This window comes from Roseibium sp. (genome assembly GCF_965276855.1).
Taxonomy (GTDB): domain Bacteria; phylum Pseudomonadota; class Alphaproteobacteria; order Rhizobiales; family Stappiaceae; genus Roseibium.
Genome location: NZ_OZ255700.1, coordinates 2102501 through 2216568, shown reverse-complemented (window position 1 = coordinate 2216568; position 114068 = coordinate 2102501). Strand labels below are relative to the sequence as shown.

Sequence of the window (114068 nt, the reverse complement as noted above, 5' to 3'; positions counted from 1 at the left end):
ACTGGATCAATACGTAGGGGTTGAATAAGGCGAATTTACTGCCTGATCTCAATTGATGCCGGTCAGCTGGATCGCGAACGTGAGGTTTTTGCCAGCAAGCGGATGGTTTGCATCCAGCACAACGTTTTCGTCATCAAACGACACGACCACAACACTCATCACCTGGCCGTCCGCAGTCTGGCCTTGCAACTGCATTCCGACTTCCAGTGGAACATTTTCCGGGATCTGCGTCCGCGGCACGGTTTGTTGGGCATCCGGATTGTGTGGCCCGTACGCATCTTCGGCTGCGATCGTAACGGTTTTTTCATCACCGACCTTCATACCCGGTATCTCGCGGTCGAGCCCTGTAATGATCTGGCCGGAACCAACGGTGAATTCGAGTGGCTCGCGGCCTTCTGAACTGTCGAAAACGGAACCGTCGTCCAGAGTTCCCTTGTAGTGAAGTTGCACCGTATCGCCTTGTTTGGCTTCGGTCATGAGGCGTATCGCAATTCTGTCTTGGGGTGGGTTTCGAGGCCGCAGTTTGCTGCAGGTGCTCGTTTCTCGCTGTTCAGCCTACTGTACTGAGCAATAAAACGAAACCCGCTATCCCGGGCAAAGACCCAGGGGCGGCTTGGATTGTCTAAGTTCTTATCAGGCTATTCATTTTGCTGACACTTGGCCGTGGAAGAGGACACGCGTCCTTTCCAATCCATTCTGCCTATCCGGCCAAGGAGGTTATTATGTCGAACCCGGTTTCATCTGGGCTGTCGCGCCGTTCATTTTTGAAAACTGGGGCTGTCGTTGCTGGCACGGCGCTTGTCCCGTCCATTGTTTCCTTCCGTGCCCATGCCAAGGCTGGGCCTGGTGAACTCGCCATGGTTCCAGCTCAGCCAAACCCGAACGGGGAATTCGAGCGCTTGTTTCTTTTGAAAGGCGATCCGCTTGCAGGGCCTATCGGTAAGATCGTGACCGAAGAGGGCAATCCTGTCCCGATGCCAACGCTTGAAGACGGCGAGCGGCGCGTGCTCCGGGTTCTTCACTTCAACGACATGCACAATCATCTGACAGAGATGCACGGCAAGCGCGGAGACACGCACCGGTTCTCGCAAATCGTGAAGATGGTCAAAGACATCCGCGGCGCGGCAAAAGAGGACGAGATCGTTCTTTTCGTGTCTGCCGGCGACGACCACACCGGTTCGATCTTTGATGAACTGATGGGGTGGGCCCCAGAGGAGTTTGTTGCCGATGCGGGTTACCGGGCGAATTCCGCTGCCGGTGTCGACATCGCCGTCCTTGGCAATCACGAGTTTGACCGGGGTGCGGAACTTCTGAAGTTGGGTATCGATACCGATGCCGACTTTCCCGTTCTGTCGGCCAACATTCATGGCTCCAGACACATTGCGCGTGACGAAGACTACGTGGCTGCGGCCATTGCTGAAGTAAAAGGCCTTCGTGTGGGTTTCATTGGTTTGACAACAGCGGTCGATACCCGCGTTGGCCAGCCGGCCGACCCGGATCTGGCGGTTGCCAGCCCGGTGGAGGCCGCGCGCAACCTGACCCCGGCACTGTCGGAAGTTTGTGATGTCATCGTTGTGTTGTCGCATTGCGGTTATGGCGGCGATCAACACAAGAGCGGTAAAGCTGCAACATCCCGCACAATCGGCGAAGGAGACTTTGCAATTGCGGATGCCGTTGGTCCGCTGACTGACAAGCCGGTGGTCCTGATTGGCGGTCATTCCCACACAACGCTGAACGAGAGTGGCATCAACACCGACAATGTTGTCAACGGCGTCCTGATCACCCAGGCCAATGCCCATGGCAAGTTTCTGGGCGATGTCGCCATGTCGATCGCAGCGGATCAGGGGCGCAAAGGCTGGTTCACATCCGTCGGTTTGCACCCGACCAAGAAGCGCGACCAGCGTGTGGCGGCAAACGATCCAAAGTTTGCATCTTTGGAACGGCCGGAGGACTATGATCAGGCGTTTGAAGAAGCGCATATCGCCCCGATGATCAAGGCGCTCGATACCAAACTGGCGGAAGTCATTGGACGGGTGTCTGACGATAAGGGCCTGACCTCGGAAGAAACGTTTGCTGACCGCTATGTTGGTGAAGTCGCGCTTGCGAACTACATGAACGATGCGCTGGTTGAGGCGTCCAAGGCCTTCCCTGGTGGCCCGGTGGATCTTGCAATCTTTAATGCAACCGGATTGTCAGCCGGCATCGCCGAGGGCGATCTGACCTTCAGAGGCTGGTATGACGTCATGCCGTATGCGGATGCGGTGCATGTTGCGACCATGACCGGCGCTCAGCTGAAGGAAATGCTCAACAACAATGCCAAGCGTCTTCTGCGCCCTGAAGAAGCGGAAAACGTTGATATGAAGGGCTTTGTGTCGCGCGGCTTCCTGCATTTCTCTAAGGATCTGCGCTACAAGATCGCACTTGGAGCGACGGCAGCGGATGCGCGGGCTGTTGATATCACGGTCCAGGGCAAGCCATTGGATGAGCAGTTGGACAAAACCTTCCGGGTCGCTTTCAACACCTATATCGCTCTGGGCGCCTTCGGTGAAACCTGGAACGGCAAGCCGATCGGTGCGGATGTTCCGGGCGATATTGCGAGCTTTGACGTGCGTCAGCTGCCGTTTGAGCACACCGGCCTCGTTTACCGGAACGAAGTGATCTCCCACATTCGCAAGACTGGAACCGTTGGCCCGGAGACCGGCGCAAAGAAGGATGGTCGTCTGACGATCGTTCAATGATCCATTTTGGTGAGGCGTGTCTTTAGCTGATCATACGAACGAAAACAAAAAGCCCGGCATCGCTGCCGGGCTTTCGCGTTTTAGCTTCTGGGAAAGAAGCAGGAAACTTAGTCGTCACCCTGCTGCTTCAAAGCAGCACCCAGGATGTCGCCGAGGGACGCGCCGGAGTCGGAAGAACCGTACTGCGCGACAGCTTCCTTCTCTTCTGCGATTTCCAGCGCCTTGATAGAGGCGGAAACGCGGCGGGTCTTCTTGTCGAACTGCGTGATGCGTGCATCGAACTTGTCGCCGACAGAGAATTTCTCCGGACGCTGCTCGTCCCGGTCACGGGAAAGGTCAGCACGGCGAACGAATGCAGTCAGGTCGCTGTCTGCGATTTTCACATCCAGGCCACCGTCTTTGATCTCGATGACTTCACAGGTGACAATCGAGTTCTTGCGGATTTCGCCAGCAGCACCGGATTCCATCGGGTCGCCAGAGAGCTGCTTGATGCCGAGAGAGATGCGCTCTTTCTCAACGTCAACGTCAAGAACGATGGCCTTGACCATGTCGCCCTTTTTGTACTCTTCGATGACCTGCTCGCCCGGACGGTTCCAGTCCAGATCGGACAGGTGAACCATGCCGTCAACGTCGCCGTCGAGACCGATGAAGAGACCGAATTCGGTCTTGTTCTTCACTTCGCCTTCAACTTCGGTGTTGATCGGGAACTGCTCAGCGAACGCATCCCACGGGTTCTGTAGGGTTTGCTTGAGGCCGAGAGAGATGCGGCGCTTGACCGGATCGACTTCCAGGATCATCACTTCGACTTCCTGAGAAGTGGAAACGATCTTGCCCGGATGGACGTTCTTCTTGGTCCAGGACATTTCGGAAACGTGGATCAGGCCTTCGATGCCCGGCTCCAGTTCGACAAATGCACCGTAGTCGGTGATGTTGGTCACGCGGCCGTTGAACTTGGCTTCGATCGGGTACTTCGCTTCGATGCCATCCCACGGATCAGCTTCAAGCTGCTTCATGCCAAGGCTGATGCGGTGTGTGTCCTGGTTGACGCGGATGATCTGAACCTTAACGGTCTGACCAATCGTGAGGACTTCGGACGGATGGTTGATGCGGCGCCACGCAATGTCGGTGACGTGCAGCAGGCCATCGATGCCGCCGAGATCGACGAACGCACCGTAGTCGGTGATGTTCTTGACGACACCCTCGACTGTGTGACCTTCTTCCAGGCTCTGGACCAGTTCCGAACGCTGCTCGGCGCGGGTTTCTTCCAGCACGACACGGCGGGACACAACGATGTTGCCGCGGCGCTTGTCCATCTTCAGGATCTGGAACGGCTGCGGTGTGTGCATCAGCGGAGTGACGTCGCGAACCGGACGGATGTCCACTTGCGAACGCGGCAGGAAGGCAACAGCGCCATCCAGATCGACGGTGAAGCCGCCTTTGACCTGGTTGAAGATCTGGCCGTTGACTTTTTCGTTGGCTTCGAAAGCCACTTCCAGGCGAACCCAGCTCTCTTCGCGGCGCGCTTTTTCGCGCGACAGAACAGCTTCACCGAGGGCGTTTTCGACACGCTCCAGGTAAACTTCGACTTCGTCGCCGACGTTCATTTCGCCATCACGGCCTTTGGCACCGAATTCCTTCAGCGGCACGCGGCCTTCAACTTTCAGACCAACGTCAATAACGGCCAGGTCTTTTTCGATAGCGACGACGGTGCCTTTGACAACCGCACCTTCGTAGAGGTCGTTCTGGACGAAGGACTCTTCGAGAAGAGCCGCAAAGTCTTCCATGGAGGGATTAAAATCAGACATAGATACTCCTAGCGCCTTTTGGCGCGCCGCCGGCGGGTTGGTGTTGCACTCCGGAGCTTCTGCCTCCCGGAACCGACGTTTCGTCTGGTTCTGCCGCTTTAATCAAGCGGGCCGGCGGGGCGAGAAACAGAAAATCCGGTCTCGTCTCAGGCCACACGCGTGTCCTGCCGAAGAATTGTGTCCATTTCTGAACAAAGGGCCCTGAGGGCGGGTTCCGGCCAAGATGCGCAAAAAGGGGCGCACTCTGGAGTGAGCCCCGCACCATTTGATGCCTATGCAGCTTTGGAAACGATGTCCACTGCCGCCTGGAACGCTGCTTCTATATCCATTTCCGTCGTATCAAGCAAGACCGCATCGTCCGCTTGTTTCATCGGAGCTACGGTTCTTTGGCTGTCCCGTTCGTCGCGGCGCTTCAGATCGTCCAGGACTGAGGCATAATTTGCCTCATTGCCTTTGGAGATCATTTCGTGTGTCCGGCGCCGCGCCCTTGCTTCCGGGCTGGCCGTGACAAACAGCTTTACGGTTGCATTTGGGCAGACGACCGTGCCGATATCCCGACCGTCCAGAACGGCCCCCGGAGGAGTTTCGGCAAACTTGCGCTGCAGGTTGACCAACTCCTCCCGCAAGCCACCGAGGACGGCTATCCGGGATGCTGCTTCGCCGATTTCATGAGCGGACAGAACCGACTTGTCCATCTGAGCAAGATCGAGATGTTGCGCGATTTCAATCGCAACACTCTCATCCCCCAGAGGCAACCCCTTCGCCAAGAGTGCGGCAGCCACGGCCCGGTACGTCAGGCCCGTATCCAGATGGCGCAGCTCGAAATGTTCGGCGAGCCGCCGTGCAAGGGTGCCCTTTCCTGAGGCGGCCGGACCGTCGATTGCAATAATCATGCGGCCTCACTCGAGTTTGCAGAGATCTTTGCGCCAAGCTCTTCAAACAACGACGTGAAGGTCGGGAAACTGGTCGCAATCACCGCGCCGTCATCCACCGTCACAGGTTTATGTGCTGCAATACCGAGGATCAGGAACGACATGGCGATCCGGTGGTCAAGATGGGTTACAACCGTACCTCCGCCGATATCGGAAGCACCGCCAGTGACAGTCAAAGTGTCTTCGGTTTCAACGCAAGGTATGCCGTTGGCCTCCAAGCCACGGGCAACAGCGGCCAGACGGTCGGATTCCTTTACACGCAGCTCCTCAAGACCCAGCATGAAGGTGTCGCCTTCAGCAAACGCAGCAGCAATTGCCAAAACCGGATACTCATCGATCATGGACGGTGCGCGTTTGGCAGGAACTGTAATTCCCTTCAGCAGGCTGTGCTTGACGCGGATATCGGCGACCTCTTCGCCGCCAGCGCTGCGCTTGTTGAGGAGCTCGATATCACCGCCCATTTCGATCAGCGTTGTGATGATGCCGGTGCGGTGTTCATTCAGCATGACATTCTCGATCGTGACATCAGAGCCCGGTACGATCAAAGCGGCAACAATCGGGAATGCGGCGGATGACGGATCAGCCGGAACATCGATGTCCTGTGGCTTCAGTTCCGGCTGCCCGGTGAGCTTGATTACCCGCTCTCCGGCTTCATTCAAAGACACGGAAATGTCTGCGCCGAAGCCTTTCAGCATTTTTTCCGTGTGATCCCGTGTTGCAATCGGTTCAATGACCGTTGTGACGCCTGGCGCATTGAGACCGGCTAGAAGCACAGCGGATTTCACCTGAGCTGAAGGCATTGGAACGCGGTATGTAATCGGCAGAGCTTGTTCCGCACCGCGGATCGAGGCTGGGAGGCGATCGCCATCGCGGGCAATTACGTTCGTCCCCATCTCACGCAGCGGATCAAGAACACGCCCCATCGGACGTTTTGAGAGAGACGCATCGCCAACAAAGGTCGCTGCAATGTTGTGGCTTCCGAAAATGCCCATCGTCAGGCGCACGCCAGTCCCGGCATTGCCGAAATCAATAACGCCTTCTGGCTCCATAAGGCTGCCGAGACCGATCCCGTCGACGGTGTAGGAGCCGTCGTCCTGTTTTTCGATCTTGGCACCGACGGCCCGCATGGCATCGGCGGTGGCAAGGACGTCTTCAGATTCCAACAGGCCTTGAACGGTGGTGCGGCCAACGGCAAGGGCACCAAACATCAAGGACCGGTGAGAGATGGATTTGTCGCCAGGCACGCGAATGGTGCCTTTCAGCGGGCTGCCTGCCGCTGAAGTGAGCGGAACAGGTGCGGAAGTGTGTGACATTATGTTTGTCCGCAAGCTTGTTAGGTTGTCAAAAGGTGCCACGTCCTATCACGCAAGGGCGGCGGCGTCATCCATTAGCGCCAGACAACAATCCTTTATGTGTATTGATGCAGTGAGCCTGCTTGAAATTTGCCACGCATCGTGCAGAAAAGTGGAACCGAAAAGAAAAAACGGCGATTTGGCTTTGACATCGGCCCTGAGTTAGCGTTAAGGGCGGCGAACTCAAATTTCCAAATCGACCATCCAAGCTATGAAGGGTGAGCACAGTGGCAAAACCTGAACTTGGCACAAAGCGGCTGTGCCCGGGCTGCGGCGCCAAATATTACGATCTTAACCGCGATCCTATTACCTGCCCGAAATGCGGGACGATCTTCGAGGCTGTAATGACCTCTCGCGCGGCGAAAGCCGCCAAGGTTGAAGAAAAGCCGGAAGATGATGAAGACGAAGACGATGCAGCGGCTCCGGAAATCGTAACGCTGGAAGAAGCCGACGCGGAAGCCGAAGGCGGCGATGATGATGTGCCGGACATCGATGGCGATGATGTTGAACTTGATGATGACGACAGCGCCGATGATGACGTCTTTATTGATGAAGACGATGAAGACGATGAAGCTGTTCCGGGTATCCGGGTTGAAGTAGACGACGACCCTGATCGTTAAGTGACTGGCCGGGAAGTGTTTTTTGCGCTCCCGGCCTTTTCCACAAGGGCAGGCTGAAATCATTCAAATTTCCGCTTGATCTTGCCAGGAGGTGCGACTATGTTCCGCCTCCATCAGCCGGAGCGATCCCAACGTTTCCGGACATAAATGGGGCCTTAGCTCAGCTGGGAGAGCGCTTCGCTGGCAGCGAAGAGGTCAGGGGTTCGATTCCCCTAGGCTCCACCATCTTCTCTTCCATATGATACTACTTGACCCCGTTGAACGGTTGCTTCTGAAGCGAAGTGGCTTATATCGCGGCGCAAGATGATTGCGCTGTTACTATCTTCTTTTCTTGCTGCAACGTTTTTTCCGGCTCAATCGGAGTTGGGGCTCGTCTATCTGGTGACCAACTACCCGGAAGACCTGGTGGCTCTGATTGCAGTTGCCAGTGTTGGTAACACCCTTGGATCGGTTGTGAATTGGGCCATCGGTCTGGGACTGATCCGGTTTGCCCGTCCCGCAGAGCATTCCGGGAAGGCGTCGAAATGGTATGCCAAAGCGCAGCACTGGTATGAGAAGTATGGCTACTGGAGTTTGTTGATCAGTTGGGCGCCTCTTGTTGGAGACCCGGTGACGCTCGTCGCTGGTGTGTTCAGGGAGCCCCTGTGGCGATTCTTTTTGTTGGTGGCGATAGCGAAAACGGTCCGGTACATCGTGGTTGCCGCGATTGCTCTTCAGTTCATCTGATCGTCTGATGGCGATTGAAATCAAACTCTTTGTGATGTCGGTTGATTCAGTCGTTTGCCAGCAAATAAATCAGCAGTCCCTGCAACAGTAGCGTGGTTGCTCAACAGCGGGCTGTTGAGATCGCAATTGTTTCGAAGCCCCTAATTAAGGTCTTCGGCAATCTACGTATAACTCCCTATATTTGCGCAGAAAATCTGACGGCTTGAAACGGCGAGACCTCTGCGGGGAGCCGCCGCTTTCCATTACTACGCCATGAGGCGTGGTTTTTGATCAATACAACCGAAAGCTTAGGCGTCGCAAGAATTGTCGTTTCTGAGCACTTCCCTCTTGCAGCAGGTCTCAAGCCGTCGTTTAATGTTCATATGAGCGTCATATAACGTTCATATGAAAACAATACGAAACGCAGGCGTTATCCTTTTGGCGTTGAAGAAGCCGTCAGCGCCATGACAAACCAACTGCTGATCAGGGCGGCCAGCCCTGCTAGATGGGAGCAAACAATATGGCTTACCGTAAGACAGTCGCCAGCCTCGTAGCTGCTGCGGCCCTTCTGGGTACCTCTTCCGCGTCGTACGCGGCGACCGAAATCTCCTGGTGGTTTGCCCATGGCGGCCATCTCGGTGAAGTGGTCAACCAAATCGGTGAAAACTACAACGCTTCTCAGGATGCTTGTCAGATCACTCCGGTCTTCAAGGGCACTTATGAAGAGACCTTGACCTCCGGCATCGCCGCGTTCCGCGCAGGTGAGCAGCCGAACATCCTGCAGGTGTTCGATGCTGGTGCAGCAACGATCATCGGCGCTAAGGGTGCTGTCGTTCCGGCACAGGACATCCTGGAAAACGCCGGTGTTGAGTTCAACAGCGAAGACTACATCGAAGGCGTCCGTAACTTCTACGCAGACAGCGAAGGCAAGATGATCGGCATGCCGTTCAACTCGTCCACGCCGATCCTGTACGTGAACGAAGAAGCTCTCGAAAAAGCCGGTGTTGAAGCTCCGAAGACTTGGGAAGAATTCCAGGAAATCGCACCGAAGCTGAAAGAAGCTGGCTACGTGCCGCTCGCTCAGTCTCACCTGCCGTGGATCTTCACAGAGAACTTCAAGTCCCGCCATAACCTGCAGTTCGCAACGAACAACAACGGTTTTGATGGTGCTGAAGGCACTCAACTGGTGTTCGGTGAGCCGATCAAGAACCACTTCACAGCTGTCAAAGGCTGGCTCGACGATGGTCTGTTCGGTTACTACGGCACAGGCTGGGGCGACAACCAGACACCGTTCAACGAAGGCAAAGTCGCCATGTGGCTCGGTTCTTCGGGCTCCTTCGGTGGTATCCAGAAGACCGTTGAGTTCCCGTTCTCCGCGACATACCTGCCTTACTGGGATGCAGTTGAAGGCGCAGGCACCGGCACGTTCATCGGCGGCGGCGCTCTGTTCGCAATGGCCGGCAAGCCGGAAGAAGAAAACAAGTGTGTTGCTTCCTTCTTCGAGTACCTGACTTCACCGGAAGTCCAGTACATGTGGCACCGTGAAACCGGTTATGTGCCGATCACCAATGCCGCATACGACCTCGCCAAGAAAGACGGTCACTACGACCGCAACCCGGCCGCTGAAGTTGGTATTAAGCAGCTGACCCTCCCAGGTGGTGAGTGGACTAAAGGCTACCGTATGGGCTTCTACGTCCAGATCCGCGACATCATGAACCGCGAATACGGCAAGATCCTCGCCGGTGAAACGACTGTTGAAGACGCCTTCAAGAACATTGAAGCCGACGGCAACAAGCTTCTTGAGCGTTTCGCCAAGACCACCAGCAACTAAGGCTGACGAAACTATGCGGGGACGCAGAACACGCGTCCCCGTTCTTTAGGGCTGATGGCGGGTCGACAGATTTCTGGAGACCCGCTTTCTCCGTTGCGGTGACGTGATGAAAAAAGTTCAATTTCAGACTGGATGGGTTCCCTACATGCTGCTTTTACCGCAGCTGGTAATCGTAACAGTCTTCTTCCTCTGGCCGGCCGCAGAAGCCGTGCAGTCTTCCTTCTATCTGGAAGACCCCTTTGGCTTCGGCGCAACATTTGTCGGCTTCGACAATTTCGTCGATACCGTAACCTCAACGGATTATGGCCGTGTGGCGCGTTTCACGGCTGTCTTTACCTTCTTTGTAACCTTCCTCTCCCTCGGAATCGCGTTGCTTCTAGCCGTGAAGGCCGACAAGGTCTTGCGGGGAGGCTCCTCGTATAAGACGCTTCTGATGTGGGTGTACGCGGTTGCGCCTCCGGTTGCGGGTCTGATCGGCGTGATGCTGTTCGACCAGCACGTGGGACCGATCGTGGAGTTTTTTGCGCTTTTCGGTTGGGAAATGCAGATCGGGGTCGACTACTTCGACACGAGCTTCGCCATGACCGTAACAGCGGTCTGGAAACAGGTTCCGGTCAACTTCATCTTCTTCCTATCTGGCCTTCAAGGCATTTCCAAGTCGGTCCAAGAGGCTGCCAGCATTGACTGCCGGTCCAGTTTCCGCCGGTTCTGGACCGTCACGTTCCCGCTGCTCGCGCCGACCGGTTTCTTCCTGTTGATCATCAACATCACCTACGCGTTCTTCGACACGTTCGGTATCGTCGACATCATTGTGAAACAGGAGCCGGGCAACAACCCTGTAACCCTCGTCTACAAGGTCTTCCTTGATGGTTTCCGGGGCAATGACCTTGGCGGGTCGTCCGCGCAGTCGGTCATTCTGATGGTGCTGGTTTTCATACTTACCGTTGTTCAGTTCAGGCTGATCGAGCGCCGCGTTCACTACACCTGAGGGGCGAGAGATGAAAAAAGTTCAAATTCTGGATCACGTGATCCTGCTCTTGGGTGTCTTCTTCATGGTAACGCCCGTTGCGCTTGCATTCATGACCAGTACGCACGACGCAATCACCATTTACAAGGAAGGCATCCAGTTCCTTCCGGGTGACAAGTTCCTGGAGAACTACGAGACGGTTCTGTTCCGCGCCGGCGGGTTTACCAAGGAAGTCGACGGGTTTGTCATGCTGATGAACTCGATGATCCTTGGGTTCGGCTTTGCCATCGGCAAGATCATCATTTCGATGATCGCGGCCTATGCGATCGTATACTTCCGGTTTCCAATGGCAACTTTCTGCTTCTGGATCATTTTCGCGACGCTGCTGCTTCCTCTGGAAGTGCGCATCTTGCCGTCTTACGAGATCGTTCAGTCGCTGGGTCTGGTGAACACGTACACCGGCCTGATTGTTCCGTTGATCGCATCTGCGACTGGCACCTTCTTCTTCCGTCAGTTCTTCATGTCCGTCCCCGACGAGCTTTTGGAGGCGGCCCGGATCGATGGCGCAGGTCCCTGGAAGTTCTTCAAGGATATCCTTGTGCCGCTGTCACAAACAATGATCGCGGCCATCTTCATCATCATGTTCGTATATGGCTGGAACCAGTATCTCTGGCCGACCTTGATCACCACAGAGGAATCCCTGTTCACGCTGGTTCGCGGCATCAAACAGATCATGCAGGTCTGGGTTGGCGCTCAGATCCCGGCGCTGAATGAGGCGATGGCACTTGCCATCCTGGCCATCGTGCCGCCCGTTCTCATCGTGGTGATCTTCCAGAGCTGGTTCGTCAAAGGGCTCGTCGAGAGCGATAAGTGAGGTTTTAAATGTCAACGATTACTCTCGACACTGTCCGTAAGGTCTATGCGGGCAATGTGGAAGCGGTTAAGGGCGTTTCCATCGACATCGCCGATGGCGAGTTCATCGTGCTTGTCGGTCCGTCCGGCTGCGGCAAGTCTACCTTATTGCGCATGGTTGCCGGTCTTGAGGACATCACCACCGGTGAAATCAAGATCGGCGATCGGCTGGTCAACAATGTCGATCCGGCTGACCGTGACATTGCCATGGTGTTCCAGAACTATGCGCTCTATCCGCACATGTCGGTCTACAACAACCTTGCCTATGGCCTTAAGAACCGGGGTATGGACAAGGCGGAAATCGACCGCCGGGTAAAGGAAGCCGCACGGATCCTTGAGATCGGCGACTATCTGGATCGCAAGCCGCGGGCTCTGTCCGGCGGCCAGCGTCAGCGCGTGGCCATGGGCCGGGCGATCGTCCGCGAACCGGCCGCTTTCCTGTTTGACGAGCCGCTTTCCAATCTGGACGCCAAGTTGCGTGTCCAGATGCGTGTTGAAATCAAGCGTCTGCAGCGGTCGCTCGGCACCACCAGCGTCTATGTGACCCACGACCAGCTCGAAGCCATGACTTTGGCGGATCGGCTGGTGGTGTTGAACGGTGGCAACATCGAACAGATCGGAGCTCCGATCGACGTTTATGACAAGCCTGCGTCCACATTTGTGGCGAGCTTCATCGGCTCGCCCGCGATGAACCTCTTGGACGTTGCAGCAAACGGATCAGGTTTGGCCTTGAAAGCGGGTTCCGGTCTTTCGGGCGCGAACAACAAAGGCAAGGACGCCTACAAGATCGGTATCCGTCCGGAGCATCTCACCGTTGTAGAAGGTCCGCATTCCGGTGACGGCATTGGACTTGAAGTCAAAGTAAACGTGTTGGAGCCGGTTGGCGCCGAAAGCTATGTCTATGCGAGCTTCGAAGATGGCGGACCGGAAATCGTGATCCGCGTCTCCAGCCATGCGCGTCATGAACCGGGCGAGACCATGTATCTCGCGGCAGCTCCGGAAAACGTTCATTTCTTTGACGCTGAGACCGGCAAACGGATCGACTAAATCGAACCGTTTTTGAGGCAGGCGGCAATACGAGGGTCGGCCTGCCTCGAGTAAACCACCCCGAGCAATCGGGGTGGTTTTTTATTTGGCACTCCGTTGCTGTCGAGGTTCCGGTAGCACGGCACAACAAAGGAATGTCAGGTTTTCTACCCGTCCGGATTTGAGGAACTGATTGGTTCGGTCCCGGAGGTCTGCGGCGCCTGGCGCAGGTAGGTGTTGACGGCGTCAATCAGCCGAAGGGATTGCGATCCCTTACAGGCAATACCGATCGGGACGCTCTTCAAAGGGTTCTTTGCGTCGTAGTTCGGCACCGGTATGTCGTTGACCCTAAAGTAGACAAGTGTTTCAGGTATCCACCCCAAAAACACATCAAGTCTGCCAAGTGTCAGCATGTTGACCGCTGCGCGGGGTGTGTCGACCCGCCGAATATCAGTCAGGTTGGTTTCGACCCTGGTCCCCAGCGGCATTCCCTGAATAGCCCCGACATCAAGAGTTTTGAGATTGTCGATTGCGAGATCGGGAGCGTCAGGTCTTAGTGAAAAGGCGTGAAGCTCCACTTTGTCCCACACGTCCGAGAGTGTTGCGCCGGGGCAATGGCTGATCTCGGGGTCTTGATTGCAAGGACTGACGCAGCAGTCTTCACATCTGGAGAACTGGAGGATCGCGCGGGCCGGCGGCATGAAGCGGAAGTCGACTTGCAGGTTTTGCTGCCGGGCGGCGGACAAAACAATCTGATCATACCGGCCACGCGCATCCGGTTGGTGGTGTCCGTCCAGCTCGGTCGTGAAGATTGTAATGGGGTCGGCTTGCGCTACTCCGGTCACCCAAACAGCGGTGATCAAAACCGACAAAGCCAGGAACGCGGCCTTCAGGATTGAGACTGGCAAAAATTTAAAATTGGCCGACATGGTTCTGTGCTTGGCGAAAGATAGACGCCATCTCGATTGTTGACGCTGTTCAGCTGGTTCGGTGTGCGCAACCTGCTGCTCTGTTACCCAACATAAGTGAGCCAGACCGGAATTGTTATTGTGTAAATGGATGATGGTAAGGATAACAGCGCGTGCGGGCTGAAAGCTTTGAGCGATCACCATCTGGCGGCGAATGAACCAGAAAAGGGGCCTCCTGACGGTACTTGTCAGGAGCCCTGGAGTGTCGGCTGGAACAATCACAGGCAATCATGCGATGTAGGCTCCTCAGAAGAACAGGAGCTGCACTTGGAACCCTTCAAAAACAAAATCTCACCGGAGTTTGTTCAGTGTCTGGCCAGCCATCTTGACCAGACCATTGTTGGGTTTCAAAAAACGGCCTTTGAAAGGGAAATTCTGGGCCAACTGCAGCAACTTGAACTGAAGCAGAGAGCCCGGCTCATTGCGGATGTCACCACGAAGCATTTGCCTGACGCGCTCGAGAGCCGGTTTTCGATCTTGCGCTCGCTTCTTCATTCCGATCCGGAGGGCGCGGTCGATCGGGACAGCGACGAGAACGGGATCTGCGGCTGGGGCATGATGCCGCTGGGTATGATTGTTTCTGACACCGGCCTGAATGACTTTGACGCTTCGTTCGATCTCATGAAGGAAATGACCAAACGGGCGACTGCCGAATTCGATGTCCGGCCCTTTTGGCAAAAGACCAGGAAAGAGCGCTCTCCATCATGACCCCTTGGACAGAGGATCCCAACGTGCATGTCCGCCGTCTGGTCTCTGAGGGCACACGTCCTCGATTGCCCTGGGGCATGCGGCTAAATCAGTTGATTGAGGATCCAACACCGACCTTGCCGTTGCTGGAGGCCTTGAAAGACGACCCGGAAGAGTATGTGCGCCGGTCTGTCGCTAACCATCTGAACGATATCGCAAAGGATCATCCGGCATTGGTGAGCGACATCGCGGCTAACTGGCTCAAAGATGCTACGCCACAGCGGGAGAAGTTAGTTCGGCATGCCTGCCGGTCTTTGATTAAAAGTGGATATGAACCGGCCTTGCGTGCTTTTGGTCTCAACGCGCCAGAAATTCAACTCGAAGATTTGAGCATTGAAACGGTGAATGTCCGCTTCGGCAGCTCGTTGTCCTTTTCGGCTGCGTTGAAATCGACAGCAATGAGGCCTCAGGATCTGATCATTGATTACGTGCTGCACTTTCAAAAGGCCAACGGCAAACTGGCGCCGAAAGTATTCAAGTGGACGAAAGCCACATTGGACCCCGGCACCGTTCATAGGCTTTCCCGTTTTCATCCGATCCGACCGATCACGACACGGACCTACTACGGCGGTACACAGGCCGTGAGCTTGCGTATCAACGGTCAGGATTTTGGGTATCAAGAGTTCGATCTTGAAATGCCGGATGGCTGACGGTTCCAATTAGGTCCCTAGAACCAGTTCAGTTTTGGTTCTGCTGAAACACCAGCCCCTGGATTGCTGAGATCGAGATCGACATCCCCTGCAATGCCACCCACCGTGCCGTCGTCTGAGTACTGCCAGATGGCATAGGTTTTCCAGGGGGACGGAATTTCGGGCGCACTCGCCGTTGTGTAGTTTGCAACCCACAACGGATAATCGGAGAAGTCGGGACTGCCCAACCCCTGCCAAAATGCCGGGGAGACATAGATCATCGGGGTACATTTGAGTTGCGTCTTCAGGCTTTGGAGAAGCTCTTTCAAGGCATAGACATATGTGGACGCAGAGACGCCTTCCATATCCTCACAGTCTATCGCTGGCGGCAAGTCGGCAGTTGGATCGTAGCCCGCGGATCTCAGCTGCTTGATTAAGAGATCTGTTTGTTTCAAGAAGCAGTCGGTCGGAAGAAAGTAGTGGTAAGCGCCGCACTGCACCTTGTTGTTTTTACACCCGGCCCAATTCGACAAGAACATCGGATCCGGTGAGCTCTCTCCTTCACTGGCCTTGATCATGGCAAACTCAGTTCCGTCCGCAGCAACACCTGCCCAATTGACGGTCCCTTGGTAATGGGAAACGTCGATGCCCCGTCCACCTGTCGTGTCCATGCGTCACACTCCGTCTGTTGCCTACGAAGTGAGAGACGCGGCACAGGCGGTGTTGTGAGGAAAGGCTTAACTTTCCGGTGAGAGCCGTTTCAGTCTCAGCATACCGGCAATGCCAATCGCCGGTCCGATTGCCATGATCGCAAAAACTGCGGGCCAACCAATACCATTCGCAAGCATGGGCGTGACTTGGACTGTGAAGAAGGTCAACGCAAAGCCAAGTGCAGTCTGGAAGGTCATCAGGCTTCCGGCCTGTTCGGCCGGTGCAAAATCCGCGACGAGGGCTGAAAACTGGGCGGAATCGGGCAAAATGGCCGCGCCCCAGATCAAGACGCAGAAGACTGTCAGCCAGACCGGGCCGCCAAAGGTAATGGCGCTCAAAAGGGCAGCCGTACCGCTGATTGCCATCGCAAGGATCGCGATGTTGGCCTTTCCGACCTTGTCTGCAAGAACACCGGCGGCAATGCAAGCGATACCGCCCGCTGCGATCGCAAGGAAAGCGATTAAACGGGCAAGCGAAACCGCATCCTCGGCTGCCATATGCGCAGAAAAGGAAACGGTCAGCGCGATCCCAATCCAGGCCCACATCGCGTAGAGCTCCCACATGTGACCGAGATAGCCGAGGTAGGCGTACCGGATCTTGCGGTTCGTCCAGGCAGAAAACACAGCCTTGATGTCCATTTTCGGGGCTGTGCCATGAAACGGCCCAAGCGTGGTCGCAAGGCACAAAAGTCCGCCGAGTGCCGAAGCGATTGAGGCGACCGTCAGGCTCCAGCGCCAGTCGGTTCCCCCAAGGAGCGCCAAGAGATGTGGTGCCGCGGAACCGAAGGTGAGGGCGCCGACGAGGGTTCCCACCAGAAATCCGCGGTCCTTTTGACCCCAGCCAACAGCGATTTTCATACCCACGGGATAAACACCTGCTAGCAAGGCTCCTGTAGCAAATCGGGCCAAGATGGAAACAACTCCACCTGGTTCGGAGACAAGCAGGCTGGCGTTAAAAAGAGCGGCGGTAATCGCGCAGAACGCAAAAAACCGGCGGGGATCAATGCGGTCGGCAAGTCCCAAAAGGGCCGAGGCCAGCGCCCCGACAACAAAGCCGATCTGCACCGCACTTGATAGAGCGGCCTGCCGGAACTCGGAAATCGGGTATTCGCGAGTCAAATCCGGCAAGATGGCTGCAGACATGAACCAAAGGCTCATGGCTGCAATCTCGGCAATCATGAGAAGGCCGAGAGACCGCCACTTGGCGGCGACATCAATCTGCAAGGCCAAGATCTTTCTGGAGTTTTTTGGAGAGCTTACGCACTACGATTTCGTGAGCTGCCGAAATGTATGCTTTCAGATCATCGTCCGAAATACTGCTGTCGTCTTCTCGCTGAACCCACTTGGCCCGCGCAAGATACGGGGCGGGAATGACGCCGTTCTGTTGGATCAACAGGGAATAGGAAATGTCCGAACACTTGAAGCTGAATTTCTCGTGGGTGCCTTCGCCCCAGCCGGAGCAAATGGCGAAAATCTTGCCGCCAACCTTCCAGACGGACGCATTGCCCCACTGGACGACGTTCGTGGTTGCAGGCAAAGCCTTGCAATAGGCGTCAAATTCATTCCGGTTCATGAGAACTGACTGTCACTAAGAGAAAAAGCAAATGTGGAGAAAGTGATAACGCATACCGCAAAGGTGAAAAAGGGAAATCAGAACAAGCATTCGTGTTGTTGCGATGATGATAGACGACACAAAGCCGTGTCGGCACTGGTATGGGTTGAACCTTTGCCCATTTGGTTATTAATCGATTGCCGCATCGAAGGATCGGGGCTCCCAGTTTTGTTCACATCCCCGCCAACCTGTGCATGGGCGTTGGATAACATGGCAAAACCCCCCGATTTCGGCGGCATCCTTGAATCAAATTTAACATGTCTCCATATTTAATAGTGAAGGGAGCAAGATGCTCCTGTCCGGGTGCCTTACGAAAAGGGCCCGGATGCAAGGTCGCTTCGACAAGGACTTTGAGGATGTCGCGCATGTCAGCGTTTTCCAGCCCGTTTATGCTCGGGTTTGATGATATCGAGCGTGTGCTTGATCGTGTGTCTAAGGCCGCGAATGACGGCTATCCGCCCTACAACATTGAACGGTTGCCGAAAACCGACAGCCAGGGCGATGTGATTAGAATTACGTTGGCTGTGGCCGGGTTTACCCGTGATCAGCTTGATGTCTCGGTGGAAGAAAGCCAGCTCGTTATCCGTGGCCGGCAGATTGACGACAAGACACGTCAGTATCTCCATCGCGGTATCGCCGCCCGTCAGTTTCAACGGGCGTTTGTTCTCGCCGAGGGGATCGAGATACTCGGTGCGGACTTGAAAGATGGCTTGCTGTCCATCGACTTGGCACGACCGGAACCGGAACGTGTCATAAGAAAAATAGAAATCTCCAGCGGTGAATGACCCTCGCTACAAAACCAAAATGGAGAAACACTGATGCACAACACGAATTCACCCTTCTGGGCTGACGAAAACGACATCGCCGAAGTTATGACAGTGGACGAACTGAGCGAACTTGGTACCGGTGATGTGGCTTACATCAAGCCGGTGACAGCCGGAGACTTGAAAGAGATGTTCCCGGATGTTCCGCCATTAGAGGATGACATGACGCTTTATGCGCTCCTCAATGCAGATGGAACTCCGATCCTCTTGGCTGACAGCCGCGCTGCGGCACTTGCCAATGCTTTTGAGCAGGAACTCGAAATGGTCTCGTTGAACTGAGGCCTGTTGGGCGTCACGTCCTGATCAAGAAAAACCCGGGAGCTTGCTTCCGGGTTTTTCTTTTCAGTTGAGTACCTTGTCCGCATCCTTCGCCTTATGAGGCCCGTCTCCGGTAGCCGCAGGCTGGTTTGGCCGGCGCGTAAACTCTGGTTGGAGTGTCGCTTTTCCCGGAGGTTTGCGCCAGGGCTCGCTCTTATACCAGGACACCACATAGGCGACGGCGATGAGGGCCGCAAATCCAAGGAGATTGGAAAGGATCTGGGGGATCCATTCGCCCCGGCCCCAGACCATATCGCGCAGGATTGCAGCTGCTTGAGCGACGACGAGGCTAGCCATGAAGACGGCGAGGGACTGCTGTCCGACTTTTTGGACGACCCGCACAAATCCGCCCCAAAGTTTGCCATGACCCAGAAGATATTTGCCATGTTCGCCGGCCGCCGCCCAGGCAAGATAGGCAAGTGCTAGGAAATGAATGTACCGCAGCACACCGAATTCGGTCTTGATCCAGAGGGGCTTGATGAATTCACGGACTTCCCGCGCCCACACCCAGTTAAGGTGCGCTTCGCCATATACGCGGAAATACGCGAAGGGCACCGTTGCCAGTACAATCACCGTGCATAGGATCAGCAGCTTTGCATTCACTGGAGGGGCCGGTATCCAGCCGCGCATGAACGCAAATCCAGTAAAGAACAGAAGTTGCCAGGCAAATGGGTTGAAGAACCAATCCCGTTCTGACCAGGGTTCAGCAGGCAGACTCAGAAAATCAAACTGTGATGCCAGCCAAAGACTGATCGATACAGCAAATGCAGCCTTCACCGAAATCCGCGACGCCAGCATGATCACCGGGATGAGCGCCAGGATCACGATGTACATGGGCAGGATATCGAAGTAGTTCGGCACCCAAGTGAGTGTCAGAATGCCGGGCAATGCGACAGCGGTATTGTTGAACAGATGCCACAGGTTCAAGGAGACGACATAGTCCTGAGTGAGGCCGCAGCAGCTCTCCAAATAGCCGCTTTCGTGCACCATCACCAAGCCAACCGCAATCACCAGAAACTGGCCTATATGCGCCCAGTAGACTTGCCACATCCTGTGAAGAATGCGGGCAGCGCCAATCCCCAAGCCGTGGATATCGAAGATCTTGCCAAACGCGAGAGCCGAGGCCATCCCGGAGCAGAATACGAACATTTCGGTCGCATCGGAAAAGCCGAATCGCGCCGGAATCCAAAGCGTCCACCAGTTCCAGGGAACATGGGCGATATAGATGATGAACATCCCTATCCCGCGGAAAAAGTCGAGCCGTGGGTCCCGGGGGCGTTTGGTATGAGGCTGGGAAGTCACGTTTGTCACATGGCAAGTGTAAATGAAATCGTCCGCCGGATCACCGGCGAACCGTCAGTAGCTGTTCGTTGCACGCAGACTGTCGGCCTGCATCACCTTTTCTGCGCGCCGCATTTTCTGGCAAGTTTCAAGGCGTTGTTCCGCGAACCGGTCGAGCGCACCGCGTTTGCGGGACCGGTCCTTGATAAGGGTCTCTGCTTCTACAGACAATCCGGCACGCAAGGCGGCATCAATGGTTATACGCTCAAAAACATCGCGCTGGGCGTGCGAGCCGCCAATCCGGGGCATATTGCTTCTGGCCGATGTGAGCAGAGTAAACGCCGAGGCGTAATTGCCTTTTCGATACTGTTCCAGGCCGAGCCCGGCCGGCAGGCCAGCCTCAGATGACACATTCCCGATGTCGGTCTCCTGGTCTGCGCGCTGCTTCAGTCCGGCGATGAGCCGGTCGGCACCCATGCGGCGGCCTCCGTTCAACAGAGCCATGAGGTAGTGCAAGTCTGCAAACACGTTACAGCCATCTTCGGCGCGTTTGTCGGAAATCAGCGCAAGCTCATCCCAACGGCTGCCGATGTCGATCCCCTCCAGCTCAAGGCGCACCAGAAGCGAAGCGGCGTTCGAAATGTCGCGATAGTCGTCTGTTTTGTCTTTCCGAATGTCGCGGTCATACAGCATCAAGGCTTTATCGGCCTGACCCTGATCGAGATACATGAGCGCCAGATGCCACCAAACGTGATAGCCGAAGTTGTTGCAATGCGCCCAGCCGTCCGGATGGTTTTCAAGCCAGCCGGCGCCCTCTTCGGTGCGGCCTGTCATGTCATGAACATGCGCGACAGCGTGAAGTCCCCATGCATCGTCGCGGGCGTGTTCGAGACCGAGCCGGCCGGCAGCTTCAGCGAGCCGGTATTCGCCCGTTTCTTCAAGCGAAAAGGCGCGGCATCCAAGAACGTAGCCATAGGCCGGATTTTGCGGGTCATAGGCATCAAAAACGCCGTCGATTGAGGACCGCATCCCCGTGGCATCGCCGAGCACAAACCGGATTGCATGCACGAGTTTCAAGAGCAGCGCATCGCGCGGCGCCTTCGAAAGGGCGGCGTCCAGGAGATCTGCGGACCGGCTCGGGAATCCGTTGAGCCAGGCAGCCAACGCTTCAATCACCGCGGTTTCACGCTCGGTCACGGAACTATCTGCAGCAGACGATCGGGCAATCGATAGGCATTCCCGCGCAGTCTCAACCAATTCCTTACGGCCGAGCAGGAGACAAAATAGTCCGCGTGTCGCATGGCCGAGAGCAAAATTGGGCTCTTCGGTCAAGCATGTTTCCAAATGGGCGGGCGTTGTCTTGCCATGGGCCAGAAACGCCAGAACCGTCTTGTCCCATGCTTCTGCGGCTGCAGGGCTGGTCAAGGTGAGATCGTATCCAAATTGATCGCTAAGACGCATGCTGAGCCTTTGTTGCTGTCCCATTGGCCGCACTGATGTTTGCAAGAAAACGTGGCAGCACTGCGCCTCAACGGGAATGAACGCTATTGAACCCAAGATCCGCAGCTGCGCCATGAACTGCAAAACACAAAATGGTGTTGGCGGCGTGTTACCACGGCGGGGCTTTTCTTGCGCGGTTTTGGGAGATACTGAGTGTGTGCTTGATTTTGAACAGTTGCCCTGAAATTTGAAGAGATAGCGACCATGGCGGTGTTACTGAAAAGTCCTCAAACCGCGATTGCGGCCATTGCTTTCGGCATCATCGGGCTGATCTCGATCGGCGCATATGCAGCGGCTGGTCCTCGCCAGGGCATGGCTGTCCTGATTGGCGGGCTTGCCGGCATTTCGCTCTATCATGCGAGCTTCGGGTTTACCGCCGCTTGGCGGCGCATTGTGACGGAGAAACGGGGCGGCGGTTTGCGGACGCAGTTCGTCCTCATCCTGCTGACAAGCGCCGTTTCCTTTCCGTTGATCGCATGGGGCGATACCCTTGGATGGCCGGCGGGCGGTTTCGTCTTTCCGTTTGGCGTCGCTGCCGCCATCGGAGCTTTCATGTTTGGCGCAGGTATGCAGCTTGGTGGCGGCTGCGGGTCGGGGACACTCTTCACTGCGGGCGGTGGATCGACGCGCATGATGATTACGTTGGCCGCCTTTATTCTCGGGTCCGTGTTTGCGACCGCGCATCTCCATTTGTGGGGGCAATTGCCAAAGCTTCAGCCGGTTTCGCTGATCCGCGAGTTTGGTCCGCAAGGGGCGTTTTTGCTGACCGCTTTGGTGCTCGGGTTTATTGCGCTCTTGACCGTCTGGCTGGAACGCCGCGCGCATGGGGATATCGCGCCGGCCCGTAAAACCGAATCCGTTCTGCAAGGCCCATGGTCACCGATGTTCGGTGCGGTGATGCTGGCGGTTGTCGGCATTGCGACCTTTATTGTGGTTGGCCGGCCATGGGGCATCACGTCGGCCTTTGCCCTTTGGGGCGCGAAGGCATTTCAATTCATCGGGATCCCTGTGGAGACCTGGCCGTATTGGACCTGGCAGAAAGGCGCGCTTGAAAACAGTGTCCTGAGAGACACGACATCGGTCATGAATTTCGGGATCATTTTCGGGGCGATGGCCGCGGCCGCCTTGGCTGGAAAATATGCGCCGCTCTGGAAGCTTACCCGCCGCGACGTCTTGACGGCGATCGCCGGTGGTTTGTTGATGGGATATGGGGCAAGGCTCGCCTATGGCTGTAACATTGGAGCCTATCTTGGCGGGCTGGTGTCCGGCTCCCTGCACGGGTGGCTGTGGCTGCTGTTCGGTTTTATGGGGTCGATGGTCGGCGTCCGATTGCGCCTGAAACTCGGCATGGGCTGATTGGAGCACCACGTAACTCACACCCGATTGTGAGACGTGCGTGAAAGAGCCACTCGCTATTGTTCGATCTACTCGATGTTTTCCAGTGGAGGATCATTCCTTGCGTTTTATGTTTCCTATCTTGCTGACGGTATTCCTAGGGCTCGGTCCCGTTCAAGCTGACAGTATTGCGCCTAGTGAGGGATGGCAGGTCCGACCAACATCCCAGTCCTACCAAGAGCTGGTCGACGACCTTAAAGCGGCAGTTAAAGAGGCCGGTATGCTGCTTGTCACGCAGGCAAGCGCCTCGGCCGGAGCCAAGGGTAGGGGGCTGACAATCCCGGGCAATCGAGTCTTGGGTGTTTATCGGAACGATTATGCGATCCGCATGTTGGAGGCGTCTGTCGCTGCCGGAATTGAGGCCCCCATCCGGTTCTATGTTACCGAGAATGCGGACAAGACTGCGACCCTGTCATGGAAAAAACCGAGTTTCGTCTTCGCGCCGTATATGAATGAAGGCGGCGAAAAACTCGCTGGCTTGGCAGCGGAGCTCGATGGCGTCTTCCAAAGCATTGCTGATGCGGCTGTTGCAGCTCAGTAACGGTCTGTGGAATTGCGTGTTTAGAAGGCAGGCATGACCAGTTTTTGTGCTTGTCACGCCGCTGATTCTCAAGAACAATCTTCCTGTCTTCAACGTGAGAAAGGAGGTGTGCCCATGTCTAGTGAGTATCGGAATTTGGCCCTTGTAGCTGGGCGAAATGGAACGGTGGTGGAGCAGCCTCTGGTATCGAACGGTTTCGCCGGGATGTAATCCGGAACAAAGGTCAAACGATCTCATGGGAGGGCCGCACAGCGGCCCTCTTTTGATTCTGACTGCCTAAATCAGGCCAACCGCTTTGCGCACATCTTCGTCGCGCAAGGAGCAGTCAATACCGCGGTACGTATCTCCCGCCGGGGTGCAGAGCCAGCAGATCGTTTCGCCAACCCATTCGGCTGGAATATGAACGGATGGATCAAGCTGGCTGACCGGGTTGATCCCTGATGCTTTGATATCGACCTGCATTTGTGTGGCAACGGTCCCTGGGCTCAGGCCCACCACTCGGATACCCTTTTCGCCAAATTCCTTGTCGCTGCATCGGGTCAGGGAAAGTGCGGCCGCCTTGGACGAGCAGTACTGGCTCCAGCCCTCCAATGCGCTGACAGCGGCGCCGGAGCTGATATTGACAATTGTGCCGGATCCTTTTGCGAGCATATGCGGCGCAACAGCGCGAATGCCGTGGTAGACGCCTTTCACATTGATGTCGATCACCTGACCCCAGGCCTCCGGGTCGGAGCTTTCGATACGGCTGATCGGCTCAATAACACCAGCATTGTTCACCAGAATGTCGATCCCACCGTACGTGTCGATCGCGGTTTGAACGGCTTTTTCGACGTCAGCGTAGTCCGCAACGTCGCAAGTGACAGCTAAAGCCTCACCACCATCGGAGCGGATGTCACCCGCGATCTTTGTGATGTTGCCGCTGGACCGCGCCGCGAGAACAACCTTGGCGCCGTATTTCGCAAGGCTGCGGGCACCAGCTTCACCAATCCCGCGGCTCGCACCGGTTACAAGGGCAACTTTACCTTTCAGATCGAACATTCATGAACCTCAGTTTTGTGTCGCCGCAAAGGGCAGGTTTTTGTTGAAGGTGACCCTAATGCGCGGCGGGCGCGGAATAAACCATCTCGCGTCATGGATGCCGTGCAAAATCTTCATCAATTGGGAAAATCCTGTGTTAAGTCACCCGCTCAATTGACATTTCATCTGCGCTCTTGTCGGGTGAATGTGTGGTTTTGGAATAGGTTGGCAGGTTGAGGGAATGGCAGAAAAATCGGATCTGCAATCGCGTTTACGGCAACTCTATTTTGGCCATTCCAACAGCGCGCGGATTTTCCGCTATGTCCTTTTGGCTTTCGATATCATCACGATTGCGTATTTCATCGTGTCCGCGATTGTTGACCCGGACCGACACCACCATGAAGTGGATTACGCTATCGCGGTGGTCCTCGCATTGGACTTCATGGCACGCCTGATTGCAGCAGGTTCCCGCTGGCGATACCTGGCAAGTTTTACCTCCTTGGCGGATATTGTGGTGGTGATCTCGCTGATCATTCCGGCGTTTTTTGAGAATTTCGCCTTTTTGAGAGTCATCCGCATGTTGCGCTTGCTGCGGTCCTATCACCTCTTGAAGGAGCTGCGCGACACGTCGAAATGGTTCCGCCGCAATGAAGAAATCCTCCAGTCGACAGTCAATCTCTTTGTTTTCATCTTTGTCATCACAGCGATCGTTTTTGTGCTGGAGCATGATCGGAACGAGAACATCAACAACTATCTGGATGCGCTCTACTTCACCGTCACAACGCTGACGACGACCGGGTTCGGCGACATCACCATGACCGATACGGTCGGACGCTTGCTGACGGTCCTGATCATGATTTTTGGTGTCGCTTTGTTTCTGCGGCTGGTCCAAACCATTTTCCGTCCTTCGAAGGTCAATCTGCCATGTCCCGATTGCGGGTTGAGCCGCCATGATCCGGATGCTGTGCACTGCAAGCATTGTGGACGCATGCTGAACATTCCGACAGAAGGGACGTGGGACTAGAACGCCAGCCCTGGACCGCCCGCAATCGCGTGCTTGTGATCCGTCAGGTGCTGGAAATCTGCGGGCGTTGGGTCACTCTCCTGTTGGCAATAACCAACACCGCCGGGAGCGCACGCATGACGCAGAAACGAAAATGGGTCCTGGGCCTTGCAGTCGCCGCAGCGATGGGCCCGTCTTCTTTTGCCTCAGAGACGAGCTGCGGGGCGCAGATACCGTGCTCGGTCGCCGAGGGCACGTATTACATCCATGTGCCGGGAGAGCGCGACCCGTCAAAACCGCTCGGTGCGATCCTTTATCTCCACGGGCATCGCGGCAAAGCAGTCAATGCGTTGAAAAACGAAAGCTTCAAGCGCATGGCGGATGACTTGGGCGTTGCATTCGTCGCTGTTCAAGGCGTGAACGGAACCTGGTCCTTTCCGACTGCACCGCGAAATCTCAGGGATGAGCCAGTTTTTTTCGACAGCGTCCTGGAAGATCTATCGGAGCGTTTTGGTGTCGATCGGGGTCGCACCATGCTCACCGGCTTTTCCTCCGGCGGTTTCATGACCTGGTATTTGGCCTGCGAACAATCGGACAGGTTTTCAGGCTATGCGCCGATTGCTGGCGCCTTTTGGGAGCCGCTTCCGAAAGACTGCCCAACAGATCCCCCGTACCTGTTTCATGTCCATGGCACCACCGACACTGTTGTTCCGCTGGAAGGGCGTTGGCTCGGCGGCGGGCAATGGAAACAGGGGGATGTTTTTGAAAGCTTCGATATCTGGCGCAAACAGACTGGCCTATCCGAGACTGCACCGGAGACCCTGATAGACGGGGCCTTGTCTTGCGAAAGATGGAAACCAGTCACTGGACTGCTGGAGTTGTGTCTTCATGATGGCGGCCACAGTGTGCGTGCGGAGTGGATCGAGCGTGCCTGGTCGCTCTTGTCAAACATGCGCGGATGGGAAAGCTGAGATGAGCTTATCGCATCACTTGGCGGTGACGGGAAATTGAGACAAAGCGATCTGATGACAAGACCACCGGAGTTGACGGCGGCCTGCCTCTCATGCCCTTTTCGCGAAAGTATCAGCAACAGGGTGATCCGTGCAGCACACCGTTCCATCGAAGGGAGCACTTTCAGGGCTCCTTGTCCTTGATCTTTCCCGCATTCTAGCAGGACCGACCTGCACCCAAATCCTTGGTGATCTTGGGGCTGAAGTTATCAAAATCGAACGGCCGGGCCGGGGCGACGATACCCGTGGATGGGGCCCCCCGTTCCTGAAGAATGTGGATGGCGAAGAAACCTCTGAGAGCGCCTACTATCTCTCTTCCAACCGCAACAAGGAGTCGGTGGCCGTAGATCTGGCAAGCGAGGAAGGTCAGGATCTAATCCGGAAGCTGGCTGCAAAGGCCGATATTCTGGTCGAGAATTTTAAGGTCGGCGATCTCAAGCGGCGCGGGCTCGACTACGAGACCCTGAAGGCGACCAACCCAAAACTGATCTACTGTTCGATATCCGGGTTCGGCCAGACCGGACCTTATTCACATCGTGCCGGTTATGATTTTCTGATCCAGGGCATGGGCGGGATTATGTCGCTCACCGGCTTTGACGATGAGGAGGGTGGAACGCAAACCAAGTGCGGGGTCGGGATCGCGGATGTTATGTGCGGCATGTATGCGACCGTATCGATCCTCGCCGCAGTTCATCATCGGCATCAGACCGGCGAGGGGCAATACATCGATATCTCGCTGTTGGATGCTCAGGTCTCCTGGCTCATCAATCAGGGTGTTGCGCATCTGGTCTCCGGTGAAGTCCCTGGGCGGCTCGGCAACGGGCACCCCACCATTGTGCCCTATGAGACGTTTCCGGGTGCCGATGGCCCGTTCATTCTCGCGGTTGGAAACGACAGTCAGTTTCAAAAGTTTTGTGACGTTGCTGGTGCACCGGACCTGGCCACAGATCCGCTCTTTTCAAAAAACGCAGACCGGGTTCGAAACCGGAAGACACTGGTGCCAAAAATCCGACGTCTAACCATCGAACGCGAGGCTGCAGATTGGATACGGGATCTTGAAGCGGCTGGTGTCCCCTGCGGCCCGGTGAACGATCTGGGGCAGGTCTTTACAGATCCTCAGGTTCTGGCGCGGGAGATGATGATTACCTTGCCGCACCCGGTCAGCGGATCTGTGGACTTGATTGGGTCTCCGATCAAAATGGAGAAGACGCCGGTTGATTATCGCAAAGCACCACCGATGCTCGGGGTGGATACGCAAGATGTCTTGCAAAGGCATTTGGAATTGAGTGACAGCGAGATCGCAGAGCTGGTAGAGCGCGGCATCCTTGATCTTGGCAAAGCCACACCGGCAAAAGGAAACTAAGTAACCATGACCACCGGCGCTGATATTATTGCACAGAAGCTTCACGGCGCAGGTTGCCGTCATGCCTTCGGAATTCCTGGAGGCGAGGTGCTGGCACTGATGCAGGCGCTTGATGAAGCAGGTCTGAAGTTCGTGTTGGTGAAGCACGAAAATGCCGGTGGGTTCATGGCCGAAGGCGGTTGGCATGCCGACGGCGCACCAGGAGTGCTCCTCGCCACACTTGGGCCGGGCGCAGCCAATGCCATCAATGTCGTCGCCAATGCCTGGCAGGATCGTGTGCCGCTCATCTTTCTGACAGGCTGCGTCGATCAAGCCGAGGCTGAAAGCTATACGCACCAGGTCTTTGATCATCAGCAGTTGCTGCGCCCAATCGTGAAGGCCAGCTTTTCCGCACGCCTCGGAGCGCTTGATGTGATGATGGAGAAGGCTTTGGCCATCGCGCTCGACGGTCAGCCCGGTCCTGTTCACATCGACGTCCCGATCAAGGTCGCCGAAACAGTAACTTCGGAAGCTTGGTCTTCAAAGTTCCGCTCAAGCCTCGCCGCCTCCGCACCTGCGTCCGGTTCCGATTTGGACACCGCACTTGAGTTGTTTGCAAAGGCGGAGCGGCCCATCGCCATTGCCGGGGTGGATGCCGTGAATGAGGGCGCTTCGCAAGCCATCACTGAGTTTTGCCGCACCTATAAAATCCCGCTCGTAACAAGCTACAAGGGCAAGGGGCTTCTCCATGAGAATGACTTGCTCGCGCTGGGCGGCGCGGGCCTGTCGCCAAAGGCCGACGGCCACCTTCTGCCGCTGATCAATCAAAGCGATTGCATTTTGTCGCTTGGCTATGACCCAATTGAAATGCGCATCAATTGGCGAAATCCCTGGCCGTCCGACGCGCCGGTGATTGACGTTACGCCGGTTTTGAGAACCCACGGCATGCACGACGCTGCAGCAACGCTGCGCAGCGCTGTCGAACCTGCGCTAAACCTTCTGGCTGAAGCACGTGACACAACCGCTTCTTCCTGGTCAGGCGGTGAGCCGGTCGCAGTCCGCAAGGATCTTGCAGAGGCCTTCGCGCCGGAACAAACAGGCTGGGGCCCAGGCACAGCGTTCCACGTGCTGCGTGATGTGATGCCTGAGAATACCGTTGCGACGGCCGACAGTGGCGCACACCGTATTTTGGTCAGCCAGATCTGGCGCTGCTCTGGTCCAAGGCAGATGCTCCAGTCGTCCGCCTTGTGCACCATGGGCTGTGCCGTTCCCCTGGCGATGGGCCATCGATTGGTGGACCAGACGGCACCGGTGATCGCGTTTGTCGGCGATGCCGGGCTTGAGATGTGCCTTGGTGAACTCTCTACGCTTCGGGACCTGAAAATCCCGGTCATCATCTGTGTTCTGGTGGACACCAGCCTTGCGCTCATCGAACTCAAGCAGCGCAACAGCCAGCGGCCGAATGTCGGCGTCGATTTTGGCGAAACCGACTTTCCGGGTATCGCGGCGGCCTACGGAGGCTATGGCGTTTGGATCGAGAGTGCGGAAGTTTTGCGTCAGGAAGCTGGCGCAGCCCTGGATCGGGATGGCTTCACACTGCTTGCGTGCCGCATCGCGCAACGATCTTATGACGGTGCTTTTTAGGCCCGCAACCTAACTTTTTGGACAATGAAGGGATACTGGACCTTCCAAGGCAGGGTGACTATGCTGCACCTGCGAAAAGAATAAAGTCCCGACAAGGGACTGGGAGGAGAGCCAATGAGGATCTGCCGGACCAAGGCGGATATGCGTGCCCTCGTGCGCGACTGGAGACAGAGCGGAGAAACCACCGCTGTTGTTCCAACAATGGGATATCTGCACGACGGTCATTTGTCGCTTGTTCGCAAGGCGAAAACTGTGGCGGACCGTGTTGTCACAACCATTTTCGTCAATCCGACCCAATTCGGTCCGAACGAGGATCTGGCGAGTTACCCGCGGGACGAAGAACGGGATCTGGCGCTCTTGCGCGCTGAAGCCGTGGACGCTGTGTTTATGCCGAGCGTCGATGAAATGTACGGCGCTGGTGGTGACACTTATGTCGAAGTGCCTGGTCTGTCGGCCATCTTGCAGGGTTCATTGAGGCCCGGACACTTTCGCGGTGTCTCAACGGTCGTCTCCAAGCTCTTCAATATCGTCACGCCGGATATCGCCGTCTTCGGTGAAAAGGACTACCAGCAGCTGACCCTGATCAAGCAAATGGTGCGGGATCTCGATGCGCCCCTAGAGGTACTTGGTCATCCAACGGTGCGGGAAGCCGATGGCCTCGCCATGTCTTCTCGAAATGTTCGGCTGACGGAAGATCAACGTACGGAGGCGGTGGCGCTGAGCCGGTCCCTGGATAAGGCCGAGCAACTTGCAAAGACTACACCGTTGATTGATGACCTGGAAGCGGTCGTCCGTGGCGTCCTGTCGGACGCGCCATCCGGACAGATTGAAAGCATCGACATTCGCGATGCCGAAACCCTTGCCGAGCTGAGCGGCACGTTTAACAAGCCTGCTGTCATTCTACTTGCCGTCCGCTTCGGGTCCGTCCTTCTGATCGATCAACGCGTTGTCAGACCCGCTGCGTAAATCCAGCCGTTAGTTATAACTCCTAAGGAGCTCAGACCATGAGCGCTCAAAAACAAATCCGCCGCATCACCGCACCGCAGATCGCCAAGCGCAAAGGGGTGGAGCCGATCGTCTCTCTGACCTCCTACCACGCACATACGGCGGCGATTGTCGACAAATACGCAGACTTCATTCTTGTCGGCGACAGTCTCGGCATGGTCATGCACGGGATGGAGTCCACCGTTGGTGTTTCGCTTGACCTGATGATCATGCATGGCAAGGCAGTCGTACGCGGCACACAGCGCGCGCTGGTCGTTGTCGATATGCCCTTCGGCACCTACGAGGAAAGCCCGGCCGAGGCGTTTCGCAATGCGGCTCGAGTGATGAAAGAAACCCAGTGCGGTGCCGTCAAGCTGGAGGGCGGGAGGCGCATGGCCGAAACGATCCGCTTCCTGACCGAGCGCGGCATCCCGGTCATGGCGCATATCGGGTTGACGCCTCAATCGGTGAACGTCATGGGCGGCTTCAAGACACAAGGGCGCGAAGAAGAAACCTGGTCGATCCATGAAGAAGACGCCAGAGTGGTGGCCGAGGCCGGTGCCTTTGCGCTCGTCCTGGAAGGCATGGTCGAACCGCTCGCAGCTAAGATCACAAAGCAGATCCCGATACCAACCATCGGCATTGGTGCCTCGGCCGAATGCGACGGACAGATCCTGGTTCTTGAAGACATGCTGGGTCTCAATCCCGCGCCGCCGAAATTCGTCAAGGTCTATGGCAATCTGGGTGACCAGATCGAAGCGGCTGTAAAATCCTATGCCGATGAGGTGAAAGACCGCAGCTTCCCGACCGAAGAGCAAGTATATCGATAAGTCGGGGTGAGATATCCGCTCAGCGGCGGGTTTGTTTATCGATTTTCTCGTGCCATGAAAGCGATTTTCATTACTGGTTCTGTAGATCACGCGCGATAAGGCTGTAATTTCTTGTTTTTAGTGCTAAATTCATCGTGAATAATCCCGATGAACGGAAAATAATGAATACAAAGCGGCTTGCGGGACGTGTGAAAACTTCGGTTGCAAAATAATAACTATTGAAAATTGAGCCATTTGCGAAAACTCTAGGTAAGCAGATTTATGCTGGCTGGAGAAAGCAAATGGCAGACGCGACACAAAACGCCGCCGACATAGCGGCCCTGGATGCAAGGGTTGCGAGTGTGGAGGCGTTGGTGAACACGCCCGCGATCGAAGAAGCTGATACGGGCACGCACTACCAGACGAGCTACACATATTTTTATGTCCCGGCAGCCAAAGGGTCGACCGCCACATCAGCGGACGATTCTGGGCTTGGCGCCTTTTTGCGTTTAGGTGGCTATTCCGACGTTGAAACAGCTTCGATCACCAGCCAGACCGCGACATCATATTTTCCGGAAGGATATCTTTCAGACAGAGGTGACGCAGCTGGCAGCAACGCTGAAACAGCGCAACACGCCGCCGGTCCTGCGCCTTCGACGAGCAACGGTATTCTGCTGGCTTGTGACGGGCGCATTCTCGTCAAAGCTGGCGAGGAAATGTACCTGGAAAGCAAGAAGTACAGGCACAAGGCATCGGGCACATACGATATCAAGGCGACGGGCAAGCTGACGGCCGACAGCGACGATCAGATCGAGATTAAGTCCGGGCGGAACAAAAATGTGAGCGTGTCGGCAGGTAATGGGACGGGCGATTTCGATCTGAACGTCAAAGAATCCACCACGAAGATCAATGGCAATGATTTCAAGAAAACGACCGGCACCACCCGCGCGGTCCATCATGGCGCCACGGAAACTTATTTCCTGGGCGGGAAGCTTGATGTGACCCTTGCTGGGACCTTCACCTTGAACACCGGCGTTCATATGCTGATCACCGCAGGCCTGTTCGGTGCCATAAACATCAGTGCAAGTCTCTCCATGTCCGTCTTCAATCTCGGGGTTGTGGGGATCGATGTGGAATTCAAAAACACGCACATTAACATGTGTACCGGAGAGGTCATGGTGCGCGGTGTTTCCACCGAGAGTACGGCCGCAGAAAGCCGGTTGGCCGCGATCGAAAACAACATTTCAACGCTCTCGACCGGGACTGCGGCCCTGTCAACCAAAGCTGCTTCGATTGAGGCAAATCAGAAAGCGATACAGGCTGATGTCGGGAACTTGAAAGCTGATGTCCGGAATGTCCTGTTTGTTTGAATGTTGAACTCTGGCGAATAAACGCCCGATTTCCGGCTGCACTGCTCTAAGCTTCGTCTTATGGTGCCGGAATGCTGAAGATTAGTCCTAATTTCGATACACTGTACGAGGCGCTCTTGAACCGGGATCCGTCCTATGACGGGCGGGCGTTTGTTTGCGTTGCCTCGACAGGGATCTTCTGCCGGTTGACCTGTCCGGCCCGCAAACCCAAGCGGGAAAACTGCACATTTCATGTTACCGTTGCAGAATGCATCGATGCCGGTTTCCGGCCCTGTAAGCGGTGCAAGCCGACGACACCGGAGGCGAGCGCCGATCCAGTCATAAAGGCATTGATAACCGAACTTGAAAGACGGCCGGTCTATCGCTGGGGCGAACCGGATTTGCGCCGGATGGGGCTGGACCCGTCGACTGTGCGCCGAACCTTCAAAAGGCACTTTGGCATGACCTTCCTGGAAATGGCACGTCAGCGGCGGCTGCAGGAAGGGTTTTCGGCCTTGGCGGACGGCGGCAAGGTGATTGAGGCGCAGGTCTCGGCCGGATTTGACTCTGCCAGCGCGTTCCGGGACGCGTTTGCAAAGATCTTGGGTCAGGCGCCCGGTATGTTTTCGACTGATCCTCTACTGAAAACTGACTGGGTATCGACGCCGCTCGGGCCCATGATCGCGATTGCGGATCACTCCCAGCTGCATCTCTTGGAGTTTTTGGACCGAAAGGCCTTGCCATCGGAAGTCAAGAAACTGCAGCGCAATGCCAACGGCAGTCTTGGATTTGGCCGGACGAAAATCATCGACCAGATCCAGGATGAGTTGACGGGTTTCTTTGAGGGCAGGAAAGCAGTGTTCGAAACCCCCTTGGCGCTGCACGGCACGCCCTTCACCCGGGATGTCTGGCGCGAACTTTTGAAAATCCCGGCAGGTGGTGTTCGCAGCTATTCGGATGTGGCAAAGGCCCTTGGTCGGCCGGACGCGGTGCGGGCCGTTGCGCGCGCAAACGGCGCCAATCAGATCGCCGTCGTTGTTCCCTGCCATAGGGTCATGGGCGCTGACGGATCCCTCACGGGCTATGGCGGAGGCCTCTGGCGCAAACAAAAACTGGTCGAGCTGGAACGCAGCTATCAGGCTGCGGATTCATAAGGAGCCACAAGAAATCCTAATATGATCAAGGTGATCCCGTCACTGGGCCTGCAAAAGTGTTATACATGTCGTTTTGCGTCTCGAATATTTACAATCAACCAATGGTGATGTATTATCAATTTATAACTCAAGGTATAAATCAGTTCATTTGCGAAAATACAAATAAAAATCCATTTTCTTTTTATTATAAATCCAGTCCTCCTTCTAAGATCTTCTTATTATCTTCGCGCTTATCTCAATGACGCAAGGTGATGCAGTGATTGTGCCGATGGTTGATGGGCGCACATTGCCGGATCGCAGCAATCAAAAAAGCAGAGGGCGCTATGAGCAACGGCAAAGGTATCGGTCAGGGCAAAGGCAAAAACAGCGGCAGTGATCTCGAGCTGGAAACTGATGAAGAGTTCGTGCTCGAAGACGGCGAAGGTCTGGACGACGGGGGCTCGGACGGGAACGATGATGTGCCGACTTGGATTCCGCCTGGCCTGCGTGATGGGCTCCCTGCGCACCTTGGGGGCAGCCTGCCGCCTGGATGGGGTGGCGCCGTGCCAGGGTTGTTGAACACCAAATCTAACCGGCCGTCAGAAGATGATGATGGCGGCGATGATGAAGATGACGGTGGTGATGCACCTGGTACCGCAAGCCTATTGTTGCTGGAAGACGGTACGCTCTTCGATGAGTCTTACTATCTAGAGCAGAATCCGGATGTTGCGGCAGCCGGTGTATCGGCGCTGGATCATTACTTGAACTTCGGAGCTGATGAGGGACGCCTACCGTCTGCGGAGGGAACCACAGCCGACGACGAGGGGGTAATTGAGCTCGAAGACGGAACCTTGTTCGACGAGGCTTATTACCTTGCGCAAAACCCTGATGTTGCAGCGGCAGGTGTCTCTGCCGTCGATCACTATTTGGCGTTTGGGGCCGACGAGGGGCGTGCCCCAAGCCCAATTGACACGCCGTTAGAGGGCGATGACACCGACAACGAGTTGATCGGGGATGTCGCAAACAATTTGCTCAACGGTGGCGCCGGCTCCGACACGATCGACGGCGGTGATGGCATCGACCTGCTCAATGGCGGCGCCGACGATGACGTGTTGACCGGCGGCGCGGGCTCGGACGTTTTTGTTCTGGACGTCGGTGGCGGGAACGATCTCATCACCGACTTCAACGTGGCAGAAGATGTTCTGTTCTTGGATGACGCTTCTGGTATTACCAGCTTTGAGGAACTCCTGGCGGCCGCAACCATCAACGAATCTGGCGATGTTGTGCTGTCGGTAGGCGAAGATAGCGTTACACTTCAAGGCATTTCATCGACAGATGATCTTACCTCTGACGCGTTTGCATTTTTCTAGGTGCGGGGACGGCGGATATAAAAGTGATCGTGGGCCCGGCACGCGGCAGTGTTCGGGCTTACAGCTGTTTGGAAACTGTGTGCGTGTAAGCTCCGAAACTCCGCGTGCCCCAAAGTTCATCAGCGCGGACGAGTTTGGCTTGATGGTTGGTGCATAAACCGGCCGGCCTGAAGACTAATACAAAACTCCTGCACACGCTGGTGCCAGCGTCTTTAGTGAAGGCAACATAGAAAATGGCGGAGAGAGAGGGATTCGAACCCTCGGAACGCTTGCGCGCTCAACGGTTTTCGAGACCGCCCCGTTCGACCACTCCGGCACCTCTCCGCTGGACTTGAACGTTTACTCGGGGCTCAAGTGGCGCGGAACATAATCAAGCCGTTCTTTATGCGCAAGGGGCAGTTTGAACAGGTCCGTTTTTTTCCCAAAACGGACCTGAATGCGCTTCGACTGGAGGGGTGTATGTGGGTGGAACCGGCAGCTTGCAAAGATGCTGACGCAAGCCTTCCATCAATAAACGCTATTAGGCGTTGACTCCGAGGCATTGCTGAGTATATTCCGCCGAGCTCGAGAAAGTCCGTTTTTCGGGCTTTCTTTGTCGTTCAAGGCCTGCAGGGCTTTTCTGCTGACCAAGCAACCCCCGCACCAAAGACCTTGTTCCTGTCAGCCTAATGGTCTGACCGGGCAGGCGCCTAGGTTCGATATTAAAGACAGCCGCAGCAATACCGCTGAGGCATGTTCAAAAATGAAAAGAAGGACGTGCGAGACATGTTCGCAGTGATCAAAACTGGTGGCAAACAGTATAAAGTTGCCGCTGACGACCTGCTCCGGGTCGAAAAACTCGATGCCGAAGCTGGCAGCACCGTAACTTTCGACGAAGTGCTGATGGTTGGCAACGACACAGACACCACAGTTGGCGCTCCGACCGTAGACGGTGCCAGCGTTGTTGCAGAAGTGGTCGATCAGGGCCGCAACCGCAAAGTTATCATCTTCAAAAAGCGCCGGCGTCAGAATTCCCGCCGCCGCAACGGCCATCGTCAGGCGTTCACCCTCGTTAAGGTGACCGACATCCTGACCGGTGGTGCAAAACCGGCCAAGAAGGCAGCGCCGAAAGCGGCTGCGCCGAAGGCTGAAGCCAAGGAAGACGCTCCGGCTGCAGACGCTGGCGCAGACGACCTGAAGAAACTGGACGGCGCTGGCCCGGCTGCTGTGAAAAAGCTGAACGAAGCTGGCATCACCACCTTCGCTCAGATCGCAGCCATGAGCGCCGACGACATCGCTCGCGTTGAAGAAGAGACCGGCCTGAAGGGCAAGTTCGAACGCGGTAACTGGGTTGAGCAGGCGAAAGAACTGGCTGGCAACTGAGCTGCTGTTTCTTAAGACCTGACATTTAAGTATTCGAAGAACGAGGAGTTCTAACGATGGCACATAAAAAGGCAGGCGGTTCATCCCGCAACGGCCGCGACTCAGCTGGCCGCCGTCTCGGCATCAAAAAGTATGGTGGCGAAGCCGTAATCCCGGGCAACATCATTGCTCGTCAACGTGGCACAACCTGGCATCCTGGCACCGGCGTAGGCATGGGCAAGGACCACACCATTTTTGCGACCGTTGAAGGCAAAGTTGAGTTTCAGGCGAAAGCCAACAAACGAACTTTCATCAATGTGGTCCCAGTGGCGGAAGCTGCGGAGTAAAGCCGACGTGACGTTTCGAAGCGCCGGTGTCCCATCCAGACCCCGGCAATTCGAGACAGGTCAGCATCCAAGACCAGTCAAAGATCCAAGGGGAAGATGGGGCACCATCTTTCCCTTGATTTGTTTTGGCTGGAGGAAAAAATGGTTGTTGAAAGCGATGGTCTCTTAGACGAAAGCAGTTTGTACGCGGCCCCGTTGCCGCAGGAAGCGGTTCATGTGCGGCTCGACACGCCGCGTGTGGACGATTTGGCTGATTTGGTGTTCCTGGCGAACAACAAACAGGTGGCGGCGAACCTGTCCACCATGCCGCATCCTTTCACGGCGCAAGATGGCCGCGCGCTGATCGAAAAGGCTGAGCGCAACCGTGCGCTGAACGCCGGGTTTGCGATCCGGTTGAAAAGCACGGGCCGCCTCATCGGTCTGACCCGCTACGCCAATGTCGAGCCGGATGGTCCTCTGCATATTGGTTATTGGCTCGGCGAACCCTTCTGGGGACGGGGCTATGCGACTGAGGCGGTCCATGCGCTTGTTGATCATGCCTTCACGCATACAGATGCCGAAGAATTGCAGGGCTCTTGCCGGGTGACCAACCCGGCTTCGCGCAGGGTTTTGATCAAATCGGGTTTCCAGTATCGCGATCAGTCGATGATCCGGTCGCTCGGGGCCGGCGGGTCTGTGCCGATCGAGCGGTACACCCTTGAAAAAGCCGTCTGGAAATCTCTGAAAGGATGGGGGCAAGGCCGATGATGACGTTGCCAGAATTGAAGTCGCGCCGTCTGGTTCTGCGGCCGCTGACCGCCGATGATGCTTCGGCAATTGCACAGCTTGGCGGTAAGGATTTTGAAATTGTCCGCTGGCTGAGCGCTGTATCCTGGCCGTTTGTGGAAGGCGAGACGGAAGCCTATCTGGAAACGGTTGTGGGGGTCGATCCGCTCACACATGAAGCTGCCTTCGCGATCACGCTCGGCGGTGTTTTCATCGGTGTTGTCAGCATCATTGCGCCTGGTGATCTCGATGAATTGCCGAATGCGCCTTCAATCGGGTATTGGATCGGGCGGGCCTTCCAGGGTCATGGCTATGCTTCGGAAGCTGTTGAGAGCGTTCTGGAGTGGGGTTTCGACGTTTACAAAACCGATGCGATTGGTGCCCGGGCATTTGAAGAGAATACCCGGTCCCGCGGATTGTTACGCAAGTTCGGGTTCAAGCCCTATGCCATGACCGAACGGTATGCCAAGGCGCTTGACCGGAAGGTCTCGAATGTCGTCGTCTGCTTGGAGCGGTCTGACTACGAAGCCAGACGGCAAGTGGCATGATCCCATCAGAGATCCGGACCCGGCGGCTGGTGCTCCGGCCGCCGCGAAGGGATGACCTGAATGCCTGCGCTGCACTTCTTGGAGACTACGAGGTCGTCAAGATGTTGTCCCGGGTGCCGTATCCTTATGATCTAGAGGGCGGACGGGCATTTCTTGACAGGGCGGCTGCGAGTTGGAAGGCACCGGAGCAGGCCGATGAACTGCCCTTTCATATTGACCATGATGGCCAAATGATCGGCGCGGTGGGTTTTCGGAAGTTGCAGGAAACGCCCCGGATCGGCTATTGGCTGGGACAGCCCTATTGGGGGCAAGGGTTTATGAGCGAAGCCGTTCTGGCTGCGCTTCAATGGCTTTTCCGGACAACGGGTCACAACCGGGTTGTCAGCGAAGCCATGAAGACAAACGCCGCGTCCTTGGCGGTTATGAATAAAATGGGCTTTCGCCAGGTTGGAGAAAGCCTCTGTGACAGTGCCGCGCGCTCCGGGCCAGTGCCGGCCTTGCAAACCGAATTGATGCGCGCAGATTTTATGACCGGTCATTGATCGAAACAAAGATCAAGTCCTGGTCCAGGATGAAAAGAGAAGAAAATGAAATTCCTCGATCAGGCAAAGATCTACGTGCGATCAGGAAACGGCGGTGCGGGCTGTGTCTCCTTCCGCCGCGAGAAATATATTGAATACGGCGGACCGGATGGCGGCGACGGCGGCAAGGGCGGTGATGTCATCGTCGAATGCGTTGATGGCCTCAATACGCTGATCGACTATCGCTACCAACAGCACTTCAAAGCAGGAACGGGCATTCACGGGATGGGTAAGAACCGGACCGGAGCGCATGGCGACGATGTTGTTCTGAAAGTGCCTGTCGGGACGCAGATCCTGGAAGAAGATAACGAAACCATCATCGCCGATCTGACGGAAATCGGCCAAAAGGTCCACCTTATGAGGGGCGGTAATGGCGGTTTCGGCAACGCGCATTTCAAGTCTTCGACAAACCAGGCGCCGCGCCGCGCCAATCCGGGTCTTGAAGGCGAAGAGAAATGGATTTGGTTGCGGCTGAAACTGATCGCGGATGCCGGTCTGGTCGGTCTGCCGAATGCGGGCAAGTCCACCTTCCTGGCAACCGTATCGGCAGCGAAGCCGAAGATCGCGGATTATCCCTTCACCACCCTGCACCCGAACCTTGGAATCGTGCAGATTGACGGCAACAGCTTTGCCATGGCTGATATCCCGGGTCTGATTGAAGGGGCGCATGAAGGTACCGGCCTTGGTGACCGCTTTCTGGGTCACGTGGAGCGGACCCGCGTTCTCCTGCATCTGGTTGATGGATCGGGTGAAGAAGATCCTGGCGAGGCCTACAAGGTCGTCCGCGGAGAACTGGAAGCCTATGGAGCTGGTCTGACGGATAAGCCCGAGATCGTGGCCTTGTCGAAATGCGATGCCTTGACCGAAGATCTGATCGCAGAAAAGTCGGCCAGCCTGGAGGCTGCCTGTGGTCAAAGACCCTTGATCCTGTCATCTGCCAGCGGTCTGAATGTTGACCGCGCCCTGCGGATGATTGTCCGGGCCATCGATCGCGACAAGGAAGAAGCCGCCAATCAGGTGCCGTCTCCCCAGCAGGAGGGGTGGCATCCCTGATGTCGGCGCCGCGGATCCTCAAGACCCATAGCCGGATCGTGGTCAAGATCGGCTCGGCACTGCTTGTTGGCAATGGCGCGCTTCGGAAAGACTGGCTGGAGGCTCTGGTCTCCGACGTGGTTGACCTGATGGATGCTGGCGCTGAGGTGCTTCTGGTGTCGTCCGGGTCTATCGCGCTTGGCCGTGGGATCCTTGGGTTGCCAAAAGGGCCTCTCAAGTTGGAAGAAAGCCAGGCGGCGGCTGCAACAGGCCAGATCGCATTGGCCAAAGCCTATGCCGAGGCGCTGGACGCGCACAATCGGCGCGCCGGTCAAATTCTCCTGACCCTCGGAGATACGGAAGAGCGGCGCCGATATCTCAATGCGCGTGCCACCATCGGAACGCTGTTAAAGCTCGGTGCGGTTCCAATCATCAATGAAAATGATTCCGTTGCTACGTCCGAAATCCGGTATGGCGACAACGATCGGCTGGCCGCACGCGTTGCGACCATGGCGAGCGCCGATTGCCTTATACTGCTGTCGGATATCGACGGACTTTACACTGCGCCGCCGCATGTGGATCCGTCCGCGGTGTTCTTGCCGGAAGTCTCGCGGATTACGCCAGAGATTGAAGCGATGGCCGGAAGTGCCGGGTCCGAACTTTCCCGCGGGGGCATGAAGACCAAAATCGATGCCGGGAAAATCGCGACAGCCGCAGGAACGTCAATGGTGATTACATCCGGCAAGGAACTGAACCCGCTCAAGCGGCTGGATAAGGGCGCACGGGCCACCTGGTTCCCCGCATTGGCGACACCGGCAAGCGCCCGGAAAGCCTGGATTGGCGGCACGTTGGAGCCACGCGGCGAAATCGTTCTGGACGCTGGTGCCGTTCGTGCCCTTAAGTCCGGAAAAAGCTTGTTGCCGGCAGGGGTCACCAGCGTATCCGGTCAGTTTAGCCGTGGAGACGCGGTCAAGATCCTGGCGCCAGACGGTGCAGTGGCCGGGCGCGGTCTCATTGCCTATGACATGGATGAGGCGCAGCTGATTGCCGGGCGCAACAGCCGCGAAATCGAGGCAATTGTCGGATATCCGGGCCGGGCCGAGATGATCCACCGGGATGATCTTGTGCTCGAAGATGGCTTTTTGAACGGAACAAGCTAAAAACACCAATTCAAGGTGGCGCTGATGAACGCGCCAAACGGGAGTTGAAGGAATGCTGGACAAGGTTGAGGCACAGTCGACGGAAGCTTTGATGGCGGAGATCGGCACGCGGGCGCGGGCGGCTGGCCGGGTGCTTGCCAATGCCCCAACCGAGGCAAAAAACAATGCGCTCATGGCGATGGCGAAAGCGGTCCGGGCCGCAACGCCGGAAATCCTTGAAGGCAATGCCAAAGACGTCGAAGCCATGAAGGCCAATGGCCAGACCGCAGCGTTTCTAGATCGTGGCACCTTGAACGAAGAGCGTATCGAGGCGATTGCCAAAGCTCTAGAGGATATCGTTGCGCTGGATGATCCGGTTGGAAGCGTGATAGCGGCATGGGAACGGCCGAATGGTCTCAAGATCGAACGGGTCCGCACACCGCTCGGTGTGATTGGTGTGATCTATGAAAGCCGTCCGAATGTAACTGCAGATGCCGGCGCGCTGTGCTTGAAGGCCGGCAATGCCGTCATACTCCGGGGTGGATCTGACACCGTGAACTCTAACAAGGCTATTCACGCAGCGATGCAAAAAGGTCTGATTGAGGCCGGTTTGCCGGAAGATGCGATCCAGATCGTGCCGATGACCGACCGGGCGGCAGTTGGTGAAATGCTGCGGGGATTGAACGGAAACCTCGATGTGATCGTTCCGCGTGGCGGGCGCAGCCTGGTCGAACGCGTTCAGACCGAAGCGCGTGTGCCTGTCTTTGCGCACCTCGAAGGTCTGGTGCACATCTTTGTCGATAAAGCAGCAGACCTCGAAAAGGCTGTTGCGATCGTAAAGAATTCCAAGCTCCGCCGTACTGGGATCTGTGGCGCCTTGGAAACGCTGCTGGTTCATAAGGATGTCGCTGAAAGCCACCTGCCTGCAATTCTGGACGCATTGAACGCGGGAGACTGCGAAATCCGCGGCGATGCCGAAGTCCAGAAAATTGGCTCGGGTGTCTTGGAAGCAAGCGAAGAGGATTGGTCAACGGAGTATCTGGACAAGATCCTCTCTGCGATGATTGTCCCGGATCTCGATGCTGCCATCGCGCATATAGCAAACTACGGGTCCAACCACACCGATTGCATCATCACTGAAGATCAAGCTGCCGCGGACCGGTTCCAGGCGGAAGTGGATTCGGCGATCGTATTGCATAACGCTTCGACCCAGTTTGCGGACGGTGGCGAATTTGGGATGGGTGCTGAAATCGGCATAGCGACTGGGCGGATGCACGCGCGCGGGCCCGTTGGCGTCGAGCAGTTGACAAGCTTCAAATACAAGGTGCATGGGACGGGCCAAATCCGTCCATGAGCAAATTGTCCCCCGGCCAGGACCGTCATCAGGACTGGTTGAAATTGCCCCATTGTGAAGCGGGCAACCGGATCGGAATTTTCGGCGGGTCGTTCAATCCTCCGCATTCCGGTCACAAGATGGTTGCCGACACTGTTCTGAAGCGCCTTGGACTGGATCAAGTTTGGTGGTTTGTCACACCGGGCAATCCTCTGAAGAGCCATTCGGAGCTGGCGCCCCTCGAAACGAGGCTTCATTTTACCAGAGCGTTGTCCAATCATCCGCGGATGAAAGTGACTGCTTATGAGAAGATACTGGGCACGCCCTATACGGCCAAGACACTGCAGGCCCTGCGGTCCAGAAACCCGTCGGTCCGATTCGTTTGGGTCATGGGTGCTGACAATTTGGCTGGGTTCCATCGTTGGCAGGATTGGCGAGGCATTCTTGGCACCGTGCCGGTCGCAGTCGTCGACAGACCGGGCGCATCGCTGTCGGTGTTGTCGTCGCCAATGGCAAAAGCCTATGAAAAATATCGGCTTCCAGAAGAGGATGCAGGTCTCCTTCCCGATATGGACCCTCCAGTATGGACGTTTCTGCACACCCCCTTGGATCAGACTTCATCCACCGATCTGAGGCGCAAGGGGTGACGCATAAGCTAAACAGCCTAGTGAAAACTCCGTTGTCTTGAAATTGCCAAGTCAGACGCGGTATTATGTGGTGTGGCTGCTAAAGGGGCGGCCGCACATTGGTCAACCGGCCTGTAGCCAAAACGGGTGACGTGCAAAGTCGGACAATCATGTTCGTGACGACGTTGGACACAGGCCATTGAAGACAGCGAAAGGCATTCCACCTGACCATGTCCCTTGAAAGCGGGCGGACAGAAATGTCCACTCCTATGAAGGCTTCCGTAAGTACAGACCTTACGGCCGGCCTCCTCGATACGGTTCTCGCGAGTCTGGAAGACTCCAAGGCAGAGGACCTTGTTACTCTCGACATCGCAGGAAAAAGCTCCCTGGCCGATCACATGGTGATTGTGTCTGGCCGTTCACATCGTCATGTCGGGGCGATCGCGGATCATTTGCAGCGTGACCTGAAAACTGCAGGACACGGCAATGCGACCGTTGAAGGGCAGACCACTTGTGATTGGGTCTTGATCGATGCCGGTGATGTGATCGTTCACATCTTCCGTCCGGAAGTCCGTGGTTTCTACAATCTGGAAAAGATGTGGGCCCCGGAAGAAGACGACGCACCGCAGTACATCGGCTGAACCTGGCACGAGGGTTCCGTCCAGGAGCCCCGTGATATTGTCGAAGCAGTAGTGGCACCGGATATTCGTCCGGCGGGGATCTGATGCGTTTCTCACTTATCTGCGTTGGCCGCATGAAGGCCGGTGCGGACAAAGACCTTTTCGACCGGTACATGGACAGGGCGCGCAAGTCTGGCCGCGCGCTCGGAGTTACCAATGTCAGTCTTTCAGAAATGCAGGAAAGCCGTGCTCAGCGTGCCGAAGATCGCAAGGCTGATGAAGCACGTGCGATTTTAACGTCTCTACCGGCTGACGCAAAGCTGGTCGTGTTGGATGAAAACGGCAAGAATCTGACCAGCCCAGCCTTTTCGGAGCGGTTGGAGAAGTGGAAGGATGACGGCGCGCCGGACATCGTCTTTGCCATCGGTGGTGCAGATGGGCATGGTCAAGAGGTTTTGGCCCGCGCCGATTTGAAACTTGCCTTGGGCGCGATGACCTGGCCGCATCAAATTGCCCGCATTCTTCTTGCGGAACAGATCTACCGAGCGATCACGATCCAGTCCGGCCATCCTTATCATCGCGTTTGATCAACTGATCCTCGATCATAAAACGCAGCGCCAGCATATCGCCGCATTCTGCCGATAGTGCTCGTCGTGCTGCGATTGGTGGATAAGGGCGCGGTGTTAACGGTTTGGCCACTACGGTAAACACTTCGTTAACGCCATGCCGGTATCGCAGATCGTATGGCGTATTGGAGATCGCGCGACTTGAGATCAGATCCGGGCAGGGGAACTAGAAAACGGCGGTGGAAGAAAGCTGGTCAGCCGGCACTTCTAAGCGGCCTTTTTGCCTGTGCGTTTATGTGGCCAGTGCCAGGGTACGTTTCCGATACGGTAGATCCGTCCGAGGTTGCGGTTAGCTCACCGGAAATTGAAGCTGCGATTGAGAAAAAGGCGAAGCGCGAGCAGGAGCTTGCCGCGCTCACGTCAGACATCACTGTCTCGTCGGATCGGCAAGCGGCGATTGCCCGAGAAATCCAGTCCCTGGACCGGGACCGCGATACCCTCAATGCAAAGATCATCAACACGGCAGACACGATTCGCAGGCTTGAAACAGAGCTGACGGACACTGAACGTCGGCTGCGCAGTCTCGGCGAGAATGAAGACGCTGTTCGCTTGTCCTTGATCGCGCGCCGCGATGTCCTAGCTGAAGTGTTGGCGGCGCTTCAACGTATTGGCCGCCGGCCGCCACCAGCATTGGCAGTTCGCCCAAGTGACGCTCTGTCGGCGGTTCGCAGCGCGATTCTTTTGAATGCGGTCATGCCGGAATTGCGGGTGGAAACGGAGGCCTTGGCCGCTGATTTGGAGGAGCTTCAGCGTTTGAAGACAGTCATCGCAAATGAGGAACGCCGGCTTCGCGGTGATGCCATGCGATTGGCTGAGGAAAAGTCACGGCTGGAACTTCTCTTGAGCGCCAAAAGGCTGGAACATACTGAAACGGTCCGTAGCCTTGAGGATGAAAAGCGCCGTGCGGCAGAACTGGCGGCAAGGGCAGGTTCGCTCAAGGAATTGATAGCAGACTTGGAATCCGAGATCGAAAGCGCCCGGGAAGCCGCTGAGAAATCCCGGCAGGCTGCTTTGGATCAAAACCGGACGCCGCGAGATAACGATCCGTTTTCGGATCCTGGCCGCCTGGCGCCTGCGATTGCTTTTGAGGATGCCAGGGGAAGGCTTCCTCAACCCGTATCCGGCACTGTGCTGAAGGATTACGGTCAAGAAGATGAGTTTGGCGGTGTGACGGAAGGCCAGTCAATCGCCACACGCCCCGGATCGAATGTCACATCGCCAGCAGATGGATGGGTGGTGTATTCTGGTCCTTTCAGGTCGTATGGCCAGCTCTTGATCCTGAACACGGGTGACGGCTACCATGTGCTCCTGGCCGGAATGGACCGGATCGATGCGGAGCTCGGACAATTTGTTTTGGCCGGAGAACCGGTCGGTGTAATGGGCGCGACCCAATGGGCAAGCGCATCAACATTCGGTATGGGCTCGACCCAGCCGATATTATATGTTGAATTTCGGAAGGACGGCCGTGCGGTCGATCCCACACCATGGTGGGCGCGCACAGAAGAAGAAAAGGCTCGCGGATGATACGGAAAGCTTCCTTGCTGCTGGCAGGTGCCCTTTTGGGGGCCGCGGCTGTGACAACCTTGTCCCAAATGCCATTCCATGTGTCAGGCGCAGCAAATGCTGCGGCCACCGATACATACCGGCAGCTCAATCTCTTTGGGGACGTGTTTGAAAGGGTCCGGTCGGATTATGTTGAAGTTCCGGACGATGCACAGCTGATCGAAAGCGCCATCAACGGCATGCTGACATCACTGGATCCGCATTCCAGCTACATGTCACCCAAAAGCTTCCGCGACATGCAGGTTCAGACCCGCGGTGAGTTTGGCGGCCTCGGCATTGAAGTCACCATGGAAGATGGTCTTGTGAAGGTCGTCTCGCCGATTGATGACACGCCTGCGGCCAAGGCTGGCGTATTGGCTGGTGATTTGATCACTTACATCGACGGTGAACAAGTTCAGGGTCTGACCCTCAACGAAGCTGTTGAAAAAATGCGTGGCCCAGTCAACACGGATATCGTAGTCACCATTCGCCGCGAAGGCCAGACACAGCCGCTCGATATCACGATTACCCGTGACATCATCCGGATCCGGTCCGTCCGCTGGCGGGAAGAGGATGATGTTGGCTATGTTCGTGTAACGCAGTTCAACGAGCAAACCTTCGATGGTTTGAAAAAGGGACTTGAGGAAACCGCCAAGAACATTGGCGACGACAAGCTCAAGGGCTTCGTGATTGATCTGCGGAACAATCCGGGCGGTCTTCTGGATCAGGCAATTGCTGTGTCCGACGCGTTCCTGGATCGGGGTGAAATTGTTTCCACGCGAGGCCGTGAAGCAGATGAAACTCAGCGCTACAACGCGCGCGCTGGTGACCTTACGGAAGGAAAGCCTGTCATCGTACTGGTCAATGGTGGCTCCGCGTCAGCGTCTGAAATTGTTGCAGGTGCCTTGCAAGATCACCGCCGGGCAACAATCCTCGGAACACGCTCCTTCGGGAAAGGCTCCGTTCAGACGATCATTCCGCTGGGTGCCAATGGTGCAATCCGCTTGACCACGGCGCGCTACTACACGCCATCAGGAAATTCGATACAGGCCAAGGGTATTGTCCCGGACATTGAAGCGCTTCAGGAACTTCCAGAAGAACTCGTTGGCCGTGTTGAAACCCGCGGTGAGGCAGGCCTTCGCGGCCACCTTGAAGCCGAGGGTGAAGAACAGTCCGGAAGCCAGGCTTACATCCCGCCGGATCCGGAAGACGACACCCAGTTGAACCTGGCGCTTGATCTTCTGCGCGGCGTTCAGGTGAACAGCGCGTTTCCGCCGATTGCGGATACAGCATCGGTTCCGAAAAACTAAAACTCCAAGGTGCGCCGGATACGGCGCTCCTTTTCCACTCGTTCTGCGTATCCAAAAAACAATGATCATGCCGGCACGTTGCCGGCGTAAAGGCACTGGACGATATGTCGAGCGAAGATCTCACAGCTCCCTTAGGAATGGGAAAGCGGCGGCTTGTCAGGCTGCCGTTTGGCCTCATTGGCGCAGGATTGATAAGTGTCGTTTTTACAACGGCGCTTATTTGGATTCTGGTGGTAGACGATCCGTATGGCGGAGAACCGTTTGCTGTCTTGCCACTGGATGAGGTTGTTGAAGGGATCACATCCCAGGACATCGAAGTCGTTGAGATCCGTCCGACGGTGGGCGATGATCTTGGCCCAAATCTCCGCCAACAATCCAGCGGTGACTACCTTGGTCCGCGTTATGAAATGATCATCCGCCCCGACGGATTGGGGCCGGAGGCGCCAGTGACCGGATTGGCTATCAATCCGGATACACGGGTAAGCGAACGCTCCGACTACGGCTTCTTGCCGATGGTCAGCGATGCTGGAGTCCGACCGCTGGATGCCTACGCCCGGCCAATTGTGACGCAGTTCACGTCTATTCCGAAGATCGCAGTCATTGTGACTGGTCTCGGGCTGAGTGAGGCGGGGACGCAAAATGCGATCGACAGTCTTCCGGCGGATGTGACTTTTGCGCTGGCGCCTTATGGCTCTGATCTGGACCTCTGGATGCAGCAAGCCCGGATGAAAGGGCACGAGCTGCTTCTCCAGCTGCCTTTGGAACCATTTGATTTTCCGGACAATGATCCCGGTCCGCATACACTTCTTGTCAGCCTTCAGCCCACGGAGCTGTTGGACCGGCTGGCGTTTTTGCTCACTCGGGCAACCAACTATGTCGGTGTGATTGGCGAAATGGGAGCCCGCTTCTCATCGACCCGCCCGTCCATGCAGTACCTTCTGGAAAAACTTGAATCCCGAGGTCTCATGTTCGTCGACAACGGTACAACCTCGCGCAGCATCGCTGATGAGGTCGCAGGCGAGCTCAGAATGCCGTTCAGCGGTGTCGATGTCGTGCTCGATGAAGTGCCGCGGGAAAGCAATATCGATGCAAAGCTTTTGCAGCTTGAGAGCGTTGCCCGTGCACGCGGATATGCCGTGGCTGCCGGGTCTGCGCTGCCCGTCACCGTCCGGCAGTTGCAGGAATGGGTGCAGGATCTCGAGCAACGCGGCTTGCAGCTGGTTCCTGTCAGTGCGACCATCGACCGCGACGAATAATATACACGGCAGCGTCGCATCCACGGTTTTCTTTTGTGTATTGAGTGAGGTTTCTGGTGACAAAACTGGATCTTGGACCGGGTTATCCTGAAAGCGTGGATGGCCTGCCCTACCGCCCTTGTGTCGGGATCATGCTGATCAATCGGGACGGAAAAGTCTGGGTCGGCAGCAGGTCACCGGAGGCCAACAAAAATGGCTACCAGTACAAGTGGCAGATGCCCCAAGGTGGGATCGATGCCGGTGAAACGCCGGAAAAGGCCGCCAGGCGGGAACTCTATGAAGAAACATCCATTCAGTCGGTGACGCTGTTGGAAGAAGCGCCGGAGTGGTTCGCCTATGACTACCCGGACGAGATTGCCCGTTCGAGCCGGAAGGGCAAGTACCGGGGGCAGGCCCAACGCTGGCTTGCCTATCGCTTTGAAGGATCAGATGACGAGATCAACATCTTGACCCCGCCCGATGGTCATTCAGCCGAGTTTGAGGAATGGCGCTGGGAAGATGTATCCCGGCTGCCGGAATTGATCGTCCCCTTCAAACGCCCGGTTTACGAGAAGGTTGTCGCCGCCTTTTCGCATCTGACGATATAAACCCAGAGCCCAGGTTTCGTCGGGTCTGTTGTTCCAAAGCGTCAGCTTTGGGATCGCGCTTGTCGTTTTTCAAACAGACAGGCCTGAGATCGCTGGATAACATCCGGCCAACGAAATCATTCTGGGAGTAAACGCCAATGTCTTTCGGCAAGGGGCTTTCACGCAAGCCGTCCCAGCCAAAAGGGCGTCAATTGGAGGATGCGGTACTTACAGAAGTGCAGGCGCTGCTTGGAGATGAGCCGCGCCGCCGCGATCTGTTGATTGAGCATCTGCATAAGATCCAAGACGCATTTGGGTGTCTGGAGGCGCGCCACCTGCTTGCATTGGCCGAGGAAATGCGTCTTTCTCAGGCTGAGGTCTATGAAGTCGCAAGCTTCTACCACCACTTTGATATTGTCCGTGAAGGCGAGGCAAAACCGGCACCGGTGACTGTCCGTGTGTGCGACAGCATCACGTGTTCGCTCAAAGGCGCGGATGCCTTGGCGGCGGCTCTGGAAAGTGGTGTGGACCCGAGCAAAGTCCGCATACAGAAAGTGCCCTGCATCGGCCGGTGCGCAGCTGCCCCGGCCGCTCAAGTGGGCAAGCGGGCGGTCGATCATGCAAACGAGATGTCTGTCCGCTCTCTGTTGTTTGAAGGAACAGTTGCACCGGAAATTCCACAGTACACAGGTTTTGAGGCCTATCGTACATCAGGCGGTTACAAAGTCCTGGAGCGTGTCAGGTCTGGCGAGCTGACCGCTGAATCTGTGGCAGATCTTGTACTGGCCGCCGGTCTGCGCGGTCTGGGTGGCGCTGGTTTTCCGACCGGCACCAAATGGAAGATTGTCCACGATCTTCCGGGGCCGAAATACCTGACGATCAATGGTGACGAAGGCGAGCCGGGGACGTTCAAGGACCGGTATCACCTGGAGAGCGATCCACACCGGCTCCTTGAAGGTGCTCTTGTTGCTGCCCATGCGATTTCCGCTGATCGGATCTATCTCTACATGCGGGACGAGTACCCTGCCGTTCTGGAGATTTTGAACACGGAAATCGAGGCGCTGCGGTCAGCCGGGATCATCACATCGATCGATATCGAGATTCGCCGGGGAGCTGGCGCGTACATTTGCGGCGAAGAAAGCGCAATGATCGAGTCGATCGAAGGCAAGCGTGGTTTGCCCCGTCATCGCCCACCGTTCATTGCCCAAGTCGGTTTGTTCGGCCGCCCAACTCTCAACCACAATATTGAGACGCTTTTCTGGATCCGCGACATTGTCGAAAACGGGCCGGAGTGGTTTGCCGAGCAAGGGCGTCGGGGGCACAAGGGTTTCCGGTCTTTCTCGGTATCTGGCCGTGTCAGGGAGCCGGGTGTGAAACTGGCTCCGGCCGGAATCACTATGAACGAACTGCTTGAAGAGTATTGCGGTGGTATGGAAGACGGCCACAGCTTCAAGGGCTATCTGCCGGGTGGCGCATCCGGTGGCATCCTGCCGGCTTCGCTCGCAGATGAACCGCTTGATTTCGGCACGCTCGACAAGCACGGCTGTTTCATTGGCAGCCACGCGATTGTCGTCTTTTCCGATCAGGATGACATGCGCGATGCGGCCCTCAACTTGATGCGGTTCTTCAAGCATGAGAGCTGCGGTCAGTGCACACCGTGCCGGTCTGGCACTGAAAAAATGGAAAAGTTGCTCGCTGAGGGCGACTGGGATCAGGACAAGATTGCTGATCTGGACGCAGTCATGCGTTCAGCGTCGATTTGTGGTCTTGGACAAGCCGCCAGCAACCCTGTGGCGTCCGTGCTAAAATTCTTCTCTGAGGAGTTTGAAGTATGAGCAACATCACCTTCTCTCTCGACGGGAAAACCGTGAGCGCCGAAGACGGCGAAACCATTTGGCAAGTGGCGAAACGCGAAGGCGTCGCCATTCCGCATCTCTGCCACAAGGATGCGCCGGGATACCGGTCTGATGGAAACTGCCGAGCCTGTATGGTCGATATCGAGGGCGAGCGCACGCTGGCGGCTTCTTGTATCCGCACAGCGGCCGAAGGCATGGTTGTCCAGACGGCTACGGAACGAGCCTCCAAGGCGCGCGAGATGGTGTTCGAGCTGCTCGCCTCTGACCAGCCGAGCCGCGATCAGCACCCGGACCCGGAGAGCGATTTTTTCAAATGGTCCGATGCGATCGGTGTCAGCTCCAGCCGGTTCGCGCCGTGCGAAAAGCCGGCTCAGGATGTGTCCCATCCCGCAATTGCTGTGAATCTCGACGCTTGTATCGCCTGTAATTTGTGCGAGCGAGCCTGCCGGGAAGTCCAGGTGAACGACGTCATCGGCATGGCGGATCGCGGGTCCCACACGGCTCCGGTCTTTGACCTTGCCGACCCCATGGGTCTGTCCACCTGTGTGGCTTGCGGCGAGTGCGTTTCGGCTTGTCCGACCGGCGCGCTGATGGAAAAGAGCCTTCTCGATGCAGACGCAAAGACCCGGGAAGTCTATGCAGATGAAACCATCGACAGTGTCTGCCCGTTCTGCGGTGTGGGCTGTCTGACATCCGTTTCGGTCAAGGACGGCAAGGTCGTGAGCGTTGAAGGCCGCGATGGCCCGGCCAACGAAAACCGGTTGTGCGTCAAAGGCCGCTTCGGTTTTGACTATGTATCAAGCCCTGAGCGTCTGACAAAACCGTTGATCCGCCGGGATGATGCGCCGAAGGATGCCGGCATCTCGCTAACCCTCGACAACTATCTCGAGGTCTTCCGCGAAGCGACTTGGGACGAAGCGCTGGATCGGGCGGCAAACGGCTTGAAGGCGACGTTTGAAAACAAGGGCGGTGCGGGTATTGCTGGGTTTGGGTCGGCAAAAGGCTCGAACGAAGAAGCTTATCTTTTCCAGAAGCTGATCCGTCAGGGGTTCCAGACGAACAACGTCGATCACTGCACACGGCTTTGTCATGCCTCGTCGGTTGCAGCGTTGATGGAAGGCATCGGCTCCGGGGCAGTGACTGCACCGTTCAACGCGGCAGAAGATGCCGACTGCATGATCGTGATCGGTGCGCGGCCCGAACAGAACCACCCGGTCGCTGCGACCTACATTAAGCAGGCGGCAAAGAACGGCACCAAGCTGATCGTCATGGATCCGCGCGGGCAGGGGCTGATGCGCCACGCCGATTACGGGCTCAAGTTCAAGCCCGGGACGGATGTTGCCATGCTCAACGCCATCCTGAACGTCATCGTGAGCGAAAAGCTATATGATGAGCAGTATATCGCTGCACATGTGGATGGCTTTGAAGCCCTGAAGGAAAAGATCCAGGACTTCACTCCGGAAGCCATGGAGCCGGTTTGCGGCATTGATGCCAGCATCTTGCGCGAGGTTGCCCGTCTTTACGCAACCAGCCCGCGTTCGATCATTTACTGGGGCATGGGTGTTTCCCAGCACGTTCATGGCACCGACAATGTTCGCTGCCTGATCGCTATGGCACTGACAACCGGTCAGATCGGCCGTCCGGGGACCGGCCTCCACCCGCTGCGCGGCCAGAACAACGTGCAGGGCGCCTCCGATGCGGGCCTCATCCCGATGGTCTTTCCGGACTACCGGTCCGTCGAAAATGTCGATATCCGGGCAGAATATGAAGATGCTTGGGGGCGTACGTTGGATCCCGTCCGGGGGCTCACTGTCGTGGAGATTATGGATGACATTCTGGCGGGCGGCATTGAGGCCATGTACATTCAGGGCGAAAACCCGGCAATGTCCGATCCGGACCAGAACCATGCGCGAAAGGCCCTTTCCAGCCTGAAGCATCTGGTGGTTCAGGACATCTTTTTGACCGAAACTGCCTGGCATGCAGATGTGATTCTTCCGGCCTCAGCACATGCGGAAAAGCTCGGCACCTACACCAACACCAACCGCCAGGTTCAAATCGGCCGTCCTTGTGTGCCGATGCCGGGCGAAGCCCGCGCCGACTGGGAGTTGATCATCGCACTCGCCAACCGGCTGGGGCTTGATTGGTCCTATGACGGCGTACCGGCGATCTACGAGGAAATGCGCTCCCACATGGCGTCCATCCAGAACATTTCCTGGGAACGTCTGGAGCGCGACGGCACGGTGACCTATCCGGCAGACAGCCCGGACAAGCCCGGCAACGAGATCCTATTTGGTCAGTCCTTCCCGACGGCTGATGGCCGTGGCAAGATCGTGCCAACGGACTTGGTTCCACCGGACGAAACGCCGGATGAGGACTTCCCGATGGTCCTGACCACAGGCCGGATGCTGGAACACTGGCATACCGGTGCCATGACCCGCCGGGCGGTGGTCCTGGATGCGATCGAGCCGGAACCGGTTGTTTCAATGAACCCGCGCGACATCAAACTTCAAGGCCTGGAGATTGGTCAGCAGGTGACTGTGGAAACGCGGCGTGGAGCGATCACCCTGATGCTCCGTGCAGACCGCGATGTTTCGACAGGGATGATGTTTGTGCCCTTCTGCTTTTATGAGGCGCCGGCGAACTTCCTCACAAATCCGCAGCTCGATCCGTTCGGCAAGATCCCGGAGTTCAAGTTCTGCGCGGCCCGGATTTCAGCCGCCGAACACCAGGAAGCTGCGGAATAGATCTCCCGATCATTAAACAAAAAAGGGCGGCCCGGCAGCCGCCCTTTTCGTTTCTACGTTTCCCGAAGTCTTAGTTCGCCTTGACCTGAATGTTCAAGAGATCCGGCAGGGTTTGAGGCGCCGCCAAGCTGCCGACAATTTGCGCCAGCGGGACAGCTGCTTGCGGCTTGAGGCTCAAAGTGATCTCGCCTGGATTTTCGAGAAACTTTGAAACCGCTGATCGAACCATCTCGGTGAAAGCAGTATTTTGGATTGGCGCCGTCATTTCGGCTGCCTGCTCCGTCAGAGCTTCGCGGAACACATTGACCGGTATGTTCTGGTCATTGGCGATGTGAGCGAGACCGTTCTCGGTAACGCCGTCGTCGACAAACCGGATGCGGGCATCGATGAACTGGGCAACGATTAATGCCATCTGACCCTGGCCCTCAGGATCTTCAAAAAGCTCCTTCGGGACATTGCCGAACCGCGCGGAAGCCTCCGCCCGTCCAACACCTTCCATTTCGAACGTAAGCCGTTCGAGGTTGAGTTCCTTTGTGGCTTCGTCCCAATAAAGACGCGTTTCATCAGACCAGATGATCTCGGAGATCCCAAGCGCATCCAAAAATGCTTCCACTTCCGGATCGCCCAAAGCCTTTGCAGGGATCTGAATGCCGTCGTTCTTGGCATAATAGCTTGTAGGGATGGGCGGCACCGTTGAAGACATTCGCATCTCAGCACGGTTCACACTGGTGACACCAGCATCCGGCACGGCGACCTTAAGCCCCTCCACTTCATACGAAATGGACCGCGGCATGAAGGCCCGAAGGACGTCCAAAGGGTTATCCTCGCCATAATCGGGATTGTCGACCAACGTTGCGATCATGCTTTCCATCGGCGCGAAGTCGGCGAATTCAATATCGCCAAGTGCAGCCCATTCCAGAGACATGGCTGCACCCTCGGGCAGGTCTGGGGCGGCAACACCAACAAGCATCATTTCCCCGATGCCATCAGAACTGACATTTGTCAGTGCGGCCTCCTTGATGGTTACCTTCGCAGGTGTATCCACGCCTGCTTGCTCAATGCTGACGTCAATTCCGGAAACACGCGCGTCTGCGATCGCAAAGGAGCGGTAGATCTGGAAAACATTGGTGATGATGTCGACAGGCTCCGGCAATTCTCCGGCAATCATCTTGTCCATCAGATCGAGGAAATCATTTTCGCGTTTTACGAAGGTCAGATCGTCCATCGAGCTCCGGTCGATCTTGAAGGCAATCGTCGTCCCGTCGCCCAGATCCTGCCGAGTGGAATAATCAACCGCAGAAGCCGTCCTGATAACTGTTACTTGATCACCGGTCTCCGGAACATCCGGATCGAGCAGCGCAATCAGGGCGTTTGCATCCATGTCCTCATAGACAGTCTTTCCCTGGGAAGTGGATTGGGTGAGTGTCTGCCCGCTGGACTCATCACGGGTTTCGAGGATCTGGGTCATCTTGTCGAGCGAATAACGTGCGATTTTTCCGTCGACCGCCCCGGCCATGAGATACCCGTCCAGTTGAACGGTTCCAGACATGACTTGGGCTTCGTTGCCGTCTTCGTCTGCATATGCTTCCAGCGTCATGGCTGTCGTATCGACCCGAACCTCATCATAGGAAGCTTGCAGGAGGGTTTTGAAAAACGGCAACCATCGGCTGGCTTGTTTATCCGGATCTTCGGCAGGTAGAGCGGGTATGGCGAAGCTGTAGTTTTCAGCTTTTGCTCCGGCCAGACGTGCGTCAGCCAAAAAACGGCCTTCACCGTCAATGGCGGCTGATATGCTGAGGCTTGTGTCGTCCGAGTATGACCATCGGTCTGCGGAAAAGACGTTGTTGTCTTCGCTCAAACCTTCAATTGTCACCGTGCCCGATGATAGGGACAGGTCGTAGGAAAGGTTCGTGTTTTCGGAGGCGTCTGCGTCAGCGTCATCACCGTCAAATCCCTCGGCAGGAAGATCTGTGATAACGCCTTTGAACCCGAGACTGGCGCCCGAGATCGTGAGTGTATCTGTGGTTCCGTCATAGTTGATCGCACCGTCCTCAACTGTAAACCCGAGATCCCTCAGGCCGGCAACATAAGCGTTATAGGCTTCGAGCCCGGTCGTTTGCGCGCTGGCTATTCCAGGAGTAATTGCAAGAGCAAAACCGACCGAAAGCACGGTCGTTCTCATGGGCGCCAGGTAGGTGGGGCGGGGGCATTTGGAGAGAGGGCTGGAAAAATACAACATCTTGGCTCCGGTATCCGGGATAGTGGTCCGGCATATCCGAGGAAAAACACCCCTTGCCGTGATGACCTTTCAATAAACTATAGACCATTCTCACGAGAAGATGGCCCAAAGCTGGCGATCACTTTATTATCCTTGCTTCTGCCACTCGCTGCGGACTTCAGCGCTGGTTTCGGATGGCAGCGCGGAATGACTCTTGTGTTTGAACAAGTCAGTTGGAACAAGTTGGCGCCAGGCCCAAACCGCCGTACCACGCACAGTTTCATCCGGATCATCGAGTAGCTGCTCAACAGAGTGTACGAGATCCGATTTTCCGGAATTCCCGGCTGCGATTAGAACATTGCGCAGGAACCGGTTTCGGCCAATCCGTTTGATCGGAGATCCGGAAAAGAGTTTCCGGAACGCTGGGTCGTCCAATTTCAACAAGTCGGCGAGTCGGGGAGACTTCAAATCCTCCCGGGCCACCAGTTTTGCCTCGCTTGCCGCTTGAGCGAATTTGTTCCAGGGACATGCCGCCAGGCAATCGTCACAACCATAAATCCTGTTGCCGATGGGTTTTCGAAATTCATCTGGAATGGGACCGGCATGCTCGATGGTGAGATATGAAATACAACGCCGCGCGTCCAGCTGGTAAGGCGCTGGAAAGGCATCTGTTGGACAAGCATCGAGGCAGGCCTTGCAGGACCCGCAGTGATCGGTCTCCGCGCCGCTTTCCGGCAACTCCAGTGTCGTGAAGATAGAGCCCAGGAAGAACCAGGATCCGAGCTCCCGGGAAACCAGGTTGGTGTGTTTTCCCTGCCAGCCAAGCCCGGCCGCCTGACCCAAAGGTTTTTCCATGACGGGTGCTGTATCGACGAATACCTTCACATCTCCGCCCGCACGCGAGATCAGAAAACTGGCAAGTTCCTTAAGGCGCCCTTTGATGATGTCGTGGTAATCGCGATGCCGGGCATAAACCGAAATGCCGCCAGCGTCCTTGTCGCTCAGATGCGCCAATGGGTGGTTCTCCGGGGCATCGTCAGGGCTATAGTTCATGGCCAGCATGATGACGGAATTCACCTCGGACCAAAGCGCTTTCGGCGCCGCTCTGCGTTCGGCAGTTTCGGCCATCCAGCTCATCGAGCCGTGATAATTTTTTTCAAGAAACGTATTCAGCCGGTCTCTTGCGTGCGGAATACTGTCCGCGGCTGCAATGTTTAAGGCATCGAAGCCGAGTGCGGTTGCCTTTGCTTGGAGAGCTGCAACAAGTTTTTGCGTCTTGGTATCCAATACTGGCCCCAACGGTGCTCAAAAATCGAGATCCGCATAGGTCGATGCGGGTGGCATGCCCAGAACCTTTTCTCCCAGAAGAGGCCTCATGCTTGGGCGGGATTTTACCCGCGCATACCAGTTCTTGATATCCTCTTCGTTGTGCCATTTCACCTCGCCGAGATAGTCTGCGCAAGATAGCGCCGCAGCCAGCGCAAAATCCGCAAAAGAGAGGCGGTCGCCGGCAAGCCAGCGGCGGGACGCAACGAGGTAGCCAAAGTACTTCAGATGGTGGTCGATGTTGGCCCGGGCGACCCGTAGCGCCGCAGAATCCGGCTCGCCCCCACCGGCGGATTTCGGCATGATCTGTTTGTAAATCCGCTCCCGAACCAGATGACCGATCACTTCGACGTCAAATTTTGCCAGTGCCCAATCCACCAGTCTGCGAGTTTCCGCACGTGCATCGGGATGATCGGGCATCAGTCTGCGATCGCCGATCGCATATCCGCGGGTCTCATCAAGGTACTCCATGATCGGACCAGGGCCACAAATTGCCGGACCTTCATTCTCGACCATCACCGGAATTGTGCCTGCAGCGTTCAGGATGAGCAATTCCTGAGGCCGTTCCCACGGGTTGATATGCCGCTCCTCGAAAGCCGCACCATACTCGCTCAAGATCAGGCGAATAAACCGGGAGGAAGGTGAAAACGGGTGGTGATAAAGGGTCAGCATGAAAGCGTATAGAGCCTGAACTGTGGCAAGACTATGCCCGATGGCCGTGGCAGACGAGAAGTTTGCCTCAGAACTGGTTATCAAGGGTTTGACGGAGGTCTCCGGGTCCGGCAAATAGGCGGTCGGAATTCGTCGCGACAGTTAGCGGATCACCCCGCCTGTCATCAAGGCTTTTGGAGACCTGATACACAATGGATGGCCAAACGATTGTAAATGCTCTCATATTGGGAGTGGTTGAGGGGCTGACCGAGTTCATTCCGGTCTCCTCAACAGGGCATTTGCTCCTCATTGGTCATTTTCTGGGGTTTGAGAGCACCGGCAAAACGTTTGAGGTGTTGATCCAGCTTGGAGCAATTCTGGCGATTCTGTCGGTTTATTCTGCACGGCTGTGGCAGCTTGCGACGTCCTTGCCCAGTGATGCGGCCAGCCGCAGGTTCGTGTTTGGCATCCTGATAGCCTTTCTTCCGGCCGCCATTATCGGGGTCATGGCGCATGGCTTCATCAAAGAGGTGCTGTTTGAAACTCCAGCACTCGTCTGCACGACATTGTTGGTTGGCGGTATCATTTTGTTGTGGATCGACCGCCTCGAGCTTTCACCGAAATACACCAACGTGATGGACTATCCGCTGTCTCTTTGCCTGAAGATCGGGTTCTGCCAGTGCTTGGCCATGGTCCCCGGTGTCTCTCGGTCCGGCGCAACCATCGCCGGGTCGCTGTTGATGGGCACCGACAAGCGGTCCGCAGCCGAGTTTTCCTTCTTTCTCGCCATGCCGACTATGGCGGGGGCCTTTGCCTATGATCTTTATAAAAACCGAAATGTGATTTCGACGGACGATGTCGTCCTGATCAGTATTGGATTTGTCGCCTCCTTCATCGCGGGTTTCTTTGTAGTCAAAGGGCTCCTCGATTTCGTCTCCCGTCATGGCTTTGCGCCTTTTGCCTGGTGGCGCATTTTTGTCGGTCTGGCCGGTTTTGCCGGTCTTTATTTCCTAGGCTGATTTTTCAAGCCGGGGTGAGCCGTGCGCGTTTGCAAGCGCCGCATACTCCGATGCGATTTCCTCGCGCAGGTAAGCCGGTTCCAACAGTTCAGCTCCGGGTCCCAACCAACGGACAAGTGGCAGGATGCGTCCCGGGTCGACGCTCGGGATGCTGATCAGGATCTCTCCGTTGGCAATTGGTGTGAAAACCGCGTGGCGATAATACCAGTCTGCACTCAACCGTTTGGCCTGCCTTGCGGTCAAACGGATCTTGCTGATCTTGTCTTCCTGTTCCCAGCGGCGCATTGCATGTGACAACCAAGCACCACCCAAGAGGGACTGGATCGAAAAGTCTTTTGGCGGGAGGAACCGGAAACCGCTGACCTCGAGATCATGAACACGGTCTGCGCGGTAAACTTTTAAGGTATCCGTGTCGACGCACCGGCCGGCAAGATACCAAAGATCCCGGTCGAACATGACACCTTGTGGCTCGACATCATGGGACTTGCGGGTTTGCCGCGACGGATTGACGTGATCGAACCGCACCCGTCTTGCCTCCAGGATGCCGGTCATGAAGCCGTCGAGTGCGCTTTGCCATGCGTCGGTTGCTTCAGCTTTAGTACCGGAGTGAAAGATATCGGGCGGGATCGGTTCGATCCCGACAATTCGTTCGGCATCCTTCAGCAGTCCGTGGACCGCCTTTGGAAGTGTCGCCAGAAGTTTTTGTTCCGCTGAGGAGAGGTCGGTCGCCAGCGGAACTGTTCTGCTTGACCGGACGAGAGCCATTGCTGTGAGAAGAGCCGCAGTCTCGTTCCGGGTAAGCGCGACAGGCGGCTGCAGATACCCCTTGGCCAGCCGGTAACCGCCTTCAGCCCCGCGTTCTGCATCGATCGGCACACCAAGGGAGATCAGCCTGTCGATATCCCGGTAGACTGTTCTCAAGGAGACGTGAAACCGGTCTGCCAGAACCGTCGCGGGGACGAGTTTGCCGCCGGTCAACAGCAGCAAAATGCCAAGTGCGCGTTCGATCGGGTTCATGAAACAGGGCTCTTCAGAGTTGTAGCGAAAAAAATCTTATCCTGAGAACAGAACAAGATCAAACCTGACTCCCTGCTGTCAGGATTGCCCTGCCAGAATGGTTTCATCCCCGGACAAGACGGGGTGACAATGATCCCGGAGAAGAGAGATGAGCCTTGAGATTGATACCGTTTTCCGCCGCCGTGCCCATAACCGCAGTCTTTTCCTCACTGCCATTCGTACTCTGGCCGCAGGTGTTCAATTGTATCTGCGCCGCAGGTCAACTGAGCGGGCTCTTGCACGTTTGAGCAATCAGGAACTGGACGACATCGGTCTTGTGCGAACGAACCGGGGATACCGCGAGCTGCACCATGACCGCCTCGGCGCGAGCTATTGGAATGACTGAAGAAACAAGAAGTCCGGCGCTATCTTATGCGCCGGATTTCCGTGTCAGGGATTTGATCTCGGGCCGGTTTCGCCTGCATCCTCAGGTCGAGCTGTGGCATAGCCGAGAACAAAAAAGGCGGGCCAAGCCCGCCTGATCGTATGCTTGAAGCCCGGCCGGCCTCAGGTCCGGTTGGCCTTGTGGGCGTCATACTGGCCATGTTCGCGGAACCGGTCGAGATAAGACGGTAGAATTGCAGCCAGGGTCGTCGGTTCGATCCCAATGCCGGAAAGGGTTCGGCCTTCAGAAATTGCCGCTTCAGACACCACATTGTCTTTCTTGAGCAACTCCACCTGATCCGCCGTTAGCGGGGACCCGGGCAGATACTGCATGACCTTGCCCATGACTTCGGAAACAGGGAAGGGGATCGGCAGCAGAACGCGAGAGCGCTGTGTGACCTCCAGCATGTCTTCCAGGCAGTCCCGGAAACTCTTGATTTCTGGTCCGCCGAGTTCATAAACCGAGCCGGGCTGAAGAGTGCCGTCAACCGCACGGGCAACAGCTTCGGCGATGTCACAGACATAGACCGGCTGGAACTTGGTCTCCCCGCCGCCAACCAGGGGTAAGACCGGCGAAATTCGGGCCATCCCGGCAAACTGGTTGAAGAAATTGTCTTCCGGCCCAAAGACGATCGAGGGCCGCAGGATAATGCTGTCTGGTAGGGTTTCCAGAACACCGGCTTCGCCGACAGCTTTGGACCGGGCATAGGCAGAGGCGCTCTCAGGATCTGCGCCAATTGCTGAAATGTGGGTAATGCCGTTCAGTCCGGCCGCACGGGCGGCCTCGGCAATGGCGCGGGGCCCGAAGGCCTGAACAGCATCGAAACTTTGTTTCCCGGTTGGTGCGAGGATGCCGACCGCATTGACAACAGCGTGGGCCCCTTGAACGGCGCGATCGACTGACCAGCGGTGGCGTAAGTTGGCTTGCACAGCCATGATTTGACCGGGTGCGCCGAGTGGTTGCAAATGGCTGGCGAGATCGGGCCGCCGCACGGCCGCCCGTACACGGTAGCCGCGCTTAGACAATGCCTGAACGATATGCCGGCCGAGGAAGCCGGATCCACCGAAGACTGTGACGAGTTTTCCGTTAAGGGGTGTGGACATCGTGAGAAGGCCCTTTGTCGCGTCCAAAAGCTTTACCCGGCAAAAAGGCCGGGACTTTCCAACAGTCTCTTAGACCGTTGCGTGCGGTGTGTGAAGGGCTGGAGGAAAAGGATCGAAAAAAGTATAAGACGGCGATTGACAAGCTGCGGGCTGCCCCTTACAAGCCCCCCTCACGGCCCAGGTGGCGGAACTGGTAGACGCGCTAGCTTCAGGTGCTAGTGCCCTTACGGGCGTGGAGGTTCGAGTCCTCTCCTGGGCACCAATCATACGTTTCAGATCATCCAGTTCGATCCGAAACTTCTCGAAAAAGCTCCGGTTTCCGGAGCTTTTTTCGTATTCGGCGTCCGGTGTTGTCCGATGGGGTTGCTGGTATCCCAGCATACGTTCTGGTCCCGGTTCATGGGCAGGTTTTCTCGATACCGGTTGGGGGCGAGACTGTACTTGGAGTCGTGCCGTGGTCGCAGAACCAAGTTTTTGTGCCGGACGCTTGACTCCACAGTCCCAAAGACGCGGAAACCACAGCCTGCCGCCTATCTGGAGGCTTTATGGCAGTCTCGGTGGTACGCGACAGCGACTCTTAAACGAAAGCGGCTTGCTGCAGACCTTGGAAAGCCGTGTGAGATCGGAGCAAGGGCATGAGAGCATGCCCCACCGCCTTTATCGCAATTTATGGCCTCTCGGGCTAACTCTTCTTGCCGACAGACCTTCCGGCCCCTTCTGGCTGTTCAAGCGCCGCATGGGCGTGATGATAGGACTGCAATTGCTCCGCAACCGCTTGATCCGGCAGAGAACTTGCGCGGGTCGTTAGGTCCACATGCAACAACAGTGTTTCAACGGTCGCTGCAAGCGTGTCGTCCGGCCCGTAAAGGAAGTGGAAGAGGTGCTGCTTCTTGCCCTTACCCTCAAGCACTTGGGTGCGGATGGTCAGCCGGTCACCGGCGTGAAGTTCGCTGAGATAACGGACATGGGTTTCGATGGTAAAATAGCTTTTGCCAGACGCGATATAGTCTGCGTCCGCACCGATCAGCTCCATGAACCGGTCTGTCGCGAGTGACCCGGCCTCGAGATAGTGGGTCTCGTTCATATGGCCGTTGTAGTCTGTCCAGCTGACCGGAATTTGCCGGTCGGCGGTAATTGGCAAATCCGTGGCGTCAGGTTTTGGCAATTCTGCCTCATGGCGCTGGATCACGCCGCCGGCGCCACTGCCGGTCTTTTTGAGCGCCCGCATCATGCCGACGAGATTGTCGTCCCGCAGACGCTCCAGCTCACGGATCGACATTTGGCCGGATTGCGCATCCGATTGCCCTGCGATCAGATCAACCAGCTCATCGGTGAACTCCGGGACGTCCATCAGTTTTGTCCAGGGCCACTTCAGGGCAGGGCCGAATTGAGCCATGAAATGCTTCATGCCGGCTTCACCACCGGCAACCCGGTAGGTCTCAAAGAGGCCCATCTGCGCCCATCGGATGCCAAAACCCATCCGGATGGCCTCGTCGATTTCTTCCGTGGTGGCTATGCCGTCTTTGACCAGCCACAAGGCCTCGCGCCAGACCGCTTCCAGAAACCGGTCGGCAATGTGAGCGTCGATTTCCTTGCGGACCATCAGGGGGAACATACCGATCGAACGGAGAATGGACGCAGCCGTCTCGCAGGTCCTGGCATCTCCAACCAGCTCAATGAGCGGCAGGAGATAAACCGGATTGAACGGGTGGGCGACGATTGCGCGCGCGCCTTTCTCGTTCAGCTCCGATGGCTTGAAGCCGGATGTTGATGAGCCGATGACCGCGGTCTCCGGCGCCAGTGCGCTCAGGTCTCCCAGGATCTTGTGTTTCAGGTCCAGCCGCTCTGGAATGCTCTCCTGGATCCAGTCTGCGTTCCCGACAGCATCTGCCATCGCGGAGTGGAAACTCAAGGTCCCTTCGGCCGGCAGCGCCGTGTCATAGAGGGCGGGCAGACTGCGCCGCGCATTGGCGATCACTTCGCCGATCCTGCGTTCCGCGTCGGGGTCAGGATCAAAAACGGCAACATCCCAACCGTTCAGGAGAAACCTTGCGGCCCAACCTCCACCGATGACGCCGCCGCCAATAATTGCCGCCTTCATTTGGGTGCCCTCTTGGTCAGACCCAGTGTTTCTCGCACGGCGTCTGGGCCAGCTATTCGGGCGCCCATGCCTTCAATGAGGCCGACCGCCTTTTCGACAAGCTGGGCATTGGTGGCAAGAACGCCCTTTTCCAGGAAGAGATTATCTTCCAGGCCAACCCGGACATTGCCACCTGCCAGAACGGAAGCTGCGACATACGGCATTTGATCGCGGCCAAGGCTGAAGGCCGACCAGGTCCAGTCTTGCGGCACCGCATTCACCATCGCCATGAAGGTGTTGAGATCGTTTGGCGCGCCCCAGGGAACGCCCATGCACAGCTGAACGAGGGCCGGGGATGTCAACGTGCCTTCTTCGACCAGCTGTTTGGCAAACCAGAGATGACCGGTGTCAAAGGCTTCAATTTCCGGCTTGACGCCGAGCTCGGTCATCATGCCGCCCATGGCCCGGAGCATGCCCGGAGTGTTGGTCATGACATAATCGGCTTCGGCAAAATTCATGGTGCCGCAGTCAAGGGTGCAGATTTCCGGGAGGCACTCGGCGATATGCGCCATACGCTCGCTCGCCCCTATCATGTCTGTGCCAGCCTCGTTCACAGGGAATGGCGCCTCGGTTGATCCAAAAACGATATCGCCGCCCATTCCCGCTGTCAGATTGAGGACCACATCAACGTCGGCCGAGCGAATGCGGTCCGTGACTTCACGGTAGAGGTCCAGACGGCGGGAGGGGGCACCGGTCTCCGGATCGCGGACATGGCAGTGAACGACTGCAGCACCCGCCTTGGCTGCATCGATGGCGCTGTCCGCGATTTCCTTCGGGCTTCGCGGAACGTGAGGCGATTTGTCTTGGGTTGAGCCGGAGCCAGTGACGGCACAGGTGATGAAGACATCCCGGTTCATTTGAAGTGGCATGGTTTCCCCTTTTATCGGCCTTTCCAGACCGGGTCGCGTTTTTCTGCAAAGGCGCGGGCGCCCTCAAGTTGATCGTCCGATCTATAGAGGCGTTCGACGGTTTCGAACTGGCTCTTGGTGATCCGGTTCATGGCGTCCTGGAACTTCATGTCTTCCGCTTCGCGGACAACTTCCTTGATCGCGGCGTAGACGAGCGGTGGCCCGGAGGCGAGCAATTCTGCCATCTTCCGAGCCTCTGTCATCAGGTCAGCAGCCGGGTGGACGCGGTTGACCAATCCCCAACGTTCGGCTTCCTCGACATCGATCCAGCGGCCGGTCAGGAGCATTTCCATGGCAATGTGATACGGGATGCGTTTGGGCAGCTTGATGCTGGCGGCATCGGCCACAGTGCCGGAGCGGATTTCCGGCAGAGCAAACGTCGCATGATCGGCAGCCAGGATGATGTCGGCAGACAGGGCGAGCTCAAGTCCGCCGCCGCAGCAAATGCCATTGACGGCCGCGATCACCGGCTTGTTGAGGCCGCGCAATTCCTGCAATCCGCCAAAGCCGCCTTTGCCGTAATCACCATCCACCGCATCACCGTCGGCGGCAGCCTTCAGGTCCCAGCCCGGGCAGAAGAACTTTTCACCGGCGCCTGTTACGATCGCCACCCGCAGATCCGGGTTGTCGCGAAAGTCAGTGAAGACATCTCCCATGATCCGGCTTGTTTTGAGGTCGATGGCATTGGCCTTTGGCCGGTCCAGCGTGACCTCCAAAATATGGCCGGTGACGCTTGTCTTGATTGGATTATCCGTCATGGTTTTGTCCGCATCTGATGAGGGCATCGGCCGCAATCGCAAAGTCCTGGCCGCAAAGGAGGGGATTTATCTCGGCCTCTTCGACCGTTCCGGATTGAACGTAGTCTTGGAGAGCGATGATCGTATCGAGAATCTTAGGAAGGTCGCAAGCAGGCCGGCCGCGGTAGCCGGCGAGCACTTTTGAGATTTTCAGTCTTCCGAGAGCTTTTTCAATTTCTGAACGGCCTGCGGGAACGGTGAGGGACACGCCGTCTTGCAGGAGTTCGGTCAAAACGCCCCCGGCAGCGATGGTGAGAACATGGCCGTGCCCAGGGTCCCTCACGATGCCGATCAGGAGCTCTGCCTGCGCGCCGGTGACCATTTCCTCCACGAGAAAAGTCCCGACAGACATTTTTTCCGCTGCCAACTGAAGATCTTCCTGGGAATTGAGATCGAGAACCACCGCCCCGGCTTCGCTTTTGTGCGCGATGCCTTGCCCTTTCAAAACAACGGGAAAACCAACATGTTCGGCCACTTCTGCCGCCTCCTGCGGGGAGGCTGCGGAAGCGCTTTTGGGGACGCGGATCCCGAAAGCTTCAAGCTGTCGCTTGGCTTCGTGTTCGCTCAGGGTTTCAGGGTTCGTCAATGGTGGTGAGGTGAAGACGTTATCAGCCGGAGGGGGGCTCATATTTGAAGCCGCGGCGATGGCTGCAAGGGCCTCTTCCATGCCTGAAAAGGGAACCAAGCCGCGGTCGATAAGGTCTACCGCAATGTTTTCCGGCAAGGCTTCGACCAAAGAGCTGACAATGCCCATCGGCTTGTTCGACAGGTTGGCGGCCGCTTCGATGGAGCCGATCACCTTTTCCCACTCGGCGCCATCGCAGCGGTCTTCCCGTGGGAAATCCAGGACCACGAGGCCAAGCGCCAGATCTCCGGCCATCATGGCGGCAAACGTGGCCGTCATCGCATCCGAGTCACCCCAGATATAGGTGTGATAATCGAGCGGGTTGGCGAGGGCGACTTTGGGGCCGAGCGCGTCTCTCAGTCCGTCTGACTGGGTTTGGGTAAGGTTCGGAAAAACAACATCATGGGCCAATCCGAGATCCGCCATGAGGCTGGCTTCGCCGCCGGAACAGGAGAGCGACGCGATCTGCGCAGATTCCAAAGGGCCATGCACGTGCAGGAGCTTGAGCGTTTCCAGAAGCACCGGTAGAGACCGGACTTCAGCAATACCAAGCCGGTCGAACAATGCGGTTGCGCCTGCGGACGAGCCGGCAATGGAGGCGGTATGCGAGACCGTGGCGGCCTGAGCCTGGTCGGAACGGCCGGTCTTCAGCGCCACGACCGGTTTTCCGCAGGCCCAGGCCTTTCTCGCGAAGGCTTCAAAAGACTTGAGATCATCGATCCCCTCAATATGAAGGCCTATCGCTGTGACCCGGTCATCGTCGAGCAAAGCTTCGCCGATGTGTGATAAACCTGACTGTGCCTGATTACCCACTGTCATGATGTAGGCAATCGGCAGGCCGCGCGCCTGCATGGTGAGGTTCAGGGCGATGTTGGAACTTTGCGAGATAATGGCAACGCCGCTGGAAACTTTCGCAAGGCCGTGCTGATCCGGCCAGAGCGACGCGGTCTCCAGCGCGTTGATGAACCCGTAGCAATTGGGCCCGAGGATCGGCATGTCACCGGCAGCAGTTACCAGCTCTTCCTGGAGGTTGGCGCCATCTTCCAGTTCTGCCGCGGCTTCCCGGAAGCCGGACGCAAAGCAAACGGCACCGCCTACGCCCAATCGCGCAGCTTCCCGGATCACCTCGATGGTTGCATGGCGGTTGACGCCGACGAAAATTGCATCCGGCACCTCATTCAACTGGTCAAGGGACGAGACCGCCGGAAAACCTGCGATCTCGCTGCGTTTTGGATGAACGGCCGTCAATTGGCCCGTGTAGCCAAAGGCGTGACATTGATTGAGTACGCTTTCGCACCAGGTGCCCCCGCCCACGACTGCAATCGAGCGCGGGTTCAGCAGCCGGTTCAAGGACCGCATCCTTATGCTCCCAGCGGACGGAAAATGTCCCGGCTGATGATGTGTCGTTGAATTTCGCTCGTGCCGTCCCAGATCCGCTCAACCCGCGCATCGCGCCAGAAACGTTCGATGGGGAAATCATCCATCAGGCCCATACCACCGAAGATCTGCAAGGTGGTGTCGGTCACGCGGGCCAGCATTTCGGTCGCATAAACCTTGGCGCTTGCGATTTCCCGGTTGGCGGGCAGGCCCTGGTCGAGACGCCAAGCCCCGGCAAGCGTCAGCCAGTCCGCCGCATCGATCTCCGTGATCATGTCGGCAACCTGGAAGCTGACACCCTGAAACTTGGCGATGGATTGGCCGAATTGCTTGCGTTCGGCAGCGTAGTTCACCGCGTAGTCGAAACAGCGGCGTGCGCGGCCAACGCTCATCGCCGCAACGGTCAGCCGCGTGGCGTAAAGCCATTCGTTCATGACCTCAAAGCCGCCGTCCACTTCACCCAGCACTTGCGCATCCGGCAAACGGCACTGGTCGAAGTACAGAATGTAATTCTTGTAGCCCTTGTGGCTGACGGAATTGTAGCCGTCGCGTACGTCGAAACCAGGCGTGCCGCGATCCACCAGAAAGCAGGTGATCCGTTTTTTCGGTCCTTTTGGTGTTTCGTCGACGCCGGTTGCCACGAAGACGATAAAGAAATCGGCATGCTCGGCACCGGAAATGAAGTGCTTGGAACCGTTTATCACCCAATCCCCGCCATCACGCACGGCCTGGCATTTCATGCCCCGCACATCCGAGCCTGCATCCGGCTCCGTCATGGCCAAAGCGTCCATTTTCTCGCCGCGCACAGCCGGGAGCAGGTACTTCTCTTTTTGCTCGCCTTCACAGGCCATCAGGATGTTTTGCGGACGGCCGAAGAAATGGTTGAGCGCCATGGACCCACGGCCAAGCTCCCGCTCCACAAGCGTGAAATCGAGGTGGCCGAGGCCAGCGCCGCCAACGCTTTCCGGGAAGTTGCAGGCGTAAAATCCGAGATCGATGCACTTTTGCTTGAGTTCTTCTCCAAGCTCATTGGGCACCTGACCGGTCTTCTCCACCATCTCCTCGTGTGGGTAGATTTCGTTCTCAACAAAAGACCGTACCGTGGACACGATCATTTCTTGTTCTTCGGTCAGGCCAAAATGCATCGCCAGCGCCCCTCTTGATTTGATTGATCGAGAGTGAGAGAAAGCAAGCTGATTGTCTGTGCAGTTTTGGTAAGATATCGTGCAGGTTTTGAGAAAAACTGAAAACGAGAATATTCCGCAGGGGCGGTCAATCTGCGTGCTGCTGTTCGACAACTTTTCCAACCATTGTCTTGCAAACGCGGTTGAGCCGTTCCGGGCCGCAAACACCATTGCGCGCCAACAGCTTTATTCCTGGCAGCATGTCAGCTTAGAGGGCGGTACGGTAACCTCATCAAGCGGCTTGCCGGTGGAAACGCTCAGGTGGCAGCAGGTGCAGCCGGGCGGCGACTACCTGTTTGTTATGCCAAGTTACGGCTTCAAGGCCTTTTCAACGCCAAAGCTGCATCAGATCCTCCGGGCGGCCCGGGCGCGGTTCAAGCTGCTGGGAGGTCTCGACACGGGTGCATGGATGCTCGCGGCCGCCGGCGTCCTGGAGAATGCTCGGGTCACCATTCACTGGGACGAGTTTGCAAGTTTTTCTGAAACCTTTCCCGATGTGGATGTCGTTGAAGACAGGTTTGTGCTGGAAGACCGTATTGCTACTTGTGGCGGCGCGTCCACGACATTCGAGTTGATGCTGGAGATTATCAAGAAAGATCACAGCTCCCTCTTTGCGCTGGAGGTGGCTGCGCTGTTCATGCATGGCAGCAGCGGCGAGCGTCCAGACCTGTTGCCGGTGCGCTCCGGTGATGCCCTCATGCGCGAAGCAACAGCCTTGATGCGGCGGAATATCGAAAGTCCCCTTGCCATTCCCACCGTTGCAGGAAGGCTCAAGGTTGATCAGCGTTTTCTTGAAACCCGCTTTCGATCTGAATTCGGAATGACGCCGTTGGCGGTCTATAAATCAATCCGGCTCAGGGAAGTGCGGCGTTTGGTTCAATCGACGGATTTGACCATTGCAGAGATCGCCGTGCGCTGCGGATACCAAAACGCCAGTGCCATGACCCGCGCCTACCGGCTTGAATTCGGATCTCCTCCAAGAAAGGAGCGGTGATGGACGGAGCAATCAGAAAATTCCGGGAAAACAAATTTATTTTCGGGCTCGGTCCCATTCGCACACCATATTGGTGCTCAATGACCCGCAAACCGGTCACCCGCTAAAACCAAAAGCAGGAACAAAGACATGAAAGCCGCGTACTACGAAAAAAATGGACCTGCCTCCGAGGTGATTATCGTTGGAGATCTGGACGATCCCAAACCGGCTCCAGGCGAAGTTCTTGTGCAGGTGGCAACTTCAGCTCCCAACCCTTCGGATGTGAAATCCCGGGCGGGTGCGCGCGGGCCGTTGGCTTTTGAGCGCATCATTCCGCACAGCGATGGTGCCGGCCGTATCGCTGCTGTTGGAGAGGGCGTGAATGAAGAGCGTATCGGCGAGCGGGTCTGGCTTTGGAATGCGGCTTGGAAACGGCCACATGGATCGAACGCCACGCTGGTCGCCCTGCACGAGGAGCAGGCGGTCTATCTGCCTCCGGAGGCAAGTTTCGAGGCGGGCGCTTGTCTCGGCATTCCTGCAATGACCGCGCACCGCTGCCTCTTTGCCGATGGTCCAATCGACGGCCAGCATATTTTGGTGACCGGCGGCGCGGGAACTGTGGGGTCTTATGCCATCCAGATGGCCAAACTGCGCGGTGCCAGGGTGTTCACCACCGTCAGCTCTGAGGAAAAGGCTGAGCATGCGCGGAAGATGGGCGCGGATGTCGTTTTGAACTATCGCGCCGAAGATGTTGCTGCAGCCATTTTGGACGCAACGGATGGAAAGGGTGTGGACCGGATCGTCGAGGTGGAGTTCGGAGGCAATCTCTCCGTCACACAAAAGGTGCTGGGTCAGAACGGAACGGTTGCTGCCTATGGCTCCATGGCGGACCCGGAACCGAAACTTCCGTTTTACCCAATGATGTTTGCCGGGCAGACCTTGCGGATGGTGCTGGTCTATGTCCTGCCCGAAGCCGCGCGAACCGCTGCTGTTGTCGACATCACCGGCTGGCTGACCAACAACGAATTGCAGCATCCAGTTGCCCGTACGTTCTCACTGGACCAGACTGCCGAAGCCCATGCCTTTGTGGAAGCTGGCACCAAAATCGGTACGACGGTGATCAAGGTCGCGGACCTATAGGCCAACGCATTCGTCACGGTTATTGTACTTGATCTAAAGAACAGTTGAGTTCGGACAGGGACCGCGAAAGACTGGTGATCTGTTCGCACCGTGGCCAGATAACAAGCATAGTGGCCATGAGGCGGCAGATATCAAGACGCGGAAGGGAGGTCCGCAGCAATGTCCATGGAGACCGGCAACGCCAGCAAATTTCTGATCATCGATGATCACCCGCTGTTTCGCGAAGCGTTGCACAGTGCCGTTGAGCTTGCCTATCCGAACTCAGATACGCTCGATGCAGCCTCACTTGATGAGGCGAACCAGCTCTTGCAGGACGATGCTGGCTTTGATCTGGCGCTCCTGGATCTATCGATGCCCGGCGTCAAGGGAATGGACGGGCTGCTGCATTTGAGAACCCATTATCCGCGCCTTCCGGTCGTGGTCGTCTCAGGGGCTGAGGATCCGCCGATCATTGCGCAAGTGCTGGCTTATGGTGCGGCCGGTTTCATTCCGAAATCCTCGAAGAAGACGACGCTGGCCGATGCCATTCAACAGGTTATGAACGGGGCAGTTTATGTGCCGGAAACCTATGCAGACAGTGCGGAAGACCCGATTGACGATGATACTCGCAAAATGATCGAACGGCTGTCCAGCCTGACGCCTCAGCAGATCCGTGTGTTGCAAATGATCTGCAATGGCCTTCTCAACAAGCAGATTGCCTATGAGCTGTCGGTTGGCGAAACCACGGTCAAGGCACATGTGTCTGAAATCTTGCGCAAATTGAGTGTTTCCAGCCGGACGCAGGCCGTCATTGAGGTCAATCGCCTTGAGGCGCTGGGCACCGCCAGTCCGTTCGAGCTGTCAACAGCGGCAGCGCCCGCCTAATCGGTCCAATAGCTGATAGAGACTATTCGCCGCCGTTGATCAGATGCGTTGCCAGAGCCCGCAATTGCGCCGGTTTCACAGGCTTCGGCATGTGTTCAACACCAAGCCGCTTGGCTTCTTCAACAACAGTTTCGGAGGCATCGGCCGTCGCAAGGATTGCCGGCACTTTGGTTGGCAGGATGGTGAAAAGCTGGGCCAGTGTTTCAGTTCCGAGAGTGCCATGATCCAGATGGTGATCGGCGATGATCAGGTCCGGGATCCAACGTAAGCTTTCCAATGCTTCCAGCGCGTCCCGTGTGGACCGCCCAACCTTGAATTCGCAGCCCCAGTTCGCAAGCAGCCCCTCCATTGCTTCAATAACGGCCGGATCATTTTCCAGAACCAATATCTTGCGACCGGAAAGGTTGCCCTTGGCTGCGGGTGGAGCCAACGGCTGGGCTTCTGCAGTTTGCAATGCCGGGGGAGTGGAGGCCCTGAGCGCACTTATGCGGAAGACGCTGCCTTTTCCGAGAGATGATTGAACAGAGACCTCATGATTGAGCGCGGTCACAAGACGATTGACGATGGCAAGGCCCAAGCCAAGTCCGGTTCCTTGATCTGCTGCTCCCTCTGATAGTGGTCCGCGATGAAATTCCTCAAAAATCTTCTCCTGCTGGTCTTCCGGAATTCCGCGACCCGTATCGATCACTTCAATTGAAATCCGGTCTCCCTGCCGCCGGGTGCCGATCAAGACACCGCCTTTGTCCGTATAATGAATGGCGTTGGAGATCAGGTTTTGAAGGGCGCGCCGCAGCATGAGCCGGTCGGTGTAGACATAGTCATTTGTCACGGCCACCCGCAGCCGCAGACCCTTTTTTTCGGCCATGGGCCGAAGATCGGACAGGAGACTGTCCAGAATTGGGGGAATCGGCACGGAAGTGAACCGCGGCATCGTCACGCCGGCATCCAGACGCGAAATATCAAGCAGCGTACGCAAGAGCTCATTCATCGTGTCGAGAGACCTTTCAACCTGCGCAACCATGGCTATTGCCTTGTCCGATTGCTGGAGGTCGTAAAGCGACGAGATCGTCAACTGGGCTGCATTGAGCGGCTGCAGAATATCGTGACTGGCAGCCGCGAGAAACTGTGTCTTCGACCGGTTGGCCCGCTCGGAGATGTCTTTCTGGCGGGCGAGCTCGACGTTGATTTCTTCTACGCGGCGTAAGGCGGATGTCAGTTCATCGGTTCGCTTCCGGATCTGACCCTCAAGGGAAATGGCCGTTTCAAACAGCGAAAACGCGTTGCGCTGTTGATCGACCGCCTGCTCAACGCGATTGAGCAGCGCTGCATTTATCTTTTTCAGCCGGACCGGGTCATCGATATCATAAAGGCTCATGATGGCGTTTCCGGTTCGGCTGGGGGTTTCGCAAAGGCAATTCCGGTGAACGTATGATTGAGATGCATCGACAGATATTGCTCGCCGTATGTGTTGAAGCCGAGCACATTATAAGCGTCATAGATCGCATTGATGCGCTGCGTCGCCTGCCGATTTTGCGCATCAATCCGGCGAAGGGCGCAGTCGAACCCGAGCACAAAATCGATGCCGCCGATTTCAGCATCGACACTCTCGAATGCTTCCCGCGTTGACCGGCTCATGCCCGTGGGCTCGGCAACGGTCAGGACAATCCCGTCGTCGATTGCACAGAAGAAGGAGAGCGACCCGTCCGGGTTTACCTTCTGCACCGAGCGGCAGTAATACTCACCGCCTACCCGGACCACGAGCGGATGGGACGCAAAACTCAGCGGAGACAGCGACGAAGGATCAAGCCCGACAGCGAGGGCATACTCGGACGCGGCTTCAGCGGCGTTGAATTCGTAGATAATCCTGCGTGCCGGATCAGAGCGGGTGACAACCAGTTTTCGGTCGGTCGGAATGAAGTTGTCGGTCTTGAAGATCTTGAAAGGGATGCGGCTGCGGCACAAAAGGACGATGGCGCAATCATCCCCTGCTGCCCCGTTGAGGATCAGGGAGGTCTTTGAAAAATGCATGCTGTCGCCAGCGGAGCCGCCCAGCAGAGGGATGTCCTCCAAAGCCCAGTGCAGGGCGGCGGTGACCATCTCCTCCACAACGGAAAGGCCGTCGATCAGGCACAGGGCAAAGGTGTCGCCTTTGTCTTCCGTGCCTGGAAATGGTGCCGGGTCGTGTTCAAAGGCCTGCCGTTCGCGTTTCACCTGGGCAACGATGCGGTCAAAACCGATGGATCGGATCCCGTCGATCCTGAATGGCGTGATCGCAAACTGATCTTTCGGAAACAAGATGGCCAGACACCGGCCGGCGCCCTCATCCACACCGCCAATTTCGTCGGCTGTTGAACACGCTGCATAGGGCAAACCGACAGCGTACTCAGCCATTTTCGACCGTAACAGGTCCGCCGGAAAACTGTCCTGGGAATAAAAGATCAATCCAAGGGAATACGCCGAAGATTGAGCGGCGGCTTCCAGATCTGCCCAAAATCGAGCATCGTCTGGCTGGCGAGCGGTCAAAGCTACGACCCCGCAGCCGAATTGCGTCCAGGCATTCGCGTCCAAAGTATCCTCCCGGATGACAGCGGCCTCTTGTCTCCGGGATTGCCGTCACCACTATAAATTTGTAGCTGTTGAAACGAAGACTTGTAAAGCGAGCCTGGTTCCTGCTCTGGTCGCGGTATCGGATTTAGATGGCGTGACCTAAAGTACAGTGTACAGGGACAGCACTCTGTTCTTTTCTATGAACCAACGATTTTGGAAAAAAATCGGCTTTGGAGGACCACAATGGACATATCGGGCAGTCAGGTGATTGCAGCATCGCGGGATGCTGTCTGGGCCGCACTGAATGATGCGGAGATTTTGAAAGCCAGCATTCCCGGTTGTGAATCCCTCGAAAAAACATCCGACACCGAAATGACGGCAGCCGTGACCTCAAAGATTGGTCCGGTGAAAGCCAAGTTCAAAGGTGCGGTCACCCTTGAGAACATCAAAGCTCCGGAGAGCTATACGATTGTGGGTGAAGGCAAGGGCGGCGTCGCTGGGTTCGCGAAAGGCTCCGCAGACGTGAAGCTGACCGAAGTCGAAGGCGGCACGTTGCTGGAATACACCGCCAAAGCGCAAGTTGGCGGCAAGCTGGCGCAGCTAGGCAGCCGGTTGATCGACTCCACTGCAAAGAAAATGGCGGAAGACTTTTTCGCGAAGTTCTCTGAAGCCGTTGCCGGTCCTGCACCCGCAGCAGAAGAAACCACCGAAACGGTTGCAGAGGCGTCTGCTGGAAACGCGCAGGAACTGGACCCCGGCGTTGCAGAAGAAGCCAAGCGGCTTGCCGTTGAAGACACCCCTTCCGGGGTCGTTCATGCGCTGGAAGAAGCTGAACACGCCGTGGAAGACCAGCTGCACAAGGCGGAAGAAAACATTGAAGCGGCGGCCGGTCGCGGTGCCTTTGGCGGCCCTATGGTTTGGGGGTTGATTGCCTTGGCAGGGCTCATCGTTGTGTTGGCATTGGCCAGCTGAATTTGACTGCCGCCTTTTTGGCGGCAGTTGACGTTTGGTCCGGTGTTTTGGAAAGTCTCTGGATGGAGGATCTGGGACTGAACATTGGAGCGGGACCGGACAAGCCGAACAACCGGCGCTAAGCCGGAGGAAATTGGATCAGAAGACCCTTTGGACGCGGGTGTTCCGATCTGGAAGTATCTGAGGGAGGAGAATTCATGGCAAAAGTGTCGATGGTGCTGAACGGCAAGTCCGTTTCGGCAGATGTGGAGGACCGCACGCTTCTGGTCGGGTTCATCCGGGATGTGCGCGGTTTGACCGGAACCCACGTGGGCTGCGATACCTCGCAGTGCGGAGCTTGTGTGGTGCATGTAAACGGCAAGGCCGTGAAATCCTGCACCATGCTGGCAGCTCAGGCCGATGGTGCCGAGGTTGTGACCCTTGAAGGCGTTGGCAGTGCGGACAATCTTCATCCGGTCCAGGCAGCTTTCCGTGAGCATCACGGTTTGCAATGCGGCTTCTGTACGCCTGGGATGATCATGAGCGCGATCGACATGATCAACCGCCATGGTGCTGGCAATCTGGATGAAAAAACTATCCGCCACGAGCTGGAAGGCAACATCTGCCGCTGCACCGGTTATCAGAACATCGTCAAGGCGATCAAATCCGCTTCTGACCAAATGGCCGGAATGGCCCAGGCCGCCGAGTAACACCAGTTACTCGCAGCAATCTCGCATGCACTGCGGTGCATGGGACGGATACACGGCCTGACTGTCCGTGTGCTGCCGGGAGGAACGGTGCAGCACAGATGGTAGAGGCCAAAGCCACACAGTTTTAGGGAGAGAGTGATGGCAGTAGAAGGGATTGGCGCCCGCGCCCTGCGCAAAGAAGACAAGCGTTTTATCACCGGCAAGGGCAAGTACACCGATGACATGACCATGCCGGGCATGGGCTATGCCGCCTTTGTGCGGTCACCGCACGCACATGCGAAAGTAACGGGTATTGATGCCGAGGCCGCTTTGGCGATGCCGGGTGTTGATGCCGTTCTGACCGGCGATCAGCTGGTTGGCGACGGGATTGGCAACCTGATCTGCGGCTGGATGATCCATTCCAAGGATGGCACACCGATGAAAATGGGCGGCTGGCGCGCCCTTGAGCCGGAAATCGTCCGTCATGTCGGTCAGGCTGTTGCTGTTGTTATCGCCGATACTCAAGCCCAGGCACGCGATGCTGCGGATGCGGTTGTTGTCGATTACGAGGAGCTCGACGCCGTCGTCGATCCGCTCGATGCCTTGAAAGACGGCGCGCCGCAGCTCCACCCGGAAGCCGAAGGTAACCTGATTTTCGATTGGGAAATTGGCGACGAGGCTGCAACGAACGAAGCCTTTGAAAAGGCCGCTCACGTCACCAAGATGGAGATCCACAACAACCGTCTGGTGCCGAACCCGATGGAGCCGCGCGCGGCGCTTGCCGGATATGATGATGCCGAAGAGCACTACACGCTCTACACCACATCACAGAACCCGCATGTCGCCCGTTTGGTGCTGTCCGCGTTTTACGCCGTTGCGCCGGAACACAAACTCCGGGTGATCGCGCCGGATGTCGGAGGAGGCTTCGGGTCCAAGATCTATATCTACCCGGAAGAAATGGTCTGCCTGTGGGCGTCCAAGCGCGTGGGGCGCCCGGTCAAGTGGGTCTCGGATCGCACCGAGGCGTTCCTGACCGATGCGCATGGCCGTGATCACCGCTCCGAGGCGGAACTGGCGCTCGATGCCGACAACAAGATCCTTGGCTTCCGCGTTAAAACGGTTGCGAACATTGGCGCGTACATGTCGCTGTTCTCGTCGTCCGTACCGACGTATCTCTACGCAACGCTGCTGTCGGGCCAGTACGACATTCCGGCAATCCACGCCAACGTGAAGGCGGTTTATACCAACACGACCCCGGTTGATGCCTATCGCGGCGCCGGACGTCCGGAAGCAACCTATCTGGTTGAGCGCATGATGGAAACGGCGGCACGTGAGGTCGGATTGTCTCCGGCGGAGTTCCGCCGGAAGAACTTCATCCGGGCCTTCCCGCATCAGACTCCGGTGATCATGTGCTACGACGCCGGCGACTATGATGCGACGCTGGATGCGGCCTTGAAGGCAGCAGACTATGACGGCTTTGCTGCACGCAAGGCGGAAGCCGCGTCCCGTGGCAAGCTGCGCGGCATTGGCCTCAGCTGCTACATTGAAGCTTGCGGCATTGCGCCGTCTGCAGCGGTCGGATCACTCGGTGCTGGTGTCGGTCTTTGGGAATCGGCTGAAGTCCGGGTCAATCCGGTCGGCACCATTGAGGTTCTGACTGGCTCGCACAGCCACGGTCAGGGGCACGAAACCACTTTTGCCCAGCTGATCAGTGAGCGATTTGGCCTCGACACCGATTCGGTTTCCATAGTCCACGGCGACACCGACAAGGTGCAGTTCGGCATGGGCACCTATGGGTCCCGCTCCGGAGCCGTGGGCATGTCCGCGATCGTCAAGGCGCTCGACAAGGTCGAATCCAAGGCCAAGAAGATCGCAGCGCACCTGATGGAAGCAGCCGAAGGTGACATCCAGATCGAGGGCGGCGAGCTGAAAGTGGCTGGCACCGACAAGAAGCTGACCTTCACCGAGGTCGCGCTTGCGGCTTATACCGCGCACAACCTGCCGGAGGGCATGGAGCCGGGCCTGAAGGAAGGGGCATTCTACGACCCGACCAACTTCACTTTCCCGGCAGGAACGTATGTCTGTGAGGTCGAGATCGATCCGGAAACCGGAAAGACGGAAATCGTCAACTTCACGGCTGCGGATGACTTCGGCAAGATCATCAATCCGATGATTGTTGAAGGGCAGGTCCATGGCGGCATCACGCAAGGCATTGGCCAGGCGCTGCTTGAAAACGCGGCCTATGACGAAGGCGGCCAGCTTTTGACGGCATCCTACATGGACTACACCATGCCGCGCGCGGACGACGTTCCGTCCTACCAGCTCTCCACCCATGTCACGGAGTGCCCGGGCAATCCGCTCGGCATGAAGGGCTGTGGCGAGGCGGGCGCGATAGGCTCTCCGCCGGCAGTGATCAACGCGATCACGGATGCACTCGGCTCCAATGACCTGACCATGCCGGCAACACCGGAGCGGGTCTGGGCGCTGGCGCAGTCCGGCATGAAGCAGGCAGCCGAATAAGGCCGTTGGCGAACATCATTCCGGGCGGTTCGCGCCGCCCGCCTAATCGAGAAGTTATTTTGGGGAGACCCTGAAATGTATGAAACAACCTATCACCGGGCCGGTTCTGCTGCCGAAGCCGCCGACCTGCTTGCAAAAGCTGACGACGGCAAGATCCTGGGCGGCGGCCAAACCCTGCTGCCAACCATGAAGCAGCGCCTCGCGGCGCCATCCGATCTTGTGGATGTGACCCAGATCGCCGAAATGAAGGGCATCTGCGCTGACGGCGACGGTGTCGCCATCGGCGCGGCGACCACCCATGCGGAAGTCGCGTCCAACGACATCGTCAAATCCAAACTGCCGGGCCTTGCGTCTCTGGCAGGCGGCATTGGTGACCCGGCGGTCCGTCACATGGGTACGATCGGCGGTTCCATCGCCAACAACGATCCGGCCGCTGACTATCCGTCCGCGCTTGTGGCGCTGGGCGCGACTGTTGTCACCAACAAGCGGGAACTTTCCGCAGAAGACTTCTTCACCGGGATGTTCGAGACCGCTCTGGACGAAGACGAAGTGGTTCAGTCCGTGAAGTTCCCGGGCGCCCAGAAGAGCGCATATGCCAAATACCCGAACCCGGCATCCCGTTATGCCATGGCCGGTGTGTTCGTGGCACAGGGCTCAGATGGGGCCGTCAAGGTTGCCGTTACTGGAGCAGGACAAGATGGCGTTTTCCGTATGAACGACATGGAAGCCGCTCTTGGCAGCAACTGGTCGGCGGACGCGGTTTCCGGTATTGTGCCGAATGCGGATGATCTCTTGTCCGACCTGCATGGTTCGGCGGCTTACCGCGCCAATCTGGTCACGGTCATGGCAAAACGGGCTGTGGCTGCGGCTGGGTAATAACTGGCTTTCAGCCATTGGGTATGTGCTGTCCCGGCCGTGAGCAGGGACCTGACCGAACCTGAACCCCGGCGCGCGGCCGGGGAAACAACAGGTGAAGCCAAAAGTCCCGAACCCCTCTCCCCCCAATCGGAGAGGGGTTTTCTTTTGCGCAGTTCACCGGACTTGAGAACGACCTCAGACTTTTGCAATACAAGTGGGACACCAGCGAAACGGATCCCATGACCAAAGTTCTTTGCATCGCGCTCAATCCCACCATCGATGTTTCCTGTGATGCAGAGCGGGTGCAGTCCATGCACAAGACGCGAACCACCAATCAGCGGCAGGACCCGGGCGGTGGCGGTGTCAACGTTGCGCGGGTGATTTTCGAACTCGGTGGAAATCCGGAACTGACCTATCTTTCGGGCGGCGCAACGGGAATTCTGCTAGATGCTTTTTTAGCTGAAACCGGAATTGCCCTGCACAGTTTTCCTATTTCGAATCCGGTCCGGATGGCGTTTGCGGTGCACGAGGAAACCTCGGGGATTGAATACCGGTTTGTACCGGAAGGACCGGAGGTGGCCAGCAGCGAGCTCCAGCCGATCATTGATCTCCTTGGTGAAACCGATGCGGACTATGTGGTGGCCAGCGGATCCTTGCCGCGCGGTGTCCCGGAAGACACCTATGCGAAGATGATTGATCCAGTCGTCCAACGCGGGGGACGGTTTGTGATCGATACGTCCGGCGCTGCCTTGAAGGCTGCGCTGGATCATGGAAACGTCTTTTTGTTCAAACCAAGTTTGGGCGAACTTCAAAAGCTTGCAGGCCGGCCGCTTGATGAAGACGGCGTGCGGAATTTCGCGAAAGAACTGGTCGACAAAGGCGCCGCAGAAAACGTCACAGTCACGCTGGGCACAAAAGGCGCGCTTCTTGTCAACAAGGATACTGTTTTGCGGGTGCCGGCCCGGCATGTTGCAGCAAAGTCAGCCGTTGGTGCGGGCGACAGTTTTGTTGGCGCGCTGGTCTGGTCGTTGAAGGAAGGACACCCGATGGAGGAGGCCTTCCGGCTGGGGGTGGCGGCTGGCGCTGCAACGGCATTGACCTCCGGCACTGAACTCTGCCGCCGGACGGACGTCCTTTCGCTTTATGAAGCGGAGAAGGCCGAGCGCCTCTAACTCATTGGAGAGCCAGGCCCTGAGAGCCCAGACAGGCCTGCCAAACGGGCGAGCAGAACAGCAACGTTCTTGACTTCGAATTTCTTCAGAAGCCGGGCGCGTACATCTTCGACAGTGCGTGGCGAAAGGCCAAGGTCGCGGGCGATTTCCTTGCTCGTCTTGCCCTGAGACAACAACAGGACAACTTCCCGCTCCCGTTTGGTGAGCTGTGGGCCGCTGTCCTTTGTTTCTATCAAGGCAAAACTCAGAACGGTCCGCGCAAGTGGATCTTCAGGTTTCAGCGTCCGCGCGCGGAACCGGCACCAGATCCGGTTTCCGTCGGCACACCGCATCAGCCGCTCATCCGAATACGGTAAGGACTGTCGCAAGGGTCCCAGTCCGATGTCTCGAACCTGATGAAACTCGTGATCCGTTCCGTAGAGCAGCCGAAAGCTCTGGCCGATCAGATCTTCCTTCTCATATCCGAACATCTGCGCAAATGTGTCGTTGCAGGTACGGATAACCCGATGTTCGGTCAGAACAAGACCCATCGGGGCATGGTCGTAGGCTATTTGGTCGAGCTCAAGCATAAGTCACCGTGATTGTACGGTGTAGGAACCGTAGGTAGTTCGTAGCATAGTTTATCGCTGAGTTGCCAACAATGAGCTTGCTACGATGTGTGCGATTTTCACCGGATTGTCCCAGGCATGACCGAAAGCAGGCCACAGTGGGCGGATGCATTGGAGTGCGCGATCCCTATGACCGCGGGCAAACAGGCCAGACCTCTCATCAGAGGCGGCATGTATGATCAAAAGCATGTTGACCGGACCGGCAAACTCAAAAATTGTGTAGGCTATGGACCTGGCACTCTGGGGTTGGCGCTAATGCCGGACGACGATGCCGGAGTAATTGATACGCTTGTTTCAGTGAAGGCGGTCGCGCGTTCGTTGGTCGAGCTGCTGGTAAAGCTGCACTAAGCGGGACGGCAAAAGGGGAGTAGCTATGCGTTTGGGAAAAGTTGGAACAGGCCTGATCAGTGCCTTGGCATTGTCTGCCAGCATGGGGTTGGCCCATGCAAAGAGCGATATCACGGTGGCCATGCAGCTGGAACCACCGCACCTGGACCCGACCAGTGCGGCTGCCGGCGCTATTGATTCGGTCCTTTATTCAAATGTTTTTGAAGGACTGACCCGCTTCGGACCGGACGGATCCATTTTGCCCGGCCTCGCAGAGAGCTGGGAGATTTCCGAAGACGGCAAGACCTACACTTTCAAATTGCAGTCCGGCGTCAAGTTCCACGATGGCACCGATATGACGGCCGAAGACGTGAAATTCAGTCTGGACCGCGCGCGATCTGATGACAGTCAGAATGCGCAAAAAGCGTTGTTCACCGGCATTGAATCCGTTGAAGTTGTCGACCCGCAGACCGTGGCGGTCACGCTCTCAGCGCCAAATGGCAATCTGTTGTTTAACTTGGCCTGGGGTGATGCGGTGATCGTTGCTCCGGAATCCATTGAAAACATCAAAACCAACCCGATCGGCACGGGCGCATTCAGGTTCTCGAATTGGGTTCAGGGTGACCGGATCGATCTTGAGAAAAACGCTGACTATTGGGGCACGCCAGCCAAACTGGACAATGTAACCTTCAAGTTCATTTCCGATCCGACCGCAGCTTTCGCCGCTGTGATGGCGGAAGACGTCAATGCCTTTGTTGGTTTTCCTGCACCTGAAAACCTTCCGCAATTCGAGGCTGATCCGCGGTTTCAGGTGTTGGTTGGATCGACCGAAGGCGAGACGATCTTGTCGACCAACAACAAGCTGCCGCCGCTTGACAACGTTAAGGTACGCGAGGCGATCGCGCATGCCATCGACCGTCAGGCAATTATTGATGGTGCCATGTTCGGCTATGGCACGCCAATCGGCACACACTTTGCCCCGCACAATCCGGACTATGTCGATCTGACCGCCAACAGCGCCTACGACCCGGAACTCTCCAAAAAGCTGCTGGCGGAAGCGGGCTACCCGGACGGATTTACGACGACCCTGAAACTTCCGCCGCCCTCCTATGCCCGCCGGGGCGGGGAAATCATTGCCGCGCAGCTGCGCGCTGTCGGCATTGAAACCGAGATCTCCAATCTGGAATGGGCGCAGTGGCTGGAACAAGTGTTCCGTGGCAAGGACTATGGTCTGACAATCGTCAGTCACGTAGAACCGATGGATATCGGCATCTATGCTCGCCCGGATTATTATTTCCAGTACGACAATCCCGAGTTCCAGAAGCTCTTTGACAACCTCACCGCCGAAAACGATCCGGAAAAGCGGTCCGAGCTTTTGAAACAGGCTCAGGAAATGCTGTCTAAGGACTATGTGAACGGCTATCTGTTCCAGCTTGCCTTCCCGACGGTGGCAAATGCGAAGATACAGGGCCTTTGGGTCAACCAGCCAACCCCTGCGGCAGATATGACGGCTGTCTATTGGGAGGAGTGATCTCGACTCGACCTTAACTCCTCAAGCGTTTCAACCCACCGGAACGCGGGGTTAAGCGTCACCTTGAGGGGGCTTGGCACAGAGAAACCCGTGCCACGCTTCCTCAAGGTGAGCCTTCAGTCTCTTGGTTTTGCGAAGAGATTGAAATCAGATGACATAGCGCCGGCTCGGCGTTCCAAGCCGAAGTTAACGCCATGGCAAGGGCGGCCTTTGCCGGTTGCCGAACAAAAAGTCCATGCTCCATTATTTTCTAAAACGTCTGTTGTCTTTGAGCTTGAGCCTGGTCGCCGCGTCGATTGTGATTTTTCTGGCGCTCGAAGTCGTGCCGGGCGATCCGGCAGCTTACATGCTCGGCCTCAATGCGCAGGAAGATACGCTCCAGGCGCTCCGCGAAGAACTGGGACTGACGGGCTCTATCTTTCAACGGTACCTGTCCTGGGCTGGCGGGCTGCTGGTTGGAGACTTCGGTGTTTCCTATACCTACCGGACGCCTGTGTCGGAGATGATCGGTGACCGGCTGTGGGTCTCTTTGCCGCTGGCGCTTTATGCTCTGACGATTAGTACACTGATTGCGTTTCCGGCTGGTATCTGGGCGGCTTCCCGCAGAGGCTCGGCAGCTGATGCGTCTGTCATGGGCGTCACCCAGCTTGGCGTCGCGATCCCGAACTTCTGGTTTGCCATGCTGATGGTGCTGGTCTTCGCGATCAATCTGCGTTGGTTTTCCGCAGGCGGCTTTCCCGGCTGGGACGCCGGGTTTTTCGCAGGCATGAAGGCTTTGACCCTTCCAGCGATCGCACTGGCACTGCCTCAGGCTAGCATCCTGACGCGTGTGATGCGGTCCAGTTTGCTGGACACGCTTGGGGAGGATTTTATCCGGACAGCACGCGCAAAGGGGCTGACAAAAGGGCAGGCGCTCTGGCGGCATGCTGTGCGCAACGCCTTGATTCCAGTGCTCACCATTCTCGGCTTGCAATTCTCCTTCCTGCTGGCCGGGGCGATCATCATAGAAAATGTCTTCTTTTTGCCGGGCCTCGGCCGTCTGGTGTTCCAGTCGATCAGCGCCCGCGATCTCATTGTCGTTGAAAGCGTGGTGATGCTTCTGGTGTTCGCGGTAATCGTCGTCAATTTCGCGGTCGACATGGCCTATGCCTGGGTTGATCCGCGCCTGCGGAGGCGCCGCTGATGAGTGTCCTTTTTCACAGCCGCACCCTGTTGCCGGGCCTGTTTTTGTCACTTGTGTTCGTTGCTGCTGCGCTGATCAGCCTTGTCTGGGTGCCGTATGACACGACCGTCTTGAACATCGCCAACCGGATGAAACTGCCAAGTTGGGAGCATTGGCTGGGCACGGATCAGTTTGGCCGGGACATCTTGAGCATGATCATGGTCGGTGCCCGCACGTCCATTGCCGTCGCGCTGGTCGCGGTTGGTATCGGCATGTCTGTCGGCGTGCCTCTTGGTCTGGCCGCCGCCGCGCGCAAAGGCGGCTGGTTGGATGAAGTCATCATGCGCGCAAACGATCTGGTGTTTGCCTTCCCGAGCCTTTTGATTGCGGTGATGATCACCGCGGTTTTCGGGGCATCCGCACTTAACGCCATCATTGCGATCGGTATCTTCAACATTCCGGTCTTTGCCCGGTTGACGCGTGGCGCGGCGCTGTCCTTGTGGAACAGGGACTACATTCTGGCGGCCCGTGTTGCAGGCAAAGGACCAGGCCGGATATCAATCGAACACATCCTGCCGAACGTTGCCAACTTGCTGATCGTGCAAGGCACGATCCAGTTTTCCCTCGGCATTCTGGCCGAAGCGGGCTTGAGTTATGTTGGTCTCGGCGCTCAGCCGCCAACGGCGAGCTGGGGGCGGATGCTCGCCGACAGCCAGACGATGATCTCACTGGCCCCGCATCTAGCGCTGTTTCCAGGCCTTGCGATCCTGTTGACCGTGCTCGGTCTCAACCTGATGGGCGATGGCCTTCGGGATATTCTCGATCCGAAACTGCGGAGGGCGCGCGTATGAGCCTTCTGAATATCCAAAACCTCTCCTTGTCCATCCACGGGATCCCGGTTCTCAAAGATGTTTCCATGCAGGTTGCGCCGGGCCGGATCCTGGGCGTGATTGGGGAAAGCGGCTCCGGCAAGTCCATGTCGGCTTTCAGCGTCATGCAACTTTTGCCAAATGGCACTTCCTGCTCCGGCAAGATCTCGCTCGCCGGGCAAGATGTTTTAACCCTCAGGGAGCCGGACCTCTGCCGCATTCGCGGGCGGGACGTCGGCATGGTGTTTCAGGAGCCCATGACCGCGCTCAACCCGCTGCAAACCATCGGGGCACAGGTGGCTGAGACCATTCTAGTGCACGAAAACGTTTCAAAATCCGAGGCGATGGTCCGGGCCGCCGAAGCGCTGCGCCGGGCAGAACTTCCCCAGGATAAGTTTCCTTTGAGCCGTTATCCGCATGAACTCTCTGGAGGCCAAAGGCAGCGCGTGGTGATCGCGATGGCGATTGCCCTGCGGCCAAAGCTCTTAATCGCGGATGAGCCGACGACTGCGCTGGACGTCACCACCCAAGCTCAGATTCTGGAGCTTTTGAAAAAGCTTGTGTCGGAAGATAGCATGGGTCTGATGCTGATCAGCCATGATCTGGCGGTCGTTGCAGACCTTGCCGATGATCTGGTGATCATGAAGAACGGTGAAGTGGTTGAAGCAGGGCCTGCAGACATGCTCTTCCGCACCATGCAGCACCCCTATTCCAAGGCTTTGCTTGCCGCCTCAAGTCATGTGCCGGACCGGGAGGGGCTCGTACAGGAGAAACCACTTCTGAAGGTTAAGAATGTTGTCCGGGATTATGTCACACACACCCACGGCTGGTGGGGCAAGACCGCCCACTTCCGGGCGGTGAACACTGTCAGCTTTGAAATCAAAAAGGGCGAAAGCCTTGGTCTTGTCGGGGAATCCGGCTGCGGAAAATCAACTCTGACACGCGCCATCCTCGGCCTTGAAGAAGTCCAGGGCGGCGAGATCCTGTTCGATGGCCAACCGGTCTTCACTCATCACCACGCCAACCTTGCGGTCCGCCGCAGAATGCAGGTGGTGTTTCAGGATCCATACGGCAGCTTCAATCCACGCTGGAAGGTTGAACGTCTGATCACCGAGCCATTTCATTTGTTGGACAACCCACCGAAGGGGGCGGAGCGGGACCGGGCAATTGCCGAGGCACTGGAGAGCGTCGGCCTCACCGCTGAGGACCGGCACAAATATATCCACGAGTTCAGTGGTGGCCAGCGGCAACGGATCGCAATTGCCCGGGCGCTCATCATCAAGCCGGATCTGATTATTCTGGATGAAGCGGTGTCCGCGCTCGATGTTTCCGTCCGCGAGCAGGTTCTGGATTTGCTGGCGGATTTGAGTGACCGGCTCGATCTCACCTATCTGTTTATCAGCCATGACCTGTCCGTGGTCCGCTCGATCACCGATCGGGTGCTGGTCATGAAATCTGGCGAGATCGTTGAGGAAGGTCCGACCGGGGCCGTCTTCGACGCGCCCAAACACGATTACACAAAACAATTGGTCGCCGCCGCGCCGGTTTTGCCGGCCGATATCACCGCGGCCTGAGGAGGAACGATGCGCAAGGAGTTGGATCTCTGGTTCGATCCGGCCAAGTGCCTGATCAACGGTGAATGGACCGCGCCTTCAGGCGGCGGCACGCTGCCGATTTTCGATCCCTCAACGGGGGAAGAGATCGGTGCAATTGCCCGGGGTACATCGGAGGACATTGACGCCGCCGTTGCAGCCGCCGAAGCCGCCCGCCAAGGCGTTTGGGGCAAAACGACAGCGGTCGAACGTGGACGGATCCTCTTCAAGCTCCGCGAGCTGGTTCTTGAGAAGGTCGAAGATCTGGCGCGTATCGAGGCGATTGATGTCGGCAAGCCCCTCAAACAGGCCCGCGCTGACGCGATCGCCCTTGCCCGGTATCTGGAATTCTATGGTGGCGCCGCAGACAAGCTCCACGGCGAGACCATTCCCTATCTCGACGGCTACACGGTTTACACCCTGCGCGAACCGCACGGCGTTACCGGTCATATCGTTCCGTGGAACTATCCGATGCAGATCATCGGCCGGTCCATTGGCGCGGCGCTTGCGACTGGCAACGCCTGTATCTTGAAGCCTGCGGAAGACGCCTGCCTGACCGCCCTTGCCCTTGCCGACCTTGCCAAGGCAGCGGGTTTGCCGGACGGGGTGTTGAACGTCGTGCCGGGGCTTGGGTCGGAGGCGGGCGCAGCGCTTTCGTCCCATCCGGGCATTCATCATGTCAGCTTTACCGGTTCCGTTGCGACCGGCGTGCAGATTCAAACCGCAGCTGCCAAAAACGTCATTCCGGTCACCCTGGAGCTTGGCGGAAAATCACCGCAGCTTGTGTTTGATGACGCCGACCTCGACGCGGCCCTGCCGTTCCTAGTGAATGCCGGGATTCAGAACGCGGGTCAGACCTGTTCGGCCTCCTCCCGAATTCTGGTTCAGCGCGGGCTTTATGATCAGGTCGTTGAACGCATGGCAGGCCGGTACGGCGATCTGAAGGTGGGACCAGCGCTCTCCGATCTGGATGTCGGACCGCTGATCTCGAAAAAGCAGCAGGGCATTGTCTCGACCTTCATCGACCGGGGCGCGGATCTGGAAAAAGCCGCTGAAGGCGTCTTGCAGGATGCGCCAGAGGGCGGCAGCTACGTAACCCCGACGCTCTTTGCCGGGGTCAAACCGGATCATGTTCTGGGGCGCGATGAGATTTTCGGCCCCGTTCAGGTGATCATCCCCTTTGATGATGAGGACGAAGCGGTCACGATTTCCAACGGCACGGACTATGGCCTCGTTGCCAGCATTTGGAGCCGGGACGGCGCCCGGCAAATGCGGCTTGCCAAGAAGATCCGTTCTGGTCAGGTCTTCATCAACAATTATGGCGCGGGCGGCGGCGTGGAACTTCCTTTCGGCGGCATGGGCAAGTCCGGGCATGGCCGGGAAAAGGGCTTTGAAGCCCTATATGGCTTCACCACACTGAAAACGGTCGCCGCCTATCATGGCTGATCTTCAAAACGATAAATGATTTAAGGGAGTTGGACCCATGAGATTGCAGGGCAAAACAGCGATTGTTACTGGCGGTGCGTCCGGCTTTGGGGCCGGCATCGTGCGGAAATTCGCGACTGAGGGCGCCAAAGTTCTGATTGCGGATCTCAATCTCGATCTGGCTAAAGAAGTCGCCGCGGATGTTGGTGGCTTTGCCACAAAAGCCGATGTGGCCAGCAACGACAGCGTGGTGGAGCTTGCTGAAACTGCGGCCTCCCAGCTCGGCGGTGTCGACATTCTGGTCAACAACGCCGGGATCACCCATCTGCCGAAGCCGATGCAGGATGTGACCGAGGACGAATTCGACCGTGTGATGGCGGTCAACTGCAAGTCCGTTTACCTGATGGCGAAGCACTTCGTTCCCGGAATGATCGAACGTGGCTCCGGCGCGATCCTGAATGTTGCCTCCACGGCCGGTCTCAGCCCGCGCCCGAACCTCAACTGGTACAATGCTTCCAAGGGCTGGATGATCACCGCAACGAAGACGATGGCCGTCGAACTGGCACCGAAGGGCGTGCGCGTTAACGCGCTTTGCCCGGTTGCCGGCGAAACCCCGCTCCTGAAAAGCTTCATGGGAGAGGACACGCCTGAAATGCGGGCAAAATTCCTCTCCACAATTCCGATTGGACGCTTCTCCACTCCCGAAGATCTCGGCAACGCGGCCTGCTATCTCTGCTCGGACGAAGCCTCGATGATTACCGGCGTTGCCATGGAAGTTGATGGTGGGCGGTGTATTTGAGGGGAGAGGCTTCGTTTTCGGTTCGGATAAATGCGTTATCGCTGCTTAGAAAAGCTTCATAGTTTCATAAACAAGGTAGATCGAAAATAAATTCTGCTTACCCGATTCCGTTTTTTAACAGATTGCGTTATATACGTCTTTAACGATAGGGGATTAGCGATGCGCGTTTACGGTGCAAATCAGGTTGCTGATTTCTTTTTGGCTAGATCCAATCCAGAGTTTGGCGACCTCCTTTCAAACTTAAAGCTTCAAAAACTCTGCTACTACGCAGCAGGCATAATCGCTGCTGTCCGCAATAATGATGATTGTCCTTTGTTCAATGATAGCATTGAGGCTTGGCAACACGGTCCCGTTGTCCCAACTCAATATCACCGGTTTTCCGAATTTCGGGCAGAAAATATTCCGCCACTAGAGAGTTTCGACTTCGGACAATTCGAAGAGCGGGATCAGAGTGTGCTTGACGATGTTTATAATTTTTATGGTCAGTATTCTGCGTGGAAGTTGCGTAACATGACGCATGAAGAGCGTCCATGGATAGAGGCCTACGACAGAGTCGACAAAACCATTAGTGCTGCTGAATTGCGGAATTACTTTTCACAAGAGATTACGGATGAGTATATAGAATCCTATCATGCGTAATCGGCGTGATCACAAAAAACCTTTCAAAAAAGAAAAGATTGGCGCTGGCGCAAAGGAAAACCCAGACACCCAACCGCCGCTGTTTTCTTTTGAGAAAATGGCGCTCAATACAGGGTACAGTGTTGATTGTTGTGACACTGACAATCAAGCAGCATTATCGAAGCGTCTTTTCAAACTTTCTCAGATGAAGTGGCGCGACATTCGTCAAGCACCTCGACATGGTCTTGGGACAGAGACAAAGCAAGAACATCGTTGTCAGCTCCCCTTCCTTCTTCAGTCACGGAAGATACTACAATTATTGCGCTAAGGTATAATGGACACCGTCCGATGATCGGATATCGCGAAGGCAGGGTCTTTTATGTCCTCTTGGTTGATCATGACTTTACAGCGTACAACCACGGTTAGTTATGGCCATTCCGTGTCGCTATTTGGTCGGCCATCTTTTTCATAAATTCCGGTGTTTATAGGGCCTCGAGTCATATGCATTTTTTGCAGAGAAGTGGATAGCCTGGATTGGTTCATTTGGAGAACTCTTTCTTGGCCAATGGCAAGTTGGCCGCGGTTAGGATTTCGTTCACCATTGGTTCTTTGGCGCGGAGATCAAAGCCAGAGTTTGTGTGATTGCCTCTACCTTCAAAAATAGAAACCCACCACAATTCCTCTATTCAGCGCATGCTGCGCCGCGATATATTTTAAATATAAAATTTCATACTTGAAATATCTGAAAATCGAGCGCAGGATCAGTCCCAGACGTTTTGGCTAAGATCAGATCCGGGGAGAATGAACGTGCGCATCGTGTGTCTTGGAGGCGGGCCGGCCGGTCTTTACTTCGCCATTTCGATGAAGCTGCGGGACAGCTCTCACGAGATCGCCGTGATTGAGCGCAACAAGGCGGACGACACCTTCGGCTGGGGCGTGGTTCTGTCCGATGAAACCCTCGACAATCTGGCTGCCAACGATCCGGTCAGCGCGGAAACAATCCGCGCGAATTTCGCCTATTGGGATGACATCGCGCTGTTGGTCGGCCAGGAAAAACAGCTGTCCAGCGGCCACGGCTTCTGCGGCATCGGCCGCAAGAAACTCTTGCTCTTGCTGCAGGAGCGCGCCCGTGAACTCGGCGTGGAATTGAAATTCGAAACCGAAGTCGGCAGCGCCGAAGATTACCGCAAGGACTACGATCTGGTCGTTGCTGCCGATGGTCTGAATTCCAGGACCCGCACGCTTTACGCTGACACGTTCAAGCCGGACATCGATGTGCGCAAATGCCACTTCGTCTGGCTCGGCACCCATCAGACCTTCTCCGACGCCTTCACGTTTATTTTTGAAAAGACTGAATACGGCTGGGTTTGGGCGCATGCCTACCAGTTCGACGATGATACGGCGACTTTCATTGTCGAATGCATGCCGGAAACTTTCGAAGCCTTTGGTTTCGCTGATATGAGCCAGCAGGAAAGCATCAAGACCTGCGAAGAGATCTTCAAGAATCACCTCGGCGGTCACAGCCTGATGACCAACGCCAACCACATTCGCGGTTCCGCCTGGATCCAGTTCCCGCGGGTGCTGTGTGAGAAATGGTCTCACGAGAACGTTGTCCTGATGGGCGATGCGGCCGCGACGGCGCATTTCTCGATCGGGTCCGGCTCCAAGCTGGCCTTGGAATCAGCCATCTCGCTGGCGGATCTGCTGCACAGCGAGCCGGACCTTGCCTCGGCCTTTGCGATCTATGAGGATCAGCGCCGCCTGGAAGTCTTGCGCCTGCAGTCTGCTGCGCGCAATTCACTGGAGTGGTTCGAAAATGTCGAGCGCTACCTCCATCTCGATCCGGTCCAGCTGAACTATTCGCTGCTCACCCGGTCCCAGCGGATCAGTCATGAGAACCTGCGCGAGCGGGATCCGAAATGGCTCGCAAGCGCTGAAAGCTGGTTCATGGGCGAGGCCCGCAAGGACGCCGGTCTGCCGGTCGCAGACAATGAAAACACGCCGGCGCGCGCGCCGATGTTTGCGCCATTCAAGCTGCGCGGCATGGAGCTGAAAAGCCGGATCGTCGTTTCGCCGATGGCGCAGTACAAGGCCGTGGAGGGTTGCCCGACCGATTGGCACCTGACCCACTATGGGGAACGGGCCAAAGGCGGCGCCGGGCTCGTCTATGTGGAAATGACCTGTGTCAGCCCGGAAGGCCGCATCACGCCTGGGTGCCCGGGCCTTTATGCGTCGGAGCACGAGACCGCCTGGCGGCGCCTCACCGACTTTGTGCATGGAAACACGGACGCAAAGATTGCCTGCCAGATCGGTCATTCCGGCCGCAAGGGCTCGACCAATCTCGGCTGGGAAGGCATGGATTTGCCGCTTGAAGACGGCAACTGGGATCTGGTGTCTGCGTCCGCGATCCCCTGGTCGTCGCGCAATGCGACCCCGCGCGAAATCACCCGCGCGGAAATGGACCAGATCCGTGATCAGTTTGTTGCTTCGGCAGAAATGGCGAACCGCGCCGGTTTCGACATGATCGAACTGCACGCAGCCCACGGCTATCTGTTGTCGTCCTTCATTTCGCCGGTCTCGAATGTTCGCACCGATGGCTATGGCGGGAACCTTGAAAACCGGATGCGCTATCCGCTGGAAGTCCTGAAAGCCATGCGCGCTGTTTGGCCCGAAGAAAGACCGATGTCGGTCCGCATATCCGCCAACGACTGGGTTGGCGAAGACGGTGTCACGCCGGATGAGGCAATCCAGATCGCGCGCATGTTCTCTGACGCAGGGGCCGATCTGATCGATGTTTCTGCCGGTCAAACGACTGTTGATGCCAAGCCGGTCTACGGCCGCATGTTCCAGACGCCATTCTCTGACCGAATCCGGAATGAGGCGGGCCTGACCACCATGGCCGTCGGCAACATTTTCGAGGCCGATCACGCCAATTCGATCCTGATGGCAGGCCGCGCGGATCTCGTCGCCGTTGGCCGTCCGCATCTGACCGATCCGTACTGGACGCTGCATGAAGGCGCCAAGATCGGCGACCGCGCGGCACCTGATTGGCCGCTGCCGTATCTCGCTGGCCGCGATCAATTGTGGCGGCTTGCAGACAAGAACGCCGAAACGGTGGGCAAGGTATGACGCTTACCGGCAAACATGTGGTCGTGACGGGCGGCGGGTCCGGGGCAGGCGCAGAAATCGCGCATGCCTTTGAGACGGCTGGCGCCAAAGTCACCATCATGGGCCGGAATGTGGAAAAGCTCGCCGCGCAGAAACTGCCTTATCAGGTATGTGATGTCTCGGACCCGGCTGCGATCAAACTTGCCTTCGAGGCTGCCCGTCAGGAACAAGGTCCGATTTCAGTCGTTGTCGCCAATGCGGGCGCAACGGAAAGCGTGCCGTTTGCCAAGATGTCGCCCGAGGCCTTCAACGCCAATTTGTCGGTCAATTTGACCGGCGTTGCATTCTCCTTCCAGGCTGCGTTGGACGATATGAAGCATGCCGGTTGGGGCCGGATGATCGCAATCGCCTCAACGGCGGGTCTCAAGGGCTATCCTTATGTGTCCGGTTATTGCGCCGCCAAGCACGGCGTTGTCGGTCTGACCCGGTCGCTTTCTGTCGAGTTGGCGCGCACCGGGATCACCGTCAATGCGATCTGCCCCGGCTTTCTCGAAACGCCCATGCTGGAGCGTTCCATTGAAAACATCATGGAAAAGACCGGAATGGACCACGAGGTGGCCGCTGGAACGCTGCGCAAGATCAATCCGCAGAACCGCTTCGTCCAGCCGCGCGAAGTTGCCGAAACGGCGCTTTGGCTGTGCTCCGATGGAGCGGCCAGCGTTAACGGACACGCGCTCAGTCTTTCGGGAGGCGAGATCTGATGGCTGCGCACGACACCTCCCCAGAGCCAATCTCCAAATCCCGGCTGCGTCTCTGGCTTCGCTTGCTCAAGGCAACATCTGGAATTGAAACCGAACTTCGCCGGCGTTTGCGCGATGAATGCGACACCACGCTGCCGCGGTTTGATGTCCTGTCGGCCCTATCGCGCTATCCAGACGGGCTGAAAATGAGCGAGATTTCCGCCTTTTTGAAAGTCTCCAACGGCAATGTCACCGGCATCGTTGAGCGTCTGGTCGAAGACGGTCATGCGGTCCGCATGGCGGTTCCGGGAGACAAACGCGCCAACCGGGTCAAGCTGACGTCCGAAGGGCACGCGGTTTTCGCAGATCTGGCCGCCAAGCACGAGGGCTGGATCGATGAGCTGATGGGCGGTCTCGACCGCAGTGCCATTGCAGCTTGCAACGAGATTTTTGAACAATTTGGATCTTCCGGCGAGCCGGAGACAGCACTGAAAAAGGCAGGCCGCCCATGACCGACGCCCCGAAACACTTCAATCTGTCCGTCGACGGCGGCATCGCGCGGGTCTCGCTCAACCGGCCGGAGCGGAAAAACCCGCTGACCTTTGATAGCTATGCCGAGCTGCGCGACTGGTTCCGGGATCTGGTCTATCGCGACGACATTCATGCTGTGGTGTTCCTGCCGAATGGCGGCAATTTCTCCTCTGGCGGCGATGTCCATGACATCATCGGCCCGCTGACAAAGATGTCGATGAAGGAACTGCTTGCCTTCACGCGGATGACGGGGGATCTGGTCAAGGCGATCGTCAATTGCGGCAAGCCGGTTATTGCCGCTATCGATGGGGTGTGTGTTGGCGCCGGGGCGATCATCGCCATGGCTTCAGACCTGCGCTTTGCGACGCCAGAAGCCAAGACAGCTTTCCTGTTCACCCGTGTAGGCCTTGCAGGCTGTGACATGGGCGCCTGCGCGATCCTGCCCCGGATCATCGGCCAGGGCCGGGCGGCGGAGCTGCTCTACACAGGCCGCTCCATGAGCGCAGAGGAAGGGGAACGCTGGGGCTTCTTCAATCGTCTCGTCTCTGCAGATACGTTGGAAAGCGAAGCTGCCGCCTTTGCCGAACGGATTGTGGCCGGGCCGAATTTTGCGCACATGATGACCAAGACCATGCTGGCTCAGGAATGGTCCATGTCCATCGAACAGGCAATTGAAGCCGAAGCCCAGGCGCAGGCGATCTGCATGCAGACCGGTGATTTCGAGCGGGCCTACAACGCTTTCGTCAACAAGGAAAAACCGGTGTTCGAGGGCAACTGATGGCAGACAAGAGTTTTCTCTCCTGGCCGTTTTTCCAAGACCGGCATCGCAAACTGGCCGAAGACCTTGAGGCCTTTGCCAAAGGGCTTCACGTCGATCACTCTGACACCGACCAGGCGTGCCGGTCCCTCGTCAAGGCAATGGGGGCCGCCGGGTGGCTTCAGCCGACAGCCTCCGAGGACGGTGCACCGCTGGATGTCCGTACCCTGTGCCTCTCCCGTGAAATTCTTGCGCGTCATGACGGGCTGGCCGATTTTGCCCTAGCCATGCAAGGTCTTGGCACTGGGGCCCTGTCGCTTTTTGGAACCGCAGAGCAAAAAGCTGCCTGGTTGCCGAAAACACGGGCCGGCGAGGCAATTTCGGCGTTTGCTCTCACCGAACCGCAATCCGGTTCCGATGTCGCCAACTCGACCATGACCGCGACGGATGATGGCGACAGTTACGTTCTGAATGGCGAAAAGACCTGGATTTCCAACGGGGGCATTGCCGATGTCTATACGCTTTTTGCCCGCACCGGCGAAGCGCCCGGCGCCAAGGGATTGTCGGCCTTTGTCGTAACACCGGATCTTCCAGGATTTGAAGTTGCCGAACGTCTGGACACGATTGCCCCGCATCCGCTGGCAACATTGCGTTTAACCGATTGCCGGGTCAAAAAGTCCGACCTGATTGGCAATCCGGGCGATGGTTTCAAGATCGCGATGTCTGTGCTCGACATCTTCCGTTCCACAGTCGCTGCCGCCGCGCTGGGCTTTGCCCGCCGGGCGCTGGACGAGGCGCTTGACCGGGTAACAGCACGCCAGATCCAGGGCGCACCGCTCGCCGATCTTCAGATGGTGCAAGGGCATATCGCGGATATGGCGTTGGATGTGGATGCAGCGGCATTGCTGATTTACAGAGCGGCCTGGGCCAAGGACAGCGGCGCGCCGCGCGTCACCCGGGAAGCGGCGATGGCCAAGCTTTTCGCGACCGAACAAGCGCAGCAAGTGATCGACAAAGCCGTTCAGCTGCATGGCGGTGACGGCGTGCGCTCCGGTGAGACCGTTGAAAAGCTCTATCGCGAAATTCGGGCCTTGCGCATTTATGAAGGCGCAACGGACGTCCAGAAAATCGTCATTGCACGCCAGACACTTGGCGCTTTTGCCGCCGACAGCGCCAATCAGGGAGGATAGCCAATGCTGGGTCCCACCGCTCACACCGACACCTTTGCTCGGGACAACCTTCCGCCTCAGGACCAATGGCCGGAGTTTCTTCTGGATGGATTTGACTATCCCGATCACATCAACGTCGGCGTCGAACTCACCGACAAAATGGTCGAGAAAGGCTTTGGAGATCATACGGCCCTGATCGGCAATGGCCGCCGCCGGACCTACAAGGAACTCTCCGACTGGACCAACCGCCTCGCCCATGCGCTGGTGGAAGATCTGGGTGTGAAGCCGGGCAACCGTGTTCTGATCCGTTCGGCCAACAATCCGGCGATGGTGGCCTGCTGGCTGGCGGCGACCAAGGCGGGGGCTGTTGTCGTCAACACGATGCCAATGCTGCGCGCCGGGGAGCTTGCCAAGATCGTCGACAAGGCCGAAATCGAGTTTGCACTGTGTGATACCCGGTTGATGGACGAGATGGTCGCCTGCGCCAAGACATCGTCGTTTCTCAAAAAAGTCATCGGCTTTGACGGCACGTCCAACCACGATGCCGAACTCGACCGTCTTGCACTGACCAAATCCGTCCGGTTTGACGCGGTCAATACTGGCCGGGACGATGTCGCCCTGCTAGGATTTACTTCCGGGTCCACAGGATCGCCCAAGGCGACAATGCATTTTCACCGGGACATCCTGATCATTGCGGATGGCTATGCCAAGGAAGTGCTCGGCGTCACACCGGATGATGTTTTTGTTGGGTCTCCGCCGCTCGCCTTCACCTTCGGTCTTGGCGGTCTGGCGGTCTTCCCGCTGAGGTTTGGCGCGGCAGCCACGCTTTTGGAGAACGCTTCTCCGCCAAACATGATCGAGATCATCCAGACCTACAAGGCAACGGTCTGCTTTACGGCGCCAACAGCCTACCGGGTCATGTTGCAGGCGATGGAAGAAGGCGCAGACCTGTCGTCCCTGCGGGCGGCAGTCTCAGCGGGTGAAACGCTTCCGGCACCGGTCTATGACGCCTGGATGGCAAAGACGGGGAAACCGATGCTCGACGGCATCGGGGCCACCGAAATGCTGCATATTTTTGTTTCCAACCGGTTTGACGATCATAAGCCAGCCTGCACCGGAAAACCGGTCTCGGGCTACGAAGTCAAGATCGTTGGTCAGGATGGAAAGCTTGTCGCGCCTGGCGAAGTCGGACGGTTGGCCGTGCGCGGTCCGACCGGATGCCGCTATCTCGCGGATGAACGTCAGAAAAACTACGTCGTTGATGGCTGGAACATCACCGGTGACAGCTTCTCCATGAGCGAAGACGGACATTTGCACTTTGCAGCGCGCAATGACGACATGATCATATCCGCCGGTTACAACATCGCCGGACCGGAGGTGGAAGCCGCGCTTTTGGCGCATGATGTGGTTCTGGAGTGTGCCGTCATCGGCGTGCCGGACGCGGATCGCGGGTCCATCGTTCAGGCGCACATTGTCCTTGTTGAGGGCAATGAACCAACGGACGATCTCACCAAGGCGTTGCAGGATCACGTGAAAGCGGTCATCGCACCTTACAAATATCCGCGCTCCATCATTTTCACAGACACATTGCCGAAAACGGCGACCGGGAAGGTTCAAAGGTTCCGGCTTCGGGAAGAGCTGTAGGACAGTACTCAGAATAAACCGGCGTTTGGGCAGCGCCGGGGATCAAACATGGCCCCGTGGTTTTAGACGGTCAAAGACGCCGCAGAGCTACGTAACTCGGGAACAGCAGGTCAAATTCTTTAGGAGAACCAACATGAAACAAACACTACTTGCGGCGGTTGCCGCACTCAGCCTCGGCGTTGCTGCGGCGTCTGCAGAGCCGGTGAAGGTCGGTATGATCACCACCTTGTCCGGCGGTGGTGCCGGTCTTGGCATCGATGTTCGCGATGGCTTCATGCTGGCGGTCAAGCAGTCCGGCAATGAAGATATTGAAGTCATCATTGAAGATGATCAGCGCAAGCCGGATGTTGCTGTGAAGCTTGCCGACAAACTTGTACAAGCCGAAAATGTCGACGTTCTGACCGGTCTCATCTGGTCGAACCTTGCCATGGCGGTGATCCCATCCGTAACGGCGCAGGGAAAGTTCTATCTGTCGCCGAACGCTGGCCCGTCCATGCTGGCCGGCAAGGGGTGTCACCCGAACTACTTCAATGTGGCTTGGCAGAACGACAACCTGCATGAAGCCGCGGGTGCGTTCGCCAATGTCGAAGGCTACAAGAACAGCTTCATTCTCGCGCCGAACTATCCGGCCGGCAAAGATGCGCTTACAGGCTACAAGCGTCTTTACAAAGGTGATTTGGCAGGCGAGCTCTACACCAAGCTTGGGCAAACCGATTATGCGGCAGAACTGGCGCAAATCCGCGCGTCCGGTGCAGACAGCGTCTACTTTTTCCTTCCAGGCGGCATGGGCATTTCATTCCTGAAACAGTATGCCGGCAGCGGTATTGATCTGCCGGTTGTTGGCCCGGCGTTCTCCTTTGACCAAGGCATCCTGCAGGCTGTTGGCGATGCGGCGCTTGGTGTCCGCAACACCAGCCAGTGGTCCAAGGACATCAACACGCCGGTCAACAACGCATTCGTCGAGAGCTTCCAAGCGGAATACGGTCGTTTGCCGTCGCTTTACGCATCTCAAGGATTCGACACCGCCAACCTGCTGCTGTCCGCCATGGCAAAAGCCGATGTGAAGGACGGAGAGGCTTTCCGTTCAGCGCTTCAAGACGCTGATTTCAAGAGCACGCGCGGTGAATTCAAATTCGGCCCCAACAACCATCCGATTCAGGATATCTACGTGCGGGAAGTCATCAAGGAAGGCGATGTCTTCACCAACAAGATCATCGGCAAGGCGCTGAACAGCCATTCAGATGCCTATTGGTCCGAGTGCAACATGTAAGGTGATGTTTGGCCTCGGTCATTGGATCGGGGCCAGCTTTCGGGTGGAACTGCATGTCTTTGATATTGCTGATAGAACAGATTTTGAACGGCCTCCAATTCGGGATCATGTTGTTCCTGATGGCCGCAGGTCTGACGCTAATCTTCGGGGTGATGGGGCTGATCAATCTGGCCCACGGATCGCTCTACATGATCGGAGCCTTTTGCGCGGCAGCTGTTGCTGGAGCGACTGGATCATTCCTGCTGGGATTGATTGCGGCGCTGGCCGGGGCTGCCATAGCCGGAGCCCTTGTCGAACTTGTCGTCATCCGGCGGCTCTATACGAAGGATCACCTGGATCAAGTGCTTGCGACCTTCGCGCTGATCCTGATTTTTTCTGAAGGGACACGATGGCTGTTCGGCTCTTTTCCGCTCTTTTTGGATATTCCCGATGCGCTGTCCGGACCGGTGACGCTTCCGGGCGGTATTGAGTATCCGCTTTACCGCCTTACGCTGATCATCGTTGGATTGCTTGTCGCAGCCGGTTTGTTCCTCCTGATTTCGCGCACCCGCCTTGGGATCCAGATCCGGGCCGGGGAAAACGACCGGGAAATGATCGCAGCACTTGGTGTCGACATTGCCAAGCTCTACACCATCGTCTTTGCGCTAGGGGCCGCGCTTGCCGGTCTTGCCGGGGCGCTTGTTGGAGCAATCCAGTCGGTTCAAGTCGGCATGGGCGAGCCTGTCCTGATTTTGGCTTTTGTTGTCATCGTCATCGGCGGCATTGGCTCCATCAAGGGCGCGCTCATTGGCGCGATCCTGGTCGGTCTCACAGATACTCTCGGCGGCATCTTCCTGCCTGAGCTGATGAAACTCTTCTTCAGCCCGGCAACGGCCACTTCCATCGGGTCTTCGATCGCCTCAATGTCCATCTACATCCTGATGGCTGCAGTCCTTGTGTTGCGCCCAACCGGTCTGTTTGGAGCGCGTGCATGACCCGGGAAACACTGTTCAACTCGGCTGCGCTCGCGGCGCTGGCCCTCGTTCCGCTCTGGGCGCATTTTTCCGGTGAGCCGTTCACCGTGACCCTTGCCACCCGCGCTGTCATTCTTGCGCTGGCGGCGGTCGGTCTGCACATCGCCCTGGGTCTTGGCGGCCTTGTCAGCCTTGGACACGCTGTCTTTTTCGGGATTGGCGGCTACGCGATGGGTATCCTTGCCCATCATGCGCAGACTTACACCCCATTGATGGAATGGCCGTTCGTTATCGAGGGCACCAAATCCATGCCGGTGATCTGGCTGGTCGCCGTGGTTCTGTCGTCCGTTGTGGCCTATTTCATTGGCCTCCTGTCACTGAGGACCTCCGGCGTTTACTTCATCATGATCACGCTGGCCTTCGGACAGATGTTCTTTTTCTTCGCGATCAGCTGGAGTGCCTATGGCGGTGAAGACGGCTTGTCGATCTATGTCCGCAATGGCTTTCCGGGCGTGAACACGCTCGTTCCGATCCAGTTCTATGCCTTGTGCTTTGTTATCCTTGCTGCAGTGATGTTCTTTGCCGCACGATTGCAACGTTCGCCTTTTGGCCTCGCGCTCAACGCGGCGCGCCAGGTGCCGGACCGGGTCGAAACCGTTGGTCTGAACCCGATGCGCTTGCGTCTGGTTGCGTTTGTGTTGTCCGGTGCGATCACGGGTCTCGCCGGGGCTCTCTTTGCCGATCTCAACCGGTTTGTCAGCCCGACCATGTTCTCCTGGCAGATGTCCGGGGAGTTGATCATTTTCATCATCCTTGGCGGGCTTGGCCGGCTCTATGGCCCGGTTGTCGGAGCGGTTGTCTTTGTGGCGCTTGAGCACATCCTTGGCGACTTGTCTGACTATTGGCACATCTATTTGGGTGTTCTGTTGCTGGGCGTCGTGCTGTTCGCACGCGGTGGCATCATCGGCATGCTGCTCGGCCGGGAGGTGGCCCATGACTGAGGCAATTCTCGCAACACAAGGCATCTCCAAGAGCTTCGGGGCGCTAAAGGCCAGTGACGACGTTTCAATTGATCTGATAGCGGGAGAAATCCACGCGATCATCGGACCAAACGGGGCCGGGAAATCGACCTTGATCAAGCAGATCTGTGGCGGTCTCAAGCCTGACACCGGTACAGTCAAGCTGTTGGGAGAGGATGTCACTGATCTGCCGACGGAACTGCGAGCCCGCGCCGGGCTTGGGCGCACCTTCCAGATCTCGGCTCTCGCGATGGAAGACACAGTTCTTCAGAATGCGGTACTGGGTGCGCTGGGTGGTCAGGGAAATCCGTGGCGTTTTTTCAAGCCGATTCTGAAAGACAAGGATCTTTTGGACACGGCCATGGAGGCATTGGAGCGCGTCGGTCTTCAAGATCATGCAAAGACACGCACAGCAGAACTCAGCCACGGTCAGAGACGCCAGCTGGAAGTGGCCGTTGCCCTGACACTGAAACCGAAAGCCTTTGTGATGGATGAACCCATGGCAGGCCTTGGTACGGAGGGTTCCAAGCGGCTGACCGAGTTCCTTGGCGATCTTCGCCATCAGGCGCCGATCCTGTTGGTTGAACATGACATGGACGCTGTTTTTGCATTGGCCGACCGGATCAGCGTGCTGGTCTACGGCAAAGTCATCGCAACCGGCACAGTTGAGGAAATCCGCGCCAACAAAGATGTGCGCGATGCGTATCTGGGAGACGAAGCATGAGTGCGCTTTTGACTCTCTCCAATGTCACGGCCAGTTATGGTCCCAGTCAGGCGTTGTTTGACGTGTCTTTGTCGATCGGCGAAGGCGAAGTGGTCGCCTTGATGGGCCGCAACGGCATGGGCAAGTCAACAACGGTCAAGACGATTTGCGGCATGTTACCGTCCGGCGGAGAAATCCGGTTCAAGGACAAGGTGATTGGCGGGATGCCGAGCCACAAGGTAGCGCGGCTTGGTGTGGGGCTGGTGCCTGAGGGCCGGCGGTGCTTTGCCGATCTGTCGGTTGAGGAGAACCTGACCGCTGCAGCTCGTCCCGGCACCTGGGACTTCGCCAAGGTCGCCGAGCTGTTTCCGCGTCTGGCTGAACGCCGGAACCAGAAGGCGGCCTCGCTGTCTGGCGGTGAACAGCAAATGCTGGCGATCAGCCGGGCCCTGATGACCAATCCGATCCTCGTCATCCTGGATGAGGCGACGGAAGGCCTTGCCCCGATCATTCGGCAGGAAATTTGGGCGGCCATCAGCCATCTGAAGAACAGCAGTGGACTGTCGATCCTCTTGGTCGACAAGTCTTTGAAAGAGCTGCAGCAGGTCGCCGATCAGGGTGTCATCCTGGAACGGGGCCGAACGGTCTGGTCAGGCCGGATGGCGGATTTGGACGCGGAGACCGGAGAAAAATATCTCGGGATCTAGGGAGTTTGTCTCTTAAGTCCCGGGCAAATAAGAAAGACGCATTATGAGCCACAAAATCATTCATCCCGACGGCTGGGCGCCGGCGAAGGGGTATGCCAACGGTGTCTTAAGCCGCAAGGGCGTATTGCATATCGGCGGTCAGATCGGCTGGAATGCCGAGCAGGTTTTTGAAACCCATGATTTCATTGGTCAGATGGAACAGGCACTCAGGAACATTCTTGATGTTGTTCTTGCAGCTGGCGGTAAGGCCGAAGATATCGTCCGTTTGACCTGGTTTGTGACCGACAAGAAGGAATACCTCGCCCGTCAGCGCGAAATTGGCGCGACCTACCGGAAGGTCATGGGACGTCATTTTCCGGCAATGTCGATGGTCGTGGTCGCCGGTCTGATCGAAGACGAAGCCTTGGTCGAGATCGAGGCGACAGCTGAGATTGAGTGAAGGGCCTAACTTCCGGGCAAGAACCAGTCCCGGGCATTTTCGTAGCAGATGCGGCGGATAAGGCCGTCGCTCAGCTCATTATGCGCGGGAATAGATCCATCCTCGACCCATCGGCCGACCATCCGGCATACCAGCCGACGATAATACTCGTGCCGTGGGAACGACAGGAAAGACCGGGAATCGGTCAGCATGCCGATAAAACGTGAGAGTAGGCCCATCTGGGCGACCTGCGTGAGTTGCCGTTCCATCCCGTCCAGCTGATCGTTGTACCACCAGCCTGGCCCTGCCTGGATTTTCCCCGGCTCAGACCCATCCTGGAAGTTACCGGCAATCGTCACCAGCATCTCGTTGTGAATCGGGTTGAGCGCATAAAGGATGGTGCGCGGAAGGCCTTTTCGGGAATTGATCAGGTCGAGCACGGAATTGAGCGACGTACCGATCCCGGCATCTGACATGCAATCGCCTCCAACATCAGGTCCTAGAGCCCTGAACAGACGGCTGTTCTGATTGCGCAATACACCGATGTGGTACTGCATGACGATGCCGCGCTCGGCATAAGCTTCACCCAGTTCAATCAGCACCGCCGCTTTGAAGTCGGCCGCATCTTGTGCCGACATGGGCCAGCCGTTTTGCCCGCTCCGCAGGATGATATCGAGTTCCCGGGGAGGGCGTTTTTCAAAGGCCGGCAAATCGTTGAGACCGTGATCCGCCGCCTTGCAGCCAAGAGACACAAAAAAGTCGAGCCGGTTGAGCAGAGCCGCAATCAACGTGTCGAAACTGTCGACTGCAATGCCGCTGGTCTCACCCAGTTTGCGGCAATAAGCGGCAAATCCTGGCGCAGTGGGAACGAGCGCCTTGTCTGGCCGGAAACTCGGGGCCACTGGAAACGGAAAATTCGGATCGGATTGTAGAGCGGCATGGGAGGCAAGGTCGTCTGTCGGATCGTCTGTCGTGCCCACATATTCGACCTTCATGGAGGTCAATAGGCCCCGGGCACTATGGCTTGGCTGCTCCAAGGCAGCATTGGCGAGCTCCCAGACTTCATCCGCGGTGTCGGGCCCGAAAATGCCATCCCATTGAAAGTAGCGCTGCAGTTCCAGATGGGTCCAGTGATAGAGGGGATTGCCCAGGCAATGCGGGATGGTTTGCGCGAAAGCATCGAATTTGTCCCGATAGTCCGCAGTACCTGTCACGAGCTCTTCGGGCACCCCGTTCCAACGCATGGCGCGCCACTTGTAGTGATCGCCCTCCAACCAGATTTCTCCAATCGACCGCCAGGATTTATTTTCCGCAATGGCTGCCGGATCCAGATGATTGTGAAAGTCGACGATCGGAAGATGCTTGGCAACGTCATGGTAGAGGCGACGGCTGGCCGCGGTATCAAGCAGATAGTCCGGGCCGAGAAAGGGTTCAGTCATGAAAAGGTCCTTGGAGCTACGCTGCCAGTGCTGCGCGCGCGCCGTCTTGTTTCAGTTTCTTGTAGGCGTGTGTTACCTGCTTTACAAATTCTGGCTCGGCAGGAAGGTCAGACCCAAAAATACCGGCCAGCAACATCATGTTCAGCACATAATCCTCATCGTCTGATCCCGCGACAAGTTCCTTGATGCGGCCGGCGTGCGGGTCGTTGACGGGCAGGTTTGCGCCGGTCTCTGAAGTGCCCCGGCAGTACCGCATCCAGCCGGCGACGGCCAACGCAGACAGCTGCCAGGGGCGGTCTGCTTCCATATGACGTCTGATTGGCGCCAAAAGCCGTTGCGGCAGTTTCTGGCTGCCGTCCGATGCAATTTGCGTGGTTTTGTGGCGAAGGGCCTGATTGGAAAAACGCGCGATCAGTTCGTCGCCGTAAGCAGAGATATCGAAGCCACCTGGAACGGACAATGTTGGGGCTTGTTCGCCCATCATGAGGTTTCGGACCGCGGTTTTGAAGACAGGATCAGCCATGCAATCGGCAATCGTCTCCTTGCCGGCAAGAGCGCCAAGATACGCCAGGAACGAGTGGCTGCCGTTCAGCATGCGCAGCTTGATCTCTTCATAGGGTTCGACGTCGGGGACGAAACTTGCCCCTGCCAGATCCCAATTTGGTGTTTCTCTGGCGAAACTGTCTTCAATCACCCACTGTTTGAACGGTTCACACAGGATGCCGTTGGGGTCGGGCGCGCCGAGCGCACCAGCCAGTTTTTCAAAAGACGACTCGGTCATGGCCGGGGTAATACGGTCGACCATGGAACTGGGAAATCGGCAGTTTTGACAGATCCAGTCTTTCAGCTCGGGATCCCGTTTTTCGGCAAACTCAAGAACGGCCGTTCTGCAGAGTTTACCGTTTGACGGGAGATTGTCGCAGGACAGAATTGTAAGCCCGGGCAGCTCCTGTTGGCTTCTCAGGCGCAAGCCCTCGACCAAAAGGCCGATGGCCGTCTTTGGATCGGTTGGCTGTTTGAGGTCTACCGCGATGCCAGCGTTTTCAAGATCGAGGTGCCCGCGGGTGAGGCCGTAGCCCTTTTCCGTGATCGTCAAAGTGATCACGCGTAGATCCGGATCGCAGATCTGGGCAATCAGTGCGCCGATACCATCGCGATGGGGATGCAATGTCTTGATCACGGCGCCGACTTGCCTGAGCGCAAGGGTATCGTCAGACATTTCGCCGACCGTGAACAAACCGTCCGCCTTATCAAGCGCGGAGAGTTCGTCTGCACCCGAGTTCAATCGGGCAACCGCCATGCCCCAGTCGCTTTTGTTTTGGCGCAATAACTCGTCTTGAAAGATCGCAGTATGCGCCTTGGCAAAGGCGCCAAACCCGATATGAAAAACGCGGGTTTTAAGGAAGCTGCGATCATAGTCGGGGAGGGAGAGGTTTACGGACATAATTTAAAGGCTCAAACAAAGAAAAGGGGTGTCTCCGTGCTGGTCGGAGCTCCGTTGACAACCAGCGGAGAAGACCCGGCAAGCCAGAGGTCGACTTGATCATAGGCTGGCTTGTAAGTGCCACTCATATGCCAGTTCAGCATAACCGTTGTGCTGTCTCGTGACAGGGTCATACGTGTCAGACAATGGTCTGAGACAAGAGCATTGGTAGAGACACCGTCATCATCATAAGCACAGCTCTCGCGCGCCGGGGCACCTGGGTTCTGCGGGTATATGCGCCACGTTCGTGTCTTGTCAGTCTGTGCCGTGCTGCGCGCATTCGGACCGGCCATCGGTAACACCGTGCCGCCACGGACGAAAAGCGGAATAGTGTCTTGAGTGGCTGGCACGTCCAGCATCTGCCCGCCCGGATACCAGGTTGTTCCTGCAAAGTCCCACCAACCTTCCGGACAGGCGGGCAGGGGAACCGAGCGGCTCTTCGCGCCTTTTTCAATGACTGTTGCGACGAGCAGATCGGTCCCAAGAAGGAATTCGAACTCGGAGGCTTGCGCCAGCTGGTCTTCCGGAAAATCCAGCCACAGGGGGCGCAACATCGGTTCGCCGTCTGTAACGGCCCGGCATATAAGTGTGTAGAGGTACGGAATCAGCTGGGCCCGAAACTTGAGAGCCTTGCGGATCAGCGGGGTGATCTCCGGATACATCCAGGCTTCATTGGCAGTGCCGTCGTCATTCCAGGAGTGGATCGTGAAGCGTGGATGGAAGATGCCGTTCTGCACCCAGCGGAGAAACAGCTCCGGTTCCGGCTTCGGACCGGCAAAACCGCCAACATCATGCCCGATGTTGTAAAAGCCCGACAGGCTGAGCCCGAGGCCCATCGGAATGTTCCAACGGAGCGTGTCCCAGCTGGTGTAATTGTCGCCGGTCCAGGTTTGGGCATAGCGCTGTGTGCCCGGTGCGGCGCAACGGGAAATCAGATAGGGGCGCTTTGCCGGCTGATCCGCAACCTGCGCATCGTAGGATGCGCGGGTCATCAGCTGGCTGTGCAACGGGCGTATTAGTCCAACGGGGATTTCTTTGCCAAACCCGGTGCAAATGGCCTCGTCATCCCAGACTTCATATTCGTTGTTGTCGTTCCAGGTACTGGAAATGCCTTTGTCGAACAGCTTTTCTTTCAGATTTTTCTGCCACCAGGCAATGGCTGCTGGATTGGTGAAATCGAGATGCGACCCGGTTCCGTCCCAAAATGGCGATTGCTCTGGAGCGCCGGTCTCGCTGTTCTTGATGAAAAGACCGGCCTTTTCGGCTTCCGGGAAAAGGGGATGGTCTTCCAGAAGTACCGGCTTGATATTTGCGATCAGATTGATGTCCGCGTCGGCATAAGCTTTGGTGAAGGCTCGAACATTCGGAAAGCGATCCGTGTTCCAGTGAAAGACATACCGCTTTTCCTTGATGGCGGTGTAGCCGGAGGACATTTGAAAACTGTCGCACGGCATGTCTTCTTCGGCGAGTTTTGCCAAAAACCCTTCCAAACGTTCCTGGGCGTTTTCAGAATCCGTATACGCCATCGTAGAGCCGGAATAGCCCAAGCCCCAGCGTGGCATGAAGGCAGTGCCTCCGGTGAGCCAGTGGTGGCGCTTAACGATCTCAAGCACCGTTGGAGCCCACGAAAAATAGTAATCGAGTTCACCATCAGAAGCGCGGAATGCGCGGAAGGCAGGATGATAGTTGTCCTTCTCATTCCCAAGATCGAACCAGCAATGGGCGAGCGTGTCGTAGTAAAGCCCATAGGCGCCGAGCGGGCCGCGGTCCGTGATTGTGAACGGGATGTGCTTGTAGAGCGGGTCGGTTGTTCGGGCGTCATATCCCATCGCATCGAGATTTCGCATCTCGAAGCGGCGCCGGGATCTTTCCAGGGAGCCGGTTTTCTCACCCAGGCCGTAATAGCGTTCGCCATCAAACCTGCGCATGAAGTGACATTTGCGGTGATCGCGGCGGCCTATCATGTAGGCGTCTTGCGGGCGGTCTCGCGCAATTTCCTGCCATTCTGCGTTTGGCGTTTCCCGGCTCTCCCAGACGAGAGCCAATGGTGTTTCGACGGTCAGACGCAGACAGTCTGTCGTGAGTTGCAGCTGGGTGTCGTCCTGTGTGAGCGAGAACTCCGGACAGGTGAATCCACTGAGATCATCGCGAGATCGGCCTTCCCAGGGAACATCGTCCTTCGGGGCGATCGCCCAGGTCCGGTCCAGCCGGTGAATCCCGTCTCTGAGCAGCGAGACCCGGATGAGGGCGTGTTCTAGAACCCGGATCACGAGCGCATGCCGGTCTTCGACGAGGAGCGCGATGCCAGTTTCTGTCTGCTCGGCCAGTGTCCAGTGTTTGAGTGCTTTCATATCTGAACTCAGTACCCGAGCAGCAATTGAGGCAGGAACAGGCTGATTTGCGGGATGTAGGTGACGACCAGCAGCAGGCCGACCAACACCGCGTAAAACGGAAGCATCGGCTTGATCACATCCCCGATTTTGACCCCGCCAACGGAACACCCGACAAACAGAGCCGACCCGACCGGTGGCGTACAGATCCCGATGCACAGGTTGAAGGTCATCATGACGCCGAAATGCACCGGATCCATGCCAAGATCTGTGACAACCGGCAGGAAGATCGGCGTGAAGATCAGCAGGGCAGGGGTCATATCCATGAAGGTGCCGACAATCAGCAACGCGATGTTGATGATCAACAAAAGAACGAGCGGATTGTCTGACAGCCCGAGAAGGATGTCGGAGATTGCATATGGGATGTCGGCAAAGGCCATGGCCTTCGACATGGCTATGGAGCAGCCGATCATCAAAAGAACGATAGATGTGGTAACTGCGCTTTCCAGAATGATGCTGGGCAGCTGGCGCCAGGTGATTTCGCGGTACCAGATGACAGCCAGAAAGAGCGTGTAAACGACAGCAACAGCTGAGGCTTCGGTCGCAGTGAAAATCCCGCCGATGATCCCGCCCATCACGATGACGATCAGACCGAGCGGCAGGACCGCGCCAAGGGTTTTGTCGATGACTTCGCGGGTGCTGGGCCGCGGCGCGATTGGATATCCGCGGCGCTTTGCAATGATGCCCGCAACCAGCATGAGGCAGAGACCCATTAGGATCCCCGGGACATAACCGGCCACGAACAGTGCCGCGATCGAGGTCCCGTTGGTGATCAATGAATAGACAATGAAGGTTGCGCTGGGTGGAATAAGCAAGCCTGTCGGGCAGGAGGCGATGTTGACAGCCGCGCTGTAAGCCGGGTCATAGCCTTCCTTTTTCTGCAAAGGCGACATGACGCCCCCAACAGCTGCAGCGGAGGCCACGGCCGACCCGGAGATCGACCCAAACATCATGTTGGCGAGAACATTGCAGTGCGCCAGTGAGCCGGGCAAACGCCCGCCCAGAACCTTGGCAAACTCGATTAGCCGCAGGGCAATGCCGCCCCGGTTCATGATGTTGCCGGCGAGAATAAAGAACGGGATGGCGAGCAGTGTGAAGCTGTCCAGTCCCGAGGCCACCTGCTGGGCGACGATGTAAACCGACTGGTCGAAGGACATGAACAGGAGAAAAGTCGCAAAGGCGGCAAGACCGATAGAAAAGGCGATCGGAACGCCCAAAACCATGAGCAGCACAAAGGTCCCGAACAGGACCGCGACGGCTTGGATATCCATTTATGAGCTCCTCAGGGCCTAGGTCAGCGGTCCGCCGGGGGCCGGCGGTTCAAGTTGTTCGTTGGGGCCGCGGCCATCGCGCACGAGGTCGGCTAGGAACGTCAGGCAGTAATAAAGAATGCAAAATCCGGAAAACGGGATTGCAACGTAGATGAACCCCATCGGGATGCGGAGCGCTGGCGAAACCTGACCGGTTTCAAGCGTACGGCTGACCAATCCGAGGCCGCCGTAAATCATGATAAGGCCAGCAAAAAGAGCAATTGCGCCGATGATGCCTGCGTTGACGGCGAATCTGGCTTTGCCAGTCGTTACAACGGGCAGAAGGTCAATTGCCAGATGCCGCCGTTGGCCCAGAGTGTAAGCGCCGCCCAGCAAGGCGACCCAAATGAACAGGAACCGTGCCATTTCGTCGGTCACGGTGCTCGGGCTTTCCAGAACGTATCGCGAGAAGACCTGCCAAACGACACAGACAACCAGGACGGCGAAAGCCGATGTGATGACGAGGCGCAGAACGAAATCCACCCCTCGGGTTAAAGCGGTCACGATGATCCTCCCAGCCTGTCGATCGCGTGCATGGCGAGTTGGACACCTACACGCTTGGCACCCTTACATTTGCGCCAGGAAATAAAATTGGTCAACCAATTTTGCAAAAAAGGTTGACTGATTTTCGAAATTGGACGAACAATTCGACCTCAACGGCGCCTGAAGCCGTGAAATGGGTATACCGGAACGTTCCATGAGGGAGCTGAGCCGGGTCCAGCCCTCACCTGGGAGGAAGTCATGTCGAAGTTCATCAAGGTTGCGGCTCTCTTGGCCGCGGGCGCCGTCGCGTTCGGCTCAGCTGCCAACGCCAAGACGCTACGCCTAAATCACAACAACCCGGAAGACCATCCGCTGCACAAGTCCATGGAATTCATGGCGGATCGCTTGGAGGAGTTGACCAACGGTGATCTTAAAATCCGCATCTATGCAAACGCGCAGCTTGGAACGCAGCGTGAATCCATGGAACTGATGCAAAACGGCGCGCTCGATATGGCCCGCTCCAATGCTTCGGAGCTGGAAGCCTTTGAAGAGTCCTATGGCGCTTTGAACCTGCCTTACATCTTCGTCAACGATGATCACTATTATGATGTTCTGTCAGGCGACATTGGCGCCGATATCCTCAAGGCTTCAGAGGACAAGGGCTTCATTGGCGTTGCTTACTATGTTGAAGGTGCCCGGTCGTTCTACGCCAACAAGGAAATCAATTCTCCGGCAGACCTGCAGGGTATGAAGATCCGTGTCCAGCCGAGCCCGTCCGCGATCCGCATGGTCGAACTGCTTGGTGGCAACCCAACCCCGATTGCTTGGGGTGAACTTTACAGCGCACTTCAGCAGGGTGTTGTTGATGGCGCCGAGAACAACCCGTTGGCATTGACGTCTGCCCGCCACGGCGAAGTAAGCAAGGTCTACTCAAACGACGGTCACACCATGATCCCGTCTGTTGTGATGATCTCCACCAAGTCCTGGAATGAACTCAGCGACGATCACAAGGATGCACTGACCAAAGCAGCGCGTGAGTCCATGGATTTCCACCGCGAGCAGTGGGATGCCATGGTCGCTGAAGGCATCGAAACCGCGAAGAACGAACTTGGTGTGAAATTCATCGAAGTCGACAAGGGCCCGTTCATCGAAGCTGTCTTGCCGATGCATGAAGAAGCCGCTGCCAAGTCTGAAAAAGTTGCGGATCTCATCAAGCGCATCAAGGCGATCGCGCCTCAATAATTTGCAGTCAGGACCTGACCGATGCTCGAACGTTCCCATTTGGCCGACAATGCGCTGCAAGCACTGCATGATGAAGACTATGATGTTCCGTATAACACCCAGTCTTTAAACCATGACGGCCTGATCTTCATGGGCGGTCGGGCATCGGAAAGTCTGGATGGAGATTGGACCTTTTGCGTCGACCTCCTCGACACCGGCCTCCGGCAGAAGTGGTTTTCCATGCTGCCGGAAGCCCCGGAAAACAGATCAGAACCGTGGGACTACGATCCCTACATGGGGGAAACCGTTCCTGTCCCGTCCAACTGGGCCATGCTGAAGGAAAAATGGTATTTTTTCGAAGGCAGTGCCTGGTACACCCGCCCCCTGGACATTGATGTTGTCGATGAGACCAAGCGAACGTTTCTTCGCTTTGGTGCGGCGGCTTACGACTGTAAAATCTTTCTGAACGGCGAGTTCATAGGCAACCATTACGGTGCCTCGACCCCGTTCTGTGTTGAACTCACCGGCAAGCTAAAAACCGGCCGGAACTGGATTATGGCTTGCGTCAACAACACCCGTACCCGTGACCGGGTTCCAATGCGCAATACGGACTGGTTCAACTACGGTGGAATTTACCGAGAAGTCAGTCTGTTCCAGACGCCAAAAAGCCTGATCAAGGATTTCTTTCTCTATCTGGTGCCGGATGGAAGCTACGAAAAACTCTGTGCCGAGGTGACCATTGATGGCCCCCCGAGCGGCGAAGCGGCGCGCCTTTCAATTCCGGGCCTTGGCTTGGAGTTGGAAATACCGCTCGATTCATCCAGTAACGGCAAGATTGAGTTTGAAGCAAACCCTCAATTGTGGAGCCCGGACACACCGGTACTTTATGACGCGGAAGTTGTTTATGGCGGTGACAAGATCCGTGATCGCATTGGTTTCCGTCAAATCGAACGCCGCGGGACCGACATTGTTTTGAACGGTGAACCCTTGTTCCTGCGCGGGATTTCCGTGCATGAAGATGATGCTGCGCTGGGCAAGGTGACAACCGAAGCCGATCTGCGTGCCCGGTTTGATCACGCCCGCGAACTCGGTTGCAACTACTTGCGCCTTGCGCACTACCCGCACCATGAGTTGGCCGCGCAATTGGCCGACGAACTTGGTTTTCTCCTTTGGGAGGAAATTCCGGTCTATTGGGCGATCGATTTTGAAAACCCGGCAACCTACCGGGATGCGGAAAACCAATTGAGCGAATTGATCAAGCGTGACCGTAACCGGGCGAGCGTTGTCATTTGGTCGGTCGGCAATGAAAACCCGGACACAGATGCACGTCTGGACTTCATGAAGAACCTCGCTGAGACAGCGAAACGGCTCGACCCGACACGGCTGACGTCTGCAGCCTGTCTCGTCAATCATGCCCGGAACCGGGTTGAAGACCGTCTTGCGCAGCACATCGATGTCATCGGTCTCAACGAGTACTACGGCTGGTACGAGGAAGACTTCGAGGATTTGGCGGCAATCGGCGAGAACTCTGATCCGGATCGCCCGGTGGTCATCTCCGAGACCGGGGCTGATGGTGTTATTGGCGACAATGGACCGAAAACAGGACTTTTTAGCGAAGACTACATGGCGGAAGTCTACACCAAACAGATTGCCACCCTGCGGCGCCTTGCGTATGTCAAAGGCATGTCGCCGTGGATCCTGTATGATTTCCGCGTGGAACGGCGTCAGAACATCTTTCAAAATGGCTACAATCATAAAGGCCTGATCGCCGCCGATAAGAAGACCAAGAAGAAGGCATTTCATATCCTGGCCGAGTACTATCATCAGATCGCGGCCGGTCAGGAGGATGCAAGGAAAGCATCATGACCAGCGACACTCACAAACGCCGGTATCAGGAAATCGCGCAGATCCTTGCGCGGCGGATCGCCCATGACGGTTACAAGCCAGGCGACAAGTTTCCGACAGAGCGTCAGATTTCCGAGGAACTTGGCATCAGCCGGTCTTTGGTTCGTGAAGCCTTCATTATGCTGGAAATTGAGGGCTATCTTGACGTGCGCAAAGGGTCCGGGAGTTATGTTGCCACCGGCGAGAAGCTCTTTCTGAGCAATCCGAAACCTGATTTTGGTCCTTTTGAACTCTTGCAGGCCCGCCAGCTTTTGGAAAGCAGCATTGCCGGATTTGCAGCGAGCACGATCACCAAGAGCGACATCGTTCAGCTGCGGGACACGCTTGAACTGGAGCGGAAAGCTATCGCAAACGGCGAAGAAGACTATTTGGCTGATCGGCAATTCCATCTTCAGATTGCTGAAGCCACCCAAAACAGTGTCCTTGTGGCACAGGTGGAGGAGCTTTGGAGCAAGCGCGAGAACAGCCCGATGTGGGCCCGCTTGCATGATCGGATATTTGATCTCAGTTACCGCGCCAAGTGGCTTGATGATCACGCTGAAATTCTTGAGGCCCTGCGGCACCGCAATTCGGACGCTGCGCGTAAAGCCATGTGGCAACACCTTGAGAATGTGCGGTTGACGCTGCTGGAGCTCTCAGATGTGGGAGATCCTGAATTTGACGGGTATCTTTACAAGCCCGCGGCTGTCTCGAATTAGCGTGGCTGGATAGTTTATTCTGGTTCACGGGAGGCACTGGGGGGTGTTCGGCGGCATGAAACAAAAAGAAAGACAGATGCGATGATCGAATGCTGGCGCTGGTTTGGTCCGGATGACCCCATTTCCCTGCGCGATGTTCGTCAGACCGGCGCCACCGGTATCGTCACAGCGCTTCATCAAATTCCAAACGGCACCTATTGGCCGGAAGAAGAAATCGCAAAACGCCGTCGCATGATTGAGGCAGCGGGTCTTACTTGGGAAGTGTGTGAAAGCATCCCGATCCACGAGGACATCAAGACCGGGGCATCGGGTTGGGAGCGTTGGGCGGAAAACTGGGCTGAAACGGTTCGGGCACTGGCTCGTGAGAACATCCGCACCATCTGCTACAACTTTATGCCGGTGCTCGACTGGACCCGGACGGATCTCGATTATGAATTGCCGGATGGGGCGACGGCCCTGCGGTTCGAATTCGTTGCCTACGCGGCATTTGATCTCTTTATCCTCAAACGCGAGGGCGCTGAAGCCGACTACAGTCAGAACGATGTTGCAGCTGCTGAAGCGTGGCTTGATCAGCGGACCGACGAAGACAAGGACCGCCTGGTTCGAACCATCATTGCGGGATTGCCGGGATCTGAAGAAAGTTACACGCTCGACACATTCCGGGAGCATCTGGCAGCCTACAAAACAATTGACAGGGCGAGCCTCTTCCAGAACCTCGCGAACTTTCTGGAGATTGTTGTGCCAGTGGCGGAGGAAGAAGGGGTGAAGCTTGCCATTCATCCAGATGATCCGCCGCGGTCGCTTTTCGGCTTGCCGCGAATCGTCGGTACCCTCGAGGATCTCATCCGGATCAAGAGCCTGAACACATCTCAAGCCAATGGGTTCACGGTCTGCTCTGGCTCTCTCGGCGTTCATCCGGACAATGATCTTCCGGCGATTATTGGCGCCCTGGACGACAGGATCCATTTCGCACATCTGCGGGCCACAAAACGCGAAGCGGATCCGCGCAGTTTTCATGAAGATGCCCATCTGGCGGGCGACGTCGACATGGTCGCAATCGTACGGGCATTGCGGACGCTTGAGCGCAAATGGGGTAAGGCCATTCCCATGCGTCCCGACCATGGCCATCGTATGCTTTCAGATTTGAAAGAGACATCGACACCTGGATACCCGGCCATCGGGCGTCTGCGCGGACTTGCAGAATTGCGCGGTGTCATGCGCACTGTTGATGTCTATGAGGCTTCCCCTAGTTAACCCGCTCTGAAAACTCGCAAGAAAGTGCGGCTTGACCGATGGGGCTTAAAAACGCCATCCCTGTCTCGAGCATGCAAGCAGGAACAGGGCACAATGGACATATCTGCACAGACGGATCACGAGACC

104 protein-coding genes and 3 tRNA genes (1 of these 107 cut by a window edge) are annotated in these 114068 nt (G+C 56.8%); 77 read left to right on the top strand and 30 right to left on the bottom strand.

Annotation, left to right across the window (positions count from 1 at the left end; translation table 11 throughout):
- Window positions 1-48: 48 nt before the first annotated feature.
- On the bottom strand, window positions 49-477 hold the full coding sequence (locus ACQY4Z_RS10150; RefSeq protein WP_428528917.1) for an FKBP-type peptidyl-prolyl cis-trans isomerase: 429 nt from the start codon (window positions 475-477) through the stop codon (window positions 49-51).
- A 245-nt stretch (window positions 478-722) separates the two neighbouring features.
- Here ACQY4Z_RS10150 and ACQY4Z_RS10145 point away from each other — a divergent pair, with 245 nt between their 5' ends.
- Window positions 723-2738: a 5'-nucleotidase C-terminal domain-containing protein gene (locus ACQY4Z_RS10145; protein WP_428528915.1), complete on the top strand. Its 2016-nt coding sequence runs from the start codon at window positions 723-725 to the stop codon at window positions 2736-2738.
- A gap of 107 nt (window positions 2739-2845) precedes the next feature.
- Here the strand turns inward: ACQY4Z_RS10145 and rpsA are convergent, their stop codons facing one another.
- From rpsA to aroA, 3 genes are all read right to left on the bottom strand, one after another.
- Entirely contained in the window at window positions 2846-4543 is a 1698-nt protein-coding gene (gene rpsA / locus ACQY4Z_RS10140; RefSeq protein WP_209172203.1) for a 30S ribosomal protein S1, read from the bottom strand.
- 272 nt (window positions 4544-4815) lie between these two features.
- On the bottom strand, window positions 4816-5436 hold the full coding sequence (gene cmk, locus ACQY4Z_RS10135) for a (d)CMP kinase (RefSeq protein ID WP_428528913.1): 621 nt from the start codon (window positions 5434-5436) through the stop codon (window positions 4816-4818).
- Window positions 5433-6788 carry a 3-phosphoshikimate 1-carboxyvinyltransferase gene (gene aroA, locus ACQY4Z_RS10130; RefSeq protein ID WP_428528911.1) on the bottom strand — a complete coding sequence of 452 codons (1356 nt, stop codon included), beginning with the start codon at window positions 6786-6788 and terminating at the stop codon, window positions 5433-5435. The genes cmk and aroA overlap by 4 nt, the downstream gene beginning before the upstream one ends.
- Before the next feature lie 266 nt (window positions 6789-7054).
- On the opposite strand from aroA, the gene ACQY4Z_RS10125 reads away from it, so the two are divergent.
- From ACQY4Z_RS10125 to ACQY4Z_RS10095, 7 genes are all read left to right on the top strand, one after another.
- Window positions 7055-7447: a TIGR02300 family protein gene (locus ACQY4Z_RS10125; protein ID WP_306148111.1), complete on the top strand. Its 393-nt coding sequence runs from the start codon at window positions 7055-7057 to the stop codon at window positions 7445-7447.
- A 149-nt stretch (window positions 7448-7596) separates the two neighbouring features.
- A tRNA-Ala gene (locus tag ACQY4Z_RS10120) sits at window positions 7597-7672 on the top strand.
- 78 nt (window positions 7673-7750) lie between these two features.
- On the top strand, window positions 7751-8173 hold the full coding sequence (locus ACQY4Z_RS10115; RefSeq protein WP_428528909.1) for a YqaA family protein: 423 nt from the start codon (window positions 7751-7753) through the stop codon (window positions 8171-8173).
- Window positions 8174-8672: 499 nt separating this feature from the next.
- Window positions 8673-9983, top strand: a complete 1311-nt coding sequence (locus ACQY4Z_RS10110) for an extracellular solute-binding protein (protein WP_409685733.1) — start codon at window positions 8673-8675, stop codon at window positions 9981-9983.
- A 106-nt stretch (window positions 9984-10089) separates the two neighbouring features.
- Entirely contained in the window at window positions 10090-10971 is an 882-nt protein-coding gene (locus tag ACQY4Z_RS10105) for an ABC transporter permease subunit (RefSeq protein ID WP_133949068.1), read from the top strand.
- A gap of 10 nt (window positions 10972-10981) precedes the next feature.
- A complete protein-coding gene (ugpE, locus tag ACQY4Z_RS10100; RefSeq protein WP_428528906.1) occupies window positions 10982-11824 on the top strand; it encodes a sn-glycerol-3-phosphate ABC transporter permease UgpE in 843 nt (280 codons plus the stop codon).
- A gap of 8 nt (window positions 11825-11832) precedes the next feature.
- The gene (locus ACQY4Z_RS10095) at window positions 11833-12909 is read left to right on the top strand and encodes a sn-glycerol-3-phosphate import ATP-binding protein UgpC (protein WP_428528904.1); all 1077 of its coding nucleotides are present in this window, start codon (window positions 11833-11835) and stop codon (window positions 12907-12909) included.
- A gap of 146 nt (window positions 12910-13055) precedes the next feature.
- Here the strand turns inward: ACQY4Z_RS10095 and ACQY4Z_RS10090 are convergent, their stop codons facing one another.
- Window positions 13056-13817 (bottom strand): hypothetical protein, encoded by a 762-nt coding sequence (locus ACQY4Z_RS10090; RefSeq protein ID WP_428528902.1) that lies wholly within the window; start codon window positions 13815-13817, stop codon window positions 13056-13058.
- A gap of 306 nt (window positions 13818-14123) precedes the next feature.
- Here ACQY4Z_RS10090 and ACQY4Z_RS10085 point away from each other — a divergent pair, with 306 nt between their 5' ends.
- Both ACQY4Z_RS10085 and ACQY4Z_RS10080 read left to right on the top strand, forming a co-directional pair.
- A complete protein-coding gene (locus ACQY4Z_RS10085; RefSeq protein WP_428528900.1) occupies window positions 14124-14564 on the top strand; it encodes a hypothetical protein in 441 nt (146 codons plus the stop codon).
- A complete protein-coding gene (locus tag ACQY4Z_RS10080; protein ID WP_428528898.1) occupies window positions 14561-15253 on the top strand; it encodes a hypothetical protein in 693 nt (230 codons plus the stop codon). The genes ACQY4Z_RS10085 and ACQY4Z_RS10080 overlap by 4 nt, the downstream gene beginning before the upstream one ends.
- 17 nt (window positions 15254-15270) lie before the next feature.
- On the opposite strand, the gene ACQY4Z_RS10075 is transcribed toward ACQY4Z_RS10080, so the two are convergent.
- The 3 genes from ACQY4Z_RS10075 to ACQY4Z_RS10065 all read right to left on the bottom strand — a co-directional run bounded on the left by ACQY4Z_RS10075 (window position 15271) and on the right by ACQY4Z_RS10065 (window position 17515).
- Entirely contained in the window at window positions 15271-15903 is a 633-nt protein-coding gene (locus ACQY4Z_RS10075; protein ID WP_428528896.1) for a glycoside hydrolase family 25 protein, read from the bottom strand.
- A 66-nt stretch (window positions 15904-15969) separates the two neighbouring features.
- On the bottom strand, window positions 15970-17172 hold the full coding sequence (locus ACQY4Z_RS10070) for an MFS transporter (protein WP_428528894.1): 1203 nt from the start codon (window positions 17170-17172) through the stop codon (window positions 15970-15972).
- On the bottom strand, window positions 17156-17515 hold the full coding sequence (locus ACQY4Z_RS10065) for an MmcQ/YjbR family DNA-binding protein (RefSeq protein WP_428528892.1): 360 nt from the start codon (window positions 17513-17515) through the stop codon (window positions 17156-17158). The genes ACQY4Z_RS10070 and ACQY4Z_RS10065 overlap by 17 nt, the downstream gene beginning before the upstream one ends.
- 395 nt (window positions 17516-17910) lie before the next feature.
- Between ACQY4Z_RS10065 and ACQY4Z_RS10060 the strand changes: the two genes are divergently transcribed.
- Window positions 17911-18339, top strand: a complete 429-nt coding sequence (locus ACQY4Z_RS10060) for an Hsp20 family protein (protein ID WP_133949054.1) — start codon at window positions 17911-17913, stop codon at window positions 18337-18339.
- A gap of 33 nt (window positions 18340-18372) precedes the next feature.
- Window positions 18373-18657, top strand: coding sequence for a DUF1150 family protein (locus ACQY4Z_RS10055; protein WP_428528890.1), 285 nt, complete (start codon window positions 18373-18375; stop codon window positions 18655-18657).
- Between the two features lie 63 nt (window positions 18658-18720).
- Here the strand turns inward: ACQY4Z_RS10055 and ACQY4Z_RS10050 are convergent, their stop codons facing one another.
- The gene (locus ACQY4Z_RS10050; protein ID WP_428528888.1) at window positions 18721-19932 is read right to left on the bottom strand and encodes an OpgC family protein; all 1212 of its coding nucleotides are present in this window, start codon (window positions 19930-19932) and stop codon (window positions 18721-18723) included.
- A 120-nt stretch (window positions 19933-20052) separates the two neighbouring features.
- Complete coding sequence (locus ACQY4Z_RS10045) at window positions 20053-21438, bottom strand: tetratricopeptide repeat protein (protein WP_428528886.1); 1386 nt, start codon at window positions 21436-21438, stop codon at window positions 20053-20055.
- Window positions 21439-21681: 243 nt separating this feature from the next.
- Between ACQY4Z_RS10045 and ACQY4Z_RS10040 the strand changes: the two genes are divergently transcribed.
- Together ACQY4Z_RS10040 and ACQY4Z_RS10035 are read left to right on the top strand one after the other, a co-directional pair.
- Window positions 21682-22833: a YeeE/YedE family protein gene (locus tag ACQY4Z_RS10040; protein WP_428528884.1), complete on the top strand. Its 1152-nt coding sequence runs from the start codon at window positions 21682-21684 to the stop codon at window positions 22831-22833.
- Window positions 22834-22942: 109 nt separating this feature from the next.
- Window positions 22943-23413 (top strand): DUF302 domain-containing protein, encoded by a 471-nt coding sequence (locus ACQY4Z_RS10035; protein WP_428529506.1) that lies wholly within the window; start codon window positions 22943-22945, stop codon window positions 23411-23413.
- 276 nt (window positions 23414-23689) lie between these two features.
- Here ACQY4Z_RS10035 and ACQY4Z_RS10030 read toward each other — a convergent pair whose 3' ends face one another.
- Window positions 23690-24451, bottom strand: a complete 762-nt coding sequence (locus ACQY4Z_RS10030) for an SDR family oxidoreductase (RefSeq protein ID WP_428528882.1) — start codon at window positions 24449-24451, stop codon at window positions 23690-23692.
- 220 nt (window positions 24452-24671) lie between these two features.
- Here ACQY4Z_RS10030 and ACQY4Z_RS10025 point away from each other — a divergent pair, with 220 nt between their 5' ends.
- The 9 genes from ACQY4Z_RS10025 (at window position 24672) to ACQY4Z_RS09985 (ending at window position 35074) form a co-directional block, all read left to right on the top strand.
- Entirely contained in the window at window positions 24672-25454 is a 783-nt protein-coding gene (locus tag ACQY4Z_RS10025) for an ion transporter (protein ID WP_428528880.1), read from the top strand.
- A gap of 116 nt (window positions 25455-25570) precedes the next feature.
- Window positions 25571-26404: an alpha/beta hydrolase family esterase gene (locus tag ACQY4Z_RS10020; RefSeq protein ID WP_428528878.1), complete on the top strand. Its 834-nt coding sequence runs from the start codon at window positions 25571-25573 to the stop codon at window positions 26402-26404.
- Between the two features lie 130 nt (window positions 26405-26534).
- Complete coding sequence (locus tag ACQY4Z_RS10015) at window positions 26535-27806, top strand: CaiB/BaiF CoA transferase family protein (protein ID WP_428528876.1); 1272 nt, start codon at window positions 26535-26537, stop codon at window positions 27804-27806.
- 6 nt (window positions 27807-27812) lie between these two features.
- On the top strand, window positions 27813-29429 hold the full coding sequence (locus ACQY4Z_RS10010; RefSeq protein WP_428528874.1) for a thiamine pyrophosphate-binding protein: 1617 nt from the start codon (window positions 27813-27815) through the stop codon (window positions 29427-29429).
- Between the two features lie 114 nt (window positions 29430-29543).
- The gene (gene panC / locus ACQY4Z_RS10005; protein WP_428528872.1) at window positions 29544-30395 is read left to right on the top strand and encodes a pantoate--beta-alanine ligase; all 852 of its coding nucleotides are present in this window, start codon (window positions 29544-29546) and stop codon (window positions 30393-30395) included.
- 38 nt (window positions 30396-30433) lie between these two features.
- Entirely contained in the window at window positions 30434-31243 is an 810-nt protein-coding gene (panB, locus tag ACQY4Z_RS10000) for a 3-methyl-2-oxobutanoate hydroxymethyltransferase (RefSeq protein WP_428528870.1), read from the top strand.
- Between the two features lie 281 nt (window positions 31244-31524).
- Window positions 31525-32592, top strand: coding sequence for a hypothetical protein (locus tag ACQY4Z_RS09995; protein ID WP_428528868.1), 1068 nt, complete (start codon window positions 31525-31527; stop codon window positions 32590-32592).
- A 71-nt stretch (window positions 32593-32663) separates the two neighbouring features.
- On the top strand, window positions 32664-33725 hold the full coding sequence (locus tag ACQY4Z_RS09990; RefSeq protein ID WP_428528866.1) for a bifunctional transcriptional activator/DNA repair enzyme AdaA: 1062 nt from the start codon (window positions 32664-32666) through the stop codon (window positions 33723-33725).
- 323 nt (window positions 33726-34048) lie between these two features.
- Window positions 34049-35074, top strand: coding sequence for a calcium-binding protein (locus ACQY4Z_RS09985; RefSeq protein WP_428528864.1), 1026 nt, complete (start codon window positions 34049-34051; stop codon window positions 35072-35074).
- 234 nt (window positions 35075-35308) lie between these two features.
- On the opposite strand, the gene ACQY4Z_RS09980 is transcribed toward ACQY4Z_RS09985, so the two are convergent.
- A tRNA-Ser gene (locus ACQY4Z_RS09980) sits at window positions 35309-35398 on the bottom strand.
- 441 nt (window positions 35399-35839) lie between these two features.
- Between ACQY4Z_RS09980 and ACQY4Z_RS09975 the strand changes: the two genes are divergently transcribed.
- The 17 genes from ACQY4Z_RS09975 to fdhF all read left to right on the top strand — a co-directional run bounded on the left by ACQY4Z_RS09975 (window position 35840) and on the right by fdhF (window position 53306).
- The gene (locus ACQY4Z_RS09975) at window positions 35840-36436 is read left to right on the top strand and encodes a 50S ribosomal protein L21 (protein WP_428528862.1); all 597 of its coding nucleotides are present in this window, start codon (window positions 35840-35842) and stop codon (window positions 36434-36436) included.
- A gap of 56 nt (window positions 36437-36492) precedes the next feature.
- Window positions 36493-36762 (top strand): 50S ribosomal protein L27, encoded by a 270-nt coding sequence (gene rpmA, locus ACQY4Z_RS09970; protein ID WP_008192734.1) that lies wholly within the window; start codon window positions 36493-36495, stop codon window positions 36760-36762.
- A gap of 141 nt (window positions 36763-36903) precedes the next feature.
- Window positions 36904-37509: a GNAT family N-acetyltransferase gene (locus ACQY4Z_RS09965; protein WP_428528860.1), complete on the top strand. Its 606-nt coding sequence runs from the start codon at window positions 36904-36906 to the stop codon at window positions 37507-37509.
- Window positions 37506-38075, top strand: coding sequence for a GNAT family N-acetyltransferase (locus ACQY4Z_RS09960; RefSeq protein WP_306148137.1), 570 nt, complete (start codon window positions 37506-37508; stop codon window positions 38073-38075). Before ACQY4Z_RS09965 ends, ACQY4Z_RS09960 begins: the two co-directional genes overlap by 4 nt.
- Complete coding sequence (locus ACQY4Z_RS09955; RefSeq protein WP_428528857.1) at window positions 38072-38617, top strand: GNAT family N-acetyltransferase; 546 nt, start codon at window positions 38072-38074, stop codon at window positions 38615-38617. The genes ACQY4Z_RS09960 and ACQY4Z_RS09955 overlap by 4 nt, the downstream gene beginning before the upstream one ends.
- A 45-nt stretch (window positions 38618-38662) precedes the next feature.
- Window positions 38663-39709 (top strand): GTPase ObgE, encoded by a 1047-nt coding sequence (gene obgE / locus ACQY4Z_RS09950; RefSeq protein WP_428528855.1) that lies wholly within the window; start codon window positions 38663-38665, stop codon window positions 39707-39709.
- Window positions 39709-40848 carry a glutamate 5-kinase gene (gene proB / locus ACQY4Z_RS09945; protein ID WP_428528853.1) on the top strand — a complete coding sequence of 380 codons (1140 nt, stop codon included), beginning with the start codon at window positions 39709-39711 and terminating at the stop codon, window positions 40846-40848. The genes obgE and proB overlap by 1 nt, the downstream gene beginning before the upstream one ends.
- A gap of 52 nt (window positions 40849-40900) precedes the next feature.
- Window positions 40901-42181 (top strand): glutamate-5-semialdehyde dehydrogenase, encoded by a 1281-nt coding sequence (locus ACQY4Z_RS09940; protein WP_428528851.1) that lies wholly within the window; start codon window positions 40901-40903, stop codon window positions 42179-42181.
- The gene (locus ACQY4Z_RS09935) at window positions 42178-42807 is read left to right on the top strand and encodes a nicotinate-nucleotide adenylyltransferase (protein ID WP_428528849.1); all 630 of its coding nucleotides are present in this window, start codon (window positions 42178-42180) and stop codon (window positions 42805-42807) included. The genes ACQY4Z_RS09940 and ACQY4Z_RS09935 overlap by 4 nt, the downstream gene beginning before the upstream one ends.
- A gap of 236 nt (window positions 42808-43043) precedes the next feature.
- Window positions 43044-43427 carry a ribosome silencing factor gene (gene rsfS, locus ACQY4Z_RS09930; protein WP_428528847.1) on the top strand — a complete coding sequence of 128 codons (384 nt, stop codon included), beginning with the start codon at window positions 43044-43046 and terminating at the stop codon, window positions 43425-43427.
- Window positions 43428-43510: 83 nt separating this feature from the next.
- Window positions 43511-43993 carry a 23S rRNA (pseudouridine(1915)-N(3))-methyltransferase RlmH gene (gene rlmH / locus ACQY4Z_RS09925; RefSeq protein WP_428528845.1) on the top strand — a complete coding sequence of 161 codons (483 nt, stop codon included), beginning with the start codon at window positions 43511-43513 and terminating at the stop codon, window positions 43991-43993.
- Window positions 43994-44173: 180 nt separating this feature from the next.
- The gene (locus ACQY4Z_RS09920; RefSeq protein WP_428528843.1) at window positions 44174-45556 is read left to right on the top strand and encodes a murein hydrolase activator EnvC family protein; all 1383 of its coding nucleotides are present in this window, start codon (window positions 44174-44176) and stop codon (window positions 45554-45556) included.
- A complete protein-coding gene (locus ACQY4Z_RS09915; protein WP_428528841.1) occupies window positions 45553-46884 on the top strand; it encodes a S41 family peptidase in 1332 nt (443 codons plus the stop codon). Before ACQY4Z_RS09920 ends, ACQY4Z_RS09915 begins: the two co-directional genes overlap by 4 nt.
- A 230-nt stretch (window positions 46885-47114) precedes the next feature.
- Window positions 47115-48140, top strand: coding sequence for a divergent polysaccharide deacetylase family protein (locus tag ACQY4Z_RS09910; protein ID WP_428528839.1), 1026 nt, complete (start codon window positions 47115-47117; stop codon window positions 48138-48140).
- Between the two features lie 56 nt (window positions 48141-48196).
- Window positions 48197-48727, top strand: a complete 531-nt coding sequence (locus ACQY4Z_RS09905; RefSeq protein WP_353621098.1) for an RNA pyrophosphohydrolase — start codon at window positions 48197-48199, stop codon at window positions 48725-48727.
- Between the two features lie 137 nt (window positions 48728-48864).
- Window positions 48865-50541 (top strand): NAD(P)H-dependent oxidoreductase subunit E, encoded by a 1677-nt coding sequence (locus tag ACQY4Z_RS09900; protein ID WP_428528837.1) that lies wholly within the window; start codon window positions 48865-48867, stop codon window positions 50539-50541.
- Window positions 50538-53306, top strand: coding sequence for a formate dehydrogenase subunit alpha (gene fdhF, locus ACQY4Z_RS09895; protein ID WP_428528835.1), 2769 nt, complete (start codon window positions 50538-50540; stop codon window positions 53304-53306). The genes ACQY4Z_RS09900 and fdhF overlap by 4 nt, the downstream gene beginning before the upstream one ends.
- Before the next feature lie 70 nt (window positions 53307-53376).
- On the opposite strand, the gene ACQY4Z_RS09890 is transcribed toward fdhF, so the two are convergent.
- From ACQY4Z_RS09890 to ACQY4Z_RS09880, 3 genes are all read right to left on the bottom strand, one after another.
- Window positions 53377-55476: a hypothetical protein gene (locus ACQY4Z_RS09890; RefSeq protein WP_428528833.1), complete on the bottom strand. Its 2100-nt coding sequence runs from the start codon at window positions 55474-55476 to the stop codon at window positions 53377-53379.
- A gap of 195 nt (window positions 55477-55671) precedes the next feature.
- Window positions 55672-56811 (bottom strand): tRNA epoxyqueuosine(34) reductase QueG, encoded by a 1140-nt coding sequence (gene queG, locus ACQY4Z_RS09885; protein WP_428528831.1) that lies wholly within the window; start codon window positions 56809-56811, stop codon window positions 55672-55674.
- Between the two features lie 18 nt (window positions 56812-56829).
- Window positions 56830-57522 (bottom strand): glutathione S-transferase family protein, encoded by a 693-nt coding sequence (locus tag ACQY4Z_RS09880; protein WP_428529504.1) that lies wholly within the window; start codon window positions 57520-57522, stop codon window positions 56830-56832.
- A 191-nt stretch (window positions 57523-57713) separates the two neighbouring features.
- Here ACQY4Z_RS09880 and ACQY4Z_RS09875 point away from each other — a divergent pair, with 191 nt between their 5' ends.
- The gene (locus tag ACQY4Z_RS09875; RefSeq protein WP_209172272.1) at window positions 57714-58520 is read left to right on the top strand and encodes an undecaprenyl-diphosphate phosphatase; all 807 of its coding nucleotides are present in this window, start codon (window positions 57714-57716) and stop codon (window positions 58518-58520) included.
- Here the strand turns inward: ACQY4Z_RS09875 and ACQY4Z_RS09870 are convergent.
- On the bottom strand, window positions 58512-59537 hold the full coding sequence (locus ACQY4Z_RS09870) for a helix-turn-helix transcriptional regulator (protein ID WP_428528828.1): 1026 nt from the start codon (window positions 59535-59537) through the stop codon (window positions 58512-58514). The genes ACQY4Z_RS09875 and ACQY4Z_RS09870 overlap by 9 nt on opposite strands.
- Before the next feature lie 148 nt (window positions 59538-59685).
- Here ACQY4Z_RS09870 and ACQY4Z_RS09865 point away from each other — a divergent pair, with 148 nt between their 5' ends.
- A complete protein-coding gene (locus ACQY4Z_RS09865; RefSeq protein WP_428528826.1) occupies window positions 59686-59922 on the top strand; it encodes a DUF1127 domain-containing protein in 237 nt (78 codons plus the stop codon).
- 161 nt (window positions 59923-60083) lie between these two features.
- Here the strand turns inward: ACQY4Z_RS09865 and ACQY4Z_RS09860 are convergent, their stop codons facing one another.
- Entirely contained in the window at window positions 60084-61064 is a 981-nt protein-coding gene (locus ACQY4Z_RS09860; protein ID WP_428528824.1) for a complex I NDUFA9 subunit family protein, read from the bottom strand.
- Between the two features lie 175 nt (window positions 61065-61239).
- Between ACQY4Z_RS09860 and ACQY4Z_RS09855 the strand changes: the two genes are divergently transcribed.
- A tRNA-Leu gene (locus ACQY4Z_RS09855) sits at window positions 61240-61326 on the top strand.
- Between the two features lie 420 nt (window positions 61327-61746).
- On the opposite strand, the gene ACQY4Z_RS09850 is transcribed toward ACQY4Z_RS09855, so the two are convergent.
- Genes ACQY4Z_RS09850 through ACQY4Z_RS09830 form a run of 5 tightly spaced genes read right to left on the bottom strand, consistent with a single transcriptional unit; the run spans window position 61747 to window position 68056 of the window.
- The gene (locus tag ACQY4Z_RS09850; protein ID WP_428528822.1) at window positions 61747-63165 is read right to left on the bottom strand and encodes a carnitine 3-dehydrogenase; all 1419 of its coding nucleotides are present in this window, start codon (window positions 63163-63165) and stop codon (window positions 61747-61749) included.
- Window positions 63162-64073 carry a 3-keto-5-aminohexanoate cleavage protein gene (locus ACQY4Z_RS09845; RefSeq protein WP_133945564.1) on the bottom strand — a complete coding sequence of 304 codons (912 nt, stop codon included), beginning with the start codon at window positions 64071-64073 and terminating at the stop codon, window positions 63162-63164. The genes ACQY4Z_RS09850 and ACQY4Z_RS09845 overlap by 4 nt, the downstream gene beginning before the upstream one ends.
- An 11-nt stretch (window positions 64074-64084) precedes the next feature.
- Window positions 64085-64870 (bottom strand): carnitinyl-CoA dehydratase, encoded by a 786-nt coding sequence (locus tag ACQY4Z_RS09840; protein WP_428528819.1) that lies wholly within the window; start codon window positions 64868-64870, stop codon window positions 64085-64087.
- On the bottom strand, window positions 64860-66893 hold the full coding sequence (locus ACQY4Z_RS09835; RefSeq protein ID WP_428528817.1) for an acetate--CoA ligase family protein: 2034 nt from the start codon (window positions 66891-66893) through the stop codon (window positions 64860-64862). The genes ACQY4Z_RS09840 and ACQY4Z_RS09835 overlap by 11 nt, the downstream gene beginning before the upstream one ends.
- Window positions 66894-66895: 2 nt before the next feature.
- Window positions 66896-68056, bottom strand: coding sequence for an acyl-CoA dehydrogenase family protein (locus tag ACQY4Z_RS09830; RefSeq protein WP_428528815.1), 1161 nt, complete (start codon window positions 68054-68056; stop codon window positions 66896-66898).
- A 79-nt stretch (window positions 68057-68135) separates the two neighbouring features.
- Here ACQY4Z_RS09830 and ACQY4Z_RS09825 point away from each other — a divergent pair, with 79 nt between their 5' ends.
- The 3 genes from ACQY4Z_RS09825 (at window position 68136) to ACQY4Z_RS09815 (ending at window position 71072) form a co-directional block, all read left to right on the top strand.
- Window positions 68136-69089 (top strand): GlxA family transcriptional regulator, encoded by a 954-nt coding sequence (locus ACQY4Z_RS09825; protein WP_428528813.1) that lies wholly within the window; start codon window positions 68136-68138, stop codon window positions 69087-69089.
- A 129-nt stretch (window positions 69090-69218) separates the two neighbouring features.
- The gene (locus ACQY4Z_RS09820) at window positions 69219-70208 is read left to right on the top strand and encodes an NADPH:quinone reductase (RefSeq protein ID WP_428528811.1); all 990 of its coding nucleotides are present in this window, start codon (window positions 69219-69221) and stop codon (window positions 70206-70208) included.
- Window positions 70209-70367: 159 nt separating this feature from the next.
- Window positions 70368-71072 (top strand): response regulator, encoded by a 705-nt coding sequence (locus ACQY4Z_RS09815; RefSeq protein ID WP_428528809.1) that lies wholly within the window; start codon window positions 70368-70370, stop codon window positions 71070-71072.
- Window positions 71073-71094: 22 nt separating this feature from the next.
- On the opposite strand, the gene ACQY4Z_RS09810 is transcribed toward ACQY4Z_RS09815, so the two are convergent.
- Entirely contained in the window at window positions 71095-72447 is a 1353-nt protein-coding gene (locus ACQY4Z_RS09810) for an ATP-binding response regulator (RefSeq protein WP_428528807.1), read from the bottom strand.
- Complete coding sequence (locus ACQY4Z_RS09805; RefSeq protein WP_428528805.1) at window positions 72444-73640, bottom strand: FIST N-terminal domain-containing protein; 1197 nt, start codon at window positions 73638-73640, stop codon at window positions 72444-72446. The genes ACQY4Z_RS09810 and ACQY4Z_RS09805 overlap by 4 nt, the downstream gene beginning before the upstream one ends.
- Before the next feature lie 222 nt (window positions 73641-73862).
- Between ACQY4Z_RS09805 and ACQY4Z_RS09800 the strand changes: the two genes are divergently transcribed.
- From ACQY4Z_RS09800 to ACQY4Z_RS09780, 5 genes are all read left to right on the top strand, one after another.
- Window positions 73863-74591 carry an SRPBCC family protein gene (locus tag ACQY4Z_RS09800; RefSeq protein ID WP_428528803.1) on the top strand — a complete coding sequence of 243 codons (729 nt, stop codon included), beginning with the start codon at window positions 73863-73865 and terminating at the stop codon, window positions 74589-74591.
- 197 nt (window positions 74592-74788) lie between these two features.
- On the top strand, window positions 74789-75280 hold the full coding sequence (locus ACQY4Z_RS09795) for a (2Fe-2S)-binding protein (protein WP_133945589.1): 492 nt from the start codon (window positions 74789-74791) through the stop codon (window positions 75278-75280).
- 138 nt (window positions 75281-75418) lie between these two features.
- Entirely contained in the window at window positions 75419-77779 is a 2361-nt protein-coding gene (locus ACQY4Z_RS09790) for a xanthine dehydrogenase family protein molybdopterin-binding subunit (protein WP_428528801.1), read from the top strand.
- A 75-nt stretch (window positions 77780-77854) separates the two neighbouring features.
- On the top strand, window positions 77855-78655 hold the full coding sequence (locus ACQY4Z_RS09785; protein ID WP_428528799.1) for an FAD binding domain-containing protein: 801 nt from the start codon (window positions 77855-77857) through the stop codon (window positions 78653-78655).
- Window positions 78656-78876: 221 nt separating this feature from the next.
- Window positions 78877-79809, top strand: coding sequence for a 1-phosphofructokinase family hexose kinase (locus ACQY4Z_RS09780; protein WP_428528797.1), 933 nt, complete (start codon window positions 78877-78879; stop codon window positions 79807-79809).
- Here the strand turns inward: ACQY4Z_RS09780 and ACQY4Z_RS09775 are convergent.
- A complete protein-coding gene (locus tag ACQY4Z_RS09775) occupies window positions 79806-80378 on the bottom strand; it encodes a LuxR C-terminal-related transcriptional regulator (RefSeq protein WP_428528795.1) in 573 nt (190 codons plus the stop codon). The two genes, ACQY4Z_RS09780 and ACQY4Z_RS09775, sit on opposite strands and share 4 nt — an antisense overlap.
- Window positions 80379-80588: 210 nt before the next feature.
- On the opposite strand from ACQY4Z_RS09775, the gene ACQY4Z_RS09770 reads away from it, so the two are divergent.
- The 21 genes from ACQY4Z_RS09770 to ACQY4Z_RS09670 all read left to right on the top strand — a co-directional run bounded on the left by ACQY4Z_RS09770 (window position 80589) and on the right by ACQY4Z_RS09670 (window position 101780).
- The gene (locus ACQY4Z_RS09770; protein ID WP_428528794.1) at window positions 80589-80765 is read left to right on the top strand and encodes a hypothetical protein; all 177 of its coding nucleotides are present in this window, start codon (window positions 80589-80591) and stop codon (window positions 80763-80765) included.
- A gap of 25 nt (window positions 80766-80790) precedes the next feature.
- A complete protein-coding gene (locus ACQY4Z_RS09765) occupies window positions 80791-82275 on the top strand; it encodes an ABC transporter substrate-binding protein (RefSeq protein ID WP_428528792.1) in 1485 nt (494 codons plus the stop codon).
- 235 nt (window positions 82276-82510) lie between these two features.
- A complete protein-coding gene (locus tag ACQY4Z_RS09760) occupies window positions 82511-83458 on the top strand; it encodes an ABC transporter permease (protein WP_428528790.1) in 948 nt (315 codons plus the stop codon).
- A complete protein-coding gene (locus ACQY4Z_RS09755) occupies window positions 83458-84288 on the top strand; it encodes an ABC transporter permease (RefSeq protein WP_409686173.1) in 831 nt (276 codons plus the stop codon). The genes ACQY4Z_RS09760 and ACQY4Z_RS09755 overlap by 1 nt, the downstream gene beginning before the upstream one ends.
- Window positions 84285-85880: an ABC transporter ATP-binding protein gene (locus tag ACQY4Z_RS09750; protein ID WP_428528788.1), complete on the top strand. Its 1596-nt coding sequence runs from the start codon at window positions 84285-84287 to the stop codon at window positions 85878-85880. The genes ACQY4Z_RS09755 and ACQY4Z_RS09750 overlap by 4 nt, the downstream gene beginning before the upstream one ends.
- A gap of 9 nt (window positions 85881-85889) precedes the next feature.
- Window positions 85890-87344 (top strand): aldehyde dehydrogenase family protein, encoded by a 1455-nt coding sequence (locus ACQY4Z_RS09745; protein WP_428528786.1) that lies wholly within the window; start codon window positions 85890-85892, stop codon window positions 87342-87344.
- A 37-nt stretch (window positions 87345-87381) separates the two neighbouring features.
- A complete protein-coding gene (locus tag ACQY4Z_RS09740) occupies window positions 87382-88122 on the top strand; it encodes an SDR family oxidoreductase (RefSeq protein ID WP_428528784.1) in 741 nt (246 codons plus the stop codon).
- A gap of 159 nt (window positions 88123-88281) precedes the next feature.
- The gene (locus tag ACQY4Z_RS09735) at window positions 88282-88761 is read left to right on the top strand and encodes a Panacea domain-containing protein (RefSeq protein ID WP_428528782.1); all 480 of its coding nucleotides are present in this window, start codon (window positions 88282-88284) and stop codon (window positions 88759-88761) included.
- Complete coding sequence (locus ACQY4Z_RS09730; RefSeq protein WP_428528780.1) at window positions 88754-89068, top strand: hypothetical protein; 315 nt, start codon at window positions 88754-88756, stop codon at window positions 89066-89068. Before ACQY4Z_RS09735 ends, ACQY4Z_RS09730 begins: the two co-directional genes overlap by 8 nt.
- 479 nt (window positions 89069-89547) lie before the next feature.
- Window positions 89548-91869 carry a bifunctional salicylyl-CoA 5-hydroxylase/oxidoreductase gene (locus ACQY4Z_RS09725; RefSeq protein WP_428528778.1) on the top strand — a complete coding sequence of 774 codons (2322 nt, stop codon included), beginning with the start codon at window positions 89548-89550 and terminating at the stop codon, window positions 91867-91869.
- Window positions 91866-92609 carry an SDR family NAD(P)-dependent oxidoreductase gene (locus ACQY4Z_RS09720; RefSeq protein ID WP_428528776.1) on the top strand — a complete coding sequence of 248 codons (744 nt, stop codon included), beginning with the start codon at window positions 91866-91868 and terminating at the stop codon, window positions 92607-92609. Before ACQY4Z_RS09725 ends, ACQY4Z_RS09720 begins: the two co-directional genes overlap by 4 nt.
- Window positions 92609-93100 (top strand): MarR family winged helix-turn-helix transcriptional regulator, encoded by a 492-nt coding sequence (locus tag ACQY4Z_RS09715; protein ID WP_428528774.1) that lies wholly within the window; start codon window positions 92609-92611, stop codon window positions 93098-93100. Before ACQY4Z_RS09720 ends, ACQY4Z_RS09715 begins: the two co-directional genes overlap by 1 nt.
- Window positions 93097-93897: an enoyl-CoA hydratase family protein gene (locus ACQY4Z_RS09710; protein ID WP_428528772.1), complete on the top strand. Its 801-nt coding sequence runs from the start codon at window positions 93097-93099 to the stop codon at window positions 93895-93897. The genes ACQY4Z_RS09715 and ACQY4Z_RS09710 overlap by 4 nt, the downstream gene beginning before the upstream one ends.
- The gene (locus ACQY4Z_RS09705) at window positions 93897-95066 is read left to right on the top strand and encodes an acyl-CoA dehydrogenase family protein (protein ID WP_428528770.1); all 1170 of its coding nucleotides are present in this window, start codon (window positions 93897-93899) and stop codon (window positions 95064-95066) included. Before ACQY4Z_RS09710 ends, ACQY4Z_RS09705 begins: the two co-directional genes overlap by 1 nt.
- 3 nt (window positions 95067-95069) lie before the next feature.
- Window positions 95070-96689, top strand: a complete 1620-nt coding sequence (locus ACQY4Z_RS09700) for an AMP-binding protein (protein ID WP_428528768.1) — start codon at window positions 95070-95072, stop codon at window positions 96687-96689.
- 133 nt (window positions 96690-96822) lie between these two features.
- The gene (locus ACQY4Z_RS09695) at window positions 96823-97959 is read left to right on the top strand and encodes an ABC transporter substrate-binding protein (RefSeq protein WP_428528766.1); all 1137 of its coding nucleotides are present in this window, start codon (window positions 96823-96825) and stop codon (window positions 97957-97959) included.
- Window positions 97960-98012: 53 nt separating this feature from the next.
- Entirely contained in the window at window positions 98013-98933 is a 921-nt protein-coding gene (locus tag ACQY4Z_RS09690) for a branched-chain amino acid ABC transporter permease (RefSeq protein ID WP_209176694.1), read from the top strand.
- Entirely contained in the window at window positions 98930-99913 is a 984-nt protein-coding gene (locus ACQY4Z_RS09685; RefSeq protein WP_209176695.1) for a branched-chain amino acid ABC transporter permease, read from the top strand. Before ACQY4Z_RS09690 ends, ACQY4Z_RS09685 begins: the two co-directional genes overlap by 4 nt.
- Window positions 99906-100655, top strand: a complete 750-nt coding sequence (locus tag ACQY4Z_RS09680) for an ABC transporter ATP-binding protein (protein WP_428528763.1) — start codon at window positions 99906-99908, stop codon at window positions 100653-100655. Before ACQY4Z_RS09685 ends, ACQY4Z_RS09680 begins: the two co-directional genes overlap by 8 nt.
- Window positions 100652-101341 (top strand): ABC transporter ATP-binding protein, encoded by a 690-nt coding sequence (locus tag ACQY4Z_RS09675; protein WP_428528761.1) that lies wholly within the window; start codon window positions 100652-100654, stop codon window positions 101339-101341. The genes ACQY4Z_RS09680 and ACQY4Z_RS09675 overlap by 4 nt, the downstream gene beginning before the upstream one ends.
- A 43-nt stretch (window positions 101342-101384) precedes the next feature.
- Window positions 101385-101780 carry a RidA family protein gene (locus ACQY4Z_RS09670; protein WP_428528759.1) on the top strand — a complete coding sequence of 132 codons (396 nt, stop codon included), beginning with the start codon at window positions 101385-101387 and terminating at the stop codon, window positions 101778-101780.
- A gap of 5 nt (window positions 101781-101785) precedes the next feature.
- On the opposite strand, the gene uxaC is transcribed toward ACQY4Z_RS09670, so the two are convergent.
- Genes uxaC through ACQY4Z_RS09645 form a run of 5 tightly spaced genes read right to left on the bottom strand, consistent with a single transcriptional unit; the run spans window position 101786 to window position 108885 of the window.
- Window positions 101786-103198 (bottom strand): glucuronate isomerase, encoded by a 1413-nt coding sequence (uxaC, locus tag ACQY4Z_RS09665; protein WP_428528757.1) that lies wholly within the window; start codon window positions 103196-103198, stop codon window positions 101786-101788.
- Window positions 103199-103214: 16 nt separating this feature from the next.
- On the bottom strand, window positions 103215-104642 hold the full coding sequence (locus ACQY4Z_RS09660; protein ID WP_428528755.1) for a mannitol dehydrogenase family protein: 1428 nt from the start codon (window positions 104640-104642) through the stop codon (window positions 103215-103217).
- Between the two features lie 11 nt (window positions 104643-104653).
- Window positions 104654-107032 (bottom strand): TIM-barrel domain-containing protein, encoded by a 2379-nt coding sequence (locus tag ACQY4Z_RS09655; protein WP_428528753.1) that lies wholly within the window; start codon window positions 107030-107032, stop codon window positions 104654-104656.
- A gap of 8 nt (window positions 107033-107040) precedes the next feature.
- Entirely contained in the window at window positions 107041-108342 is a 1302-nt protein-coding gene (locus ACQY4Z_RS09650; RefSeq protein WP_133945654.1) for a TRAP transporter large permease, read from the bottom strand.
- An 18-nt stretch (window positions 108343-108360) separates the two neighbouring features.
- Window positions 108361-108885 carry a TRAP transporter small permease gene (locus ACQY4Z_RS09645; RefSeq protein ID WP_428528751.1) on the bottom strand — a complete coding sequence of 175 codons (525 nt, stop codon included), beginning with the start codon at window positions 108883-108885 and terminating at the stop codon, window positions 108361-108363.
- A gap of 237 nt (window positions 108886-109122) precedes the next feature.
- Between ACQY4Z_RS09645 and ACQY4Z_RS09640 the strand changes: the two genes are divergently transcribed.
- From ACQY4Z_RS09640 to ACQY4Z_RS09620, 5 genes are all read left to right on the top strand, one after another.
- Window positions 109123-110106 (top strand): TRAP transporter substrate-binding protein, encoded by a 984-nt coding sequence (locus ACQY4Z_RS09640; RefSeq protein WP_209181504.1) that lies wholly within the window; start codon window positions 109123-109125, stop codon window positions 110104-110106.
- Between the two features lie 21 nt (window positions 110107-110127).
- A complete protein-coding gene (locus tag ACQY4Z_RS09635; RefSeq protein WP_428528748.1) occupies window positions 110128-111951 on the top strand; it encodes a glycoside hydrolase family 2 protein in 1824 nt (607 codons plus the stop codon).
- Window positions 111948-112688 carry an FCD domain-containing protein gene (locus ACQY4Z_RS09630; RefSeq protein WP_306150380.1) on the top strand — a complete coding sequence of 247 codons (741 nt, stop codon included), beginning with the start codon at window positions 111948-111950 and terminating at the stop codon, window positions 112686-112688. Before ACQY4Z_RS09635 ends, ACQY4Z_RS09630 begins: the two co-directional genes overlap by 4 nt.
- Before the next feature lie 81 nt (window positions 112689-112769).
- The gene (gene uxuA / locus ACQY4Z_RS09625) at window positions 112770-113942 is read left to right on the top strand and encodes a mannonate dehydratase (RefSeq protein ID WP_428528746.1); all 1173 of its coding nucleotides are present in this window, start codon (window positions 112770-112772) and stop codon (window positions 113940-113942) included.
- Between the two features lie 93 nt (window positions 113943-114035).
- On the top strand, window positions 114036-114068 hold the start of the coding sequence (locus tag ACQY4Z_RS09620) for a dihydroneopterin aldolase (protein WP_428528744.1). Its footprint extends 384 nt past the window's final position; 33 of the gene's 417 nt are visible here — the first part of the coding sequence; the start codon lies at window positions 114036-114038; its stop codon lies beyond the right edge, outside the window.

Excerpts from the sequence above, each read along its gene's own strand:
- ACQY4Z_RS09990 (WP_428528866.1), top strand. The coding sequence starts at position 32,664 with ATGCTGAAGATTAGTCCTAATTTCGATACACTGTACGAGGCGCTCTTG.
- ACQY4Z_RS09710 (WP_428528772.1), top strand. The coding sequence starts at position 93,097 with ATGACCGACGCCCCGAAACACTTCAATCTGTCCGTCGACGGCGGCATC.
- panC (WP_428528872.1), top strand. The coding sequence starts at position 29,544 with ATGAGGATCTGCCGGACCAAGGCGGATATGCGTGCCCTCGTGCGCGAC.
- ACQY4Z_RS09680 (WP_428528763.1), top strand. The coding sequence starts at position 99,906 with ATGACTGAGGCAATTCTCGCAACACAAGGCATCTCCAAGAGCTTCGGG.
- ACQY4Z_RS09775 (WP_428528795.1), bottom strand. The coding sequence starts at position 80,378 with ATGCTTGAGCTCGACCAAATAGCCTACGACCATGCCCCGATGGGTCTT.
- ACQY4Z_RS09790 (WP_428528801.1), top strand. The coding sequence starts at position 75,419 with ATGGCAGTAGAAGGGATTGGCGCCCGCGCCCTGCGCAAAGAAGACAAG.
- ACQY4Z_RS09755 (WP_409686173.1), top strand. The coding sequence starts at position 83,458 with ATGAGTGTCCTTTTTCACAGCCGCACCCTGTTGCCGGGCCTGTTTTTG.
- uxuA (WP_428528746.1), top strand. The coding sequence starts at position 112,770 with ATGATCGAATGCTGGCGCTGGTTTGGTCCGGATGACCCCATTTCCCTG.
- ACQY4Z_RS09660 (WP_428528755.1), bottom strand. The coding sequence starts at position 104,642 with ATGTCCGTAAACCTCTCCCTCCCCGACTATGATCGCAGCTTCCTTAAA.
- ACQY4Z_RS10110 (WP_409685733.1), top strand. The coding sequence starts at position 8,673 with ATGGCTTACCGTAAGACAGTCGCCAGCCTCGTAGCTGCTGCGGCCCTT.
- ACQY4Z_RS09835 (WP_428528817.1), bottom strand. The coding sequence starts at position 66,893 with ATGCGGTCCTTGAACCGGCTGCTGAACCCGCGCTCGATTGCAGTCGTG.
- ACQY4Z_RS09765 (WP_428528792.1), top strand. The coding sequence starts at position 80,791 with ATGCGTTTGGGAAAAGTTGGAACAGGCCTGATCAGTGCCTTGGCATTG.
- rlmH (WP_428528845.1), top strand. The coding sequence starts at position 43,511 with ATGCGTTTCTCACTTATCTGCGTTGGCCGCATGAAGGCCGGTGCGGAC.
- ACQY4Z_RS10030 (WP_428528882.1), bottom strand. The coding sequence starts at position 24,451 with ATGTTCGATCTGAAAGGTAAAGTTGCCCTTGTAACCGGTGCGAGCCGC.
- ACQY4Z_RS10010 (WP_428528874.1), top strand. The coding sequence starts at position 27,813 with ATGACCACCGGCGCTGATATTATTGCACAGAAGCTTCACGGCGCAGGT.
- ACQY4Z_RS09810 (WP_428528807.1), bottom strand. The coding sequence starts at position 72,447 with ATGAGCCTTTATGATATCGATGACCCGGTCCGGCTGAAAAAGATAAAT.
- ACQY4Z_RS09795 (WP_133945589.1), top strand. The coding sequence starts at position 74,789 with ATGGCAAAAGTGTCGATGGTGCTGAACGGCAAGTCCGTTTCGGCAGAT.
- ACQY4Z_RS10105 (WP_133949068.1), top strand. The coding sequence starts at position 10,090 with ATGAAAAAAGTTCAATTTCAGACTGGATGGGTTCCCTACATGCTGCTT.
- ACQY4Z_RS09715 (WP_428528774.1), top strand. The coding sequence starts at position 92,609 with ATGGCTGCGCACGACACCTCCCCAGAGCCAATCTCCAAATCCCGGCTG.
- ACQY4Z_RS09865 (WP_428528826.1), top strand. The coding sequence starts at position 59,686 with ATGAGCCTTGAGATTGATACCGTTTTCCGCCGCCGTGCCCATAACCGC.
- proB (WP_428528853.1), top strand. The coding sequence starts at position 39,709 with ATGTCGGCGCCGCGGATCCTCAAGACCCATAGCCGGATCGTGGTCAAG.
- ACQY4Z_RS09875 (WP_209172272.1), top strand. The coding sequence starts at position 57,714 with ATGGATGGCCAAACGATTGTAAATGCTCTCATATTGGGAGTGGTTGAG.
- rpsA (WP_209172203.1), bottom strand. The coding sequence starts at position 4,543 with ATGTCTGATTTTAATCCCTCCATGGAAGACTTTGCGGCTCTTCTCGAA.
- ACQY4Z_RS09700 (WP_428528768.1), top strand. The coding sequence starts at position 95,070 with ATGCTGGGTCCCACCGCTCACACCGACACCTTTGCTCGGGACAACCTT.
- ACQY4Z_RS10050 (WP_428528888.1), bottom strand. The coding sequence starts at position 19,932 with ATGTTCATCATCTATATCGCCCATGTTCCCTGGAACTGGTGGACGCTT.
- ACQY4Z_RS10065 (WP_428528892.1), bottom strand. The coding sequence starts at position 17,515 with ATGAACCGGAATGAATTTGACGCCTATTGCAAGGCTTTGCCTGCAACC.
- ACQY4Z_RS10025 (WP_428528880.1), top strand. The coding sequence starts at position 24,672 with ATGGCAGAAAAATCGGATCTGCAATCGCGTTTACGGCAACTCTATTTT.
- aroA (WP_428528911.1), bottom strand. The coding sequence starts at position 6,788 with ATGTCACACACTTCCGCACCTGTTCCGCTCACTTCAGCGGCAGGCAGC.
- ugpE (WP_428528906.1), top strand. The coding sequence starts at position 10,982 with ATGAAAAAAGTTCAAATTCTGGATCACGTGATCCTGCTCTTGGGTGTC.
- ACQY4Z_RS10080 (WP_428528898.1), top strand. The coding sequence starts at position 14,561 with ATGACCCCTTGGACAGAGGATCCCAACGTGCATGTCCGCCGTCTGGTC.
- ACQY4Z_RS09800 (WP_428528803.1), top strand. The coding sequence starts at position 73,863 with ATGGACATATCGGGCAGTCAGGTGATTGCAGCATCGCGGGATGCTGTC.
- ACQY4Z_RS10075 (WP_428528896.1), bottom strand. The coding sequence starts at position 15,903 with ATGGACACGACAGGTGGACGGGGCATCGACGTTTCCCATTACCAAGGG.
- ACQY4Z_RS09640 (WP_209181504.1), top strand. The coding sequence starts at position 109,123 with ATGTCGAAGTTCATCAAGGTTGCGGCTCTCTTGGCCGCGGGCGCCGTC.
- ACQY4Z_RS09690 (WP_209176694.1), top strand. The coding sequence starts at position 98,013 with ATGTCTTTGATATTGCTGATAGAACAGATTTTGAACGGCCTCCAATTC.
- ACQY4Z_RS09815 (WP_428528809.1), top strand. The coding sequence starts at position 70,368 with ATGTCCATGGAGACCGGCAACGCCAGCAAATTTCTGATCATCGATGAT.
- ACQY4Z_RS10060 (WP_133949054.1), top strand. The coding sequence starts at position 17,911 with ATGTCGCGCATGTCAGCGTTTTCCAGCCCGTTTATGCTCGGGTTTGAT.
- ACQY4Z_RS09870 (WP_428528828.1), bottom strand. The coding sequence starts at position 59,537 with ATGAACCCGATCGAACGCGCACTTGGCATTTTGCTGCTGTTGACCGGC.
- ACQY4Z_RS10040 (WP_428528884.1), top strand. The coding sequence starts at position 21,682 with ATGGCGGTGTTACTGAAAAGTCCTCAAACCGCGATTGCGGCCATTGCT.
- ACQY4Z_RS09785 (WP_428528799.1), top strand. The coding sequence starts at position 77,855 with ATGTATGAAACAACCTATCACCGGGCCGGTTCTGCTGCCGAAGCCGCC.
- ACQY4Z_RS09750 (WP_428528788.1), top strand. The coding sequence starts at position 84,285 with ATGAGCCTTCTGAATATCCAAAACCTCTCCTTGTCCATCCACGGGATC.
- fdhF (WP_428528835.1), top strand. The coding sequence starts at position 50,538 with ATGAGCAACATCACCTTCTCTCTCGACGGGAAAACCGTGAGCGCCGAA.
- ACQY4Z_RS09650 (WP_133945654.1), bottom strand. The coding sequence starts at position 108,342 with ATGGATATCCAAGCCGTCGCGGTCCTGTTCGGGACCTTTGTGCTGCTC.
- uxaC (WP_428528757.1), bottom strand. The coding sequence starts at position 103,198 with ATGACTGAACCCTTTCTCGGCCCGGACTATCTGCTTGATACCGCGGCC.
- ACQY4Z_RS09935 (WP_428528849.1), top strand. The coding sequence starts at position 42,178 with ATGAGCAAATTGTCCCCCGGCCAGGACCGTCATCAGGACTGGTTGAAA.
- ACQY4Z_RS09695 (WP_428528766.1), top strand. The coding sequence starts at position 96,823 with ATGAAACAAACACTACTTGCGGCGGTTGCCGCACTCAGCCTCGGCGTT.
- panB (WP_428528870.1), top strand. The coding sequence starts at position 30,434 with ATGAGCGCTCAAAAACAAATCCGCCGCATCACCGCACCGCAGATCGCC.
- ACQY4Z_RS09995 (WP_428528868.1), top strand. The coding sequence starts at position 31,525 with ATGGCAGACGCGACACAAAACGCCGCCGACATAGCGGCCCTGGATGCA.
- ACQY4Z_RS09830 (WP_428528815.1), bottom strand. The coding sequence starts at position 68,056 with ATGCATTTTGGCCTGACCGAAGAACAAGAAATGATCGTGTCCACGGTA.
- obgE (WP_428528855.1), top strand. The coding sequence starts at position 38,663 with ATGAAATTCCTCGATCAGGCAAAGATCTACGTGCGATCAGGAAACGGC.
- ACQY4Z_RS10150 (WP_428528917.1), bottom strand. The coding sequence starts at position 477 with ATGACCGAAGCCAAACAAGGCGATACGGTGCAACTTCACTACAAGGGA.
- ACQY4Z_RS10090 (WP_428528902.1), bottom strand. The coding sequence starts at position 13,817 with ATGTCGGCCAATTTTAAATTTTTGCCAGTCTCAATCCTGAAGGCCGCG.
- ACQY4Z_RS10115 (WP_428528909.1), top strand. The coding sequence starts at position 7,751 with ATGATTGCGCTGTTACTATCTTCTTTTCTTGCTGCAACGTTTTTTCCG.
- ACQY4Z_RS09955 (WP_428528857.1), top strand. The coding sequence starts at position 38,072 with ATGATCCCATCAGAGATCCGGACCCGGCGGCTGGTGCTCCGGCCGCCG.
- ACQY4Z_RS09675 (WP_428528761.1), top strand. The coding sequence starts at position 100,652 with ATGAGTGCGCTTTTGACTCTCTCCAATGTCACGGCCAGTTATGGTCCC.
- ACQY4Z_RS09850 (WP_428528822.1), bottom strand. The coding sequence starts at position 63,165 with ATGAAGGCGGCAATTATTGGCGGCGGCGTCATCGGTGGAGGTTGGGCC.
- ACQY4Z_RS09745 (WP_428528786.1), top strand. The coding sequence starts at position 85,890 with ATGCGCAAGGAGTTGGATCTCTGGTTCGATCCGGCCAAGTGCCTGATC.
- ACQY4Z_RS09985 (WP_428528864.1), top strand. The coding sequence starts at position 34,049 with ATGAGCAACGGCAAAGGTATCGGTCAGGGCAAAGGCAAAAACAGCGGC.
- ACQY4Z_RS09740 (WP_428528784.1), top strand. The coding sequence starts at position 87,382 with ATGAGATTGCAGGGCAAAACAGCGATTGTTACTGGCGGTGCGTCCGGC.
- rpmA (WP_008192734.1), top strand. The coding sequence starts at position 36,493 with ATGGCACATAAAAAGGCAGGCGGTTCATCCCGCAACGGCCGCGACTCA.
- ACQY4Z_RS09975 (WP_428528862.1), top strand. The coding sequence starts at position 35,840 with ATGTTCGCAGTGATCAAAACTGGTGGCAAACAGTATAAAGTTGCCGCT.
- ACQY4Z_RS09635 (WP_428528748.1), top strand. The coding sequence starts at position 110,128 with ATGCTCGAACGTTCCCATTTGGCCGACAATGCGCTGCAAGCACTGCAT.
- ACQY4Z_RS10145 (WP_428528915.1), top strand. The coding sequence starts at position 723 with ATGTCGAACCCGGTTTCATCTGGGCTGTCGCGCCGTTCATTTTTGAAA.
- ACQY4Z_RS09880 (WP_428529504.1), bottom strand. The coding sequence starts at position 57,522 with ATGCTGACCCTTTATCACCACCCGTTTTCACCTTCCTCCCGGTTTATT.
- ACQY4Z_RS09860 (WP_428528824.1), bottom strand. The coding sequence starts at position 61,064 with ATGTCCACACCCCTTAACGGAAAACTCGTCACAGTCTTCGGTGGATCC.
- ACQY4Z_RS09845 (WP_133945564.1), bottom strand. The coding sequence starts at position 64,073 with ATGCCACTTCAAATGAACCGGGATGTCTTCATCACCTGTGCCGTCACT.
- ACQY4Z_RS10055 (WP_428528890.1), top strand. The coding sequence starts at position 18,373 with ATGCACAACACGAATTCACCCTTCTGGGCTGACGAAAACGACATCGCC.
- ACQY4Z_RS09960 (WP_306148137.1), top strand. The coding sequence starts at position 37,506 with ATGATGACGTTGCCAGAATTGAAGTCGCGCCGTCTGGTTCTGCGGCCG.
- cmk (WP_428528913.1), bottom strand. The coding sequence starts at position 5,436 with ATGATTATTGCAATCGACGGTCCGGCCGCCTCAGGAAAGGGCACCCTT.
- ACQY4Z_RS09780 (WP_428528797.1), top strand. The coding sequence starts at position 78,877 with ATGACCAAAGTTCTTTGCATCGCGCTCAATCCCACCATCGATGTTTCC.
- ACQY4Z_RS09820 (WP_428528811.1), top strand. The coding sequence starts at position 69,219 with ATGAAAGCCGCGTACTACGAAAAAAATGGACCTGCCTCCGAGGTGATT.
- ACQY4Z_RS09915 (WP_428528841.1), top strand. The coding sequence starts at position 45,553 with ATGATACGGAAAGCTTCCTTGCTGCTGGCAGGTGCCCTTTTGGGGGCC.
- ACQY4Z_RS10035 (WP_428529506.1), top strand. The coding sequence starts at position 22,943 with ATGTTTCCTATCTTGCTGACGGTATTCCTAGGGCTCGGTCCCGTTCAA.
- ACQY4Z_RS09965 (WP_428528860.1), top strand. The coding sequence starts at position 36,904 with ATGGTTGTTGAAAGCGATGGTCTCTTAGACGAAAGCAGTTTGTACGCG.
- ACQY4Z_RS10045 (WP_428528886.1), bottom strand. The coding sequence starts at position 21,438 with ATGCGTCTTAGCGATCAATTTGGATACGATCTCACCTTGACCAGCCCT.
- ACQY4Z_RS09720 (WP_428528776.1), top strand. The coding sequence starts at position 91,866 with ATGACGCTTACCGGCAAACATGTGGTCGTGACGGGCGGCGGGTCCGGG.
- ACQY4Z_RS09840 (WP_428528819.1), bottom strand. The coding sequence starts at position 64,870 with ATGACGGATAATCCAATCAAGACAAGCGTCACCGGCCATATTTTGGAG.
- ACQY4Z_RS09900 (WP_428528837.1), top strand. The coding sequence starts at position 48,865 with ATGTCTTTCGGCAAGGGGCTTTCACGCAAGCCGTCCCAGCCAAAAGGG.
- ACQY4Z_RS09760 (WP_428528790.1), top strand. The coding sequence starts at position 82,511 with ATGCTCCATTATTTTCTAAAACGTCTGTTGTCTTTGAGCTTGAGCCTG.
- ACQY4Z_RS09735 (WP_428528782.1), top strand. The coding sequence starts at position 88,282 with ATGCGCGTTTACGGTGCAAATCAGGTTGCTGATTTCTTTTTGGCTAGA.
- ACQY4Z_RS09630 (WP_306150380.1), top strand. The coding sequence starts at position 111,948 with ATGACCAGCGACACTCACAAACGCCGGTATCAGGAAATCGCGCAGATC.
- ACQY4Z_RS09655 (WP_428528753.1), bottom strand. The coding sequence starts at position 107,032 with ATGAAAGCACTCAAACACTGGACACTGGCCGAGCAGACAGAAACTGGC.
- ACQY4Z_RS10020 (WP_428528878.1), top strand. The coding sequence starts at position 25,571 with ATGACGCAGAAACGAAAATGGGTCCTGGGCCTTGCAGTCGCCGCAGCG.
- ACQY4Z_RS10095 (WP_428528904.1), top strand. The coding sequence starts at position 11,833 with ATGTCAACGATTACTCTCGACACTGTCCGTAAGGTCTATGCGGGCAAT.
- ACQY4Z_RS09940 (WP_428528851.1), top strand. The coding sequence starts at position 40,901 with ATGCTGGACAAGGTTGAGGCACAGTCGACGGAAGCTTTGATGGCGGAG.
- ACQY4Z_RS09730 (WP_428528780.1), top strand. The coding sequence starts at position 88,754 with ATGCGTAATCGGCGTGATCACAAAAAACCTTTCAAAAAAGAAAAGATT.
- ACQY4Z_RS09670 (WP_428528759.1), top strand. The coding sequence starts at position 101,385 with ATGAGCCACAAAATCATTCATCCCGACGGCTGGGCGCCGGCGAAGGGG.
- ACQY4Z_RS09705 (WP_428528770.1), top strand. The coding sequence starts at position 93,897 with ATGGCAGACAAGAGTTTTCTCTCCTGGCCGTTTTTCCAAGACCGGCAT.
- rsfS (WP_428528847.1), top strand. The coding sequence starts at position 43,044 with ATGTCCACTCCTATGAAGGCTTCCGTAAGTACAGACCTTACGGCCGGC.
- ACQY4Z_RS09685 (WP_209176695.1), top strand. The coding sequence starts at position 98,930 with ATGACCCGGGAAACACTGTTCAACTCGGCTGCGCTCGCGGCGCTGGCC.
- ACQY4Z_RS09770 (WP_428528794.1), top strand. The coding sequence starts at position 80,589 with ATGTATGATCAAAAGCATGTTGACCGGACCGGCAAACTCAAAAATTGT.